The 115343-nt window shown below is 59.8% G+C and carries 96 protein-coding genes and 1 tRNA gene (2 of these 97 cut by a window edge); 51 read left to right on the top strand and 46 right to left on the bottom strand.

The genetic code is table 11. The features are described 5' to 3' along the window. Together BMZ66_RS19320 and BMZ66_RS19315 are read left to right on the top strand one after the other, a co-directional pair. Positions 1–449: the 3' portion of an HNH endonuclease gene (locus BMZ66_RS19320; protein WP_092677388.1), read on the top strand. It extends 46 nt beyond the left edge of the window; 449 of the gene's 495 nt are visible here — the last part of the coding sequence; the start codon falls outside the window, past its left edge; its stop codon occupies positions 447–449. A gap of 60 nt (positions 450–509) precedes the next feature. Continuing rightward, a complete protein-coding gene (locus BMZ66_RS19315) occupies positions 510–1577 on the top strand; it encodes a fatty acid desaturase family protein (protein WP_092677386.1) in 1068 nt (355 codons plus the stop codon). Between the two features lie 180 nt (positions 1578–1757). On the opposite strand, the gene BMZ66_RS19310 is transcribed toward BMZ66_RS19315, so the two are convergent. Beyond that, positions 1758–2594, bottom strand: a complete 837-nt coding sequence (locus BMZ66_RS19310; RefSeq protein WP_092677384.1) for an alpha/beta fold hydrolase — start codon at positions 2592–2594, stop codon at positions 1758–1760. 122 nt (positions 2595–2716) lie between these two features. After that, positions 2717–3277: a hypothetical protein gene (locus tag BMZ66_RS19305; protein ID WP_092677382.1), complete on the bottom strand. Its 561-nt coding sequence runs from the start codon at positions 3275–3277 to the stop codon at positions 2717–2719. A gap of 189 nt (positions 3278–3466) precedes the next feature. Here BMZ66_RS19305 and rpsA point away from each other — a divergent pair, with 189 nt between their 5' ends. The 3 genes from rpsA to cphA all read left to right on the top strand — a co-directional run bounded on the left by rpsA (position 3467) and on the right by cphA (position 8597). Continuing rightward, positions 3467–5605 carry a 30S ribosomal protein S1 gene (rpsA, locus tag BMZ66_RS19300; RefSeq protein ID WP_234795167.1) on the top strand — a complete coding sequence of 713 codons (2139 nt, stop codon included), beginning with the start codon at positions 3467–3469 and terminating at the stop codon, positions 5603–5605. 116 nt (positions 5606–5721) lie between these two features. After that, positions 5722–5792: transfer RNA gene (locus tag BMZ66_RS19295), tRNA-Cys, on the top strand. Between the two features lie 162 nt (positions 5793–5954). After that, positions 5955–8597 (top strand): cyanophycin synthetase, encoded by a 2643-nt coding sequence (gene cphA, locus BMZ66_RS19290; RefSeq protein ID WP_092677380.1) that lies wholly within the window; start codon positions 5955–5957, stop codon positions 8595–8597. 118 nt (positions 8598–8715) lie between these two features. Here the strand turns inward: cphA and BMZ66_RS19285 are convergent, their stop codons facing one another. Continuing rightward, complete coding sequence (locus BMZ66_RS19285; RefSeq protein ID WP_092677378.1) at positions 8716–9666, bottom strand: DUF8428 domain-containing protein; 951 nt, start codon at positions 9664–9666, stop codon at positions 8716–8718. A 127-nt stretch (positions 9667–9793) separates the two neighbouring features. Between BMZ66_RS19285 and BMZ66_RS19280 the strand changes: the two genes are divergently transcribed. Together BMZ66_RS19280 and kdsA are read left to right on the top strand one after the other, a co-directional pair. Further along, positions 9794–10402: a methyltransferase gene (locus tag BMZ66_RS19280; RefSeq protein ID WP_092677376.1), complete on the top strand. Its 609-nt coding sequence runs from the start codon at positions 9794–9796 to the stop codon at positions 10400–10402. Positions 10403–10482: 80 nt separating this feature from the next. Then, positions 10483–11307: a 3-deoxy-8-phosphooctulonate synthase gene (gene kdsA / locus BMZ66_RS19275; RefSeq protein WP_092677374.1), complete on the top strand. Its 825-nt coding sequence runs from the start codon at positions 10483–10485 to the stop codon at positions 11305–11307. 139 nt (positions 11308–11446) lie between these two features. Here kdsA and BMZ66_RS19270 read toward each other — a convergent pair whose 3' ends face one another. Together BMZ66_RS19270 and apaG are read right to left on the bottom strand one after the other, a co-directional pair. Further along, the gene (locus tag BMZ66_RS19270; RefSeq protein WP_092677372.1) at positions 11447–12226 is read right to left on the bottom strand and encodes an O-methyltransferase; all 780 of its coding nucleotides are present in this window, start codon (positions 12224–12226) and stop codon (positions 11447–11449) included. 95 nt (positions 12227–12321) lie between these two features. Further along, positions 12322–12708 (bottom strand): Co2+/Mg2+ efflux facilitator ApaG/CorD, encoded by a 387-nt coding sequence (gene apaG, locus BMZ66_RS19265; protein ID WP_092677370.1) that lies wholly within the window; start codon positions 12706–12708, stop codon positions 12322–12324. 117 nt (positions 12709–12825) lie between these two features. Here apaG and BMZ66_RS19260 point away from each other — a divergent pair, with 117 nt between their 5' ends. Next, positions 12826–13488, top strand: coding sequence for a uracil-DNA glycosylase (locus tag BMZ66_RS19260; protein ID WP_092677368.1), 663 nt, complete (start codon positions 12826–12828; stop codon positions 13486–13488). Positions 13489–13669: 181 nt separating this feature from the next. Here BMZ66_RS19260 and lepB read toward each other — a convergent pair whose 3' ends face one another. The 5 genes from lepB to BMZ66_RS25855 all read right to left on the bottom strand — a co-directional run bounded on the left by lepB (position 13670) and on the right by BMZ66_RS25855 (position 17961). Then, a complete protein-coding gene (lepB, locus tag BMZ66_RS19255; RefSeq protein WP_092677366.1) occupies positions 13670–14818 on the bottom strand; it encodes a signal peptidase I in 1149 nt (382 codons plus the stop codon). 93 nt (positions 14819–14911) lie between these two features. Continuing rightward, positions 14912–15631, bottom strand: coding sequence for a 4-hydroxy-tetrahydrodipicolinate reductase (gene dapB / locus BMZ66_RS19250; protein WP_092677364.1), 720 nt, complete (start codon positions 15629–15631; stop codon positions 14912–14914). A gap of 95 nt (positions 15632–15726) precedes the next feature. Then, the gene (locus BMZ66_RS19245; protein WP_143080293.1) at positions 15727–16458 is read right to left on the bottom strand and encodes a DUF5683 domain-containing protein; all 732 of its coding nucleotides are present in this window, start codon (positions 16456–16458) and stop codon (positions 15727–15729) included. 109 nt (positions 16459–16567) lie between these two features. After that, positions 16568–17569, bottom strand: a complete 1002-nt coding sequence (locus BMZ66_RS19240; RefSeq protein WP_092677359.1) for a ParB/RepB/Spo0J family partition protein — start codon at positions 17567–17569, stop codon at positions 16568–16570. 212 nt (positions 17570–17781) lie between these two features. Next, a complete protein-coding gene (locus BMZ66_RS25855; RefSeq protein WP_214607038.1) occupies positions 17782–17961 on the bottom strand; it encodes a hypothetical protein in 180 nt (59 codons plus the stop codon). A gap of 64 nt (positions 17962–18025) precedes the next feature. Between BMZ66_RS25855 and BMZ66_RS19235 the strand changes: the two genes are divergently transcribed. Continuing rightward, positions 18026–19000, top strand: a complete 975-nt coding sequence (locus BMZ66_RS19235; RefSeq protein ID WP_234795166.1) for an SDR family NAD(P)-dependent oxidoreductase — start codon at positions 18026–18028, stop codon at positions 18998–19000. A 175-nt stretch (positions 19001–19175) separates the two neighbouring features. Here the strand turns inward: BMZ66_RS19235 and BMZ66_RS19230 are convergent, their stop codons facing one another. Beyond that, positions 19176–19985, bottom strand: coding sequence for a ParA family protein (locus BMZ66_RS19230; protein WP_092677357.1), 810 nt, complete (start codon positions 19983–19985; stop codon positions 19176–19178). A gap of 179 nt (positions 19986–20164) precedes the next feature. Here BMZ66_RS19230 and BMZ66_RS19225 point away from each other — a divergent pair, with 179 nt between their 5' ends. Together BMZ66_RS19225 and BMZ66_RS19220 are read left to right on the top strand one after the other, a co-directional pair. Continuing rightward, on the top strand, positions 20165–21859 hold the full coding sequence (locus BMZ66_RS19225) for an ABC transporter substrate-binding protein (protein ID WP_092677355.1): 1695 nt from the start codon (positions 20165–20167) through the stop codon (positions 21857–21859). Positions 21860–22047: 188 nt separating this feature from the next. Then, positions 22048–22875, top strand: coding sequence for an alpha/beta hydrolase (locus BMZ66_RS19220; RefSeq protein ID WP_234795165.1), 828 nt, complete (start codon positions 22048–22050; stop codon positions 22873–22875). Between the two features lie 184 nt (positions 22876–23059). Here BMZ66_RS19220 and BMZ66_RS19215 read toward each other — a convergent pair whose 3' ends face one another. The 4 genes from BMZ66_RS19215 to pyrG form a co-directional block, all read right to left on the bottom strand. After that, positions 23060–23605: a DUF6438 domain-containing protein gene (locus BMZ66_RS19215; protein WP_092677351.1), complete on the bottom strand. Its 546-nt coding sequence runs from the start codon at positions 23603–23605 to the stop codon at positions 23060–23062. A 128-nt stretch (positions 23606–23733) separates the two neighbouring features. Continuing rightward, positions 23734–25533, bottom strand: a complete 1800-nt coding sequence (gene yidC, locus BMZ66_RS19210; RefSeq protein ID WP_092677349.1) for a membrane protein insertase YidC — start codon at positions 25531–25533, stop codon at positions 23734–23736. 150 nt (positions 25534–25683) lie between these two features. Beyond that, positions 25684–25962: a GIY-YIG nuclease family protein gene (locus BMZ66_RS19205; protein WP_092677347.1), complete on the bottom strand. Its 279-nt coding sequence runs from the start codon at positions 25960–25962 to the stop codon at positions 25684–25686. A gap of 98 nt (positions 25963–26060) precedes the next feature. Continuing rightward, positions 26061–27704 carry a CTP synthase gene (gene pyrG, locus BMZ66_RS19200; RefSeq protein ID WP_092677345.1) on the bottom strand — a complete coding sequence of 548 codons (1644 nt, stop codon included), beginning with the start codon at positions 27702–27704 and terminating at the stop codon, positions 26061–26063. 99 nt (positions 27705–27803) lie between these two features. Between pyrG and BMZ66_RS19195 the strand changes: the two genes are divergently transcribed. Beyond that, entirely contained in the window at positions 27804–29228 is a 1425-nt protein-coding gene (locus BMZ66_RS19195; protein ID WP_143080292.1) for a D-alanyl-D-alanine carboxypeptidase/D-alanyl-D-alanine-endopeptidase, read from the top strand. 229 nt (positions 29229–29457) lie between these two features. On the opposite strand, the gene BMZ66_RS19190 is transcribed toward BMZ66_RS19195, so the two are convergent. The 4 genes from BMZ66_RS19190 to serA all read right to left on the bottom strand — a co-directional run bounded on the left by BMZ66_RS19190 (position 29458) and on the right by serA (position 36007). Then, positions 29458–31278, bottom strand: coding sequence for a cytochrome-c peroxidase (locus BMZ66_RS19190; RefSeq protein WP_092677341.1), 1821 nt, complete (start codon positions 31276–31278; stop codon positions 29458–29460). Then, a complete protein-coding gene (locus BMZ66_RS19185) occupies positions 31275–32123 on the bottom strand; it encodes a leucine-rich repeat domain-containing protein (protein WP_177204816.1) in 849 nt (282 codons plus the stop codon). Before BMZ66_RS19185 ends, BMZ66_RS19190 begins: the two co-directional genes overlap by 4 nt. 68 nt (positions 32124–32191) lie before the next feature. After that, complete coding sequence (locus BMZ66_RS19180) at positions 32192–33910, bottom strand: alkaline phosphatase PhoX (RefSeq protein ID WP_092677337.1); 1719 nt, start codon at positions 33908–33910, stop codon at positions 32192–32194. Positions 33911–34105: 195 nt separating this feature from the next. Next, a complete protein-coding gene (gene serA / locus BMZ66_RS19175; protein ID WP_092677335.1) occupies positions 34106–36007 on the bottom strand; it encodes a phosphoglycerate dehydrogenase in 1902 nt (633 codons plus the stop codon). 56 nt (positions 36008–36063) lie between these two features. On the opposite strand from serA, the gene BMZ66_RS19170 reads away from it, so the two are divergent. From BMZ66_RS19170 to BMZ66_RS19140, 7 genes are all read left to right on the top strand, one after another. Then, on the top strand, positions 36064–36708 hold the full coding sequence (locus BMZ66_RS19170) for a hypothetical protein (protein WP_092677333.1): 645 nt from the start codon (positions 36064–36066) through the stop codon (positions 36706–36708). Between the two features lie 249 nt (positions 36709–36957). Continuing rightward, complete coding sequence (pta, locus tag BMZ66_RS19165; protein WP_092677331.1) at positions 36958–39054, top strand: phosphate acetyltransferase; 2097 nt, start codon at positions 36958–36960, stop codon at positions 39052–39054. 112 nt (positions 39055–39166) lie between these two features. Then, positions 39167–40384 carry an acetate/propionate family kinase gene (locus BMZ66_RS19160; protein ID WP_092677329.1) on the top strand — a complete coding sequence of 406 codons (1218 nt, stop codon included), beginning with the start codon at positions 39167–39169 and terminating at the stop codon, positions 40382–40384. Positions 40385–40470: 86 nt separating this feature from the next. Continuing rightward, positions 40471–41445: a hypothetical protein gene (locus BMZ66_RS19155; protein WP_092677327.1), complete on the top strand. Its 975-nt coding sequence runs from the start codon at positions 40471–40473 to the stop codon at positions 41443–41445. A gap of 100 nt (positions 41446–41545) precedes the next feature. Then, positions 41546–42223: an alpha/beta hydrolase gene (locus tag BMZ66_RS19150; protein ID WP_092677325.1), complete on the top strand. Its 678-nt coding sequence runs from the start codon at positions 41546–41548 to the stop codon at positions 42221–42223. 63 nt (positions 42224–42286) lie between these two features. Then, positions 42287–42655: a hypothetical protein gene (locus BMZ66_RS19145; protein WP_092677323.1), complete on the top strand. Its 369-nt coding sequence runs from the start codon at positions 42287–42289 to the stop codon at positions 42653–42655. 125 nt (positions 42656–42780) lie between these two features. Next, positions 42781–44778 (top strand): M1 family metallopeptidase, encoded by a 1998-nt coding sequence (locus BMZ66_RS19140; RefSeq protein WP_092677321.1) that lies wholly within the window; start codon positions 42781–42783, stop codon positions 44776–44778. Positions 44779–44855: 77 nt separating this feature from the next. Here the strand turns inward: BMZ66_RS19140 and BMZ66_RS19135 are convergent, their stop codons facing one another. After that, on the bottom strand, positions 44856–45272 hold the full coding sequence (locus tag BMZ66_RS19135) for a DUF983 domain-containing protein (RefSeq protein ID WP_234795164.1): 417 nt from the start codon (positions 45270–45272) through the stop codon (positions 44856–44858). Positions 45273–45428: 156 nt separating this feature from the next. Then, positions 45429–46286: an AraC family transcriptional regulator gene (locus tag BMZ66_RS19130; RefSeq protein WP_092677319.1), complete on the bottom strand. Its 858-nt coding sequence runs from the start codon at positions 46284–46286 to the stop codon at positions 45429–45431. A gap of 269 nt (positions 46287–46555) precedes the next feature. On the opposite strand from BMZ66_RS19130, the gene BMZ66_RS19125 reads away from it, so the two are divergent. The 3 genes from BMZ66_RS19125 to BMZ66_RS19115 all read left to right on the top strand — a co-directional run bounded on the left by BMZ66_RS19125 (position 46556) and on the right by BMZ66_RS19115 (position 49262). Next, positions 46556–47590, top strand: a complete 1035-nt coding sequence (locus BMZ66_RS19125; protein ID WP_234795163.1) for a transglutaminase-like domain-containing protein — start codon at positions 46556–46558, stop codon at positions 47588–47590. A gap of 232 nt (positions 47591–47822) precedes the next feature. Further along, a complete protein-coding gene (locus tag BMZ66_RS19120) occupies positions 47823–48671 on the top strand; it encodes a helix-turn-helix domain-containing protein (protein ID WP_092677317.1) in 849 nt (282 codons plus the stop codon). Positions 48672–48743: 72 nt separating this feature from the next. Further along, positions 48744–49262 carry an SgcJ/EcaC family oxidoreductase gene (locus BMZ66_RS19115; protein WP_177204815.1) on the top strand — a complete coding sequence of 173 codons (519 nt, stop codon included), beginning with the start codon at positions 48744–48746 and terminating at the stop codon, positions 49260–49262. A 72-nt stretch (positions 49263–49334) separates the two neighbouring features. On the opposite strand, the gene BMZ66_RS19110 is transcribed toward BMZ66_RS19115, so the two are convergent. Further along, entirely contained in the window at positions 49335–50363 is a 1029-nt protein-coding gene (locus BMZ66_RS19110; protein ID WP_092677313.1) for an NADP-dependent oxidoreductase, read from the bottom strand. A gap of 183 nt (positions 50364–50546) precedes the next feature. Further along, complete coding sequence (locus BMZ66_RS19105; protein ID WP_092677311.1) at positions 50547–51506, bottom strand: aldo/keto reductase; 960 nt, start codon at positions 51504–51506, stop codon at positions 50547–50549. A gap of 124 nt (positions 51507–51630) precedes the next feature. Between BMZ66_RS19105 and blaOXA the strand changes: the two genes are divergently transcribed. Further along, positions 51631–52437 (top strand): class D beta-lactamase, encoded by an 807-nt coding sequence (blaOXA, locus tag BMZ66_RS19100; protein WP_177204814.1) that lies wholly within the window; start codon positions 51631–51633, stop codon positions 52435–52437. A gap of 29 nt (positions 52438–52466) precedes the next feature. Next, positions 52467–52838, top strand: coding sequence for a fluoride efflux transporter CrcB (gene crcB / locus BMZ66_RS19095; RefSeq protein ID WP_092677307.1), 372 nt, complete (start codon positions 52467–52469; stop codon positions 52836–52838). Between the two features lie 112 nt (positions 52839–52950). Here crcB and BMZ66_RS19090 read toward each other — a convergent pair whose 3' ends face one another. Further along, positions 52951–53364, bottom strand: coding sequence for a hypothetical protein (locus tag BMZ66_RS19090; protein WP_092677305.1), 414 nt, complete (start codon positions 53362–53364; stop codon positions 52951–52953). A gap of 244 nt (positions 53365–53608) precedes the next feature. Beyond that, positions 53609–54325, bottom strand: coding sequence for a DUF421 domain-containing protein (locus tag BMZ66_RS19085; RefSeq protein ID WP_092677303.1), 717 nt, complete (start codon positions 54323–54325; stop codon positions 53609–53611). A 296-nt stretch (positions 54326–54621) separates the two neighbouring features. Between BMZ66_RS19085 and BMZ66_RS19080 the strand changes: the two genes are divergently transcribed. After that, entirely contained in the window at positions 54622–55860 is a 1239-nt protein-coding gene (locus BMZ66_RS19080; protein WP_177204813.1) for a helix-turn-helix domain-containing protein, read from the top strand. Positions 55861–55951: 91 nt separating this feature from the next. Here BMZ66_RS19080 and BMZ66_RS19075 read toward each other — a convergent pair whose 3' ends face one another. The 4 genes from BMZ66_RS19075 to BMZ66_RS19060 form a co-directional block, all read right to left on the bottom strand. Beyond that, on the bottom strand, positions 55952–56308 hold the full coding sequence (locus BMZ66_RS19075) for a hypothetical protein (protein ID WP_092677299.1): 357 nt from the start codon (positions 56306–56308) through the stop codon (positions 55952–55954). Positions 56309–56508: 200 nt separating this feature from the next. Further along, positions 56509–57177 (bottom strand): GAF domain-containing protein, encoded by a 669-nt coding sequence (locus BMZ66_RS19070; protein WP_092677297.1) that lies wholly within the window; start codon positions 57175–57177, stop codon positions 56509–56511. A 317-nt stretch (positions 57178–57494) separates the two neighbouring features. Beyond that, positions 57495–58169 (bottom strand): GAF domain-containing protein, encoded by a 675-nt coding sequence (locus BMZ66_RS19065; RefSeq protein WP_092677295.1) that lies wholly within the window; start codon positions 58167–58169, stop codon positions 57495–57497. A gap of 24 nt (positions 58170–58193) precedes the next feature. Then, positions 58194–59588, bottom strand: coding sequence for an undecaprenyl-phosphate glucose phosphotransferase (locus tag BMZ66_RS19060; RefSeq protein WP_092677293.1), 1395 nt, complete (start codon positions 59586–59588; stop codon positions 58194–58196). A 755-nt stretch (positions 59589–60343) separates the two neighbouring features. Between BMZ66_RS19060 and BMZ66_RS19055 the strand changes: the two genes are divergently transcribed. From BMZ66_RS19055 to BMZ66_RS19045, 3 genes are all read left to right on the top strand, one after another. After that, on the top strand, positions 60344–60892 hold the full coding sequence (locus tag BMZ66_RS19055; RefSeq protein ID WP_092677291.1) for a hypothetical protein: 549 nt from the start codon (positions 60344–60346) through the stop codon (positions 60890–60892). Positions 60893–60959: 67 nt separating this feature from the next. Next, positions 60960–61511, top strand: coding sequence for a YceI family protein (locus BMZ66_RS19050; RefSeq protein WP_177204812.1), 552 nt, complete (start codon positions 60960–60962; stop codon positions 61509–61511). Positions 61512–61602: 91 nt separating this feature from the next. Next, positions 61603–62310: a phosphatase PAP2 family protein gene (locus BMZ66_RS19045; RefSeq protein WP_092677287.1), complete on the top strand. Its 708-nt coding sequence runs from the start codon at positions 61603–61605 to the stop codon at positions 62308–62310. A gap of 19 nt (positions 62311–62329) precedes the next feature. On the opposite strand, the gene BMZ66_RS19040 is transcribed toward BMZ66_RS19045, so the two are convergent. Both BMZ66_RS19040 and BMZ66_RS19035 read right to left on the bottom strand, forming a co-directional pair. Further along, on the bottom strand, positions 62330–62875 hold the full coding sequence (locus BMZ66_RS19040; protein WP_092677285.1) for a GNAT family N-acetyltransferase: 546 nt from the start codon (positions 62873–62875) through the stop codon (positions 62330–62332). A gap of 10 nt (positions 62876–62885) precedes the next feature. Beyond that, positions 62886–65999: a TIM-barrel domain-containing protein gene (locus BMZ66_RS19035; RefSeq protein ID WP_092677283.1), complete on the bottom strand. Its 3114-nt coding sequence runs from the start codon at positions 65997–65999 to the stop codon at positions 62886–62888. A gap of 133 nt (positions 66000–66132) precedes the next feature. Between BMZ66_RS19035 and BMZ66_RS19030 the strand changes: the two genes are divergently transcribed. The 7 genes from BMZ66_RS19030 (at position 66133) to BMZ66_RS19000 (ending at position 75724) form a co-directional block, all read left to right on the top strand. Then, positions 66133–67206 (top strand): NYN domain-containing protein, encoded by a 1074-nt coding sequence (locus BMZ66_RS19030; protein ID WP_092677281.1) that lies wholly within the window; start codon positions 66133–66135, stop codon positions 67204–67206. Between the two features lie 303 nt (positions 67207–67509). Continuing rightward, entirely contained in the window at positions 67510–69687 is a 2178-nt protein-coding gene (locus BMZ66_RS19025) for a M3 family metallopeptidase (RefSeq protein WP_092677278.1), read from the top strand. Between the two features lie 410 nt (positions 69688–70097). Next, the gene (locus BMZ66_RS19020; protein WP_092677276.1) at positions 70098–70448 is read left to right on the top strand and encodes a hypothetical protein; all 351 of its coding nucleotides are present in this window, start codon (positions 70098–70100) and stop codon (positions 70446–70448) included. A gap of 228 nt (positions 70449–70676) precedes the next feature. Beyond that, positions 70677–71021, top strand: coding sequence for a hypothetical protein (locus tag BMZ66_RS19015; RefSeq protein ID WP_092677273.1), 345 nt, complete (start codon positions 70677–70679; stop codon positions 71019–71021). A gap of 248 nt (positions 71022–71269) precedes the next feature. Beyond that, positions 71270–71665: a hypothetical protein gene (locus BMZ66_RS19010; RefSeq protein ID WP_092677271.1), complete on the top strand. Its 396-nt coding sequence runs from the start codon at positions 71270–71272 to the stop codon at positions 71663–71665. A 210-nt stretch (positions 71666–71875) separates the two neighbouring features. Continuing rightward, positions 71876–72976, top strand: a complete 1101-nt coding sequence (locus BMZ66_RS19005) for a helix-turn-helix domain-containing protein (protein WP_214607032.1) — start codon at positions 71876–71878, stop codon at positions 72974–72976. A gap of 273 nt (positions 72977–73249) precedes the next feature. Then, the gene (locus BMZ66_RS19000; protein ID WP_092677784.1) at positions 73250–75724 is read left to right on the top strand and encodes an outer membrane beta-barrel family protein; all 2475 of its coding nucleotides are present in this window, start codon (positions 73250–73252) and stop codon (positions 75722–75724) included. A 156-nt stretch (positions 75725–75880) separates the two neighbouring features. Here BMZ66_RS19000 and ggt read toward each other — a convergent pair whose 3' ends face one another. After that, on the bottom strand, positions 75881–77635 hold the full coding sequence (gene ggt / locus BMZ66_RS18995) for a gamma-glutamyltransferase (protein ID WP_177204810.1): 1755 nt from the start codon (positions 77633–77635) through the stop codon (positions 75881–75883). Between the two features lie 142 nt (positions 77636–77777). On the opposite strand from ggt, the gene BMZ66_RS18990 reads away from it, so the two are divergent. The 5 genes from BMZ66_RS18990 (at position 77778) to BMZ66_RS18970 (ending at position 83414) form a co-directional block, all read left to right on the top strand. Beyond that, a complete protein-coding gene (locus BMZ66_RS18990; protein ID WP_092677269.1) occupies positions 77778–79826 on the top strand; it encodes an alpha amylase C-terminal domain-containing protein in 2049 nt (682 codons plus the stop codon). A gap of 407 nt (positions 79827–80233) precedes the next feature. Further along, the gene (locus BMZ66_RS18985) at positions 80234–80563 is read left to right on the top strand and encodes a DOMON domain-containing protein (protein ID WP_143080291.1); all 330 of its coding nucleotides are present in this window, start codon (positions 80234–80236) and stop codon (positions 80561–80563) included. Between the two features lie 12 nt (positions 80564–80575). Next, positions 80576–81502 carry an NAD(P)/FAD-dependent oxidoreductase gene (locus BMZ66_RS18980; RefSeq protein WP_092677265.1) on the top strand — a complete coding sequence of 309 codons (927 nt, stop codon included), beginning with the start codon at positions 80576–80578 and terminating at the stop codon, positions 81500–81502. 89 nt (positions 81503–81591) lie between these two features. Further along, positions 81592–82791: a GTP-binding protein gene (locus BMZ66_RS18975; RefSeq protein ID WP_143080290.1), complete on the top strand. Its 1200-nt coding sequence runs from the start codon at positions 81592–81594 to the stop codon at positions 82789–82791. An 86-nt stretch (positions 82792–82877) separates the two neighbouring features. Further along, entirely contained in the window at positions 82878–83414 is a 537-nt protein-coding gene (locus BMZ66_RS18970) for a hypothetical protein (RefSeq protein ID WP_092677261.1), read from the top strand. Positions 83415–84037: 623 nt separating this feature from the next. Here the strand turns inward: BMZ66_RS18970 and BMZ66_RS18965 are convergent. From BMZ66_RS18965 to BMZ66_RS18945, 5 genes are all read right to left on the bottom strand, one after another. Beyond that, positions 84038–84295, bottom strand: a complete 258-nt coding sequence (locus BMZ66_RS18965; RefSeq protein WP_092677259.1) for a hypothetical protein — start codon at positions 84293–84295, stop codon at positions 84038–84040. 271 nt (positions 84296–84566) lie between these two features. Then, a complete protein-coding gene (locus BMZ66_RS18960; RefSeq protein ID WP_143080289.1) occupies positions 84567–84899 on the bottom strand; it encodes a hypothetical protein in 333 nt (110 codons plus the stop codon). Between the two features lie 238 nt (positions 84900–85137). Then, positions 85138–87003: an alpha-amylase family glycosyl hydrolase gene (locus BMZ66_RS18955; RefSeq protein WP_092677255.1), complete on the bottom strand. Its 1866-nt coding sequence runs from the start codon at positions 87001–87003 to the stop codon at positions 85138–85140. A gap of 180 nt (positions 87004–87183) precedes the next feature. Next, the gene (locus BMZ66_RS18950; RefSeq protein WP_092677253.1) at positions 87184–87654 is read right to left on the bottom strand and encodes a YdeI/OmpD-associated family protein; all 471 of its coding nucleotides are present in this window, start codon (positions 87652–87654) and stop codon (positions 87184–87186) included. 91 nt (positions 87655–87745) lie between these two features. Further along, complete coding sequence (locus tag BMZ66_RS18945) at positions 87746–89086, bottom strand: glycosyltransferase family 4 protein (protein ID WP_143080288.1); 1341 nt, start codon at positions 89084–89086, stop codon at positions 87746–87748. Positions 89087–89318: 232 nt separating this feature from the next. Here BMZ66_RS18945 and BMZ66_RS18940 point away from each other — a divergent pair, with 232 nt between their 5' ends. Then, positions 89319–91802 carry a glycoside hydrolase family 31 protein gene (locus BMZ66_RS18940; protein WP_214607031.1) on the top strand — a complete coding sequence of 828 codons (2484 nt, stop codon included), beginning with the start codon at positions 89319–89321 and terminating at the stop codon, positions 91800–91802. A gap of 280 nt (positions 91803–92082) precedes the next feature. Here BMZ66_RS18940 and BMZ66_RS18935 read toward each other — a convergent pair whose 3' ends face one another. Then, a complete protein-coding gene (locus BMZ66_RS18935; RefSeq protein WP_092677249.1) occupies positions 92083–92892 on the bottom strand; it encodes a carboxypeptidase-like regulatory domain-containing protein in 810 nt (269 codons plus the stop codon). A gap of 783 nt (positions 92893–93675) precedes the next feature. Between BMZ66_RS18935 and BMZ66_RS18930 the strand changes: the two genes are divergently transcribed. The 3 genes from BMZ66_RS18930 to BMZ66_RS18920 all read left to right on the top strand — a co-directional run bounded on the left by BMZ66_RS18930 (position 93676) and on the right by BMZ66_RS18920 (position 96385). Further along, positions 93676–95202 carry an ArnT family glycosyltransferase gene (locus BMZ66_RS18930; RefSeq protein WP_177204809.1) on the top strand — a complete coding sequence of 509 codons (1527 nt, stop codon included), beginning with the start codon at positions 93676–93678 and terminating at the stop codon, positions 95200–95202. Further along, entirely contained in the window at positions 95196–95804 is a 609-nt protein-coding gene (locus BMZ66_RS18925; RefSeq protein WP_143080286.1) for a hypothetical protein, read from the top strand. Before BMZ66_RS18930 ends, BMZ66_RS18925 begins: the two co-directional genes overlap by 7 nt. Positions 95805–95905: 101 nt before the next feature. Further along, positions 95906–96385 (top strand): DinB family protein, encoded by a 480-nt coding sequence (locus tag BMZ66_RS18920; RefSeq protein WP_092677243.1) that lies wholly within the window; start codon positions 95906–95908, stop codon positions 96383–96385. Positions 96386–96415: 30 nt separating this feature from the next. Here the strand turns inward: BMZ66_RS18920 and BMZ66_RS18915 are convergent, their stop codons facing one another. After that, the gene (locus BMZ66_RS18915; protein WP_092677241.1) at positions 96416–97366 is read right to left on the bottom strand and encodes a T9SS type A sorting domain-containing protein; all 951 of its coding nucleotides are present in this window, start codon (positions 97364–97366) and stop codon (positions 96416–96418) included. Between the two features lie 216 nt (positions 97367–97582). Here BMZ66_RS18915 and BMZ66_RS18910 point away from each other — a divergent pair, with 216 nt between their 5' ends. Further along, on the top strand, positions 97583–98773 hold the full coding sequence (locus BMZ66_RS18910; RefSeq protein WP_177204807.1) for a serine hydrolase: 1191 nt from the start codon (positions 97583–97585) through the stop codon (positions 98771–98773). 94 nt (positions 98774–98867) lie between these two features. Here the strand turns inward: BMZ66_RS18910 and BMZ66_RS18905 are convergent, their stop codons facing one another. Further along, a complete protein-coding gene (locus BMZ66_RS18905) occupies positions 98868–99284 on the bottom strand; it encodes a thiol-disulfide oxidoreductase DCC family protein (RefSeq protein ID WP_092677778.1) in 417 nt (138 codons plus the stop codon). 240 nt (positions 99285–99524) lie between these two features. Between BMZ66_RS18905 and BMZ66_RS18900 the strand changes: the two genes are divergently transcribed. From BMZ66_RS18900 to BMZ66_RS18890, 3 genes are all read left to right on the top strand, one after another. Next, positions 99525–100034, top strand: a complete 510-nt coding sequence (locus tag BMZ66_RS18900; protein ID WP_092677237.1) for a hypothetical protein — start codon at positions 99525–99527, stop codon at positions 100032–100034. Positions 100035–100145: 111 nt separating this feature from the next. Continuing rightward, positions 100146–101675 carry an HTTM domain-containing protein gene (locus tag BMZ66_RS18895; protein ID WP_143080285.1) on the top strand — a complete coding sequence of 510 codons (1530 nt, stop codon included), beginning with the start codon at positions 100146–100148 and terminating at the stop codon, positions 101673–101675. Between the two features lie 119 nt (positions 101676–101794). After that, on the top strand, positions 101795–102142 hold the full coding sequence (locus BMZ66_RS18890; RefSeq protein WP_177204806.1) for a hypothetical protein: 348 nt from the start codon (positions 101795–101797) through the stop codon (positions 102140–102142). 84 nt (positions 102143–102226) lie between these two features. On the opposite strand, the gene BMZ66_RS18885 is transcribed toward BMZ66_RS18890, so the two are convergent. Next, a complete protein-coding gene (locus tag BMZ66_RS18885) occupies positions 102227–103441 on the bottom strand; it encodes an esterase/lipase family protein (RefSeq protein ID WP_143080284.1) in 1215 nt (404 codons plus the stop codon). A 136-nt stretch (positions 103442–103577) separates the two neighbouring features. Here BMZ66_RS18885 and BMZ66_RS18880 point away from each other — a divergent pair, with 136 nt between their 5' ends. The 3 genes from BMZ66_RS18880 to BMZ66_RS18870 all read left to right on the top strand — a co-directional run bounded on the left by BMZ66_RS18880 (position 103578) and on the right by BMZ66_RS18870 (position 107020). After that, complete coding sequence (locus BMZ66_RS18880) at positions 103578–103958, top strand: hypothetical protein (RefSeq protein WP_143080283.1); 381 nt, start codon at positions 103578–103580, stop codon at positions 103956–103958. Positions 103959–104154: 196 nt separating this feature from the next. Further along, positions 104155–105372, top strand: a complete 1218-nt coding sequence (locus BMZ66_RS18875; RefSeq protein ID WP_092677231.1) for an MBL fold metallo-hydrolase — start codon at positions 104155–104157, stop codon at positions 105370–105372. A 190-nt stretch (positions 105373–105562) separates the two neighbouring features. Next, complete coding sequence (locus BMZ66_RS18870) at positions 105563–107020, top strand: M20 family peptidase (RefSeq protein WP_092677774.1); 1458 nt, start codon at positions 105563–105565, stop codon at positions 107018–107020. Between the two features lie 21 nt (positions 107021–107041). Here BMZ66_RS18870 and BMZ66_RS18865 read toward each other — a convergent pair whose 3' ends face one another. The 5 genes from BMZ66_RS18865 to BMZ66_RS18845 form a co-directional block, all read right to left on the bottom strand. After that, a complete protein-coding gene (locus tag BMZ66_RS18865) occupies positions 107042–107671 on the bottom strand; it encodes a flavin reductase family protein (protein WP_092677229.1) in 630 nt (209 codons plus the stop codon). 387 nt (positions 107672–108058) lie between these two features. Beyond that, positions 108059–109570 (bottom strand): M28 family peptidase, encoded by a 1512-nt coding sequence (locus tag BMZ66_RS18860; protein WP_092677227.1) that lies wholly within the window; start codon positions 109568–109570, stop codon positions 108059–108061. Positions 109571–109620: 50 nt separating this feature from the next. Next, the gene (locus tag BMZ66_RS18855) at positions 109621–111663 is read right to left on the bottom strand and encodes an alpha/beta hydrolase family protein (protein WP_092677225.1); all 2043 of its coding nucleotides are present in this window, start codon (positions 111661–111663) and stop codon (positions 109621–109623) included. A gap of 92 nt (positions 111664–111755) precedes the next feature. Continuing rightward, the gene (locus BMZ66_RS18850) at positions 111756–113345 is read right to left on the bottom strand and encodes a serine hydrolase (protein ID WP_092677223.1); all 1590 of its coding nucleotides are present in this window, start codon (positions 113343–113345) and stop codon (positions 111756–111758) included. 235 nt (positions 113346–113580) lie between these two features. Beyond that, on the bottom strand, positions 113581–115343 hold the 3' portion of the coding sequence (locus BMZ66_RS18845) for a S9 family peptidase (protein WP_092677221.1). It continues 406 nt past the right edge of the window; only the last 1763 of its 2169 coding nucleotides appear in the window; its start codon lies beyond the right edge, outside the window; its stop codon occupies positions 113581–113583.

The following is a 115343-nucleotide window of genomic DNA, read 5'->3' as shown; positions in this document are numbered from 1 at the left end:
CCCTGTGTAGCGTGCAAAAGGCTTTCGTGCTCCTTTTTCTCGACAAAGCTGAAATGGTAGCCAAGTCGGAGCAAGGTGTTTTGCGCACCATTTCGCACGCCTACCCCAAGCCGAGCATCATTCGCCTGCAGCGCTACGTGCGCGTGCCCTACAAAGGTATTGCCCTGAGCCGCCATAATATTTTTAAGCGCGACCATTTCGAGTGCCAGTATTGTGGTTCTACCAAGAACCTGACCCTCGACCACGTGGTGCCGCGCTCCCGCGGCGGCGAGTCGAGCTGGACTAACCTCCTGACTGCCTGCTCTCGCTGCAACCACGCCAAGGGCCACCACACGCCCAACGAGGCCGGCCTCACCATTCGGCAGCAACCGAAGAAGCCCACATTGGCGGGGTTTCTCAAGCTCTCGGCGGGCACGATTGACCAGAACTGGCACGCTTATCTAAACTAAGTTGGGCAGTAAGGCGTTGGAGCGGGGTACATTTGTCCCCCGCCTCAAAAAATCCTGCCCATGGCCCTCCCAAAATTCGCTGCCACACGCTCCTTTCATACCGAGTTAAAAACTCGTATCAATCAATATTTTGAGGAGTCGGGCCGGCGAATGACTGGCGACACCAGCCTAATAGTTAAGGCGGTATTGCTGGTAGGCGCCCTGATTGGACTATACGTACATCTGGTGTTTTTCACCCCACCCACGGCCTTGGCGCTGCTCGAATGCGCGGTGGCCGGGTGCGTTATCGCCGCCATCGGCTTCAATGTGATGCACGACGGCGCCCACGGCAGCTTCTCGCGCTACTCCTGGGTGAACAAACTGGCGGCCTACACGCTCGGCGTGCTCGGCGGCAGCCCCTACATGTGGAACTCGAAGCACAACCTCATCCACCACACCTACACCAACATTGCGGGCCACGACGACGACATCGACATCCGCCCCTGGATGCGCATGACGCCCGACCAGCCCAAGCACGCCCTGCACCGCTACCAGCACTTCTATTTCTGGGTGCTCTACTGCCTGCTCTACCTCTCCTGGGTATTTGCGATGGACTACCAGAAGTACTTCACGCGCCAAATCGGAGCCATTGGCCTCAAGCCTATGAACACCGGCGAACACGTCAGCTTTTGGGGTTTTAAAGCGCTGAATCTGGTGCTGTACATCGCCCTGCCCGTTTACATGGTGGGCTTCCTGCCGTGGTTGGCTGGCTTCCTGCTGAGCACTTCGGTAGCCGGCTTGGTTCTGAGCATGGTTTTCCAGCTGGCGCACACCGTTGAGGATGCTGCCTTCCCAATTCCTCATGTAACCACCGGCAAGATGGAGGACGAGTGGGCCATTCACCAGGTACGCACCACCGCCAATTTTGCCACCGACAACAAAGTAGTAAGCTGGTTGGTCGGCGGCCTCAACTTCCAGATTGAGCACCACCTCTTCCCCAAGATTTCGCACGTGCATTACCCCGCCATCAGCAAGATTGTGCAGCAGGTGTGCGACGAGTTTGATGTTAAATACAACAACTACACTCGTACCCGTTCGGCCATTGCTTCCCACGTAGGCTTCCTGCGCCAGATGGGCCGCGCCGCCTAACTACTGGGTTACTAAATAAAAGAGGGCCCCGACGCAGTTGCGTCGGGGCCCTCTTTTATTTAGCAGACCTTCATGCTGAGCGCAGCCTAACCGCAGGTCGCCGTAGGCAAGCATCTCGCATGGGGTAATAAACCCAATCGTCTGTCATGCTGAGCTTGCGAAGCATGACAGACCAAAAGATTAACGGCCAACAAACGACAACAGGTCAGTCGTCAACTGGTCTTTATCGGTGAAGAACAAGCCGTGCGGGGCGCCCTTGTACACCTTGTACTCCGCATGAGGAATCATTTTGGCCGTGCGCGCGCCGCTGGCATCAATCGGCACGGTGGCGTCTTCGTCGCCGTGAATAACCAGCGTGGGTACTTTCACCGCTTCTAAGTCGGCCCGGAAATCGGTGCTGGAAAAGGCTACAGCGCAGTCCCGGGTAGCATTGGGTGCGGCCAGCGAGGCCACGGTGAAATTCCAGTCCAGCACGCCCTGGCTCACGGGATGGCTAATCATGCCCACGCCGTAGAAGCTTTTGGCGAATGATTGCAGGAAATCGAACCGGTCTTTCTTGATGGCGTCGCCCATGTCGTCGAACACCTTCTGGGGCACACCGTCGGGGTTGTTGTCGGTTTTGAGCATGAACGGCGTCACCGCTCCTATAAAGGCCACGCGGGCAATACGGGCGTCGCCGTAGGTGCCGAGGTAGCGGGCTATTTCACCGCCGCCCATCGAGAAACCTATCAGCGTCACGTTGTTCAGGTCCAGGTCTTCGAGCAGGGCGTTGAGGTCGGCCGCCAGCGTGTCGTAGTCGTAGCCCGTCCAGGGCCGCGACGAACGGCCGAAACCGCGCCGGTCGTAGGCAATGACGCGCGAGCCACCTTTGGCCAGCCCGATGGCTTGGTGCTCCCACATGGTGTGGTCGAGCGGCCAGCCGTGAATGAGAACCACGGGATTGCCCTGCCCCCAGTCTTCGTAAAAAATATTGACCGGGTTACCGGCCGTGTCTTCGCCTGCTTTGATATAGGCCATGAGTAAAGGAGTTTTGGGTGAATTGACTCTTTTGCTTTACTGCATGGGTAGGGGCGAAGTTGTCCGGCGTACGGTTAAGATTGTGGTTTGCGACAACACCATAACTGTTCTTAGTGCTTGAATCACTTAGTTTCCCGCAATTGCGTCAACTTCTTTTGCCAAGGCCTCACCATTCCAGTCACGCCGTCGGTAATGGCAACTTGTAAAATGGGATGAACCTTGTACGAATTACCCATGAGGGTATTGAAATAGCTTTCACCCAATCGTGTTTTACTTGGTAGGTTGAAGATTTGCATGCGCGTCGAAGCATTAAAACGCGGCACATTGCCAATCACCCCATAGTAAGCCAGTGCCAATTCTGCGTGAACGACGGCCTGATACTTGCCGCTATTAATAATTGTGTTGTCAGCACTACCCATATCTGATAAAAACGCATCGACTTCGCCGAGATAATCCACTTGCCAGCCAGTTGCTACGGTTAGCTGCGTAGCCAAGTTTTTTACGAATAGACTATCAGCGACACTTGCAGGTACGACCGAGGGTACAGAAACTTTGGTGGTAATCAGAGCTACTCGGGTGATAGTAGGCAACAAATCGGAGTCGGTGAAATTAGTCTTGGTTCCGAGGGCAGCGCAGCCAGTCAGTGAGCCAATGATGAGCAGATAGTAGAGAACGGTTCTCATGGATAAGCTTGTGTGAGGACGCACAAGTATACCCCTAAACCACTAGTATTCCTGCTTCTAAACCCGTACCTTTGCGCCCCCGCCAGGGTGGCGGGCTTTGCTGCACAACGGCAAGGTGTTCAACAAGAACCGCGTAAGGGCCCGGGCATCGGCCGCTACGTTTATCCAAGAGGTGCCCAACAGCTATTTATGGCAGAATTGATTGACGATTTCGACTGGGACAATGTCGGAGCCACCGGTTTTGGTGGAAACTACTCGGCTGACCAGCGTGCCGAGATGGAGCAGATGTACGGCGACACGCTCACGACCGTACAGGAAGAAGAAGTAGTGAAGGGCACCGTGGTTGGCATTACCGACCGCGACGTAATCCTGAACATCGGCTTCAAATCCGATGGTTTGGTGTCGATTACTGAATTCCGCGACCTGCCCGACCTGAAAATCGGCGACGAGGTTGAGGTGTTCATCGAAGACCAGGAAGACATCAACGGCCAGCTCATCCTGAGCCGTAAGAAAGCCAAAATCAAGCAGGCCTGGAAGGCCATTTACGATGCCCTCGAGTTGGATACCATCCTCGAAGGCGTAGTGAAGCGTCGCACCAAAGGCGGCCTCATCATGGAGCTCGACGGTGTAGAAGCCTTCCTACCCGGCTCGCAAATCGACGTGAAGCCCATCCGCGACTTCGACATTTATGTTGGCCGTCGCATGGAAGTGAAAGTTGTGAAAATCAACTCCGCTTTCGACAACGTGGTTGTTTCGCACAAAGTACTCATCGAGAAAGACCTCGAGAAGCAGCGCGAAGCCATCCTGAACAACCTTGAAAAGGGTCAGATTCTGGAAGGCAACATTAAGAACATGACCAACTTCGGCGTGTTCATCGACCTCGGCGGTGTCGACGGTCTGCTGCACATCACGGACATCTCGTGGGGCCGCATCGCTCACCCGAGCGAAGTACTCCAGTTGGACCAGAAACTGAACATCGTAGTTCTGGACTTCGACGAAGCCAAGAAGCGTATTTCGCTGGGCTTGAAGCAGTTGACTCCTCACCCATGGGATTCGCTGCCTGCCGACCTGCAGCCAGGTTCGAAAGTATCGGGCCGCATCGTGAACGTGGCCGACTACGGCGCTTTCATGGAAGTAGTACCGGGCGTAGAAGGCCTCATCCACGTTTCGGAAATGAGCTGGAGCCAGCACCTGCGCAACCCGCAGGACTTCATCAAGCAGGGCGACACGGTAGAAGCGCAGATTCTGACGCTCGACCGCGAAGACCGCAAGATGAGCCTCGGCATCAAGCAACTGACCGAAGACCCCTGGACGCGTGGCGACTTCGGCGACAAGTACGCTGTAGGCACCAAGCACAGCGGCCTCGTGCGCAACCTGACCAATTTCGGCCTGTTCGTTGAGCTGGAAGAGGGTGTAGACGGCCTCGTGCACGTTTCCGACCTGTCGTGGACCAAGAAAATCAAGCACCCATCGGAAATGGTGAAGGTGGGCGACAAGCTGGACGTAGTTGTGTTGGAGCTGGACCTGGGCGCCCGTCGCCTGGCCCTGGGCCACAAGCAGCTTGAGGAGAACCCCTGGGATACCTTCCAGTCGGTGTTCACCCCCGGCTCGGTACACCGTGCTACCATCACCGAGAAGTCGGAGCGTGGCGCTGTTCTCGAATTGCCTTACGGCATCGAGGGCTTCGCTTACCCCAAGTCTTTGGTGAAAGAGGACGGCAGCAGCGCCGAAAACGGCGAAGCGCTGGACTTCCGCGTAACCGAGTTCTCGAAGGACGACCGTCGCATTGTACTGTCTCACACGGCTATCTTCAACAAAGAAGCCGCTGCTGAAGACGACAGCCGCAACGCCAAGTTCAAGAAGAAGACCAACACCAAGGCTGGCGACACCCAAGGCGAAGGCAAAATCAGCGACCTGAAGAAGACCGAAGAGAAGTCGACTTTGGGTGACCTCGACGCTCTGAGCGCCCTGCGCGACCAGATGATGGGCAACGAGCGCAAGGCTGGCGAGCAGAAGCTTGCTGCTGCCGCTGCCAAGCCTGCTGCCGAAGAGGCTCCCGCTGCCAAGGCTCCTAAGGCCAAAGCTGCTCCTGCCGCTGAAGAAGCTCCGGCTGCTGAGGCTGAAGGTGGCCTGCTGGCCGGCATTGCCGGTGCTGCATCGGCTGCCATCGACAAAGTGAAGGACGTGGCCAGCGACGCAGTTGACGCCGTTACCCACACCGAAGCTTTCGAGAAGGCTTCGGAAGTAGCTGGTGACTTGGTTGACCGCGCCAAAGACCTGATTGCTGGCGACGACGCCGACAAAAAGGACGACGAAACCAACGCCTAGTGCCTGGTTTTGAGTGAGAGAAAAGCCCCGGCCGCAACGCCGGGGCTTTTTTTGTGCGTTTACCTTGCCCACCCCAAACGGGCTGCTTACCTTTGCGCTCCCAAAAGACCACTACTGGTGACGTGACCGAGTGGCTAGGTAGAGGTCTGCAAAACCTCCTACGGCGGTTCGAATCCGCCCGTCACCTCTGATTATTGACGAAAAAGCCCCGCTTGCCAATTGGCAGGCGGGGCTTTTTTCATGCATTACCGTACGATTTTCGGGTTTCGGGCGGCATTATGCCTACATTTCGTAGCCAAGCCGGATTCCCTTACGTAGGGGAGTCAAAACGCCCTTTTTCTTTCCGAATATGAAGATTATTGACCTGCGCACCATGCGCGGCCCAAGCTACTGGTCTGTCAAGCATACCAAGCTTATTGTTGCCAAAGTTGATTTGGAGGAGTTCGCAGGGAAGTGGTCCAACACCGTGACCGGGCTCGGCGGCCGACTGATGAAACTATTTCCAAATATCGGCCAGGCTCAGCCTAATGGCATGAGCGGGGGCAAGCAATCGGCCAAGCGGCCACCATTGGATTTGGACCAGCTGAACGACGGCGAGCCGCTGGGGCACGTTATCTACCACATTGCGCTGGAGTTGCAGCGGCTGGCGGGCATGCCCGTGTATTGGGGCAAGTCGTACCCGGCCCGTGAGGAAGGCGTGGAATACGTGGTATTCACTTATCAGGAAGAACGGGCGGGGCGTCGCGCCGTTGAGGCCGCAGTAGAGGTGGTGGAGGCTTCCTGCAAAAAGGAGAAGGTCGACCTGAAAGCTATTATCGATGAGCTACACGAAATCCGCGAGGAGGAGTTCATTGGGCCCAGCACCTACAGCATTGTGGCCGAGGCCGCTTCACGTAACATCCCGTACATCGCGCTTAAAAACAGTAACATTATTCAGCTGGGCTACGGCGTCAACCAGAAGCGCATCTGGGCCACCACCACCAGCTATACCTCCCACGCCGGCGTGGAGGTGGCTGGCAATAAGAACCGCACCAAGGCCATGCTGAAGGATGCGGGCGTGCCAGTGCCCCGCGGCACCACGGTGTACTCGGAAGATGGCCTGCGCGACGCCATTGAGGAGCTGGGCTTTCCCATCGTGACCAAGCCGCTCGATGGCAACCACGGCAAGGGCGCTACCATTTACATCACCAACTGGAAAGATGCGGCTGAGGGCTTGAAGGCCGCTCAAGCCTATTCGCGGGCCGTGATTGTGGAGCAGTTTATTGAAGGTTTCGACTTCCGCCTGCTGGTGGTGAATGGCAAGCTCATTGCCGCGGCCAAGCGCACACCCGCGGCCGTGACCGGCGATGGCACCAGCACCATTCAGCAGCTGATTGACGAAGTCAATAAAGACCCCCGCCGCGGCGTGGGTCACGAAAAGGTGCTGACGGCCATCAAAGCCGACAAGCACACGCTGGATATCCTGAAAAACAAAGACCTGACGCTGAAGTCGGTGCTGCCGGCTGGCGAGACGATGTACCTGAAAAGCACAGCCAACATCAGCACCGGCGGCACGGCCAGCGACGTTACGGACCAGATGCACCCTTACAATGTGCTGCTGGCCGAGCGGGTAGCCGGCATTGTGGGCCTGGATATCTGTGGCATCGATTTGATGGCTACCGACATTGCCGTGCCCCTCAATGAAAGCCGCGGTGCGGTGATTGAGGTGAACGCCGCGCCCGGATTCCGCATGCACATCTCGCCCGCCGAAGGCCTGCCGCGCAACGTGGCCGCCCCGGTGGTGGACATGCTATTCCCGCCCGGCTCCACTGCCCGCATCCCCATCATTGCCGTAACGGGTACCAACGGCAAGACCACTACCACCCGCCTCATTGCGCACTTGGTGGCCAGCAAGGGATACAAAGTAGGTTTCACGACCACCGACGGCATCTACATCCAGGGCGTGCAACTGCAAAAAGGTGACTGCACCGGCGGCATCAGCGCTGAGTTTGTGCTGAAAGACCCCACCGTGAACTACGCCGTACTTGAAACGGCCCGCGGCGGCATGCTGCGTTCGGGGCTGGGTTTTAACACTTGCGACATTGCCGTGGTGACCAACGTGGCGGCCGACCACTTGGGCATGCGCGATATCTACACCGTGGAGGAAATGGCTGCCGTGAAAGGCGTGCTGCCCCGCACGGTGCGCAAAAGCGGCTGGGCCGTGCTCAACGCCGACGACGACTTGGTGTATGCCATGGCCCGCACCGTGGATTGCCGCGTGGCATTATTTAGCATGGACGAAAACAGCCCCCGCATCCGCGAGCACGTGGAAGGCGGTGGCGTAGCGGCGGTGTACGAGGAAGGCTACATCACCATCTACAAAAACAGCTACAAGCTGCGCATCGACCGGGCCGCCGAATTTCCCATTACGTTTGGGGGACGCGCTGGCTTCAACATTGAGAACAGCCTGGCCGCCGCTCTGGCGGGCTACCTGGCGGGCTTCGACCGCGACGAAATCAAGACGGCCTTCCGCACCTTCGTGCCTTCCGGCGCCAAAACACCGGGCCGGATGAACGTCTACAAGTTTCCGAAGTGCGAAGTCATTGTCGACTACGCCCACAACACGGCCGGCATTCTGAAGTATGCGGAATTCATGGAGGCTACTCCGGCAACCCGCAAAATAGGAGTAGTATCGGGCCTCGGCGACCGCCGCGACGAAGACACGTTGGGCTTCTCCCGCGTGGCAGGCCGCATCTTCGATGAAGTGGTACTGCGCCAAGACCGTGACCTACGCGGCAAAACCGCCGAGGAAATCAAAGCCCTCATGGAAACCGGCCTGCGGCTTGACAAACCCGAGTTGCCCATTACTTACATCGAGAAGGAGATGGACGCCATCGACCACGTGCTGGAAACGGCACCCGAAGGCGCAGTCATCACGCTGTTTACGGAAAACATCACAGCGGTGCTGGCCAAGCTGGATAAGTACGAGGCCCTGGTAGCGGCTGAGCAATAGCACTTCTAAACTTTAAAAACACCTAAATAAAAGAGCCCGCTTCTTACCGAAGCGGGCTCTTTTATTGAATGGAAAATAGAAGTGGAATAGCACCCGGCGGGGGAGGCTAAATGGGAAGCTATTTCAGCGTGAAGGTGGTTTTGCCCATCAGCTGGCCGCTTTCATACAGCTCTACCGTGTGTTGGCCTTTCTTATACTCGGCGCCTTTGGCGTACACAAAGTCCAGCTTCTGCTTAGAGTTGTCGTACACCACATCCTGCTTTTGCGTGTAGAACGCTTCCTGGCCGTCGACGGTGAAGGTGCCGCCGCCCGTGCTCAGGTTGTAGAGAGCGGCACCGTCAGGCTCCAGAATGCGCATGTAGATGGCTTTGGTTTCTTTCGGCGATACGTCGTTACGGGCCAGGTTGAAGGTAACCTTCACTTTCTCCACGCGCTTGGCTTTGAATTCCGACTTGTCGTCGTCTTTCTCCTTGTTCTTCGACGTGATGATGGCCACCTTGATATTCTCAGACTGCAGGCGCGAAGCCACGCCTACTTTCTCCGACAACTCCTGATTGCTACGAACAATGGTGCTGATGGTGTCGGTCAGCTTGTTTTGCTTTTGCTTCAGCGTGGTGGTTTCGGTGTACAGCGTTTCGTTGTCCTTTTTCAGCTGGGCAATGTCTTCGTCCCGTTTCCGTAGCTGGCTTTCCAGGTTTTGGGCGCGGCGCTTGAAAAGGCTTTGCTGGGCAATGGAGAAGCTGCCGGCCCGGAAAGAGCGAAGCTTCAGCAAGTCGGCATTGACGCTGGCAATCTTGGCTTCCAGCGAGTCGTTGCTCAGGCCCAGGGCCTGCAATTCCTGGCTCTGACGCTCAAAATCGGCCTTTAGGGATTCGTACTGCTTGATTTGGTCTTGCAGCTTGGTGTCCTTGGCTTTGACTTCCGTGGTTAGTTCTTCGTTCTTCTGCCCTTTTTGCTGGTTGAGGTAAAACAGAACGCCGTTGATGCCTAGTAGCACCAACACCAGGGCTACCCAGAGGAGGACGCGGCTATTATTGGAACGGGGTTCGGTGGTTTCGTTTGGGTCCATGCGGGAGTAGTTAATCGGGAAAAGCGAGAGTGTTTTTAGGCTGCCTGCCGCAGTGCGGCGCTTACCTTTGGGTTGTAAAAATAGGGGACTTCCGTGCCCTGGCAAGTTTTCGATATACTTCGACGAAATGGAAACGGTTTTACCGGACTTCGATGCTGCCTATTGGCAAGGCCGTTACGCTGCTGGGCGCGACGGTTGGGACGCCCGTGAAGTAACGCCACCCTTGCGCGCTTACTTCGACCAAATGAACACTGCTGAGCAGCCCCGCATCCTCATTCCCGGGGCTGGCCGCGCCTACGAAGCCGAGTATTTGCACCAGCTAGGCTTCAAGGAAGTGTTCGTGGCAGACCTGGCGCCGGAGCCGCTCGCAGCTTTGGCCTCTCGCGTGCCCAGTTTTCCGGCTCAACACCTGTCGCAGGTCGATTTTTTTAAGCTGCCCAACGACCCGCCCTACGATTTAATTGTAGAGCAAACGTTCTTTTGTGCGCTGAATCCGGCCTTGCGACCAGCGTATGTCCAGCAATGCGCGGCGCTGCTGAGGCCCGGCGGCACCCTGATGGGGTTGCTCTTCGATACTGATTTTGGTCCGGTGCAGGAACCTCCGTTTGGCGGCACGAAGGAGGAATATCGCGAATACTTTGCGCCATATTTCGAGTTTCGGCATTTCGAAACGGCTACCAATTCCCTCCGGCCCCGGCAGGGGAGGGAGCTTTTTATTTGTTTGAAGAAGAAATAACCAACCAGTATTTACCTGAGAGCAGACCTCGTCCGCAGGTCAGCCCAGGTACCTCATCGCTCACGTTTTTAGCTCATTCTATGCTTTCCGCTCTCGCCAACACCCTGCCGCACTTTCGCAACACCAACTCGGGTCAGTTTTTTCTTATGGCGGGGCCCTGCGTCATTGAGGGCGAGGACATGGCTCTGCGCATTGCCGAGCGCATCAAACACATCACCGACAAGCTGCAGATTCCCTTTATTTTCAAAGGCTCCTATCGCAAAGCCAACCGTTCCCGCCTCGATTCATTCACCGGAATTGGTGATGAAACGGCATTGCGCATTCTGCAAAAAGTAGGGCGTGAGATTGGGGTGCCCACCGTCACGGACATCCACGAATCGAGCGAGGCTGCGCTGGCGGCTGAGTTTGTTGATGTACTGCAAATACCCGCTTTCCTGTGCCGCCAAACCGATTTGCTTATTGCGGCAGCTCAAACCGGCAAGGTGGTTAACATCAAGAAAGGCCAGTTCCTGAGCGGCGAGGCCATGAAATTTGCCGTGGACAAAGTGCGCCAGTCGGGCAACGAAAACGTGATTCTCACCGAGCGCGGCAACTCCTTTGGCTATTCCGACCTGGTTGTGGACTTCCGCAACCTCCCCGCCATGCGCGAATTTCAAGTGCCCGTAGTGATGGATGTGACGCATTCGCTGCAGCGCCCAAACCAAAGCAGCGGCGTGACCGGCGGCCAACCCGCCCTCATCGAAACCATTGCCAAAGCGGCCATTGCCGTCGGGGCCGATGGCTTGTTTATTGAAACGCACCCCACGCCAGCCACCGCCCTCTCCGACGGTGCTAACATGCTGCCACTCGACCAACTCGAAGCCCTGATGGTGAAGCTGACGAAAGTGCGGGAAGCTATTCGGTAATTAGACGCGGAACCGTTTGCTGTCAAGTCATGTCGAGCGCAGCCGAGACATCTCGTTTGAATCGTTGTACGATTGAACCGCTGCCCCACGCGAGATGTCTCGGCTGCGCTCGACATGACGTGCTTTACGCATGAGTTGGCTACGTGCGCAGCCAGAAATGCTGCTTCGGCTGGTTCTTTCTAAAAAACACCAGGCCGATATAGAACAGGTCCACCGTCATGGTTACATCGGGGTGGGCTTTGATGAACTCCCAGGCGCGTTCCATCTCTTCTGACCAGTGGATGTCGTCGAAAACGAACACCGAGTTATCGGTGCGATGAGCCAGGCAAAGCTCGAAGTAGCGGAGCGTTGGCTCGTAGCGATGGTTGCCGTCGAAAAAGGCAAAGTCCACTGGTGCGGGAAGCGCCGATAGGGTAGGCGCCAGCGTGTCGTCGATGTTGCCCTCCACAATGCTGACATTGGTCAGGTGCAGCGCCGCCAAAGTTTCGCGGGCTACGGCCGCTACGTTGGGGCAGCCCTCCAGCGTGAAGACCTGGCTGCGCGAATCGGCAGCGGCCAGGTAAGCAGTGGTGAGGCCCAGCGAGGTGCCTAGTTCCAGAATGGTAGCCGCCCGGAAATAGTTGGCGAGGCGAAAGAGCAATTGGGCCAGGCCCGGGGGCTTGGCAGCCGTGCGGGCAATGTCGGCGATGCGGCGCTGCTGGCCGGCGCCGGTATGCGAGCCGGCCCCAAAGTCCGTAACGCTGATGCTAGCGGCGCTATTGAGCAACTCAGCCCGCCGTGCTTCAACTCTTGCATAGGCGCTGAAAGTGCCTGTGTGGCGCACCACGGAGGTGTAAAGCCCAAACACAAACGGGGAATGCAGCCCATGCGCATTGCCCGAACGAAGCCAGAAACGAAAGTAAGCGAGGAGTTGAAACAAGCAGGGGTTGGTTGTTAGGTAGCCGTTGGCAGGTCGGCAATACGACAACCAGGGTGCAAACTAACGACGGACAACGGCCAAGTCACAACCCAAACTTAATTCAGGCGGTAGGGCACCATGAGGGTGAATTCGGGGATGTCCACCGAAAACTCCTGGCCATTGGCCAGTCGCTCCATCAGGTAGGTGCCGCGCATTTTGCCCACGCCCGATTTCAGGTTGCAGCCGCTCACGTACTGGTGGGCCTCGCCGGGTTCCAGCACGGGCTGGCGGCCCACCACGCCTTCGCCTTCCACTTCGCGCACCACGCCATTGGCGTCGTGAATGTGCCAGTGGCGGCGCAAGAGCTTCACGGTAAATTCGCTATTGTTGCGAATGTCAATTTTATAGGCAAACACGAAGTGCTCTTGGCCGGGGCTGGAGTAGTCGGGCAGGTAGTTGGTCGTAACCGAAACGGTAACGCCCTGCGTAGTGGTGGTGGGCATAAGTGTCGTGGCTTATGGGTAGCTGCGGGCTTAACACAGGTCCGCGTAATTTGGTTTTACGCAAAAGACACGGTGGAACGCCGCAAAAGCCCGATTATTTTTCTTAAAAAAACTGCAATGGTAAAGATAGCCGCAAGCTGGCAGCCCGTGTTGGCCGAAGAATTTGAAAAACCCTATTTTCAACGCCTGATTGCCTTTGTAAAAGGAGAGTATGCTACGGCTACTGTTTACCCGGCGGGCGCCCAGATTTTCCACGCCTTCGACGCTACCCCGTTTGATAACGTGAAGGTCGTAATTCTAGGCCAGGACCCGTACCATGGTCGCAATCAGGCCCATGGGCTCTCTTTCTCGGTGCAGGATGGGCAGCGCACGCCGCCTTCGCTGCAGAACATTTTTAAGGAACTGCGCGACGATATTCCCAGCACGTCGCCCCCTACTAACGGCAACCTCGACCGCTGGGCCCAGCAAGGCGTGTTGCTGCTCAACGCCACGCTCACCGTGCGCGCCAGCGAGCCTGCCTCGCATCAGAAAAGAGGCTGGGAGGAGTTTACCGATGCGGTTATTCGCAAAGTATCGGAAGAAAAGGAGCATGTGGTGTTCATCCTTTGGGGCGCCTACGCCGGCAAAAAGTCCGAGCTTATTGACGGAAAAAAGCACCTGATACTGAAATCGGTTCATCCTTCGCCCTTTGCGGCCGACAAAGGTTTCTTCGGCAGCAAGCCTTTCAGTAAGACCAATGCTTGGCTGCAGCAAATGGGGCTGGAGCCGATAGAGTGGTAGGGCTAAAACTGTCATTGCGAGGAGGCACGACGAAGCAATCCGTCCTATTAGAGTTAGATAGTTTAATGAAACAAAAAGCCCCGGTACTGCGCAGTACCGGGGCTTAGTCACATTATCAGGTTGGTCGCTGAGACCAGGACGGATTGCTTCGTCGTGCCTCCTCGCAATGACAGTTCGGACCTTAGTGGATGATGTTGAACAACCGGTTCCACCGGATTTTGTGCCAGAAATCGCCATTGGGGTCAACGGAAAGCCAGATGAGCACCGCCTTGCCCACGACATGGTCTTCGGGCACAAAACCCCAGAAACGCGAGTCCTCGGAGTTGTGGCGGTTGTCGCCCATCATCATGTAGTAGTTCTGCTTTACGGTGTAGCTGGTCAGCGGCTTGCCGTTTTGGTGAATCATGCCGTCCTGCCAGGTAATGCCTTCGTTGCTTTCGTAGCGGGCCACTATTTTGAAGTAGATGGCTGCGTTGCCGGGGGTGAGCGTGATGGTCTGGCCTTTCTTGGGAATGGGCAGGGGGCCGTAGCTATCCAGGGTCCAGCCGCGGGGCGTGGCGCTCATGGCGCCGGAGTTGCGGAAGTCGGCCACGTCGGGGAAGAGCTGCACCTGGGGTTGAATGACGGTCATGCTCTTCACGTAGGGCTGCTTGCGGAAGAAGTCGGCCGCAGCAGCCGTGCAGCTGATGGCATAGCCCAACTTGCCGTCGGGGGCCGCTACGGCCTGGGGGCTGCCGTTGGGCTGGTCGTAATCAACCACGCCCTGGGCGCGCAGGTCGGCCACTACTTCGTCGTTGGGGTTGTCGACCTGCATAAAGTAGGTCGTTTCCAGGCCGGGAGGCGTTTCGCCGGGCTTGCCGTTGAGGTACACCTGGGCATCCCGAATTTCGAGGGTGTCGCCGGCCACGGCCACACAGCGCTTGATGTAGTTGGTGCGCAAGTCGGCCGGAAACTGGTCCTCGTGGGGCACGTGAAACACCACCACGTCGTTGCGCTTGATTTCGGAAAAGCCCGGCAGTCGGTACGTCGGCAACTGAATCAGCTCCGAGTAGCTTTTGAGCCCGGTGCCCCACACGGTTTGGTGGGTGAGGGGGACCTGCAACGGCGTTTGCGGGGTGATGGGGCCGTAGTGCAGCTTACTCACAAACAGGTAGTCGCCCACCAGCAAGGAGTTTTCCATGCTGGGCGAGGGAATGGTGTAGGCCTCAAACGTAGCCCAACGAATGAGCGTGGCTGCCACAACGGCAAAAATCAGCGAGTCGGCCCACTCGCGGGTTTTTGTTTTGGGGCGTTGGGGCGAGGTGGTGCGGTCGGTTTTGAGCAAGGACATGAGAAGCAAGCTTAGGCTTGGCAATGAAAATCAGGTAAAGAAACGCAGCAGAACGCCAAGAGGCTACGCTGCTACCCGCAGCAGTTGGGGCGATTACAAATCCAGCAGCTCTTTCATTCCAAATACGCCCACCCGGCCGGGCAGCCACTCGGCGGCCAGTATGGCGCCAGAGGCAAATCCTTCGCGGCTGTGCGCCTCGTGCTTCAGTTCCAGAAGGTCGACGGCAGAAGTGTAGGTGACAATGTGCGTGCCCACAGCATCGCCGGTGCGCTCGCTGATGATGGCCAGCTCGTTAGGCGTCTCGGCGGGCTCGTTGCGCCAGGTGGTTTTGGTGGGGAAATGACGAATGATTGCTTCGGCCGTGGTGAGGGCCGTACCGCTGGGCTGGTCAATTTTCTGGGTGTGGTGAATCTCGCGTACGGCCACGTCGTAGCCCCCAAACTGATGCATTTTGGCGGCCATGTACTCGTTGAAGTGAAAGAATAGGTTCACACCCACGCTGTAGTTGGAGGCGTAGAAAAGGCTGCCGCCCAACTCGTTGGTGAGGGCCTGGGCTTCTTCGAAATGGTGCAGCCAGCCCGTGGAGCCGCACACCACCGGAATGCCTTGGCGCAGGCACGCTGTGACATTGGCGAAGGCCGAATCGGGATGCGTGAATTCAATGGCTACATCAACCGTGCCCGGGGTAAAATCGCTGATTTTAAACTGAGTGGCATGCGAGTCGACAATGCCGGCGATTTCGTGGCCACGCTCAGCCGCAAGAGCAGCAATGGTTTGGCCCATTTTACCGTAGCCGATGAGTAGAATTTTCATGAAGAAGAGTAGGTGTCAGGAATTAGAAGTGTTGACGAGGCACAGCCTGGCAGCGAGCGGATTAAACTCCGGTCTGAGCTATTACTAAGCAGTTTTTACTTTACCCGCAGAGCAAACGCAACGCCCGGGGCGGTGGGCAGAGCCAGGGCCCGGCCCGGCACGGGCAGCAATGTCGGCTCCCAATGCAGGCTCAGGTCGGGGCTCACGTCAAAGTCTTTAAGGTGAGCATCGACCAGCGCATCTACTATCTGCAGGCCATAGGCCAGGCCAGCGTAAAGAATAAACAGGTCGCGTTCGCCGCGGTAGGACCGAACCGAAAAATCGATTGCTTCAATGGTTCGCGCTGGGCGCACTCGACGAGGGAGGCGGCCGTCTTGGGGCCGGTAGCCGCCTACAATCCCTGCCTCTTCCTTGAGCAGGTTGCTGGCATCGGCAAACTCGCGGAAGCCGGTTTGGTAAAAATACAGCCCATAGCCGACCCCACCCAACGCGCCATACACTAGCGGCAATTTCCACCACCTGCGATTATAAATCTGGCCCGCGCCGGGCAGTATAGCCGCCAGCAACGCAGCCTTGCCCGGCCGCGTGAGGCGAATGCCTTCGTAGCCGAAAGCCCGGAACATGCGCTCGGTGCGCTTGGCTGAGTCGGCGGCAGCCTTGCTGCGCTTGGCTTCGTCCGTAACCACTACTTCACGGGTTTCGGCAGTGTCGGGGCGAATTACGGCGGGCGTGGTTGGGCCAAACACCTGTGCTTGCACGCTTTGGCTAGCAAAGAACAGGCCTAACAATACGAACAGGACCGCGAAATGACGACACAAATTTTTCATAGCAAACCTGCTAACGGATAACGTCCGGGATTTAGCATATGAGGCGAGGCATAGCTCACAATTAGCTGCTCCAGGCCGAGCCTCATGTGCTAAAAATCCCCGGTGTTGCTCAGGAGGGATGCAGAATGTGCAGAATGCGCTGCATGTCTTCCACCGAATCGAAGGCAATTTTGATTTCGCCGCTGCCTTTGGGGCCGGGGCGTACCTGCACGCGCGAGCCGAAGCGGTCGGTGAGGTGGCGTTCGGTGCGCCGCAGCTCAGCGGCTGGTACCACAAATTGAGCAGGAGCAGCAGCGGTGTTGTCGGCGTTTTCGCCGCCGTTGTTGGCAGTGGGCCGGCCAAAGCCGCCGCGTACCAATTCTTCTACCCGGCGCACGGACAGTTCTTCGGCCACAATCTTGCGGTAGAGTTCTACCTGGGCCTTGGGGTCTTCGATGCCGATGAGGGCGCGGGCGTGGCCCATGCTGATTTCAGCGTCGCGCAGGCCGATTTGCACGTCGGGCGGCAGCTTCAGCAGGCGCAGGTAGTTGGTGACGGTCGAGCGGTTTTTGCCCACTCGGTCGCCCAGTTCTTCCTGGCGCAGGTTGCACTCGCTCAGCAGGCGCTGGTAGCTGAGGGCGATTTCGATGGCATTAAGGTTTTCGCGCTGAATGTTCTCAATCAGAGCCATTTCCAGCATTTGCTGGTCGTCGGCCTTGCGGATGTAAGCGGGAATGGTTTCCAGGCCGGCCAGCTTGGAGGCCTGCAAGCGACGCTCACCCGAAATCAACTGATAGGAGTTGGTGCCGAGCTGGCGCAGGGTCACGGGCTGAATGATGCCCTGAATCTTGATGCTGTTGGCCAGTTCCTGCAGGGCTTCCTGGTCGAAGTGGGTGCGGGGCTGGTAGGGGTTGGCCTCAATGTGCTCAACTGAAATAAAGCCCACCGAATTGACCGGGTGCGACACCAGCCGCTCGCTGGAGCCGGACCGTTCGCCTTTTTTATCGTAGCTGCCCTCAATCAGGGCGTTGAGGCCACGGCCTAAACCACCACCCAGACCACCCTTGCGTTTTACTGCGGCGGCGGCGGCCAGGGCAGCTTGCAACTTCTCTTCGTTCTTCTCTAGAGCCATAGTAAACCGGCCGGGCCCATAAAATGCAGGCGGCGGCCGAATGTCAAAATTACGGAAAGTTGGGCGGGGCTGCGCTATCACCGCCGATAAATCGGCAAACCAACCCAGACAGGGCAGGACGGGGTGTGAAAACACGGAGTGCTCAGCAGTCAAAAAGCTGAACAAAGCAAGCTCCGCTCCAAGCCGGACAGTAGTGGGAAACAAGCCCGACGCTAGCCCTGGCAACGTAAAAAAAGCTTGGCTTCCAACAACTGAGCCGTAGTAACCTTACTCAAAAACAGAAAGTAGACTTGGCTGAACCGGCGATTTTTCCGCCATTTTCCCCCGCTTATGACTGCTTTTGCTGCCTCTACCGTCCGTTTCATTGAAATCGCCCCCAACAGCAGGTCCATGCTGCTACAAGTTATTTCCTGTGCTCTGAGGAGCAGGGGCACAGTGTTGCTTCTGTTCCTGGGTATGTTGCTGAGCAGCTGTGCTACTTCCCGCCCGGGCACCGCGGTGCAGCGCAAGGTGCAGGGCAAGACCTACGTCATTGTGGGCGCATCGAGCGGGTTTGGGCGGGGCATGGCTGAGCAGCTGGGCGCCTTCAAGGCCAATGTGGTGCTGGCTGCCCGGCGCACCGAGCTACTAGAGGAAATAGCCACCAAGATTCGTGCTGCGGGCGGCACGGCGCTGGTAGTTACTACCGACATCAGCAAGCCCGAAGAAGTACAGCGCCTGGCCGATGCCGCCGTGAAGCAGTACGGGCGGGTAGACGTATGGGTGAACGACGCGGGCGTAGGCGGCATCGGGCGGTTTTGGGAGATTCCGCTGACCGACTATTCGCGCCTGATTGACGTAAACCTGAAAGGAGTGGTGTACGGCAGCCAGCTGGCCATCAAGCTGTTTCAGGCGCAGGGCCGCGGCGCGCTTATGAACCTGGGCTCAGTGGAAAGCCACGTGCCGCTGGCCTACCACGCTGTATACGCCGCCACAAAAGGTGCCATCCTCAACCTCGACCAAGCCCTGAACCAGGAGTTGCGACTGCAGGGCTACAAGAACATTGAAGTGGTGACCATCGAGCCCTGGGCTGTTGACACGCCGTTTTGGGGGCACGCGGCCAACTACAGCGGCGGTACGGCCCGCATGGCCGCCATGGACCCGCCTTCGAAAGTGGTGAATGCGATGGTGCGCTCATCGGTGCGGCCCCGGCCGGAACTGCCGGTAGGCTGGAAGGCCCGCGGCGCCGTCACCTCGCACCGCATCCTGCCGCATTTCACCGAGCGCCTGTCGGGCAACATCGCCCACCGTTATCAGATTAAGACTGCGCCGCCTCTGCCGCCCACCCCCGGCTCCGTGCACGAGCCCATGCCCACCGGCCGCGGCGTGGATGATGGCGTGCGAGCTCGAATGAAAGCGGAAAAGCGGGCCCGCAAGCAGCAGAAACAATAGTAACCGGCTGCGGCAGGGCTTATAGTTTGCCGCCTAGAACTGCTAGTTCATCTAAGCTAAGCTGCACTCAGCTTACGCTTCAAAAGCACAAGCCCCTAGAGCATGATGATGCTCTAGGGGCTCGGACGCCAGATGCATGAGGCGTTCTATGCTCTAAAAATCAGGCTATAAAAGCCTATATCCGCTCGTCCTCAGCCGTTTCCTCGGGCCGGGCTTCCACGCTGTTCTTCTCCACAATCTCACGCGCCAGGTTCAGGTAGCTGATGGAGCCTTTGCTCTCGGCGTCGTGCAGAATGACGGGGATGCCGAAGCTGGGCGACTCGCTCAGCTTCACGTTGCGGGGGATGATGGTGTCGAACGCCAGCTGCTGGAAGTGCATGCGTACTTCCTCCACCACTTGGTTGGAAAGGCGCAGGCGCACGTCGTACATCGTGAGCAGAATGCCTTCGATTTCCAGGTCGGTGTTGAGGCGGCTCTGGATGATTTTAATAGTATTCAGCAGCTTACCCAGGCCTTCGAGGGCGAAATATTCGCACTGCACAGGAATGATAACTGAGTGCGCGGCCGTGAGGGCGTTTACGGTGATAAGGCCCAGCGAAGGGGAGCAGTCGATGATGATGAAGTCGTACTGCTCGGCGAGGGGGCGCAGGGCCTCCTTCATTTTCTCTTCGCGGTTGGGCAGGTTTATCATTTCCACCTCGGCGCCCACCAGGTCGATGTGGGAGGGCATGAGGTCGAGGTGGGGCAGAATGTTGGTGGGCAGGATGATGTCCTGGGCATTAATGCCGTCCACCATGCACTCGTAAATGCTGTTCTGAATGTCCTTTGGGTCGTAGCCGACGCCGGAAGTGGCGTTGGCCTGGGGGTCGGCGTCAACGAGCAGGGTCCGGTAGTCCAGGGCGGCCAGGGACGCCGCTAGGTTAATGGAGGTAGTGGTTTTGCCCACCCCGCCTTTTTGATTGGCTACCGCGATGATTTTTCCCATGAGTCTCTAATTGTCAGTTGGTCGTTATCGGTTGCCTGTTGATAGGTGTTCGTGATTTTTTGTTGGTTTCCGAGCGGCTTAGTGCCCAAGGACTAACAAGTAGCAGCGAATATCTGACAACTGAGAACTAATAACTTTTGCCGTAGCATTGCACAAAGATACATTCTTTCCCTGTTCGCATGCCCCCTTTTTTGGCACGTTTGGCGGGCCTGCTGCCTAAACCGCTGAGGCCCTTGATGGCCCTGCTGGCACTGGCCGGCTGCCACGATGCAGCGCGCCCGGCCGCCGACGAGCGCCGCGTGTTCCGCTATAACCAGCCCGAAGCCCTCACTTCGCTCGACCCCGCCTTTGCCCGCAACCAAGCCAACTGGTGGGCCTCGGCGCAGCTCTACAATGGCTTGCTGGAGCTGGATTCGACGCTTTTGCCAGGCCCGGCCCTGGCCCGCACGTACACCATTTCGCCCGATGGCCGCCGCTACACCTTTGGGCTGCGGCGCGGCGTGCGGTTTCACGACAGCGATGTTTTCCCCGGCGGCAAAGGCCGGGAGGTGATTGCCGCCGACTTCGTGTACTCTTTCAAACGCCTGCTCGACCCCGGCACGGCCAGCTCCGGGGGCTGGATTTTTCGGGGCAAGGTGATTGAAAAGGCCGACGGCACACCCAGCGACACCAGCTTCGTGGCCGCCAACGACTCCACGCTGCACATTTATTTAAAGGAGCCGTTTATTCCGTTTCTGGGCATCCTGACGATGCCGTATGCCTACGTGGTGCCGCACGAGGCCGTGGAGAAGTACGGCAAGGACTTCCGGGAACACCCCGTGGGCACGGGGCCGTTCCAGTTCAAGCTCTGGGACGAAGGCAACGTGCTGCTCTACCACCGCAACCCTAACTATTGGCGCCGCGATGCGAAGGGGCAGCCGCTGCCGTACCTCGACGCCGTGTCCATAAGCTTTCTGCCCGACCGCAAGACGGAGTTTTTGACCTTCCAGCAAGGCAAGCTGGACTTCCTGTCGGGCATCCGGGCCGGGTCGCGGGACTTGATTATGTATCCTGACGGAAGTATTCGGGAGGATTTCAAAGGCAAGTTTCGCGTTGAAAAGGTGCCTTATCTGAATACCGAATACCTGGGGTTTCAGCTTGATTCGGTGGGACTGAGCGGCGAGCAGGCTGCACAAGGCCGGGCCCTGCGCGACAAGCGCGTGCGTCAGGCCCTGAATTACGCCCTCAATAAACCCGAAATGCTCACCTACATCCTGAACCGGGTGGGGCAGGCCGGTACGTCGGGTTTCGTGCCGGCTGCGCTGCCTTCGTTTTCGCAGGAGAAAGTGCCTGGCTATACTTACCAGCCGCAAAAGGCCCGGCAGCTGCTGCGGGCCGCGGGCTATGGCCCGCAGCGGCCGTTGCGCCTGCGCCTAAGCACGGTGCTGGAGCGCAAGGAAGTCAGTGAGTACCTGCAGAAGCAATGGGCCGATGTGGGCGTGCAGGTGCAGATTGATATCAACCAGTCGGCCGCCCAGCAGGACCTGGTGGATAATGGCAAAGTGGCCTTTTTCTCCAAAAGCTGGCTAGGTGATTACCCCGATGCGGAGAACTACCTAGCGCTGTTCTACAGCCCCAACTTCAGCCCGGCAGGCCCCGATAAAACCCACTTCAAAAGCGCGGCCTACGACAAGCTGTACGACGAAGCCCGCCGCACGCAGGACATTGTCCGTCGCACGGCCCTCTACCAGGCCATGGACCGCATTGTGGTGGAAGAAAGCCCCGTTATCAGCCTGTATTACGACGAAGTAGTGCGCCTGACGCAGAACAACGTGCGCGGCCTCACCCCCAATCCCATGAACCTGCTGCTGCTGGAGCGGGTGTATAAAGAGTAGCGGCCAGTAGCGCGAACTTGTAGTTTACGTTTCATAGTTTGCGTCTCAGCGTCGGTTGCAACTTGTTCGGGTATCGTTCTGGCACGCGAACTACAAGTTTGCGCTACGTGCGCGGCCCAAGGAACTGCTCTGGTTTTGCCTTATGCTCAACTCTTATGCGCCATTTTCGAACTGCCGCTCTCGTGCTTTTGACCGGCTTGTTACCCATCTTGGCCGCGCAGGCGCAGTTGGCGGGGGCGCCGGCTGAAGCGATGCCCTTAGTCATTGGCCAGACTTTTACCCTGCAGTCGAAAGCTCTGGGCGAAACCCGCCGCCTTAACGTGTACCTGCCAGATGCCTACGCCGATTCGGCTACGGTGCGGCTGCCCGTGCTCTACATGCCCGATGGGGGCATAAAAGAGGACTTTCTGCACGTGGCGGGCCTGGTGCAGGTGTTGGTGGGCAACGGCTCCATGCGCCCATTTATACTGGTTGGGATTGAGAACACCCAGCGGCGGCGCGACTTAACCGGGCCGACCACTAACGAAAAAGACAAGAAAATTGCGCCCCGCGTGGGCGGCTCGGCGGCCTACCGGCAATTCATTCGGGAAGAGCTGATGCCTGAGGTGAAGCGCCGCTACCGTACCACGGCCGAATCCGGCATTGTGGGCGAGTCGCTGGCGGGCCTGTTTGTCGTGGAAACGCTGCTGCTGGAACCCGCTTTATTTGATAACTACTTGGCTTTCGACCCAAGCCTGTGGTGGAACAACGGGCAACTCGTAGCCAAAGCCAACGTGCCGCTCAGGACCCAATCGGGGCAACCCAGGCAAGTATATCTGGCCACCAGCAGCCAAGGCGATATTGACGCCACGCGCCAGCTGGCGCAAATTCTGAACAGCAAAACCCCACGCACCACAACCTGCCACTACGAGCCCATGCCACAGGAAACGCACGCTACTATCTACCATCCGGCGGCGCTCAAGGCTTTCCCTATGGTTTTCAAACCAAAGGCCGTGGCTTCGCCAAGTGCCCGCTGAAAGGGACATTGGTCTTGAAGCCGCTTGGCAGCAAGGCAGTGAAATGAGAATTTATCCTTAGGAAAACCGCCTAACCGTCATGCAGAGCGCAGCATCTCGCCTGGAGAAGCAACCCAATCGATTGGATTACTGCTGCACGCGAGATGCTTCGCTGCGCTCTGCATGACGGTTAGGCGGTTAATTCTTATCTATCTACCCCTCCCAACTGGGCGAGTTGGTCGAACTGGGTGCTCAGGTAAGTGAAAAACATCTTCACATTAGTAGGTTCTCCTTCTTCGGCCACTACTCTTTTCAACTGTCCATTGGGCTGGCGAATGGCTACTACGGTGCTGGGCAAGTCGCTGGTATTTTCGGAGTATCGGTCTTTGAACTGGTCAAAATTGGCTTCTTTAGCCCTGCGCAGCACTTCGGCCACGGCGGCGGGTGTCATTTTTAGCTCCTTTTTCCCCATAATGGGCACGTCACCGCGACCTTCGTATTCTACACGGCCATCGGCGTACACCTGCATGGCGTAGGCAGGACATTTGCCGAAGCAGGCAGTGCGTTCGAAAGTGAGCACCGGGCCATTATCCTGTTTTGCTTTCAACTCTTTCAGGCGGGTTTCTTCGGCCACGGCCTTCTTGCTGACTTTTTTGGGTTTTGCTTTCTGCGTGGCCGTGGCCTTTTGGGCACAGGCAGGGAGTGCTAGGCCGAAAGCGAGTAGGAGCAACAGGACAGTGAAATAGCGCATGGCAAGTAAAGAGTGGAGGAAGAACTGACGCAGTAGGACGCTGCAAGAAGGCCAACAAAAAACCGGCAGAACGAAAACCGTGCTAAGGTTTCGTTCTGCCGGCTTGCTCAGCTGGGTTGAGGGAAATACTAGGACTGCTTCTTCTTGGCCTGAGCCTCGCGCTCCTGCGCGGCTTTCATGGCTTCGGCAATGCGGCCTTGAATGCCGCTGGGTTTCTTGTCCTTGTTTTTGATTTTGTTGGCGTCGAGCTGGGCGCGGATTTTGGTGTCGTCGACAAAGGCTTTGGTCAGGGCCTGCTGGCCAAAGGTGATGACGTTCGACACGAAGTAGTACCAGGTGAGGCCCGCCGCAAAGCTGTTCAGCACGAACAGGAAGATGATGGGCATCAGGTAGCTGTAGGTCTTCATGGGGCCCTGCATGGCCGTGTTGGTCTGGTTGCTCTGCCAGGTCATGAGCAGGGTAGAGGCCGTCATGAGCAGGGTGAACATCGACACGTGGTCGCCGTACCATTTCACGTAGAAGGGCAGCTTCACGAACACGTCGTAGCTGCTCAAGTCCTTAGCCCACAGGAAACTTTCCTGCCGCAACTCGATGGCGTTGGGAAAGAACTGGAACATGGCGAACAAAATGGGCAGGGTGAGAATCGTGGGCACGCAGCCGGCCAGGGGTGACACACCGAAGGTCTGGTAGAGCTTCATGGTTTCCTGCTGCACCTTGGTGGCGTCGTCGCCATACTTCTCCTTTAGCGCGTCAATTTCCGGCTTCAGCACCTTCATGCGGGCCTGGCTCTCGTAAGTTTTGTAGGTGAGCGGCCAGGTAACGAGCTTAATCAAGAGCACCAGCAGCGCGATAATTATGCCGTAGGACGTGATGTATTGCTCCAGAAAGTGGAACACGGGCAGCACCACAAACCGGTTTACCCAGCGAAACAAGCCCCAGCCGAGGGTCACGTTGCGGTCAAATTCCGGGGTCACGTCCTTCAACAGGTTCAAGGAGTTGGGGCCAAAGAAGAAGCGGTACTGGCCGCGGCCCTGCACTACCTCATTCACCGGAATGGTGAGCGTGCTGCTCAGGGTTTTGATGGTCGTGGAGTCGGCCAGGTTCACGTTGGAGTTGAACGCGCCACCGGCGAAGGGCTGCTGGTCGGCAATGATGCCGGCCACGAAGAAATTGTGCTTGTGCGCTGCCCATTTCACCGGGCCCATGGCTTTGTATTCCTCGGGGTTATCGCTGGCTTCGGCCAGCTCGAGGCCGCCCGCGGCCAGGTAGTGGTTGATGGTGGTGTGGGTGCGGTTCTGGGCCAGGTCCTGCTCGGTCTGGCGTACCTGGTCGATGAAGGTGAACACCAGCGGCTCCTGAGCTACGGTGCGCTCCAGGCCATTCAGGCGCAGGTTATAGCTCAGTTCGTAGCTGTCTTTGGGCAGGGTGTAGGTCTGCACCACGCTGCCACCGGCCACGGGTGCCGTGAAGGTGATAACCGAGGCGCCATTGGCAGCCTGTGAGGTGGTGGGCTGGAACACCAGGTCCGAAAACTTGATGGTCTTGCCGTCGATGGTGCGGAAGCGAGTGTCCATGCGGGCACTTTTCGCATCGAACAAGTAGAGCGGCTGGCCAAAGAACGTCTTGTACTTCTTCAGGCGCACAGCCGCTACGCGACCACCGCGGGTGGAGAAGGTGATATCGAGGTTTTCGTTGGAAACAGCAACGTCCTGTACCGCTGCGCCACTGATGGCTGCGGTGTCGAGGGCTGCTTCGGGAGCGATTGCGGCCACGACGGCAGGAGTTGCGGCGGGAGCCGTAGCGGCGGCTGTGGGCGGCGGCGTTTTGCCGGGGGCCTTGGCATCTTCTTTTTTCGGGCTGAAAAAGAAGAGGTACACGAGAAGCAAGGCCGAAATCAGGAAAAGGCCGGTTGCTGAATTTCTATCCATTTGTAATTAAGGTTGCGAAGGGGCAAAGGTACGGAGGGAAGGGCCTTGTCATTCATCGTGAGACAGGGCGCTGTCATTGCGAGTGGAGCGGAGCGGAGCGCGGCAATCCGTCCTCCCAAAGCGACTAGCCCATAGATGTGACAACGCCTTTTATTCAGCTAGTTCCTGCCAAGTCGGATTGTTTATATGAACCAAAGCCAGCTTCTTTGCCCGCGAACCCGCTTTGAGTTGTTTTTCGCGGGCAATAGCGGCGTTGACGTCGGGAAAAGTTTCGAAATGCACCAACTTGTGCACATTGTATTTCTTGGTAAAGCCTTGGTGCATGCCGGCTTTGTGTTCGGCTACGCGTCGGGTTAGATTATTCGTGACGCCGATGTAGAGAACGGTGTGGTTAGCGTTGGTGAGCAGATAGACGTAGTAAGCGCGCATTGTGCTTTAAGGGCTTTGTCACAACTCAGAGCTGGTCGCAGCCGGAGGACGGATTGCCGCGTTCCGCTCCACTCGCAATGACAGATGCCTGTGGGGCGTTAGCCCTTGCGGTGCTGAATGGCTGCCCGCACAAACCGCGTGAACAGCGGGTGAGGCTGTTCCACGGTGCTTTTCAGCTCGGGGTGGAACTGGCCGGCTACAAACCACGGGTGGTTGGGCAGCTCGATTACCTCCACTAGGCCGGTGTCGGGGTTGGTGCCGGTCATTTGCATGCCTGCTTCCTCGAATTGGGCCAGAAACTGGTTGTTGAACTCGTAGCGGTGGCGGTGGCGCTCGCTGATGTGGTTGCGGCCGTAGGCTTTGGCGGCTTTGGAGCCGCGGCGCAGGTCGCAGGCGTAGGCGCCGAGGCGCATGGTACCGCCCTTCTGGGTGATGTTTTTCTGCTCCTCCATCATAGCAATGACGGGATTGGGCGTGAGGGCGTCCATCTCGGTGGAGTTGGCGTTGGGCAGGGCCAGTACGTGGCGGGCAAACTCTACCACGGCCACTTGCATGCCCAGGCAGATGCCGAAGAAGGGAATGTTGTTCTCGCGGACGTAACGAACGGCGTTGATTTTACCTTCAAAGCCGCGCTCGCCGAAACCGGGCGCTACCAGCACGCCGTCGCAGCCGTGCAGCAGGCTGGCCACGTTCTCGGCGGTGATGTGCTCGGACTGGATGCTGCGCAACGTGACCTTGCACTCGTTTTGAGCGCCGGCGTGTACGAAGGATTCGTTGATGGATTTGTAGGCGTCGGGCAGCTCCACGTACTTGCCCACGAGGGCAATGGTCACTTCTTCGGTCGGGTTTTTCAGCTTGCCGAGGAAGTCTTTCCAGGCTTCTAGGTCGGGCACAGCAGTGCCGCCGGTGAGTTTCAGGCGTTTAATTACCCGTTCGTCGAGGCCCTCCTTGCGCATGAGCAGCGGCACGGAATAGATGCTGTCGGCATCCAGACTTTCGATAACGGAGTTGATTTTGACGTTGCAGAACAGCGCGATTTTCCGGCGCATCTCGGCCGGAATGGGATGTTCGGAGCGGCATACCAAGATGTCGGGCTGCAGGCCGGCTTCGCGCAGGTCGCGGACGGAGTGCTGAGTGGGCTTGGTTTTGAGCTCGCCTGCGGCCTTCAGGTAAGGCAGCAGCGTGAGGTGAATAACCAGCGAATCGGAATCGGCCAACTCCCAGCGGAGCTGGCGCACGGCCTCCACGAAGGGCAGGCTTTCGATGTCGCCGATGCAGCCGCCAATTTCGGTGATAACTACGTCGAACTGACCATTCTGGCCCAGTAGCAGCATGCGCCGCTTGATTTCGTCGGTGATGTGGGGGACGACCTGCACCGTTTTGCCGAGGAAAGCGCCTTCGCGCTCGCGGCGGATAACGGTGTCGTAGATGCGGCCCGTGGTCACGTTATTGGCCTGTGAGGTGGGCGTGTTCAGGAACCGTTCGTAGTGGCCGAGGTCGAGGTCGGTTTCGGCGCCGTCGTCGGTTACGTAACATTCGCCGTGCTCGTAGGGATTGAGCGTGCCGGGGTCGATGTTAATGTAGGGGTCGAACTTCTGGATGGTGACGCGGAAGCCGCGGGCCTGCAGAAGCTTGGCAAGGGAGGCCGAAATGATGCCCTTGCCAAGGGAGGAGGTGACACCACCGGTAACAAAAATGTACTTGGCGGCGGCTGGCGTGGGGGAGTTGGAGCGTTCTGGCATTTCGGGAGACAAAGGTAAGGTTAGTTTCAGGGCGGGAGGCGCGTTAGTTTTGTAGTGTTGTGGCTTTCCTCGTCGCAAGTGTTGCTAAAGTTGCTTTCCGTGCTGCCTCGTTCCCTTTATTTCCTGTTGCTGCTGACGCTGGGTGCCACCCAGTTGCCGGCTTGTGCCCAATCCACCGACACGCCTTTGGTGGTGGTAATTCCTGCGGCAAAATTGCCCTGGTTGCAAAATATGGTCGACAGCTCCGCGGTGTTGCGCCAGCACCAGGTAGGTATCAGCCTGGCCGATGCGGCCACTGGCGAAACTTTGTTTGGCTACAACGACAGCCGGTATTTCACCCCGGCCAGTACCATGAAGCTGTTCAGCTTTTATGCGGGCCTGAAAATGCTGCCCGACTCGCTGCCCAGCCTGCGCTATTTCTCGCGGGGCGACACGCTGTTTTTCCAAGGCACCGGCGACCCCACCTTCCTGCACGGAGACGTGCCCAGCCGCCGCGCCTACGCTTTCCTGGCCAACCGGCCTGAGAAAATGCTGGCCTACTGCGATATAGCCAGTGTGCCCATTTATGGGCCCAGCTGGAGCTGGGACGACTACACGTATTATTTCCAGCCCGAGCGCACGGCATTCCCTATTTATGGAAACACGGTGCGGTTTTATGCGGCCGCGCCTTTGCGTGCTCCGCAGCGGCCCGGCGGTGCCTCTGTAAAGCGCGCGGTGCTTCTGCCGCAGCGCGTTCGGGTGCTCCCCCGGTCTTTCGCACCCCTCACCGAGCAGGCGCCGGTCAATTTTTTGTCGCCTGACATCGACCCCGACACCCACGTGCGGCGCGACCCGCAAACGAATCGATTCTACACCCTGCCTTCTACCAAGAAATGGATTGATGAGGTACCGTTCCGGACCAGCCGCACGTTGCTACTGCGCATGCTGGGCGACACCTTGCGTCGGCCCATAGTAGGCGTGTTGTGGCGGCCCAAGCCCGGTGATGAAATCCGCACGCTGCGCGGCCTGCGCGTCGATTCCCTGTACCGCCGCATGCTGCGAGTGAGTGACAACTTTCTGGCCGAGCAGCTGCTGCTGATGTGCAGCACTACGCTGGGTCACGATTCGCTGAGCACCAGCCGGGCCATTCGTGTTATGCAGCGCAAATTCCTCAACACCCTGCCCGACAAGCCGGTGTGGGTGGACGGATCCGGCCTCTCGCGTCTCAACCTGACCACGCCCCGCACCTTTACGGCCCTGCTGCTCAAGCTGCACCAGGAGGTAGAAGAACCGCGCCTGCTGAGCGTGCTGGCGGCGGGCGGCGGCCAGGGCACGCTGCGCAAGCGCTACCACGATGCCAATGGCACCTGGTTTTGGGGCAAAACCGGCACGCTGACCAACAACGTGAACATTGCCGGGTACGTGCGCACCAAAACCGGCCGTCTGGTAGCCGTGAGCTTCTTCAACAACGGCTTTCCGGGCGATGATAAGCCGGTGCGCAACGAGATGGAACGGCTGCTGCGCGAGGTGCGGGATAGGCTGTAGGCGTAAGCATACTAGCTCAGTCCACGTGCCTTTGAAGCACGCTTATGCTTTGTTTAAAATCGTCTGTCATGCTGAGCTTGCGAAGCATCTTATCACCGCTGAACGAGTCGTAGTGGTGTGATAAGATGCTTTGCAAGCTCAGCATGACAGACAAAAGGTATTAGTGATGCCCGCGAGATGCTTTGGCTGTGCTCGGCATGACCGTCAAGATGGTTTTTGGTTAAGTTTTTCAATACGGCACTTCCTGCACATCAGTCAGCGATTTGATAAAGGCGATAATGGCTTGCTGCTCGGTTTGGCTGAGGTTCAATTCGTCTTCGGCTAAGGTTTGATTAGGGACTGATAGGCCTATGCCGGCGCCACCGCCTTGGTTGTAGAAGTCGAGCACTTGCTCCAGGGTTTGGTACACGCCATTGTGCATGTAGGGCGCGGTGAGGGCGGCGTTGCGGACGGTAGGCGTTTTGAAGGCGTGCCGCTGGTGGGCAATGCCGTAGAGCAGGAACTTGCCGGGGTCGGCATCCAAGGCGAGGAGCTGGGCGTCGGCCTTGGCCGGCACCCCTAGTACTTCGCTTTCGGTCTTGTCGTAGAGGGGCGGCACGGTGCCGTTGAACAGGGGCATGTAGTGGCAGGTGCCGCACTGGGCTTTGCCCATGAACAAGTTAAAGCCGAGTACCTCTGCATCGTTGAGGATGGTGGTGTCGCCGCGCAGGTACTGGTCGAAGCGGCTGTTGAGGCGAACCAGGGAGCGAACGTAGGCGGCCACCGCCCGCCGAATGTTGCGCTCCGAAACGGGTTGTTTTTCGCTGGCAAAGGCCTGGGCAAACAGCTTGGGGTAGGCGTCTTTCTTGCGTAGCAAAGTGGGTGCTTCGCTCAGGTGGCCGCCCATTTCGGCTTTGTTGGACACCACAGCGTGCACCTGGTCTTCCAGGAAATGCACCCGGCTGTCGTAGAACTGGTCAGGCTGCAGGGCAGCGTTTAGCAGGGTGGGGGTGTTGCGTTCCAAGCCCGCATCGGCTAGTAGGGAGCTGTTTACTTTCAGGCCGTCGGTGTAGGCGCGGTTTGGCGCGTGGCAGCTGGCGCACGAGCGGCCTGCTTTGCCCGAGAGCAAGGGCTCGCTGAACAAGGCTTCGCCGAGTTTGAGTACGGCTGCCGTGGGCCGGGCGGCGTCGGCTGGCGCAAAAAAAGAAGGGTCGAAGGCATCAGCCACGAAGTAGCCGACCGCATCGGCGCGAACTGCGCGTCTGGCCGCAACCCATGGAATGCGCTGGTGCACTTGGGCTTGCCGGAGCGCCGCTAGGGCCGGGTTGAAGTAGCGCACGAAAAAGCGGGCCCGGTCAAAACTGTCAAAGTCCTGATTGGGAGCGGTCACGGCGGCTTCGCAACGGGCCAGCAGCGTGGTGAGCGGGGCGGGCGCGCCGAACATCGCCACCACTTCGCGGCTGGCTTTCAGCGTGGCGGCGGCTTCGGGCAGCGAGGCGTGGGCTGCGGGCGAGTCGAAGCCGGACACGCCTTTGGCCGCCAGGCGGTAGAGGTTGAGGCGCACGGCATCGAAGACTTCCGCGTCGGACAAGGCGAGGTACGGTAGCTGCTGCTCCAGGTGGCGCACTTCGTAGAGCAGATTGTCGATTTCCTGGTAAATCAGGTCGCGGTTGGCGCGGGTGTCGGGATTGGCGTAAACGTATTCTTCAAGCACCTGAAATCCTGCAGGGGTAATGACCTCGCCCGGCTCGCCGGGTTCAGTTTCGGGCAGCGCGGCGCCGTTGAGGCGCGTGGCGGCATGCGGGTAATAGTATTCAATGGCAAACTCCAGGTGTTTGTATTCGCGGCGGCAAGCGGCAAAATGGGCGCGCAGCCTGGTGGTATCAGCCCGCTGGGCCGACTGCTGGAAGTCCGTGAGGGCCGTGTGTAATTGCTGTAAATGCGCGGTGTAATAGCCCTTCACCTGCTCGGCAGGCGGCTTGTGTAGCATTGCAAACGACAGCAGGCCCGCCGATAAAACCAGCAGCAGCGGCCGGCCAATCGTCCAAAGAAGAGGAAAGCGAGTTTTCATTGGAAATAGATGGTGGCACCCGGCAGCGCGGCCATGGCCTGCCGGCGGGCTTCGGGGGTAAAGGCGTTGTTCGTGACGATGACCGTCTTCAGCTTTTTGAGCTTGCTTACCGAGCGGGGCAGGGCCGTGAGCTGGTTGTCGTTGGCAATCAGAATTTCCAGGTTGCGCAGCTGGCCCAGGCTTTTGGGCAGGGCCTTGAGCTGATTGCCGGACACAATCAGCACTTTCAGGGCCTGGCAGCCGCCCAGGCTGGCCGGAAGCTGGTCGAGCTGATTGTTCGACACGTTCAGTTCTTCCAGCTTGCCGAGCGCCCCCAGCTCGTCGGGCAGGCTCTGCAGCTTGTTGTCGTTGAGGTAGGCGTAGCGCAGGGCGTGCAGCTTCCGCAGCGACTCGGGCAGGTAAAGCAGCTGGTTGTTGGAAATATCGACGTATTCGAGTGCCGGCAGCTCGCCCAATTGCTCCGGCAGCGACGTGAAGTTGTTGTAGCTACCCACCAGGAAGCGTAGGCTATCCAGCCCGGCGATGCTGGGCGGGAGTTCGGTGAGGTTGTTCTGGTCGATTTGCAGCTGCTGCAGCCGGTGCAGGTTGCCGAGGGAGGCTGGCAGGGCCAGCAGGCCGTTTTTGTTCAGGAACAGCACCCGCAGGCTATCGAGCTGGGTGAGGGCTTCGGGCAGCTGACGCAGGTGGTTTTCGTGCGCATAGAGGCGGTGCAGCCGGGGCAGCTGCGCTACGCTGGCGGGCAGCAGCTCCAGGCTTTGGCCGCGCACGTTCAACTCCCGGATGCAGGACGGGCGGCTGAGCGCATCGGCCAGCGTGAAGGCCGCTGGCGTTGCGCATTGCGCCAAACAGGTGTTGCCCTGCAAACTTTGCAGGGCAACACTGAAGATTAGCGTAATGAAAAGTCGACCCGACCTCACTGCTTAATGAAGGAACGGGTGGTGGTAGAAGTAGCCGTCTTGATGACCAAGTAGTACTGCTCGTTGCGTAGCTCGCTAACTGGCAGGCGCAGGGTATTCACGCCCTTAGTAAGCTCGAAGGACTGCTCCAGTACGGGCGTGCCCAAACGGTTGAAGACTTGTACCATAGCTTCTTCTTTCTGGGAATGCGTCACTTGCAACGACAGCTCCGGGCCGCTCACGGGGTTGGGGTACACGTCGGCTAGCAGCAGCTCGGCTCCTTTGTTCTTGTCGTTGGATTTGCCGAAAGCCTCCTTGCGGCCAATAACCAGGGCCGAGGACCTATTGAAAACCACCGTCTGACCTGCAGCGTCGGTGGTGGCTTCGGTGTTGCTGGCGCTGGGGTTCTGCATGGAGATGAACATGAACTGCTCATCAGGCGAGAAGGTCATGCCCGTGGGCTCGCAGCCGGCGGGCGTCACCGCAAACAGCTCCACGGCGGGGGCGGCTTGCGTGTGCGAGGGCCGAATCATCCAGACGTGGTTGCGGCCGCCGTCCTGCAGCACGTAGAGGTTGCCTTTGGAGTCGAAGGTCAGGTTGTCGGCGCCCGTGCGCCACAACTCCGACACCACGCCGGAACCGTAGTTGATGGCATAAGCCACGTTGGGATTCGTGGGTGTGTTGCCCGCGAAAATGGCAAAATCACTGATGGTCGTGCCGTCCGTGCCCGAATCGGTGAAGCGGTAAACGGTGCCGGGGCCCTTGGCCGTAAAATAAATCTGGTGGGTCAGCGGGTTGATTTCGATGTCTTCGACGCCGTTGAAGCTCGTGGCGCCCAAGGCCCGCGCCAGAACAGTGGTGTTGCTGCACTCGGCGGGCGTGGTGTTCGGCACGCGCAGCCATACGCCAGAGGTGGCGGCTGCCACGGTGCCGTTCAGCTTTAGTACGTACAGCGCGCCATTGGCCAGCTTGCCGGCTTCGTCGCTCACGTACTTATACACGAAGCTGTTGGAGGAGCCGTCGTCGGCGCCTTCGTACACGGTGCGGTTGTCGGGGGCCACCACGATGTTTTCGTGCTTGATGCGGCCCATGCGCCAGAGCTTGTCGGGCGTGCCGTCGCCGTCCTGGTCGATAACCGAGTGAGTGGCTGGGTCAATTTCCACGTTCCAGCCAAAGTCCAGGTAGCCGTCGCGGTTGCTGTCGGTGGGGGCCGTGGGCGTGTTTTCTTCGCAGGTAACCACCGTACGCCAGGGCGTAACGCCACCCGAGCAGTTGTTGAAGGTGCCCACCACCGAGCGGAAGTCAACGGCGTTTTTGGCCGTCACGTCCCATAGGCGGGTGGCCGTGTTAAAGTCCAGGCTCAGCATGCTCACGCCGGAGGTAGCGGTGGAGGAGCCTTCGTGGTTGATGGACAGGTAGCCTTTGGCATTGTGGTTCTGGCCAAAGGCGCTGTTGCCCTGCCCGGCGGAGTTGCCGCTGTAGGCGGGTACGTAGCCCGTGAAATCGAAGCTCTCTTTCACCACGCCATCGGCGGCCTCCGAATACGGAGCGCCGCCTTGCACCAACAATTGGAAAGTGTGCGTGGCGGGAATGCGCAGCCCCTGCGCCTGAGTAGAGGGGCGCACCGACGTAAACTGGCTGATGTCGGCCGTGGCTTTGTTTGCAGAGTTGCCCTGCGCCAAGACTTGTCCGCCGCCCAGCAGGGCCGCAAACAGGAAAGTAGGTGTGTGTTTCATAGGTGCCTTTTGAGCCTTTGGTTGAGGCGGCAAATACGAAATGCACTATTTCTTCCCGTTTACATATAGATGAACAGTAGATGAACTGAAGAGGACATACGCACACGGCCCTCGGGCTTTCGTCTTCGTGGCCGGCAGTGGTGCGCACTGCGTGCGTTCTAGACAGCCGCTAGTGCTGTGCCCTGCTGCTGGAGATTAGTACAACACCCGGAACTTGATGGTATCCTCTACCCCCCGTAGCGCCTTGATAACTTCCTGGTCGTACTCTCTATTGATGTCCGTTATCACGTAGCCAATCAGCTCGTTGGTTTTTAAGTACTGACCTAGGATGTTGACGTGATGAGCGGCCAGCACGTTGTTGATTTTGGCCAGCACGCCCGGCACGTTGGCGTGGATGTGAATGAGGCGGTGAGCTTGCTGCACCGGCAGCTGAATATTCGGGAAATTGACCGACTGCTGGGTGTTGCCGGCGTTGATGTAGGCCATAATGCGCTCGGGCACAAACTCGGCGATGTTGCGCTGGGCCTCGGCCGTGCTGCCGCCGATGTGCGGCGTAAGCAGCACATTGGGCAGGCCGCGGAGCTCGTTTTCGAAGCTCTCGTTATTGGTTTTGGGCTCGTAGGGGAATACATCGACGGCTGCGCCGCCGAGGTGGCCGGAGCGCAGGGCAGCGGCTAGGGCAGGCACGTCCACAACGTGGCCGCGGGCGTTGTTGAGGAATAGGGCACCGGGCTTCATCAGCGCAAATTCCTGGGCGCCAAAAAAGTTGAGGTTGTCGGCGCGGCCGTCGATGTGTAGGGTCACCACGTCGGCTTTAGTAAGCAGTTCTTCCAGCGTGCGGCACTTCACGGCGTTGCCGAGCTGCAGCTTTTCGGCGATGTCGAAATACACCACCTTCATACCCACGGCTTCGGCTACTACCGACAGCTGCGAGCCGATATTGCCGTAGCCCACAATGCCGAGCGTCTTGCCGCGAATCTCGAACGAGCCGTTGGCTGACTTGTCCCACTCGCCTGCATGCATTTTGGGGTTCTTCTCCGGGATGCGGCGGGCTAATACGATGATTTCGCCCAAGGCCAGCTCCACCACCGAGCGGGTGTTGGAGAAAGGCGCGTTGAACACGGCCACGCCCCGTTTCATAGCGGCCATAACGTCAATTTGGTTGGTGCCAATGCAGAAGGCACCGATGGCAATCAGCCGGTTGGCAGCTTCCAGAACCCGCTCCGTAACCTGCGTTTTGGACCGGATGCCGAGAATGCTCACGCCCTCAATCCGTTGAATGAGTTCGTCCTCGTCGAGGCCGCCAGGCACCGTTTCTACCTGGTACCCTTCTTCGCTGAACAGCTCTTTAGCACGGGCATCGGGGTTTTCGAGAAGCAGGACCTTAATGCGATTTTTGGGGTACGAAAGAGTCATGGGAAGTTTTAATTGGTACAAAAACTCGTCAAAGGTGGGCAGCACTTCGTCGGCCCGGGCCACCACGGTGGGGCGGGCCACGTTTTCGGTGTAGGCGTAGAAGCGGTGGGCCAGCCCGGCCTCGCGGATTTGGTAGTCGGTGTAGCCATCGCCGAGCACGTAGACGGGGCCGTCGAGGTCGAGCAGCACGAGCTGGCGGATTTTGCCGCCGTCGCGGCTGAGCACGTTGGCCGGGTCGCAGCCCGTGATGTTGCCGGCTTCGTCGAAGGTGAAGGTGTTGGCCAGCACGTGGTCGGCCGCGATGCCAAACTCGGCCACCACAGGCTCAATGAACTCGCGGAAGCCGCTGCTCACCACGTAAATCCGGTCGGCAAATTGCCGGAAAAAATCGCCGTTGCGCCGGATGCTCTCGCTCACCTTGGTTTGCAGGCGGGCCACCAGCGGGGCGAGGTGCTTTTCATTGGCGCCCAGCAGCGCCAAGCGGCGCGTCAGCGACTCCTGAAAGCCGATTTCGCCGGCCATGCCTTGGTCGGTGAGGGCTCGGATTTGAGCTACTACGCTGGCTTGGTCGGGGTGGCCTTGCAGGGCGATATCGGCCAATTCATCGAGGCCTTCGACCTGAGTGAACGTGGAGTCGAAGTCGAAGACGAGGTAGGGCAGGGGAGCGGCGGGGGCAGACATATGCGCAAAGATGCGTCGGGCGTTACCTTGGCACGGCATAAAGCTCTCTGCTTTTTATGAGACTATTGCTGCTCTGGGTGCTGGCCCTACTACTGAGAGCTCCCGCCTTGGAGCCAGCGCCGGTGCGTGTCACATTCACTACGCTCACCAGGAAGACTTACTTAGCAGCAAGAAAAACGAGCGTTTTAAGCAATCCGGCAGTGACTTTTCCGTTGAATAAGACGCGGGGTCGCATCGTTATTCCCACTGATAAGGAGGCGAAGATTTTTCAGGATAAGGGAGTGGGTACCGATAGTGACGACCAGGCACAGTTTGAGTACAAAGGGTATCTGCCGCAATCCAAAAGCCATATGCTGGTGGGCCATTACTGGGAGCGAACTCAAGTATTGCTAGTGCCAAGTAGTGGCGAAAAGCAGTTAGCCCTGTACGGGGCACCGGTCTTCTCCCCCGACATGCAAAGCTTCGTGTCGATAGCAGCAGGCATTGAGTACGGCGTTTATCCCAATGAAATACGGCTATTTCGTTTAAAAAAGGGTCATTGGCAGCAAGTGTGGCTGCTGGAGCCATCCGTTGACCCAGCAACCTGGGAACCAGATGAGGTGCGCTGGATTTCTCCCAATACCCTGATTTTGAAAAAGCGCATGTGGACCGGCAAAAACCCCGGCACCACTTACACCTACGCTAGGTTGCAGGTACACTAAAGCTGCTCCTGGAACCACGGGAACAGGCTTTTCGTATTTTCAACGCATACCATGCAAGCCAATCGGCTGGTTTATCACAACCACCGGTTGCTCCAAAGCCCTGGCCTTTGCGCTGGGGCTTTTTGGTTATGCCCTGGCTGCTGAGGGGGCAGGGAATTAGGCTGGTGCGTGGCACTGATACGGCCGATTTGGCGGCGCGCCGCCACGGTTCCGCCAACACTAGGCCCGGCTGCTGCGTTACCTTGTGATATGACGAAAGCCGTTTTTATTGCCGCCGCCGAGCCCAACAGCGGCAAATCCCTGATTGCGCTGGGCCTGGTGAACATGCTGCTGGGCCAAGCCCGCCGGGTGGGGTACTTCAAGCCCATCATCGACTACGAGCCCGCCCAGGGCCCCGACCCGCACATCGACACCATTACGCGGCACTTCAAACTGCCGTTGCCCTACGCCGATACCTACGCTTTCACTCGCCCGGAAGCCCTGCGGCTCTTCGAAGCCGATGCCCAGGGCGAGCTGATTGACGCAGTGATTCGCAAGTTCAAGCACTGGGAAGACAACTACGATTTCACGGTGGTAGAGGGCAGCGACTTCCTTGGGCCGGGCACCGCGTTTGAGTTCGATGCCAACGTGTCGATTGCCAAAAATCTGGGCGTGCCGGTGGTGCTAGTGGTGTCGGGCGAGGGCAAAAGCACGGCCCAGATGGTGAGCTCGGTGCTCACGCTGCTGCGCAATTTTGAGGGCCGCGAGGTGCCCGTTCTGCTGGTGGTGGCCAACCGCGTGGTGCCGGCCCAGGCCGAGGACGTGCAGGCGCTGCTGCGCGCCCAGCTCCCGTCAGACGTGTTGCTGGCCGTCATCCCCGAAGACCGCAACCTGCTGAACCCTACCATGCGCGAAATTCAGGCCGGGCTGGGCGGCAAGCTGCTTTTTGGGGAAGAAGGACTGAGCAACCAAGTCGACAACTACATTATCGGGGCCATGCAGGTGCCGCAGTTTCTGAACTACCTGAAGGAAAACGTGCTGATAGTGACGCCTGGCGACCGCGGCGACATCATTTTGGCGGCGTTGCAGGCCAACATGTCGGTGAGCTACCCGCGCGTGGTGGGCATGGTGCTCACGGCCGGTTCCGAGCCCGACCCGCCCATCATGCGCCTGCTGGAAGGCCTGCCGAGCGTGGCGATTCCCATTCTGGCGGTGCCCATGGGCAGCTTCGAAACGACGACACGGGTGGCGAACATCAAATCCCGCATTTCGCCCGAGAACCCGAAGAAAATTCAGCTGGCCATCAACACCTTCGAGCGTTACGTGGACGTGCGGGTGCTGGAGGAAAAGCTGGTCAGCTTCCAGTCCGAGGGCATTACGCCGCACATGTTTCAGTACCGGCTGCTGCAGTGGGCCAAACGCTCGCGCCGCCACATAGTGCTGCCGGAGGGCAACGACGACCGCATTCTGCGGGCCGCCGCCCAGCTGCTGCATCAAGACATAGTGGACCTGACTATTCTCGGCGACCCGGCCGAAGTAGCAGCCTCAGCCAAACGCCTGGGCCTGAACCTGCCCGCAGGCCATTTGCGCATCGTCGACCCGGTTAATTCCGAGGAGTATGCCGATTATGTGGAGACTTTTTACGAGCTGCGCAAAGACAAAGGCGTGAACCAAGACATGGCCCGCGACCTGCTGCGCGACGTGTCCTACTTCGGCTCGATGATGGTATATAAGGGCCATGCCGACGGTATGGTATCCGGGGCGGTACACACCACGCAGCACACTATCCGGCCGGCCTTGCAGTTCATCAAAACCAAGCCGGGCGTGTCGGTAGTGTCGTCGGTGTTTTTCATGTGCCTGCCCGACCGCGTGGCCGTGTTCGGCGACTGCGCCGTGAACCCCAACCCCACGGCCGAGCAGCTGGCCGAAATCGCCATTTCCTCGGCCGAAAGCAGCCGGGCCTTTGGCATTGAGCCGCGGGTGGCCATGCTTTCCTACTCCTCGGGCACGTCCGGTGCCGGGGCCGATGTAGAGAAGGTGCGCCAAGCCACCGAACTGGTGCGCCAGAAACGCCCCGACTTGAAAGTAGAAGGCCCTATTCAGTACGACGCGGCGGTGGACCCATTGGTGGGTCGCCAGAAGCTGCCGGATTCCGAAGTAGCCGGCCAAGCCAGCGTGCTCATTTTTCCGGATTTGAACACAGGGAATAATACCTACAAGGCCGTGCAGCGCGAAACGGGCGCTTTGGCTATTGGCCCCGTGCTGCAGGGTTTGAATAAGCCAGTGAACGACCTCAGCCGTGGCTGCACAGTGGATGATATTTTCAACACGGTAGTGATAACCGCCATTCAGAGCCAGCAGGGGTAGCGTGTAAGTAGCGTGGACTCTGTGAGTCCGCGCGTGGCTCGTTCAGGTATCGTTCACGCGCGGACTCACAAAGTCCACGCTACTTGCCATTATGCCTGCATAATAATTCCTCATGAACATTTTCGTCGTCAACTCCGGCAGCAGTTCCATCAAGTACCAGCTTTTCCGGTGGCCGGCCGAGCAACCGGTATGCAGCGGCTTGGTAGAGCGTATTGGCTCTGAGCAGGCCACTATTCGCCACAAGGTTTTCGACCCGCAGGCTCCCGAAGGCAATCCGCCGACTGAGCAATTCCACACGCTCCCGCTGCCCGACCACGAAGTTGGCCTGCGAGAAGTGGTGCGCTTGCTCACGGAGCAGCCCGGCGGCGTGATTCAAGACCCGGGCGAGATTGCCGTGGTGGGGCACCGCGTGGTGCACGGCGGCGAAGTCTTTGCCGCCACGGCACTCATCACGGAGGAAGTGAAGGCGGAAATTAAGCGGCTGTTTGTGCTGGTGCCCTTGCACAACCCCGCCAATTATCTGGGTATTGAAGTGGCGGAGCGGCTATTTATCCACGCCCAGCAGGTGGCAGTGTTCGACACGGCTTTTCACCAGACCATGCCCGAATACGCGTATCGCTACGCCTTGCCCACGGCGCTGTATGAGGAGCAGCGCCTTCGCAAATACGGTTTTCACGGCACTAGCCACCAGTTTGTGGCCGCACAAGCCGCCACCTACCTAAGCCAGCCCGATGCCCGGCTCATCACTATTCACCTCGGCAACGGGTGCAGCATGGCGGCGGTGCGCGGCGGCCGGTCGCTGGACACCACCATGGGGTTTGGCCCGCTGGGAGGCCTGGTGATGGGCACCCGCTCCGGCGACATCGACCCTTCGGTGCTGCTGCACTTGCAGGGGCAACTGGGCTACTCTGCCGAACAGGTGAGCACCCTGCTCAACAAGCAAAGCGGGATGCTGGGCCTGGCTGGTTCCAACGACATGCGCGATATCGGGCAGGCCCTGGCCGTTGGTGATGCCCGCGCCACCTTGGCCTACGACTTGTATTGCTACCGTATCCGCCAATACATTGGCGCCTACACGGCTACGCTGAATGGGCTGGATGCCATTGTGTTCACGGCAGGGGTAGGGGAGAATGATGCCATGGTGCGCGCCCGTGTGTGCCAGGATATGGAGTTCTTCGGGCTGCAGCTGGATGAGGTTAAAAACCAGGAGCGGGCTCCGGGCTTGCGCGATTTGAGCGGGCCGGATTCAAAGGTCCGAATCTTGGTTATTCCTACCAGTGAGGAGTTGGAAATTGCCCGGCAGTGTGCGCAGCTGCTGGCAAACGAGTAGGTGATTATTGACCACGTAGTCTTACAGTCACCAATACTTTTGCAGAGATTAGGCGTAGCTGTGGCCTCATCCAAGCTTTCCGCACTATGAAAAAGGCTACCCTTCTGCTCCTGTATAGTGCCCTGCTGCTGGGCCTGGGAAGCTGCACAACCACCCGCCCCGTAAGTGCCGCGCTGCAAACCGATGCCGAGTACTGCGTGCCGCCGCTGGTGTACTCCTACGACCTTGCCACCACGCCGCTACCCGCCATTGAGCCGATGCTGGACAGTGGCTTGACGGCGCGTTTTTCGCGCCGCAGCCTGCTGGTGGCGAATGCGGCCGGCGCGCTGCCCCAGCTTAAGGCTCTGGTGCGGCTGGAGCGCACTGCCCGTTTGCAGCCCTCCACGACCAACATGCTGGCCGTGCTGGCAGAGCGGCAGCGCGTGCAAAGCCGCCTGCAACTGCTGACGGTGGCCGTGGCGAGCGTGTCTGCTGAGCTGGACTGCGAAGGCGAGCGCGCCAACCAGATAGCCAACTATCTCAACGCGCAGGCCAACACCCGCGTGCAGCGCCTCACGGTGCTTTCCATTGCCGTGGGAGCCGTGTCGGGCGTGGGCACCACGGTCAGCAGCAACCAGGCCGTGCAGTACATTTTCGGAATTGGGGGCGGACTGCTTACGGCCGGACTGGGTCTGCTCACGCTGTCGTCGCACCGCACGGTGAGCTTCACGCACCCGCGCAATTTGCTGGCCGATGTTTGGCAGGAAGCCCCCGCATCGAGCGTGTACCCGCCCGGCGTGTGGTACATGCTGACCGAGAAGGCCTTCAGTAACCGGGGCGAAAACTCGGTGGCCCACAACACCCGCCTGCGTTGGCAGCGCTACGGCCAGTTGGCCGCTCCCGATACCAAAGCCGGCCGCGAGCAGCAGGCCCTGCTATTTGGCAACGGCGGCCTATACGAGGCCGATGAGCTAACCCAGCGCGCCAACATGCTCGATGAGCTGCAGTCTTCGGTGCGGCTGATGAGCCAGGAGCTGCAGGGGCTGCTGATGAGCCTCGACAAGGACCCGGCCCGGCCATAAAGCGGCCATGCCATGTTTCCGTCTGTGGTTAAACTCCACCACAACCAAATTGGCCCCTCGCAGTACAGCCAGCATACTCTTACCATTTTGATGGGCGGCTATGGCACAGCAGCAGGTTGAATTAACCCTTGAATCGGTCACTCTCCATCTGACCATAGACGGCGTGGAGGAGCTGACGCTGAACACCAACGCCGGCGGCATGCCCGCCCGGCTGCACCCGGGGCCCGCCGCTGCCCCCGCCGTGGTGTGGGTAGGTGGTTCGGGCGGTGGGCTCGATGGACCAGCCTGGGGCATGTACCCGCGCCTGGCGGGCCAGCTGGCGGCGCAGGGCGTTGCCTCGCTGCGCCTGCACTACCGCCACCCCAACGAGCTCGAAAACTGTGTGATAGACACCCTGATTGCAGTCGAGTACCTGGTGCAGCAGCGCGGCTACCAGGCAGTAGCGCTGGTGGGCCACTCGTTTGGCGGAGCGGTGGTGATTGCGGCCGGGGCCCTCAGCAACCGGGTGGCGGCGGTGGTGGCCATGAGCAGCCAAACCTACGGCACCGACCTGGCCCCACGGGTGAGTCCGCGGCCCCTGCTGTTGGTGCACGGCGAGGCCGATGAAATACTGTCCGATGCGTGCTCCCGCAACATTTACACCCGCGCCCAAGAGCCTAAAGAGCTGCGCCTGTACCCCGGCTGCCGCCACGGCCTGGACGAGTGCCGCGAACAGGTAGACGCTGATGTGGTGGCGTGGTTGCTGAAACACCTGACCGTGGATACCGGCACGCGTTAAGGTCTGCCTCAAACCAGGTTCGTTGAAAAGGAGTTTAACTTGCCCGCACCACCTTCCGCAATCATGCCCCAGCGCCTGCTTTTTGTGTACAACGCCGACGGGGGCCTGCTGCCCGGGCTGAAGGATATGTTTCATAAGCTGCTGTCGCCGGGCACCTACCCGTGCTCGCTTTGCGGCATCACCTACGGAGCTACCCAGATGCTGCCGGAGTGGAAGGAGTTCATCAAAACGCTGCCGGTGCCGGTAGATTTTCTGCACCGCGACGAGTTTGTGCGTGACTACCCTCAGTGGCGCAGCCAGCGCTTGCCCGCGGCATTTGTTCTGGCGCCAACCGGCGAACTGTCTCCATTTATACCGGCCGAAGAAATGGATGCCACCGACCTCAACGGGCTAATGGCGCTGGTGCAGGCCCGGCTGGCGGCCAGGTCCTGATTTTTCGGAAGGTAGCCAGGGGCAGAGTCAGGCGCGAAAGACTACGAAGAAAGCAAGTCTTACATGACGTGGGAGCGAGGCTACCTTTGGCTTGTTAAGACCCTCTTTTCTCGTTGATTTCTCACATGAAACACTTGTTACTTTCTGCCTTTTTGGTGGCGGAAGCGCTGCTACTGACTGGCGAAGCTTCGGCCCAGCAGGCACCTGTTACGGGCCCGGCCTACGATGCCCGGACGTTGTTCAACCCGACGTTTATTGAGCAGCTGGCTACCCCAACCCGCACGGCGGGCGGCATGCCCGGTGCTCAGTACTGGCAAAACGCCGCCGACTATAAAATCAACGCCAGCCTCGACGACAAAGCGGCCCGCGTGACGGCCTCGGTCGACATTACTTATACCAACAACAGCCCCGATGCGCTGCCCTTTGTGTGGCTGCAGCTCGACCAAAACTTGTACCGCGCCAACTCGCGCGGCGCGGCCGCTACGCCAGTGGCAGGCAGTCGGTTTGGCAACTCGGCCCGCGGGTTTCAGGGCGGCGACAGCCTGCAGACGGTGACCATTGAGCTGCACGGCAAGAAGCTGAAAGCCAACTACCGCGTGCAGGACACGCGCATGCAAATCATGCTGCCGGAGGCCCTGAAGCCTAAGGGCGACAAGCTCATCATCCGCATTGGCTACGCTTTCAACATCCCCGAAGACGGCTCCGACCGCCTGGGCCGCCTCAAAACCAAAAACGGTGAGATATTCGAAGTCGCGCAATGGTACCCGCGCATGGCCGTGTACGATGACGTGGAAGGCTGGAACACGCTGCCCTACATGACGGCCGAGTTTTACCTGGAATACGGCAATTTCGACTACACCATCAACGTGCCCGCCAACTTCATCGTGGGCGGCTCGGGCGAGCTCGTAAACCCAACCGAAGTGCTAACCGCCACCCAGCAGCGCCGCTTGGCCCAGGCCGCCGGCTCCGACAAAACGGTAATGTTGCGCACGCCCGACGAGGTGACGCAGGCCAGCTCGCGCCCCAGCGGCAAAAATGGCCGCCTGACCTGGCATTTCCGGTGCCAGCAGGCCCGCGACGTAGCCTGGGCCGCGTCGTCGGCTTTCGTCTGGGATGCGGCCAAGATGAACCTGCCCAGCGGGCGCAAGTCGCTGGCAATGTCGTTGTACCCGGTGGAGTCGGCCCAGGACACGGCCTGGAATCGCTCGACGGAATACGTGAAGCATAGCATCGAATACAACTCCAAGCAGTGGTACGAATACACCTACCCGGTGGCCACCAACGTGGCCGGCGTGGTGGGCGGCATGGAGTATCCGGGCATTGTGTTTTGCGGCGCCAAGGCCCGCAAAGCCAGCCTGTGGGGCGTGACCGACCACGAGTTCGGCCACAACTGGTTCCCGATGATAGTGGGCTCGAACGAGCGGAAGTACCCGTGGATGGACGAGGGCTTCAATACCTTCATCAACATTCTGGCCACCAACAACTTCAACAACGGCGAGTACGCCAAACAAATAAACGACACTGCTAGCATGGTGCAGGGCAACACCCGCTACATGACCGACCCAACCACCGTGCCGCCCTACACCGTGCCCGACGTGACGCCCTCGAACATGCTTGGCTACGCCGCCTATTCTAAGATGGGCTACGGCCTGTTTCTCCTTCGTGCGGAAGTACTGGGCCCCGAGCGGTTTGACTACGCTTTCCGCACGTACATCAAGCGCTGGGCCTTCAAGCACCCCCAGCCCAAGGACTTTTTCCGGACGATGAACGAGGCCAGTGGCGAGGATTTGACGTGGTTCTGGCGCGAGTGGGTATACAACAACTGGATTTTGGACCAGGCCGTGACCACTGTGGCCTACGTGAACCAGGACCCCGCCCAGGGCTCCCTCATCACCATCGAAAACCGAGGCCAGGCCGCCATGCCCGTGACGGCCGACATCACCGAAACCGGCGGCAAAGTCACCCGCGTGAAGCTCCCCGTAGAAATCTGGCAGCGCGGCGGCACCTGGACTTTCCGTCACAACTCCACCACGCCGCTCACGCTGGTGCGCCTCAACGCCACCAAACTGCTACCCGACGCCAACCCGAGCAACAACGTGTGGCGGGCCCAGGTGCTGCGCTAATCATTCGGAGGTTATCCAATAAAAAAGCCCCGGCTGCTTCACGCGGTCGGGGCTTTTACTGTTTTAAAAACTGCTTCTTATATGGCTTCTGACGAAGCCCGGCGTCGCGTGTGCCAACTGGAGTCGTAGCCCGTGCCGCCAAACAAATACAGCATAATGGCGCGGGAATAGCGCAAAATCAGCGGCGTGAGCAGCAGCGTCACGGCGGTCACCGTCACCACATAAACCCAGGTATCGGGATTGCCAAAAAAGTAGTACAGCGGGACGCCCACGGCAAACATGGTGGCCACGTTGAAGGCGAAAGTGATGTACATCGAGCCAAAGTAAAACCCCGGTTCCGGCTCGAACGACTGCCCACACACGGGGCACTGAGCGGGCATGCGGGCAAACTTGCTGATGTTGAGCGCAGAGGTCGAAAAAAGCTTGCCTTCGTGGCAGCGGGGGCAGCGTAGTGCCAGCAGTGCCAAGGTAGATGATTCGATGTGGTCAGCCATAATCTGTAGAATAAGAGGTAACTAAAAACTATACGGGCAAATGACTTTCCCGCATGTCAGCGCGGTGCTATAAATGCAGCCGCTTGCTTGTTTCTACAAAATTACCAGGGCCGACAGGCAGCCTCGTAGCCCTATTTCAGGCGCTTACAGGACAAATCAACGCTGCCGAAAACCCTCAGGCGTGCTGCCAGTGTATTTGCGGAAATACCGCACGAAGTAGGAGGCATCTTCAAAGCCTAGCTCGTAAGCCACCTGCGCCACGCCCAGCCCCGAGTGGCTGAGCAGGCGTTGCGCCTCTACCACCACCCGCTCGTGGATGAGCGTGCTGGCCGTTTTGTTGAGCACGCGGCGGCACAGGGCGTTAAGGTGGTTGGCCGATACGTGGAGCAGGGCGGCGTAGTCGCTCACGCCGCGCAGGGTGCGGTAGTGCTGGTTGAGCAGGGCGCCGAACTGGCGAATCTGCTGCAGGGCGGGGCTGGCTTCGGCGGCGGGCAGGGTGGGGTAGTGGCGGGCCGCCAGCTCCAGGCACAGGTGCAGGTAGCTCCGGAAAACTTCGGCCTGATTGGAGTGCGGCGCCTGGTACTCAGTCAGCAGGCGCTCAGCCAGCGGGCGGATTTCGGTTTCGGTGGGAGACAGGCTCAGCACCGGCGGGTGGCTGCTATCGAAGAACGGGTACTCGTAGAGGGCGTTGCCGGGGTAACGGAACAGGTAGAAGTCAGTGTCAAAGAATACCACGAAGCCGCGCGTGTCGGCTGCCAACTGCCAGTGGTGCACCTGTCCGGGCGCCAGAAAAAACACACTGCCGGGCCGGAGCTCATACGTTACTAGGTCCACGGTGTGCGTGCCGGTACCTTCGGTGATGTAGAGCAGCAGGTAGAAATCGTGGGCGTGGGGCACGTTCACGTGCGGAAACCGCACTGCATGCGTTTCGAGCCGCTCGCAGTAGTAGGGCGTGCGGGCCTGCGGCTGCGGAAACGAGGCAAGTGCCAGTACCGGCGGGCCAGCAGCTTTCATAGGCAGAAGTAACGGAAAGAGGCGAAAATAGGGGAGCGACACGGTTGTGGGCCGGAATAAGAGTTAAGCTGGCACGTGCTGCGCTCCGCAGCCGCCTCGCAGGAGGTAACTTTGGGTACTGCTGGGGTCTGGTTGGCCCTGACTGGCGCGTGCTTTCGGGCGCGTGGTCAACGGGCGTCTTCTTCGGAGGCGGCCGTTGCAGGGTGCTGCTCGCGGTGCCTCCCCAGCTAGACTGACGCCCGCCAGCAGCGTTATAGTCCCTTGTTATCGTGAAGAAGCTATTGTTGAGTTCCCCCGCCATTTGGGCGGGGCTGCTGGGGGCGTGCGTGCTGCTGCCGAGCTTTAATATGTCGGGAAATAATCCGGCCGCTCCGGCCCGCCGCAGCCGCACGTTTGTGCTCACCAGCACCTCTACCGTGCCGGTGCCCCCAGCCGGTACCAAGGAGTTTGACTTCTGGCTGCCCCTGCCGCACCCCGATGCCAGCCAGGACGTGCGCAACCTCAAAATAGAGGCCCCCGTGCCCTATAAAATCGAGAAGGGCGCTTACGGCAACCAGATGCTGCACCTGCAACTGGCCAACGCCCCCACCACGCCGCTGGTGGTGAAGCTGACCGCCACCATCACCCGCCGCGAACATCTCAACCTGAAAGTCAACCCCGCGGAAACCGCCCAAAAAGCCACGACCAAGGAAAAGGCCGACCCCGACATGGCCCGCTGGCTGGCCCCCGACCGCCTCGTGCCGCTCGACCTGCAAATTCGCCAGCAGGCCCAGGAGGTCGTCACCAAAGCCAGCGCGAAAACCAACCTCGACCGAGCCCGCGCCATCTACGAGCACGTGGTGAGCACCGTGACCTACGACAAAACCGGCCAGGGCTGGGGCCGCGGCGACATCTACTACGCCTGCGATGCCCGCCGCGGCAACTGCACCGATTTCCACGCCATATTCATCGGCTACTGCCGGGCGGTAGGCATTCCGGCACGCTTCAGCATCGGCCTGCCACTGCCCGCCGAGCGCGGCAAGGGCGAAATAAAAGGCTACCACTGCTGGGCCGAGTTCTACACCCCCGAAACCGGTTGGGTGCCCGTCGATGCGTCTGAAGCCGCCAAAGACCCCAGCAAGCGCAACTATTTCTTCGGTGCCCACGATGAAAACCGCGTGGAATTTACCCGCGGCCGCGACGTGGTGCTGGTGCCCCGCCAGGCCGCCGCGCCTCTCAACTACTTCGTGTATCCCTACGCCGAAGCCGATGGCAAGCCCCTGGAAGTAGCTCGTACGTACGAATTTGCGGACGTGAAGCAGTAGCATTTCTCCTATCTGTCATCCTGAGCGCAGCGAAGGACCTTATCACGCTAGTTTGGTATGGCGTGATAAGGTCCTTCGCTGCGCTCAGGATGACAGGTGGGCTATGTAATAGCGAAGCGGGCGAGTTGCTGAGCTACATAACTGCTCTATTCTGTAATGCCTCACTCTTAAGCCATAGCACCAGTTTGCCGCAGAAAAAAGCTAACTTCAAGCTTCTCCTTCTGCTGGCATTATGGTTCTTCGCTTTCAGCAGCCTGCCCTGCCGCTTCGGCCGTACGTCCAGTTCTACATGCTGGTGCACGCGCACTACGATGGCCTGGACCCCGCGAAGGCCGTGAAGCCCATGCCCCCGGCGCCGCAGCAGTGGCTGTATTTCTATCCGCGCGACCAAATGCGCACCTTTCACTACGGGCAGGGGCGGGAAATTTCGTCGCCGCGCAGCATTGTGGTGGGGCCACAGGTGTCACGGGTCGACTTGCGGTTTCCGCCCAATCACCTCATGGTTTGTGCTGCGTTTTGGCCCGGTGGGCTCCACCGGTTGCTTGGCGTGCCGGTGAAAGAGCTGTTCGATTTCTCCATCGAGAGCCGCGCCCTGCTCGGCCCAGCCGTGACCGAAGTAGAAGACCGGCTGGCCGAAACCACCGACTACACGGCCATGCTCGGCGTGCTCGAAACCTACCTGCTGGGCACGCTGCGCCGCCTGCGCCCGCACCCCGAACGGCCACTCGACCGCCTGCTGCCCGCGCTGCTGCCCACTGGCCGCACCACGGCCTCGCTCGACCACCTAGCCGCGGAAGCCTGCCTCAGCCCGCGGCAGTTTGAGCGGGGCTTTTTCGAGCGGGTGGGCATGTCGCCCAAGCTCTACGCCCGCATTGTGCGCTTCGATCGTGCGTTTCGCCTGAAAGAAGCGCAGCCGGACCTCGACTGGCTGGCGGTGGCCGTGCAAGTCGGCTACTACGACTACCGCCACCTGGTGCGCGATTTCAAGGAGTTTGCCGGCGTGACGCCCCCGCAGCTACTGGCCGCCGAAACCTCGCATACCCGCGTGGTGGGCGCCAGTTCGTCGTTCCGGCCCGCATAAATGTCGGTTTTTTACTACCCGGGCAGGGGCCTTGGACCGGAGCTTTGCTGCCGAACCAACCCTCTTATTCGTATGAAAGCCCTCCTCTTCAGCCTGGTCCTGGCGCTCGGCGCTCGTGGCGCCATCGCCCAACAACTACCACCCGCCGATGCGGCTGCGATTCGGCAAGTGCTCCAGCGCATCGATACCAACTACAAAGACCATAAATTCTCCGAAATGGCCACCTACACCACGCCCGATGTGAGCTGGGTCAACATTGTGGGCATGTGGTGGCGTGGCCGACCCGATGTGCAGTTGGCGCACCAGCGCATTTTTGATTCAATGTTCAAGGGCGTCTCCTTTAAGCAAGGCGAGGTTACGATGCGCGCCATCACGCCCGACGTGGCGTTGGTAAACATGTATTACGAGGTAGGCGCCTATTACCCGCCCGACGGGGTGAACCGCGGCGTCAACAAAATGGGCGACGACCAGGACCTGCTCACGCTAGTGATGGTGAAAAAGCAGGGCAAGTGGCTACTTGCCGCCGGCCACAACACCGTGGTCAATGCCCAAGCGGTAGCCAACAACCCCATCGCGACCATCAAGAAATAATGCCTTTAGCAAAAAGGGGAGCAGTAAGTCCTTTCCTGTTATGAAGGCTTACTGCTCCCCGCTTCGCTAAACTCACGGTGCCAGCACCAGCTTCCCAAAGTTCTCGCCCGAAAACAGCTTGAGCAGCGCGGGCAGGAAGTTTTCTATGCCGTGCTCTACCTGCACCTTGGGCGAGTGCAGCTTTCCCTCCTGTATCCAGCCGGCCATTTCGCGGGCGGCTGTGCCATAGTTGGCTGCATTGTCGAACACCACGATTCCTTCCATGCGGGCTCGGTTTACAAGCAGCGAGAGGTAGTTGGACGGCCCTTTCACGGGTGTGGTGTTATTGTACTGCGAGATGGCGCCGCATATCACAATGCGGGCTTTCAGCCGGATTTGCTCCAGTGCAAAGTCCAGGATTTCGCCACCCACGTTGTCGAAATACACATCAATGCCTTGGGGGCAGGCGGCGCGGAGGCCGCTGCGCACGTTCTGGGTTTTGTAGTTGATGCAGGCATCGAAGCCCAGCTCATTCACGCAGTAGTCGACCTTGGCTTGGTCGCCGGCGATGCCCACCACGCGGCAGCCTTTCAGCTTGGCAATCTGGCCTACCACGCTGCCCACGGCCCCGGCCGCGCCGGATACTACCACCGTTTCGCCCGCTTTAGGCTGGCCGGTATTCAGCAGGCCGAAGTAGGCCGTCAGGCCCGGCATGCCGAGGGTGGCCAAGTAGGCTTCGAGCGGCGCAATGCGGGTGTCGACTTTCACCAAATACTCGGGGCTGCTCGGGTCGCTGGCGCCGGTGCCCACCACAGCATATTGCTGCACGCCGAGGTTGCCGGTCACGTAGTCACCCTTGGCGAAAGCGGAGTTCTTGGACTCTACCACTTCGCCGGCAGTGCCAGCCCGGAACACCTCGCCAAGCTGTATGGGCCGGATGTAGGATTTGCCTTCGTTCATCCAGCCCCGCATGGCGGGGTCGAGGGATATAAAGTTGATTTTGACGAGTACCTGTCCATCTGCAAGGGCTGGTAGGTCGATGGTGTCAATTTCAAGATTGGTGGCTTGTGGCAGGCCGGTAGGGCGCGAAGCTAACTTCACGCGGGTGTTGGTGATGGGCATGTGGAAGGGTGGTTTTAGATGTTTTGATTAGAAGGCTTGAGGCATCACGCGCTGGAACCTCACCCCCTGACCCCCTCTCCAAAAAAGAGGGGGCCCCAGAAATGCTTTCGGCGGAATCGTCTTCACGAACCGGTGCCCCCTCTTTTTTGGAGAGGGGGTCAGGGGGTGAGGTTCCGAAATCCGCTAAACCGCAGCCGATTGCGCCTTCTCCAAGGTCTGCACATCCTCCGCTGACAGCTGCAGCTCAGTGGCTTTAAGAAGCTCCGTTACCTGCTCCACGCTGGTGGCGCTGGCGATGGGAGCCGCCACGCTCGGCGCCTGCATCAGCCAAGCCAGCGCTACCTGAGCGGGTGAAACCTGCTGGCGTTCCGCAACTACATCAATGGCTTTGAGGATACCCAGACCTTTCTCATTCAGATACTTCTGGCCAACGCCACCACCACGTGCGCTTTTTTGCAGGTCGGCTTCCGTGCGGTATTTGCCGGTGAGGAAGCCGGCCGCCAGCCCGTAGTAGGGAATGGCGCTGATGCCTTCCTGCTGCAGCACCGGGGCCAAGTTCTTTTCGAAGTCTTCCCGGTCGTAGAGATTGTAGAGGTTTTGCAGCGTTTCGTAGCGCGGAAAGCCGTGCTGCTGGCTGGCGGCCAGGGATTCCCGCAGGCGTTCGGCGGTGAAGTTGGACGCCCCGATGACGCGCACTTTGCCCGCTTTCACCAGCTGGGCATAGGCTTCCAGGGTTTCGGCCACGGGCACGGTGGGGTCGTCTTTGTGCGACTGGTACAGGTCGATGTAATCGGTGCCGAGGCGCTTGAGCGAGCCTTCCACGGCGCGCAGAATGTAGTCTTTGGCCAGGCCTTTGTTTTCGGCATTGACTTCCCAGCCTACTTTGGTGGCGATAACGACGTCGTCGCGCCGGCCGCGCCGCTTCAGCCACTTGCCGATGATGGTTTCGGATTCGCCGCCCACGTGGCCGGGCACCCACACCGAGTAGCCGTCGGCAGTGTCGATTGCGTTGCCGCCGCCCGCCACAAAAGCATCAAGCACGGCGAAGGAAGTGGCTTCATCGGCGGTCCAGCCGAAGACGTTGCCGCCCAGCATGAGGGGCGAAATAGAGAGGCCGGAGCGGCCGAGTTCACGAGTTTGCATAAGCTTAAAAACCGATTGTAAAGTCAGTCGGGCCACGGGCACCGCTGGGTTCTTTAACCGCCGCCAGGGCCTTGGGGTTGTGCTCGGGCGCCGTAACACTACTTTTGGTTCTTATCGTTGGCTTATGCGTGTTTTCTTGTTTTTGCTGCCGCTGTGGCTCGGCAGCTTTGGGCCAAAACCGGCCGTAGTCGAGCGTGATTTCAGCGCCTACTTCCAGGCCCGGCAGCTGCACGGCTCGTTTTTGGTTTTCGACTCGCAAGCCAACCGCTACACGGCCTACGACGCGACGCGCTGCCGCCAGGGCTTCCTGCCGGCCTCCACGTTCAAAATCCCCAACACCCTCATCGGCCTGGAAACCGGCGTCATCCGCGACACCAGCCAGGTGTTTAAGTGGGACGGCGTGCAGCGCACTTTCGGCGCTTGGAACCGCGACATGACCGCCGCCGAGGCCCTGCGGGTTTCCTGCGTGCCCTGCTACCAGCAAGTGGCCCGGGCGGTAGGAGCCAAGCGCTATCAGCAACTCTTGCCCAAGCTGAACTTCGGCAAAATGGTGGCCACGGAGGCTACCGTCGACTCGTTTTGGCTGGTGGGCAAGTCGCGCATTACGCAGTTCGAACAGATTGACTTTTTGCGCCGCTTGCACGCCAACCAGTTGCCGGTTTCGGCCCGCAGCCACGCCATTACCAAGCAACTGCTGCTGCTACAGCAAACCCCGCAGTACCGCCTCTATGGAAAAACTGGCTGGACCAACCCCCACGGGCGCGACAACGGCTGGTTTGTTGGCTGGCTGGAACAGGCCAGCGGCGCCGTGTACTTCTTCGCCCTCAACGTGGAGCCCGACGCCGGCGTCCCTGTCGACCAACGCTTCATTGCCGGCCGTCGGCTCATTACCGAGCAGATTCTAACCGAGCTGGGCTACCTGAAAAAGTAAGCTGCGCCGGGCCGCGTAAGTTTGCCGCCATGAACTACTCCTGGCTACTGATTGGCGTGGGCGGCGGTGCGGGCGCCATAGTGCGCTACCTGATGCAGCAGTACGTGCAGGGCCGCTGGGCCCTGGCCTGGCCCGTGGGCACCGGCGCCGTAAATGCCCTGGGCTGCCTGCTGGCGGGCCTGCTGCTGGGCGTGCTGGAGCGCCACCATCTGGGCGCGGGCTGGCGCCTGCTGCTCATCACCGGCTTTTGCGGGGGCTTCACCACGTTTTCGGCGGTTGCTTTGGAGAACGTGGCCTTGCTGCGCGAAGGGCAGGTAGGCCTGGCGGCGCTGTATGCCGGTGGAAGTGTGGTGGTTGGTGTGCTGTTAGCCGGGGCGGGCTACTGGCTAGCGCGTGGGTAGCGCCTCAGGCACAAGCTTAAATATAGCGCCAATGGCCGCCCGGGCACCCGAACGTCACGCTGACGTTCGGGTGCCCGGGCGGCCATTGGCGTTGGCATGAGCCTAAGAAGGGTTAGGCCGGATTGTCTTCATCACCCATTTTGCCGCCGTCGTTGGCGGAGCTGGGGGCCGAGTTGGCGTTGGAATACTCGGATTTGTAGGTCGTGGTGTTTTTGGTCTGGTTGGCTTTTTCAGTATCAGGGCCACCGCCGTCGTTCACATTGTTGGGGCGGTCGCCGCGATTGCTGCTGCCCTTCGCGTCCTGGGGCGTTTCGTTAGTGCCGCTGCGGTTGCCGCCATGGTTGCCGAAGCTGTCGGGAGAAGAGGTTAGCTTATTGGCGCCTTGCTGCTGCGCACTTACGCCACCTGCGTTCTCGGGGCGGGGCGTGTCGGAGCCGTCGTTGGCTACCTGCTGCTGCGTGCGGCGATGCACGTTTTCAGCATCAGCGTTTTCATTATTGCGGTTATTCGAATCATCAGCTGCCATAAGAAGTAGGTTTTATAAAGTGAAAAGGAGGATATAGAATTAGCGTAGAAGCATGCCTTTCGGTTTCGGGCGGTCATGATTTTAGCCATCGGCCGACGAAATTGCCTGCTGAAGCCAAACCCAGTTTGCCAGGGCAAACACAGAGGAAACACGGGTAAAGCCCACCCGCGCTACTTACCAAAGTATACGAGGTGCCGGAGGCATGGTTTAATGAAGCCGTTGCTAGTCAAGGCAATGGCTGTGGCTACGTAATGCGCCGGGCAGTACAGGCGGGCAGCCAGCGCGCTTCCCGGCACACCGGACAGGCAAACGAAGGCCGGGGCTGCAGCTCTGCTACGTTGCCGCAGGTGGTGCAGGCGTGCGGGCCGGCCGTGGTAATAACTTCCTGAGCCCGAGCCAGCTCGGCGGGAATAATCGACAGGCCCGGGCAGACGTCGGAGTCTTCGTAGAAAAACACGCTCATCTCGCCGGTGGCTTCGCTGTACACGGCTTTCAGCTGGCCCAGGTGCTCCACCTGTTGCTGTCGTAGCGCCCCGAACAGCTCTTTTTGCGTGAGGCTCTGCCGGTGAAAGGTATCCCAATGCAAGTGGCCGTGCTCCAGCAGCAATATTTCTTTGCCCTCCATCCAGTCGCTGAATTTGGGCGAAACCTCGGTGAGGTAGTTGAACAGCCAGTACATCCCCATCACCACCCCAAATACGATGGCGGCGTGGCTGATGGGCACCTCCGAGTAAAACATAGTGTCGCCCGCAATGGAGCCCAGGCCAATGAGGATGCTCAACTCAAACAACGACAGCTGCTTCACGCTGCGCCGGCCCGTGATGCGCAGCGCCGCCAGCAGCATCAGGTAAGTCACTACGCACCGAAAAGCCACTTCCAGCGCAAAGAGCGGGGTTTGCTCGCCCGTCCACACAAGGCGCTGCCAGTCGAAGGGCGTAACGGGTTCGGCAAGAAAAAGCATGGGCAGAATTGAAGATGGAGGTGGTCCGCCGCTGGGCGCTGCCGGGTAATGCGTGCCCGCCCGTTGGGGGCGGCTGCGCGCAAGGCATGGGCAGGAGGGGAGTGCCGCCTCAATACGTTAAGCACGGCCGTGGGGGTTTTGCTGGCGGGTTGAGAACGGGCTACTTGCTGCCAAACAATGCTCAGGTTGATGGCTGCTGCCACTATCGGCCCGCGGCAAAAGCCAGGAGGCAGTATAACGCAACCGAGGCCTGGCCCCGCGGGTGCATATTTGCGATTGAGGTACCTTCAGGCGCAATGCAAATCACCCTTTCCCCGTTGTCGGCGGCAGCCTTTGCCGTGATTGCGCAGGCGCTGTTCGCGGCCGGGCTGCTGTTTTGGGCCCCGCAAAACCGCGTGTCGAACCGCTTTCTGGCCTTGCTCATGCTGGCCATCGCGCTGTGGCTGGTCGACGGGTTTTTTCGGGTGTCGGGGCTGTATGCGCAGTCTGCCGAGCTCTATTTTTCGCCCATTTACTACTCGCTGGGGTTTGGGCCGCTGCTGTATCTCTACGTGCGCAGCCTGGTAAACAGTGAGTTTCGCTGGCGTGGGCAGTACTGGGCGCATTTTGTGCCCGTGCTGGCGCAGGCAGTTCTGTATTGGTGGCTGCGGTTTCAGCCCTATGCCGTGCGCAACAACTTTTGGCAGAATGTGCACCAGCCCTTCACCTACCGACTGGAGTTCATCGGTACCTGGGTTTCGCTAATGGTGTACCTGTTCCTGAGCCTGCGCCTGCTGCGGCAGTACGGCCGCTGGCTGGAAGACAACTTCTCGGAAGTGTCGCGGCTACGGCTGCGCTGGCTACGGTGGCTGCTGGTGCTCCTGGGCCTGGTCAGCGGGCAGTGGCTGATTGAGTTGCTGCTGCGCGAATTCTGGGGGATTTATTACCAATACGACTACTCTAGCGAGATGCTAGGCGGCGTTGTGTTCGTCATCGGCGTTGTGGGGCTGCGCCAGGCAGATATGCGGGCGGTGCATTTCGCTCCCGAAGCCGAACAGCAAGACGCAATAGCGTCTCCGGAGCCAATTGCGGCCGCCAGTCCACAGGCAGTACCTGCCATCGCCGTTTCGGCCGGGCCAAATGCTGCCGGCGAACCTAATGTTACGAATGAAATAGCGCCCGCGCCCAACCGCCAACCATCAGAAGTAGCCACCCCCGGGGGCCCCGACCCGCTCATCATGGAGCGCATCCGCCGGGCCTTGGTCGACGACCAGCTCTACCAAAACCCCACCCTGACCCTGGCCGAGCTGGCGGCCCACACCGGCCTGCCCGCGCGCCTCATCTCCTTCACGGTCAACGCCGGCTTCGGCCGCTCCTTCAACGAACTGGTGAACGGCTACCGGGTGGCCGAAGTGCAGCGCCGCCTCGCCGCCCCCGACGCCCGCCGCTTCACCCTGCTGGGTATTGCGTTTGAAAGCGGCTTCAATTCCAAAACCACCTTCAATCGCATATTTAAACAAGTAACGGGCGTAGCCCCGCGGGACTATCAGCCCTAGCGTGGGGCTAATAATTCTGCAGGGCCACGCCCGTTATAATCGTAGCGGCTCCCTGCTAAGTTGGGGCAAATCCGGTGCGTTGTCGCAGTGCTTAGTCGTTCCGGTCGACGCCGTTTACCGTGATGGCATTGGCCCGGTCGATGGCAATGTCGTACTGGTAGCAGGTGCTGATGTCGGTGATTTTGACGTAGTTGGCATTGTTCACCGTGATGGTGAACGTAACCTGGCCCGGCGCGTAGCTGGCGTATTCGGAAGAAGTGCCGGGGTCCACATTGTTGATGTTGATGGTATTGCCACCCGAAGTTTTAACCTGCACGCTGGCCTTCTGAGTCCCGTTGTTGGTGATACGTGCCCGCGGCTGTTCGCCTTTGCACTTTTTGCAGCCGCTGGCTGAAAGTAGGATAATACAAGCGGACAGGGCAAAAAACAGTAAATGTCTGACGTTCATGAAGGCTGGTCAATGAGTTTATGGAGAAACGGTGCCAACGGGGGGCGGCGTAGCAGTAAGTTGCAGGCAGCTTCTGCCGCCCGCAACAAACGATTAGCAAATTCTAAAGGCAGTTCACGCCAGGGGGGCGTGCCACGGCAAATAGGCCCCAAAAACAATGCTCTAACGTGAGGACGGCCGCTATAACAGCTTGCCGGTGGCTACCTGGGTGGTAATGCCAGCAGCCGCTGTAAGCTCACTACTTCGTTCCGCAAGTAGCTCATAGACAGTGCAGAGATGGGGGCTTTGTCAAGCGAGATGTTGCTGGCGTCAATCAGGCGCTGCAAAATGGGTTGGGCCTCGCTCACTTGCTTTTGCTTCAATTCCAGCATCATTTGGGTGCGGCGCAGCTGCAAATGGGTCTCAACCAACTTGGCAAGGGCTTTGAGCGATTCCAGCTTTAACTCCGGCAACTCCCGGGGGCGGGTATCAAGCACACAGAGAGTACCCAGCGGCAAGCCCTGAGCATCTTTCACTGCCACTCCAGCATAGAAGGCCAAGTTTGGCTTGTTCACAGTCAGTGGGTTATCGTAGAACCGCTCATCGTAGCGGAGGTCCGATACCACCGTTGCCTCGTCTGGATTGAGAATGGTGTGGACACAAAAAGACTGTTCCAAAGGCATGCTTCCCGCCGCAAATCCGTAAGCCGACTTGCTCCAGTGCCGGTCGCCGGCAATGAGATTGATGGCGGCGATGGGAGTGCCGCAAATTTCGGCCGCCAAGCGCGTGATGTCGTCGTAGACTTCCTCTGGCTGGGTATCGAGCAGGTTGTGTTCGGCTAGCGAACGCAACCGGTTAAATTCATCGGGGTGGGTGGGAGCAGTTGCCATGGGTAGAAGGGGAGAGGGTGGGAACGAATGCGTTGTTCGCCTACGTGCGCTGGTCAAGCTTACGAACTCGTCACGCAGGCTTGCTTCTTATTAATGCTTGTAATTATTGAAATAACTATAAATTAAGTAACTTGTAATGTTCACCTAAGCGAATGTAACAAGCAAAATGCGTAATCATATTTGAAGCCTCAGTACTAGTAAGAAAGTACCTGTTCTATCAGAAAGTAATAGTCTGACTAACACATAAGTTACAATGTTTTATAATGCCAAAATTTTGCCTAGGCACAAGATTTATAGAAGGTGGTTAGATACGGGCTCTATTCTGAAGACAGCGTCAATACACTCCTCAAGGCAGTTGCCTCTTGCTGAAGAGAGTGCAATTGACTACGGGTTTCTAATTCGCCTAAGCCAGCTTGGAGCGAGCCTATTGTCATAGCAATGACATCGAGAATGGGCTGAGCCGCGCGCACCTGGTCGTGTGCTTTCTCCAGTTCCATCTGAGTGCGCCGTAGCTGAAAATGGGTGTTCACCAATTTAGCTAATGCTTTAAGCGACTCCAGCTTGAGGTCCGATAATTCCCGAGGCCGGGTGTCGCATACGCATAGCGAGCCCAAGGCCCGTCCTTGAGCATCTTGCACTGGCACACCAGCGTAAAAAACGACACCTGGGTCGCCGGTGATGTTGGGGTTGTTATGAAACCGCTCATCGTAGCGCGCATCGGGCACCAGCAGGACTTCGCCAGGGTTGAGGATGGTATGGGCGCAGAAGGAAATGTCCCGGGGATAACTTTCGGCCGGAAAGCCTACAATTGATTTTGGCCAAAGCCGGTTGCTGGCAACGAGGTTGATGGCGGCGATGGGGGTACCGCAGATTTCGGCTGCCAAGCGCGTGATGTCGTCGTAGACCTCCTCGGGCAGAGTATCCAGCAACTGGTGCTCAACCAACGATTGCAGACGTGCTGACTCGTTCTCGGGCAGGCTGGGCGAAATCATGGCGTCAGAACTTAGGCGTGTGACTTAGTAGGCATTCTCTTCTCCCTTAAACACATTGTAAACCGTCAGAAACATGATTTTCAAGTCCAGCGACAAGCTCCAGTTTTCTAGGTACCACAAGTCGTACTCTACCCGCTTCTGTATGTGCCGGAGCTCCGTGATTTCGCCGCGGTAGCCATTTACCTGGGCCCAACCCGTGATGCCGGGCTTCAGGAACTGGCGAATCATGTATTGGTCTTCCATCGATGCGTATTCGATGGTGTGCTTGAGCATGTGTGGCCGCGGCCCCACAATGCTCATTTGCCCGAAGAGTACGTTTAGAAACTGCGGAAACTCATCGAGGCTGGTTTTGCGCATGAAGCGGCCAATGCGGGTGACGCGGGCATCGTTTTTCGTGGCCTGTTTCGAATCCGATTCTTTATTTACCGTCATGCTCCGGAACTTGAAACAGTTGAAAGGCTGGTTGTCGAGGCCGCTGCGCTTCTGGACAAAGAAAACAGGCCCCGGCGATTGCAGGTAGATGATTATACCTAGCAGCGGCACCAACCAGCTCAGGATAAGAATCGTAACGCCCAGGCTGACCACAACATCAAAGGCTCGCTTATTAAGGCGGTTCAGCACTTCTTGGAGGGGTTCCTTCCGAACCGATAAAATGGGCAGTTCAAACAGGTAGTCTACGTGCACCGGGCGGTTGATGAAGTACGAGAAGTCGGGCACAATTCGAAAGCGAATCAAGTCCTTGTCGGCTTGCTGCATCATGCCGTACACCGCGCTATTGTTTTCGGGCATGATGGTCGAATAAATCTCGGTAACGCCTTGTTGCCTTGCAATTTCGAGGGTGTCTTTAATTCCCGGAAATATTTTATATTTAGCGTGATTGGTTGGTTTGCGTAGGTCGTCAACAAAGCCCTCAATGCGCACGCTCAGTTCTTCGCTCTCCAAGTAAGTAGCCAGCTTCTCAGCCACTTTGTTGTAGCCTAGTATCAATACGCGTCGGCGCAGGCCGCCTTTGGCTCGCACCCACGTGTGGATAGCCAGGTAGAACAGCCGCGCCACCAATAGCGCACCCGCAAAGATGATTATGGTAGAATACGCGAATACGCGAGATAAGGGCAGTATCTCCCGCAACAGAAAGGTGCCAACCAGTGTCAGGAAGGTCCAGGCAAAATAGGCCCGATACGTCCCTTTAAAATACCGGTGGAAGGTGCCGAGGCGTTCGTAGGAATAAATCTGCCCAATCCAGGATGCTGCCAGCCAAGTCGTATTTATTATTAACCAGTAAAAGATGCGATTAGAGAAAACGTCATCTTGGCTTGAGTCGGTGATGTAGTGCTTTGTGAATAGAAAAATTGTATTTAACAGCAGCAGGTCTAGTAATAAAAAAGGGAGTTGCAGGGAGCGGATAAAATTTCTATCCATAATTGCTTCGAGAGTGTTCCGCGTTTCTGAATTGCGAAAAAATTAATTTAACGTATATATCGTTGCCTTAGACAATTTATGAGGCAATTTATTCTTGTTAAAATATAGATTAGCGGCTGTGAAAGAAGTGCTGATGAATTGAATTGCAGCACAATAGCTCAAGCAATTGCTTGATAAAATAATTGATATGGTCCCACTTTGTCAGATGCTAATTGACATTGGGCTAAGTTGACGTCTTCTTGCGCTTTAGCGTGCAGAAGCTGGGTGTTAGGTCCCCTAAAGTTGGCAGGGATTGCGCCGAAGCAATTAAGAGCCAGGTGCTACCGGAAGCTTTCGGAGAGGCGTCCATAATGCATCAGTCTCTTGGCCTGCCGCAGGCAATAGGCCGGGTCGGACCTTGCGCAATGAGGCTATCCAGGACGAAGAAAATTTGCCTTTGACTTGGTTTAGATGATGGAAGGAAGCAATAATAGGAGCACCACGATTCCAAGCCCGCATACGGCGAAGTGGCTAACCCCGAGCTCGAAACCATCGGGTAGAAACGCCCGGACAAAGCTGAGCTAGCTCACCAGGAAAGCCGAGTTGCCAAAGCAAGCATCCGATGCAATATTCCTAAAGTGGGCGAAGCTAAAAATGGAGTGTCAAGCCCGCAAAATGGCCCAAATCCAGTTTTGGAACGTCCCACATCCGGTTTTGGGGCGATAGGGGGTAGGAGAGAAGGCCACCTTTGGGTCGTACTTCAAACCCCGCATTCTATGCTCCACTTCCTGCTACCGACCCTGTGCGTGCTGACCCTTGCCGTGCCTTCAGTTCTCGCCCAAACCAGCCCAGGCGCCGCCCGGCCAAGCACCCCCTGGACCGACCGCACCCGCGTACTGCCCGACGAGCTGCGGCGCCTGCCCGTAGGCCTCACGCTCTGGCACACGCCCAACCCCAACCACCCCGAGCCCAACCCGGACGTACCCGGCGGCTACGTTTGGAAGCACAGCACCGCCATCCGAGCCGAAGCCGGCGACTTGCAAATGGTGAGCTGCGGCAGCTACATCTGGTACGATGCCACGGGCTGGAAAACGAACCTGCGCGAAACGCCCGCCGAATTCGCCGAGCTGTTCAACTGCCCCGGCGGCCAGCTGAAGCAGGGCGTCACCTACACGTTTGCGCGCAACTACCGCTACGCTGCCAGCACCAAGGGCTTGTATGGCGGCGACGCTCTGTGGTTCATCATCGCCAAGGATGCCCAAGGGCGCCTCTACAAAGGCTACGGGCTGATTGAAACCGAAGCCAACCCTCAACCTCCGAAATAAGCAAGCCCCAGGCCGGCAGCCTGCTGGCTAAATGCACCTCGAAAACTCACCCGCTATTGCCTCTTTTATGAAAAACCTTTTAATTCTTCCACTGCTGCTCTCGTTGCTGGCCACCCGCTCGGGACCTACCACTTACCGCCTCGACCCCGCCGCCAGCTCCCTCACCTGGACTGGCCACGCCGAAGTAGGGGCCTGGGCACCCCAAGGCTCCATCCGCCTGCGCGAGGGCAGCATCGTGGCCGAAGGCCAAACGGTGCGCGCCGCCCGCGTGGTGGTTGACATGGCTACCATAAGCCACGACCAGGCCCAGCTGGCCGAGCACCTGCGCGGCGCCGATTTTTTTGACGCTGCAAAGTACCCCACCGCCGTATTCGAGCTCACCGAGTTTAAGGCCGGGCAGGCGCGCGGTACGCTTACGCTCAAAGGCCAGACCAAGCCCGTGGCTTTTCCGGCCGCCGTGGCGGCTGTGCCGGGTGGGGGCCTGCGCCTGAGTGGCACGGCTACCATCGACCGCACTCAATTTGGAATCAACTACAACTCCACTTCCTTCTTCCAGAACTTGGGCAGCTACGCCGTCCGCAATGATTTTCAAGTCACTTTTGATGTAATGGCGCGGTAGGCACCGCAATGGCTGGGGCAAACGCCACGGGGCCGCACGCGTACAGGAGTAGCAGGTTGGCAATCGAGTAGTTGCACCTCATCCGTTCGCTATGTCAGTTAATTGGTCTTGGAACAACGTGCGCGAGGGCCTGGGGCGGCGCGAGAAATTATTGGCAGTGGTGCTGGTGGGGTTCGTCTTGCCGTGGGCGGGGTTTGTGTATCTGGCGCAGAAAGTGTGGACCGATGGCGGCTTCGTTCGGGATAAAACCGTGCTGCGCTTGCTCTACAGCAATGCCTCGCCCGAGCAAGACAGGCTGGCCGTGGCTTTGGCCAATATCGGCGACTCCGGCCCCATGATTGCGCTCGGCGTCCTGATTGCCGGCGGGCTGCTGCTCCGGCGGCACGGCACGCAGGCCTGGATTTTTGTCGCGTCTGTGGGCGGCAGCATGGTGCTCACCCAGGTGCTGAAAGCGTCCTTCGCCCGCCCCCGTCCCGACTTATGGGTCAGCATCAAGCCGGCGCTCACCTACAGCTTTCCCAGCGGCCATGCCATGGACACGGCTGCCATGGCGGTGGCGGTGACATTTCTGCTGTGGCATTTCAAGGGGCATTGGGCACTCTGGGTGCTGGGGCCGCTTTTTGCCCTGGGCGTGGGTTGGTCGCGCATGTATTTGGGCGTGCATTACCCGTCCGACGTGCTGGGGGGCTGGCTAAGTGCCACGGGTTGGGTGAGCGGCGTGCACTTGCTTACGGCGCGCATCAACGGGTTGGTTAATGAGCCGCACGCAGAGGCTCCGGAAGCGCTTCCGAATCGTTAAGAGATTTGCAGGTAGTCTGTTAGCCGACCTTGGGAGGCGTTAAGTTATCGGCCTCAAACCACACGCAGCGCACGCCCGCTTCCACAAACTCATTGGCGCGCCGCAAACCTATTTTCTCCAGAATGCGGCACGAGCCGGCGTTCTCCGCATCGGCGTACCCGCTGATGCGGGGCAGCGCCAGGTGCTGAAAGCCGTAATTGAGCCAGGCCTGCGCGGCCTCGAAGCCGTAGCCTTGGTCCCAATAGCGGGGAATAAAGCGGTAGCCCAAATCGTAGAAATCGTGGTGGCCGTTTATGGGGCCGGCTACCTTTTTGAGCCCGGCCCAACCCATGAATTCGCCGGTCGTGCGCAGCGTCACGGCCCAGCGGCCAATGCCGCCGTTCACGTACTGGGCCTGCACGTAGCGGATAACCTCCAGGCTCTGGGCCGACTCGGTGACCATTTGGCCCCCAATGCCGCCCAGGTAGCGGTGCACGGCAGGGTCCGAATCCAGCTCAAACATGCCGGGCGTGTCGTCTTCGTGCAAGGGGCGAAACCGGAGGCGGGCGCTTTCGAAAGGCTGCATTAATTCTAAGTTATTGGGTTACAATAAGTCGCTGGTGCTGCTCGCCGGCTTGGGCCGTGTACACGCCAGGTGCTACGGCCCGGCCCTGCTCGTCAAGCCCGTCCCACTGCAGCCCGTGGGGGCCGGAGGCGGCATCGAGCTCAAACGAGCGCACAAGGCCGCCTTGTGCGTTGCGGATAATCAGCTGCGCCGGGGCCGCGCCCATGGTGTGGCGGGTGTAACGTAGGGTAGTGCCGCGGGGGCCGAATGAGCGGTTGTCGGGCGCTTCCAGGGTAAACGTTTCGGGGTCGTGGCCAGCAGCAGACTCCCCGACGATTCTCAGGCCGCGCAGGCTTACTGCTGCGGCGGCCTTCATTGTGAACTGAATGGTCAGCTCTTGCCGGGCAGCGTTGTAACTGGCTGCCTCGGCCGGGGCCATCTCATTGTCCAGATAAATGGCGGTGGGTGGCGCCGCTACCCGCTGCACCAGCAGGTGCACCCGCCGCGAGGTTGGCTGCCCGGTGTAGCTACCCTTGCTGCTCAACACCACATCGGTTTGGGTGGGGGTGTAGGTGCCGCTCATGGTCAGCGTCTCGTACTGCTTTTGCTCCAGAGCGCGGGCCGAGTGGCCATCATCGTCGTACATCGTGAACTCTGATTTCGAACTAATGGGGTCGGGGTAATAGCGTAGCAGAAGCGTATCGGGCCGGTATTGGGCGGTGCTGGGCCGGTAGGCCGTCATGGGTAGGAAGGCACCCGCGCGCACCAGTAGCGGCGTATGGGCCAGCGGCGCGGTCACGCCCACGTTGCGCCCGCCGGGGTAGGTTTGGTTGGAGTAGAAATCTATCCAGTTGCCCCAGGGCAGCTCCACATTGCGCCGCCGCTGGCTGGGGTGAAGCACGGGCGCCACCAGCAGGTTGGGGCCGAGCAGGTATTGGTCGTTAGCATTAGCCAAGCGTTTGGCTTCGGACGTACTCAGCGGTAATTGAGTTCTAGGATTCCAGTACCTCTTATCAGCACTGGGGCTGCCCCAATTTGAATCTATATCCTTCTCAGTAAAACCAGCCTCTTTTTCCTCCTTCGATAGCGTTATTGGTTCAGATATAGGAAATGCGTTCGCTTGCATATTGTCTATATAATCCTTTACGAAAGCGTCGTCAAAGTCAGTGCTCCGGGCCAAAGGCGCACCGGTTGTCGTATTCTGCCAGGCCAACGTGTACAAATACGGCAGCAGCTGATACCGCAGCTGCACCGCGTTGCGCACGCTGCTTTTGTAAGGTTCGGGATAGTAGTACGGCTCGGGCGGCACGCCCTCGCCGTGGGGGCGCAGGATGGGACAGAGGCTGGCCATCTGCAGCCAGCGGGTGTATAGTTCGCTGTCGATGCCGCCCACGCAGAAGCCGCCGGCATCGGAGTGCATGTAGCCCACTCCCCCCTGGCCCATGCCCACCATCACCGGAATCTGGGCCTGATAGCCACTCCAGGAGCGCTGAATGTCGCCCGACCACGGAAATACCGAGTTGCGCTGCATGCCCGCCCAGCCCGAGCGGGCCAGGTTGAACACCCGCTCATCGGGGTATTCCTTCGCGTAGTTGTCCTGGAAAATGCTGGCCCACACTTGGCCGTAGGCGTTGTGCACGGCCCGGGCGGTTCCGTTCACATGGCGCATGGAATCAGGGTGGTTTTCGGGCTCGCCGAGGTCGCTCCACCAGCCGGCCGCACCCTGGTCATGCAGGCGCTTGTATTGGGCCCACATCCAGGTGCGGGTTTTGGGCTTGAATACGTCGAGGATACTGGCCGGCCCGGCCCAGAACGAAGCCACCGTGAACGGCTTGCCCGCTGCGGTGGTGCCCACCAGGCCCTGGGTGCGCACGAGGCTGTCGTTGCGCGAGGTGCGCATGACGTATGGCTCTGAAATCAGAATGGTCTTGATGCCCTGCTGCTTCAGGCTGCTCATCATGCCAGCCGGGTCGGGAAACTGGCGCGGCGCCCAGGTGAAATCGCCCTGCCGGGTGGTGCCTCCAAACCAGTACAAATCCAGCACCAGCGCATCGAGCGGGAAGTTTTCGCGGCGCATGCGGCTGGCCACGTTCTGCATTTCAGTATCGGTTTTGTAGCCGAAGCGGCTCTGAATGAGCCCCAGCGCCCAGCGTGGCGGCAGCGGCTGGCGCCCGGTGAGGGCGGTGTAGCGCTCCAGGATTTCGGCTTGGCTGCGACCCGTTATTACGAAATAGCTGAGCGAAGTCAGACCCTCGCCACCATATTCCAGTACGTTTTTATCGGTTTTGCCCAGGTCGAGGTAGCCGGGCGCGTGGTGGTCGAAGAACAGCATGTAGCCCCGGCTGCTGAGCACCGTGGGCAGGGTGATGTTGAGGTTAGGCTCGTTGTTCTGGGAGCCGTAGTGGGCCTGGTTGTAGAGTTCGAGGCGGTAGCCGCGCCGGTCTACGGGCAGGGCGCGGGAGCCGGTGCCGTACAGCCGTTCGCTCGGCGCGAGGTGGAAGCGCACGGCCGTATTTCCAACAGTTAAAGCCGTTGGACTCTGAGGCTCACGGCGGATAATGCCGATGGTTGCGCTACCACTTTCGACTTCTTTTGAAAGATTGTCTTCAACGGTAACAGCTAGCGTTTTTTTGTTAATTCTGATTGATTGACAATTAATGATAAACTGCACATGGTCGGAAAGATTATAAACCCCCGAGCAGATGTCATTTCCATACTTTTTAACGTCTTCACGATAGGGTGGCCCATCGCAACCACGGTTGCAATGCGTCTCATAATGTACCGCCTCCTGTCCTTGTGGCACGCTAACTGACGAAACGGCCACAGGAGTTTTCCCGGGGGGGTAGTAAGTTATTTTAACTACCCCTGGTGCCCAGGCTTGAATGAGTTGATGGCTGCCGTCAGTAGCTTTAATATCCAATGAAATACGTGTTTCGTACGCTTTCAGGTCAACGTTTCTAATGACTTGGTGCGACTTATACCGCCCGCCCGGCACTGCCCGCGCCGGCACCACGCGCTTCTTAAACGGGTCAGTAGCTGGGGCGCCATCGGCCACGCGCTGGGCGTGGGCAGCGGGCGCGGGGGCCAGCGCCAGCAGGCCCGACAACACCAGGAAAATACTTTGAAAACGGGCCGGTGAGTTCATTAAACGCAGAAAAGGGCGGGAGGCGGCAAGTTACGGCCCACCAGGTAGACAGCGAATAGCCTCTGCTGCTCGTAAACCATCGGGAACAAGGGCTGCTTTTAGGCCCTCCGTGCAATCTAATTACGTTTGTTTCATGTCGCCCAAGTCTCTTGCCTCGCCGTACGCGGCTATTTTCATTGATTTCGAGAATATCTATTATTTCCTGAAAAACCACTTCCAGGACCCGCCCGAACTCAACGACTACGTGCTCGACATTGTGGGCACGCTGCGCAAGCAGCTCCACGAAAAGGGCCTCGATTCCTTAATCAGTTACGCCTACGCCGACTTCGAGCGCCTGGCCACCGCGCCCCAGGGCGCCCTCTACCTCATGGGCGTGAGCACTCGCAACGTGCTGGGCACCGACCACAAAAACGCCGCCGACATGCAGCTCTGCATCGACGCACTGGAGGTGATGTACACCCGGCCCGACATCGGCACCTTCGTGCTGGTGGCCGGCGACCGCGACTACATTCCGCTGCTGCAGCACCTGCGCCGCCAGGCCCGGCAGGTGCTGGTGGCGGGCTTCCGCGAATCAGTTTCCGGCGATTTGCTCCAGAACATCGGCGCCGAAAATTTCCTTGATGCCCGCGACCTGCTGGCCCCCGAAAGCGTGGCCCAGCTGGAAAAGCGCCGCTCCGACCGCCCCCGTGCCAACGCCGACCAGCGCCGCCAGCGCGAGCAAAGCCTCGCTTCGTTTGGTGCCCAAGCCGGGCGCGCTGCTTCCGCTGCGGAGGGTGCTGGCAAAGAAGAAATCACGGATTCAGAAGCTTCCGGCAGCGCGTCGCGCCCCGTTGTGCCGGCCTCAGGGCGGCCCACCACGTCCCGCCCGCCCGACGAAGTGACCGATTTCGCCCCCAGCCAGCGCCTTGCTCAAGATACCGAGCTTCGAGCGCTGGCCTTCATGCTCAAGGAGTTTCAGAAGCTCGAAGCCAAACAGCAGCGCCGCGTGCGCGAGCTGTGGCTGGGGCCCTTCATGCGCCTGCTCGCCGATGAGCTGCCCGAACTGACCGATTATGAGCGCCGCGACCAGCTAAACAAGCTGCGCGAAGCCGGCGCCATCCGCATCGAAAAGCGCGAGGGCGAGCCCCATCCATTCTCGGTCATTGTAATGAATTACCAGCACCCCAACGTGCAGGAGCTGCAGCCCACCGAGGAGCCCGGGAACTAACTACTGGCCTGCGACTGCTTGTGAGGCGATTCGCACTATGTAGAGACGCATAATTGCGTCTCGTCGTTGAACGGTACCGTGAACGATTATCTAAAGGCGCGGACGCCGAGACGCGAACCGAAGGTCGGCGTAGCCAAGTGTCGCGTCTCTACATCATGCCAACGGCTACTTCGCGAAAATCAGCAAATCTTTGTCACACCATTGAATTCCCACTTCAGAAAACTGCGCATGTCTCAACCCAAGTTTTCCGCTGGCAAAATTGTCTTGTCCAGTGCTTTTATCACCCTTAGCCTTGCTGCAACCATGACCGCAACGCCAAGCCACGCCCAAAACAGCCCGGCCGGGAACGCGGCCACTGCTTCAGCCAACTCCAATCCGCTGCTAGCGTCCTGGGCTGGCCCCTACGGCGGCGTGCCGCCCTTCGACAAGGTGCAGGTAAACCAGTTCAAGCCGGCTTTGGAAGCGGCCATGGCCGAAAACCTGCGCGAAATCGATGCCATTGCCAACAACAAGGAGGCGGCCACCTTTGAAAACACCATCGTTGCGCTGGAGCGGGCCGGCCAGCGGCTCGATGAAACCCGGACGGTGTACGGCATCTGGTCGGGCACGCTGAGCAGCCCCGAAGTTCAGGCCATTGAGCGCGAGATGTCGCCGCGCATGGCTGCTTTTTCCGATAAGATTAACCAGAACGAAGCTCTGTTTAAGCGCGTGGAGGCGGTGTACAACTCGCCCGAAAAGCAGAAGCTCACGCCCGAGCAGCAACGCCTCTCCTGGCTGTACTACAACAACCTGGTGCGCGCCGGCGCCAAGCTCGACGCCAAAGCCAAAACGCGGTTGTCGGAAATCAACCAGCAGCTGGCGGGCCTGTTCACCAAGTTCAGCCAGAACGTGCTGGCCGATGAAACCGACTCGGTGCTGGTGCTGAAAACCACCGCTGACCTGGCGGGCCTGCCCGCCTCGCTGCAAGCCGATGCCGCCGCCGCGGTAGCCTCGCGCAAACTGACTGGAGCCGGCGCCATCACCAACACCCGCTCCAGCATCGAGCCGTTCCTGACTTACTCCGACCAGCGCAAGCTGCGTGAGAAGGCCTGGCGCATGTACTACAACCGCGGCGATAACGGCGGCGCGCACGACAACAACGCCATTATCACTGACATTCTGCAGCTGCGGGCCGAGCGCGCCAAACTGCTGGGCTACAAAACCCACGCCCACTGGCGCCTCGACAACACCATGGCCAAAACGCCCGAGGCCGCCATGAAACTGATGGAGCAGGTGTGGACGCCCGCCGTGGCCCGCGTGAAGGAAGAAGTAGCCGACATGCAGGCCCTGGCCCGCAAAGAAGGCGCCGGCGCCGATTTCAAAATCGAGCCCTGGGACTACCGCTACTACGCCGAGAAAGTGCGCAAAGCCCGCTACGACCTCGACCAGAACGAGGTGAAGCAGTACCTGCAGCTCGACAAGATGCGCGAAGGCATGTTCTGGGTGGCCGGCGAGCTGTTCAACTTCAACTTCAGCCCCATCACCAGCGTGCCCGTGTACCACCCCGACGTGAAGGTGTGGGAGGTGAAGGACAAGACCACCGGCCAGCACGTGGGCCTGTGGTACTTCGACCCCTACGCCCGGCCCGGCAAGCGCTCCGGCGCCTGGATGAATGCCTACCGCAACCAGGAGCGCATGGACGGCAAGCCCGTGACAACCATTGTTTCTAACAATTCCAACTTCGTGAAAGGCAAGGAAGGCGAGCCCACGCTCATCTCCTGGACCGACGCCACCACGCTGTTTCACGAGTTCGGCCACGCCCTGCACGGCCTGTCGTCGAACGTGACCTACCCGTCGCTTTCCGGCACCAGCGTCGTGCGCGACTACGTGGAATTCCCCTCGCAGGTGCTCGAAAACTGGCTGCCCACGCCCCAAGTGCTGCAAAAGTTTGCGGTGCATTACCAGACTGGCAAGCCCATACCGCAGGCGCTGGTCGACCGCATCGAGAAGGCTTCGACGTTCAATGAGGGCTTTGCCACCACCGAATTCCTGGCCAGCGCCCTCATCGACATGAAGCTGCACCTGGCCGGCGACCAGAAAATCGACGCCGATAAGTTTGAGCGCGAAACCCTGGCCCAGCTCGGCATGCCCCGCGAAATTGTGATGCGCCACCGCACGCCGCAGTTCTCGCACGTCTTCTCGTCTGACGGCTATTCGGCGGGCTACTATAGCTACCTGTGGTCGGTAGTGCTGGCGGCCGATGCCTACAGCGCCTTCACCGAAGCCGGCGGTCCCTACGACAAAGCCGTGGGCCAGCGCCTGACCAGGAACATCTTCTCCATCGGCAACACCGTGGACCCGGCCCAGGCCTACCGCAACTTCCGCGGCCGCGACCCCAAAATCGACGCGCTGATGAAGGAGCGAGGCTTCCCGATGACCGCCAAGAAAGCCAGTGCTGCTCCCGCCAAGCCAGTGAAAAAGGCAACAGGCAAAAAGAGCTAAGCCAACTCAATTAGGTGTAAAATAAAATTGTCATGCCGAACGGAGCCGAGGCACCTCGCTCGCTTCGTTGCTACGATTGAGTTACTGCCGCACGCGAGATGCCTCGGCTCCGCTCGGCATGACGGACTTTCCGCTCCGTATGACGGGACGGCCTTCTTGAAGTAAGTTTCGAGCGGTCAGCCAAGAAGCTGATTCAAATACAAACGGCTCCGGTTTTCATCGGGGCCGTTTGCGTTTCCCGCCATTGTGCGGTTGAGCTAAGCTGCGCGCTGCAGAACTCCTGCATACCCGAAAAGTTTGGTTAATTTTTCGTTAAATAAAAAAGCCAAAATATTGTACGTCCGTAAGTTAACAAGTGTAGCCGGAGCGGGTTGCTAACCCATACTTCCACAATTTTAAACTTGACTACCATGGACAATTCCCAATCGCAGAGCAGCCAAGGCACCAGCCAGCTCGACGCCACCCTCAATGCCCTGCAAGGCGGTTTGGCCAATGCGGCCGGCGCGGCCGGCCCCAACATTGCGGGCTGGATTAAAACCCTGCAAGGCAACCCACAATTTTCGGGAATCAGCTCGGAGCTGCAGAACCTGCACGATGCCCTGGGCAGCGGCGCTTCCGACACCGGCGCGCTGGCCCAAAGCCTAAGCACCCTCGGCGAGCACACCAGCAAAGCCGCTGACTCGGCCACGCCCGATGCCCAGGACAAGCTGCGCCAGTTGGGCCAGGCCCTGAGCTCGGCCGCCGGCCAGCTGAAAGGCTAGTCATACCGACTTCAGCAAAAAAGGCTGCCGCTCCGGTATAGGAGCGGCAGCCTTTTTTGCTGAAGTAGAGCCCACAAAATCCGGTGAGGATGATGGCTGGGGGAGCATGAATGGTGCGCCACGCCCAACTAAATATGGGCAATACATTCTGGCATTTGGCTCTGCTTTCCCAACCTTTCCCGGGGGGCGGCAGTAAATCAAAGGGTCCTTCCACCATCCATTTTTCCCATGTCCAGATTCAATCCTGCCTCTTCAGGCCCCGCCCTCGACGCTGCCATCGATGCCATAAAAGGCGACCTAACCGCTCTGCCCGCTGCCAGCCAGCTCGATAGCTGGATGCGACTGCTTGACGGCACCGGGACCGGCGCGCAGGGAGCCATGCTCGAGGAAATGACCAGCCTAAAAGGCTACATCAGCAAGGGCGACGTGGCCAACATCAGCCATTCGCTCCGCACGCTGGGCCAACTCACCACCAAAGCCGCCACCGAAACCGACGTCGACGAAGAGCTTAGCAGCAAGCTCAACCGCTTGGGCGAAGCCCTGCTGGCCGCCAGCACGTCGGTAGTAGGGTAGGGCTTGCCACACTCAAAGAGCTTTTTTGAAGCTCACAGCAAAGGCGGCCGACCTCAAGGTTGGCCGCCTTTGCTATTTCTAATCTCCACCCAACTACTCCGCGCCTTGCGCCAACGACTGCACCCTGGAGTTGGCTTTTTGCCTGTTGTGCTGCGTACCTTCGTGGCCGCAAGTCCTAGCTCAGCGCCCCTGCCAAGTGGGGAAGCGGCGTGTTGGGGCCGATTTTTTCATCTTCCTCAATTCCTCCCATGAGCCTCATTCCCCAGATTGAATCCAGCATCCAGAGCATCTTCGCGGCCATCGGCAACGGTTTCCAAATGGACCCCGCCGCGGGCTACAACCAGATTGACAATTGGATTCAGAGCCTGCGCGGTACCAATGAGCCCGCCATGCGCCCCATTGTGCACGAGCTGGAAGCCCTGCGTGGCCACATCGATAACAACAACGCCGCTGGCATGGCCGTGGCCTTCCAAAACCTGGGCGAGCTGACCGCCCAATCGGCCCTGTCCATCCACAACTTCCGCGGCGAAGGCGACAAAGCCCGCGAAATCAGCCAGAAGCTGACCGCCGCCGCCGGCAACCTGCGCCTGATTGCCAACGCTGCTGGCGCCACCAGCTACTCGGTTGAAGCTCCCAAGCATTAATTCCGTATCGGCGGTCGCGACTTGCTAGCCGCTCCGCCGACTGCGCTTACCCGTTAAAAGCCCCCGCGGAGTGGCACTTGCCTCGCAAGTGTCTCCTCGCCGGGGCTTTCTCCGTTATGTTCGTTACCGGCGCCCAGTTTGCCGGTCCGCTACCCGGCCCTTCCCAGCATGGATGATAGAAGCTTAATCAGGATGGTCAGCCTTGTGGCTGTGTTCGTTTCGTGCCTGCTCGCAGTGTTTTTGCTGACGGTCAGGACCAGGAACCGGCTGGCCAACGTGCTATTCGGCGTCTTCATCCTGCTCAATGCCGTTGACATCAGCTCGTGGTTCAGCAACCAGTTCCTGCTCCGGTATCCCACGGTGCTGGTGTTCAAAGCCACCACCGGGGCCATCATCAACCCCGTTTTCTACCTCTACGCCTTAGCGCTTTGCTATTCTGATTTTCGCCTCAGGGCCAGGCACTTGCTGCACCTTACGCCGTTTGTGCTGGTGAACCTGGTGCTGATGCCGCGCTTCTATCTGGCAGATGCGGCGGCTCAAAGCAGTTTTCTGGCGCATTTCGGGTCCACGCCCGAAGCTACTTTCATGCTGGTGCTAGGGCACTTGCAATTCGTGAGCTACACCGTGGCCGTCTTTCTGACCCTGAGAAAATACCGGCGAGCCTACCGGGAGAACTACGCCGATACGTCCATCATCACCCACGACTGGCTGTTTCAACTAACGGTGACTCTCACCGTGTTGCACGCCATCGTTGTGCTGAAAAATGCCCTCGGCTTCACGCCATACAGCCATTTATTCAACGGTTTCGAGCTGCTGGTCGGCATCAATGCCACGTGCATTCTGTCTTGGTTCGTACTGAAAGCGCTCTACAACCCCGGGCTTTTCCGAAGCATCGACTCTACCATCGCGCCGGTTGAAGACCTCCAAGCCGAAAAAGCGCCCGCTGCCCCCGCAGCCCCAGCGCAAGCGAGCCCCAAAATTGAGGCGCAGCTCAGCCGCTTGCAAGCCCACATGGCACAAGCTGAGCCCTACCTCGACCCCGAGCTGACCATACAGGACCTGGCCAACCACCTCAATCTGCCCGTGCGGGAACTGTCGCTGCTGATTAACCACCACTTGGGCCAGCACTTTTTTGATTTTGTGAACGAGTACCGCATCCAAAAGGCCAAGCGTCTGTTAAAGGACGATTCCCGAAAAAACCTGACCGTGCTCGAGATTCTCTACGCCGTTGGTTTCAACTCTAAATCCTCGTTCAATACTTCGTTTAAGAAACATACCGGCCTCACCCCAACCCAGTACCGCAGCGCCTGACTCCACGCCAGCGAGCCGCCGCAAAGGCCAGATTTAGTTCATGGGCTACCGTTGCGGGCCGCTGCGCAGCTTTGGTGTAGTACGGTGAATTGATTATTATAAATTACTGATAAGAAGATAGTTGTAAAAAGTCGTACGTCGATTGCAGGAAGTCGAACTCATTTTTCTCCGGAAAAAGGGTTCGACTTTTTTAGTCAGTCGCAGGGCTTGAGGCGGGCCAACACCTTTGCTGCACTTGGCGCCGATGCCAAGGAAACCCAGCTGCTTGCTGCCATGGCCAACCTCCTTGCAATCTCCCTCGGGCCAAGTACTCACAACGCCTTTTTACGCCGCCTCGTGGCCGCGTTGCCGGGCTTTTTAGGAGCCAGCAAAGGCCGCCGTTCCGCCTTGCTGCTGGTGAGCTGGCTGCTGCCCCTTTGGGCGGCTGCCCAGAGCACGGTGAGCGGCCAGGTAATGGATGCCACCGCGCCCATCGCCTGGGCCAACGTTGTGCTGTTCAGCCCCGAGGGCAAGCTGGTAGCGGCCACCACGACCAAAGAAGACGGAAACTTTGCGCTCAGCGCCGGCAACGGTGCTTATAAACTTAAAATCAGCTTTTTGGGCTTTGCCGATTGGGAGCAGGACCTCCAATTGGAGCAGGCCACTTCGCTCGGCACCATTGTGTTGCGGGCCAGTGCCACTGGCCTGCAGGAAGTGACGGTGCTTGGGCAGAAGCAACTGGTTGAATACCAACCCGACCGCGTGGTCTTCAAAGTCGAAAACAGTGTGTCGGCTACGGGTGGCGATGCCGTGGGCGCCATCGGGGCCGCGCCTGGGGTGCTGGTGCGCAACAACGCCATCGGCCTGCTGGGCAAGGGCGCGGCGCGCGTGATGGTCGACGGGCGCTTGCTGGAATTATCGGGCGAAGAGCTGGTGGCCTACTTAAAATCCATCCCCGCGAGCAGCATCAAGAACGTGGAAGTGATGACCAACCCCCCGGCAAAATACGAAGCCAGCGGCGACGGCATCATCAACATTAACCTGAAAAAAGGCCTGACCAACGCCTGGAAAAATACCGCCACGCTAGCCTACGAGCAAAACAAGTATGGTGCTTACGCGCTAAGAGACAATTTATTATACAACAAGAACAAGCTCCGCCTCGCCCTGAGCGCCGGGGGCAAGCGGGGCAACACCAACGTGCAGCAAACGCTGGATACCCGGTACCCGCAGGGGACATGGGAGCTGCGCTACGCCGGCAAACAGCACGAAGACAACGCGTCAGGCCAGGTGGCCGCCGACTACGACCTCACGCCGCGCACCTCCGTGGGCGTGCAGTACGCCGGCAGCTACGCGGCCCCGACCAGCCGGGACTATACCGTAATCAGTATTTTTAGTCCAAGAAAAGTGCTTGACTCACTGTTGGTTAACAGCGGAATCCGGCAGGTCAGCACAAATACCCACGCCTACAACGCGCACTTAGTGTCGGTGCTGGACACCCTGCAGCGCAAGGTCTCATTTGATGCAGACTACTTCGCTTACAACTCGAAAATCGACAACGATTTCGGGGCAGAAACCTTTTTGCCTCTAGGCAACTACCTGAATACCAACCTGGCCGCTCGCAACATCTCGCACCAGCGGGTCAATAATTTCAGCGCGAAAGCCGACGTAGAACACCCCTTGAAGTGGCTCAGCTTGTCGTACGGAGCAAAATTCAGCTCGATTGACAGCAAAAGCAGCATCGAGTACTACAACACGCGGGTGGAAAACCCGGTGCCAGACCCTAGCCGCTCGAACGCGTTCGAGTACCGTGAAAACACGCAGGCGCTCTACGTGAGCGGGGTGCGAAACACTACCGAGAAGCTAAGCGCAGAGCTCGGCGTACGGCTGGAACGGACCCAAACCCGCGGGTATTCAGCTACCCTAAACCAGTTGAATAGCAACGAGTATCTAAAGCTGTTTCCGACTGCTTACGCGCAGTACAAGCACGATGCAAACCACAGCGTGCAGGCCAATTATGGTCGTCGGGTGGCCCGGCCCGGGTTTGGCATTCTAAACCCGTTCCGTTCCTACCTCAACAGCACCAGCTATTCGGAAGGCAACCCGTTTTTGCAGCCTTCCTTCACCGACAATCTGGAGCTGACGTACGCCTACCAAGCGTTTCGGACAAATGCCTTTGCGAGCCGGACCGCCGCCGGGTTTGGGCCCGTATTCACGTCGTTTCCGGCCACGAATACGTTGGTTATCAGCCGGAAAAACTACTTCAACGAGTATGCCTACGGCCTGGGGGAAAGCTACACCGCCACCCCCGCGCGCTGGTGGCAGACCCAAACGCAGCTATACGTGCTGGGTTCCAAAACTCGCTTTGTCACGGACATTCAGGCCACGCCCCGCAACAGCCTGCAACTGCACGCCTCAACCAGCAACACCTTCACCCTACGCAAATCGACCAAGCTGCAAGTAGATTACTCCTACAGCTCGCCCTTCACCAAGGGCCTGTACAGCGTGGGCTACCTATCAGGCCTGAACCTATCGGCCAAACAGGGCTTATTCCACGACCGAGTGCAAGTGTCAATGCTCCTGAACGACGTGTTCAACACCAACTACTTGAAAGACTACACCTCGACCGTCAACGGCGTCGAACAGGTGTACAGCGAAAACAACAGCAGCCGGTTCTTTCGCTTGTCGCTCACCTACGATTTCGGCAACAGCCAGCTAAAGGCAGCGCAACGTGATTTCGGCAACAACGACGAGCGCCGCCGCACGAATTAGTACGGTGGCAGTTGTCGGTTGTTTGTTGTCAGGCTCTGTAGTAGGTGTTTTGGAAACCGGCGCTGCCCGGTCGGACGCCTAGGGCGTCGGACCGGGCAACGACTCACGAAACAACTTACTGTATAAAACGAACAACTGACAACGAGTAACTAACAACTAATACCCAACGGCCATATCATCGCCGCGAGGGTCGGCTCCGCCTTCTAACTTGTTGTCGGGGCGCACCCTAATGATGTCGAGGCGGCCCCAGGGCAGGCGGGGGTTGAGGCGGTAGCCGCGGGCCCGCAGAGTGTCCTGAGCCGCAGGCAGTAGCGCGCCCGATTCTACGTCAATTTGGTCGGGCAACCACTGGTGGTGCAGGCGCGGGGCCGTTACGGCCTGCTGAGCGTTGAAGCCGTAATCGACCACCGCCAAGATGGTTTGTAATACGCTGGTGATGATGGTGCTGCCGCCCGGCGAGCCCACTACCAGGGCCACCTTGCCGTTGCGGGTGAGAATGGTGGGCGTCATGCTGCTAAGCATGCGCTTGCCGGGCGCAATAGCGTTGGCCGTGCCGCCCACCAGCCCGTAGGCGTTAGGCGTGCCTGCTTTGGAGCTGAAGTCGTCCATCTCGTTGTTGAGCAGGAAGCCTGCGCCGGGCACCACTACTTTGCTGCCGTAGGCCCCGTTGAGGGTGGTGGTGCAGCTCACGGCATTGCCGAGGGCATCGACAATGCTGTAGTGGGTGGTTTCGCTGCTTTCGTAGCCGGGAAAACCCGCGCCCGCCGTGACTTCGCTGCTGGGCGTGGCGCGGCCCCGCGAGCGCATGGTGGCGGCCCGCTGGCGGTTGTAGTCCAAGTCGAGCAGCTTTTGCACGGGCACGTAGCCAAAATCGGGGTCGCCGAGGTAGGTGGCGCGGTCGGCGTACACCCGGCGCTCAGCTTCGGTGACGTAGTGCACGGCCAGCGGCGTGTGGTAGCCGGCCTGGGCCAGGTCGATGGGCTCCAGCATTTGCAGCATCTGCAGCAGGGCCACGCCGCCGCTGCTGGGCGGCGGCATCGTGATGACGTCGTAGTCGCGGTAGCGGCCACGCAGGGGCTCGCGCCATTTGGCCTGGTAGCTGTCGAGGTCTTTTTGGGCCACGAGGCCGCCTGTACGCTTCATTTCGGCCAGGAGCAGGCGGGCAGTTTCGCCGCGGTAGAAGCCAGCGCGGCCCTGGTCGCGCACGCGGGCCAGGGTGCGGGCCAGGTCGGGCAGGCGCAGGGTGTCGCCGGCCTGCCAGTCGCCGCCACCGGGGCGCAGGTAGGCTGGTGTGCTGCCGGGGTTGTGTTTCAAGAATTCGGCCCGGGTGCGGTTGAGGCCGGCGGCTTCTTTCAGGGTGAGGGGGAAGCCTTTGGCAGCCAGTGCCACAGCAGGCTGCACCAGCGAGGGCCACGAGAGCTTGCACAGCTGCTTATGCAGGGTGGCCATGCCGGCCACGGTGCCGGGCGTGCCCACGGCCAGCGCGCCGGCGGTGCTCAGGCCCTCCACCACGTTGCTCTGCTTGTCGAGATACATGTCGCGGGTGGCCGCGGCGGGGGCTGTTTCGCGGAAATCGAGGCTGCCTGCCGAGCCGTTGCGGTCGCGGTAGAGGAGGAAGCCACCGCCGCCAATGTTGCCGGCCACTGGCAGCACCACGGCAAGGGCAAATTGCACGGCCACGGCCGCATCGTAGGCATTGCCACCGCGCTGTAGCACCAGGGTTCCGATGTTGGAGGCCTCCGGGTGGGCCGATACCACCATGGCGTAGTTGGCCAGGCGCGGCGCGGCGGCCGCAGGAGTGGGGGAGGCCAGAGACCCCTCGAAGGCGCGCGAGGTGGAGGTGACGGGGCGCTCGGCTGAGCAAGCCAGCAGCAGCGCCAACGGAAAGGTCCAAAACCGGGTATTCTTCATTAAGCAAATAAACACCAGCTTCGATACGATAACTACCGTCGGCCCCAAATAGCGGCCAACGCCAGGGAATTTGTTGCGAAGTAGCATCCAATGCTAGGCCGGTAACCCTGAAACGTTACTTTTGGCCTAAACCTTCCGCATCATGGCCAACTCAACTCCGCTTCTGCCCACCGTTCCCAAGCAACCGGACCTACCGCCCCTGGCCTTGGTTGAAAACGACGAATGGCTGGCGCCGTTCGAGCCGATTTTGCGCCGCCGTCAGGCGCGGCTCCAGGCAAGGCTGGCCGAAATCGAAAAGTATCACGGCTCACTGGCCCAGTACGCCACCCTGCACCAGCAGCTGGGCCTGAACCACGACCCCAGCCGCGGGGGCTACGCCTACCGCGAGTGGGCGCCCGGCGCCGAGGCGCTGTTTCTCATCGGCGATTTCAACAACTGGGACCGTCAGGCCCACCCGCTCAAGCGCCTGGAATTTGGGGTGTGGGAGGTGTTTTTGCCCGATGCCGAGTATAGCGACCGCCTCACGCACGGCAGCCGCTACAAAGTGCACGTGGTGACGGCTGCCGGGGGCAAAGACCGGCTGCCGCCCGCCCTGCGCCGCGCCGTGCAGGACGAAGCAACCAAGGATTTTGCGGCCCAACTGTGGGCGCCCGAAACCCCCTTTGCCTGGACCGACCAAGGTTTCGACCTTAAAGCGGCGGTGCCCGAGCCGCTCATCTACGAAGCCCACGTGGGCATGGCCACCGAGGAAGGCCGGGTGGGCACCTACCGCGAATTTGCCGATAACATCCTGCCCCGCATCGCGGCCGGCGGCTACAATACGGTGCAGCTCATGGCCATTATGGAGCATCCGTACTACGGCTCGTTTGGCTACCACGTGGCCAACCTGTTTGCAGCCAGCTCGCGCTTCGGCACGCCCGAAGACCTCAAGTACCTCATTAACACAGCCCATGGGCTGGGCATTGCGGTGCTGCTCGACATTGTGCACTCGCACGCCGTGAAAAACGAGGCCGAGGGCCTAGCCAATTTCGACGGCTCGGGCAACCTCTACTTTCACCGCGGCGACCGCGGCAACCACCCCGGCTGGGACAGCAAGCTCTTTGACTACGGCCGGCCCGAAGTGCAGCGCTTCTTGCTCAGCAACCTGCGCTACTGGCTCGAAGAATACCACTTCGACGGTTTCCGCTTCGATGGCGTGACCAGCATGCTCTACCATCACCACGGCGAGGGCGTAGCCTTCATGGGCTACGACAACTACTTCGGCGCCGGCACCGACGAGGATGCCATTCTCTACCTGCAGCTGGCCACCACGCTGGCCCACGGTTTCAAGGAAAACTGCCTGCTGATTGCCGAGGACATGAGCGGCATGCCGGGCCTGTGCCGCCCCATTGCGGAGGGCGGCGTGGGGTTCGACTACCGCCTGGCCATGGGCATTCCCGATTTCTGGATTAAGCTCCTCAAGCACACGCCCGACGAGTTCTGGCCCCTCGGCGACCTCTGGCACACCCTTAGCAACCGCCGCGCCGGCGAGAAAACCGTGGCCTACGCCGAAAGCCACGACCAGGCTCTGGTGGGTGACAAAACCCTGGCCCATTGGCTGTTCGATGCGGGGATTTATGCCCACATGCAGGCCCTCGACCCAGACCCCGCCGCCGCCCGCGCTCTGGCCCTGCACAAGATTATCCGGCTGCTCACCCTATCGGCGGGCGGAGAGGCCTACCTCACCTTTATCGGCAACGAGTTTGGCCACCCCGAGTGGGTCGATTTCCCGCGCGAAGGCAACGGGTGGAGCTATCATTTCGCCCGCCGCCAGTGGAGCCTGGGCGACAACCCCGACCTGAAATTCCATCAGATGGGCAACTTCGACAAAGCCATGGTGCACATGGCCGGCGCGCAGCACGTGCTGGCTGCGGGCCCCGCTACGCTGCTCAAGCACGACGAGGAAAACAAAGTGCTGGTGTACGAGCGCGGCGGGCTGGTCTTTGTGGTGAACCTACACATCGAAAAGAGCCTTACCGACTACCGCTTCTGGGTGACGGAAGAAGGCAAATACCGCGTGGTGCTGTCGTCGGACAACCAGTTGTTTGGCGGGTTCGACCGCACCGACGAGGCGTTTGTTTACGAAACGTTTGAGCACCAGCTGAGCCTCTACGTGCCCAGCCGGGTCGCGCTGGTGTTGGCGCGGGCTTAGCCGGCGGACTCGCGGCGCTGTAGAATGCAGCGAAATTTTGCCAGATGTTAAAAACCGGCCTGCTCCTTTCTGGGGGCAGGCCGGTTTCGTTTACAGTAGTGAAGTATTGTTATGCAACTTGGCTACTTTATCCCGAAACCAAAAGTTCGCTGATGTTTGGGTATTAGGTTGAGTTGCACAGGGATTATTTGCGCAGCCTTATCAAGACAGGAGGTGGGCATTACGAAGCAGGTTCCTATAAATGCAATAATGTTGCATATTTGCTGAGCATGATTACCTTTGAGTTGTATATCAACTGAAGGCAGATGCAAGCAGTAGGCCAGCTACCAATAGCTGAGAAGCGCACGGCTGATTCTTGGAGCGTGGCGGCTCCAGTTGTAACGCTTGTCTATCTGAATTCCTGCCTCATGTCATTCCTTCACCAGTTGCTATTGTTTCGGGTATCGGCTTTGTCGGCCGGGCTGTTGCCTTCAGCAGCTCAGGTACAGGAGGTCACCATTTTTTCGTCGCCTACTGTGCCGCCCGTGGTGCGCGCCGTGCATGCCCCGGGGCCAGTGAACGTCGATGGCCGCCTTGGTGAGGCTGCGTGGCAAGCCGCGCCCGTCATTCGCAATTTCCGACAGGTGGAACCCAACCAGGGCCAGGCCGCCTGCCCCGACACCGACGTGCGCATCAACTTCGATGAGCGCAACCAGCAGCAGCTCAACAGCAAGCTCACCTACATCAGGCAGTTCTAATCTATACGCTCTATGTCTTCGTCTTTGGATTTTGATTTTATCATCGTGGGCGGCTCCTACGCCGGGCTGAGCGCGGCCATGGCCATGGGCCGGGCCCGCTGCCGGGTGCTGGTGCTCGATGCCGGCGAGCCGCGCAACCGCACCACTCCCCACGCCCACAACCTGTTGCTTCACGACGGCGACACCCCCGCCGCGCTGGCCGCCCGCGCCCGGCAGCAGGTAGCCGCCTACCCCACGGTGCAGCTGCTCCAGGCCCGGGCCACCAGCGCCGAAAAACTCCCGGACGGCACCTTCCGAGTGAGCACCGCTGCCCACGGCGCTTTTGCGGCGCCCACGCTGCTGCTGGCTACCGGCCTGCGCGACGAGCTGCCGCCCCTTCCGGGCTTCGCCGAGTGCTGGGGTACTTCCATCATTCACTGCCCTTTCTGCCACGGCTACGAAGTGGCCGACCAGCCCACCGGCCTGTGGATGAACGGTGAAATGGTGGGCCACATGGTGGCCATGCTGCTGAACTGGACCCAGGAGCTCACGGTGTTCACCAACGGCCCGGCCACGTTTAGCGACGATGTGCGCACCCTGCTCTCCCAACACGGCGTGGGCCTGGAAGAAACCCCGGTAGCCACCTTGCTGCACACCGGCGCGCAGCTCGAAGGCCTGGGCTTGGTCGATGGCCGGGCCCTACCGCTGCGGGTGCTCTACGGCAAAGTAGCCTGGCACCAAAGCTCTGACCTGCCCGCGCAGCTGGGCTGCGAGCTGGACGAGGTGAGCCTGCTGCGCGTGGACGAGCACAACCAGACCACCGTGCCCGGGGTGTACGCGCTGGGCGACAACTGCACCATGATGCACCAGCTGGCCAACGCCATTGGCGTGGGCAACCGCCTGGGCGGCGTACTTAGCCGCAACCTGATTCTGGGGCGCACCCTGCCGGAGCTGGCCTGAGGAGATGCCTCATGTGAATTAAAAATCATTGCTAATCAGATGGACAACAGTTGATTTTCAGCAGTTCCCTGACGAATTACCTCTTGCCTATGTCCCTTCATTCAAGTGAACACAGCGCAACGCAGACCGCTAGTCTGGCCGCACCCGACCGCCTGCCCGTCACGGTGCTCGGCGGATTCACCGGCGCGGGCAAAACGTCCGTGCTCAACCACTTGCTGCGTCAGCGGGCCGAGTTGCAACTGGCCGTTATCAGCAGCGACTCCGAACCGGTTGCCGCCGCAGTGGCCGTGGCTTCGCTCTCGCACACCACCGAAAAAGTGATTCGACTGGCCACCGAAGCCGGCACCCACGAGCTGCGGGCCGACCTACTGCTCGAAGCCGGCCGGCTGGCCCGCGACCCGCAGTTCGGGTACTTGCTGGTGGAGAACCCCGGCCTGGCCGCGCTCCGGCCCGTGCGCCACACATTCTGCCTGGGCAATCCGGCCTACGGCCTCGACTTGCCCCGTCGCACCCGCCTCGATACCCTGGCGACGGTAGTGGACGCCGGCCGGTTTCTGTCGGATTTCCTCGCGCCCGCCGACCTGCCCGCCCACCCCGACGATGCCGACCAGGCCCTGGGCACCCGCGCCGAGGTGCTGGCCGAGCAGGTAGAGCAGGCCCACGTGCTCATCCTCAACAAAACCGACCAGGCCACACCTGCGGAGCTGGCCCAGCTGCGCACGCTGCTGCACCACCTCAACCCCGCCGCCCGCCTGGTAGAAGCCCGGTTTGGAGAAGTAGACCCGGCCGAGCTGCTGCACACCGGGCTGGGGGCGATGGCGACCGGCGAGTTATTCGACCTGGACCCGCCGACGCCGGCCCACGGCATCAGCACCTGTCACTTCCGCGACGAGCGGCCCTTTCACCCGGAGCGACTGTGGGAGTTGGTGCGCCACGGTTGGCCGGCGGGGCTGCTGCGTTCCCAGGGCCTGTTCTGGTTGGCCTCGCGGCCCGAAGAGGTCATGGGCTGGAACCAGGCCGGGCCCTCGCGCCGCGTCGAGCCGGTGGGCACCTGGTGGGCCGCCGTGCCCGACTGTGACCAGGACCCCGGCTTCCGGCGCGACGAGCTGGGGCTGCTGGCGCGCTGGCACCCACAGTTTCAGGACCGGGTGAACACGCTGCGCTTCGTGGGGCAGAACCTGGACGAAGCCCGGCTGCGCGCCGACCTCCAGGCCTGCCTTTGCACCCCGCTGGAAATTGGCCGCTGGCGCCGCGGCGCCCTCTTCGCCGACCCGTGGCCGCGCCACTAACCGCCAGCCGGCTGTTGCCCACCGCTACCCGACACGTGTCATCACAAAGCAGCTTCCTTAACTTTCAACCATCTCACTCTGAACTTATGAAAAAGAACATTCCATTCCTCGCTCCCTTGCCCGCCGCTTTGCTCGGCCTCACGCTGGCGTTCACGGCCTGCCAGTCGGCCACCGACAAAACCACTGAAACCGGCACGGCCACCGAAGGCGCGGCCGCCGGCTCGCTCACGCACGAGCAGCTCCTGGCCGACCACCAGCAGATGGAAGCCGACCACCGCACCATGCAGGACGCCGACGAGGTGATGGAAAACGACCACGCCGCCGACCTGGCCGCCGCCAAAAACTCCAAAATTGACAACACGCCAGCTTTCCGGGACCTCGAAACGCGCCACACCGCCCTCATTGCCCAGCACCGGGAAGTGGTGCAGAAGCACAACGACATTCTGCAGCGCCACGCCGAGCTCGAGCAGAAACACGCGGCTGACGCGGCCGGAAACGCATCGGCCTCAGCCGACCACGCCCGCATGAAAACCGAAGACCAGGAAATGCAGCGGGAACACCGCCAGCTCGTCGAAGACCACCAGAAAATGCAGGCTGAGCACGCTGCTTTGCTGAAAAAATAACGCTTTATAGCACCTGCCGTCCCTCGCGTGACTCCCCATAGTAGCGCCGGGCAAATTGCTGATTGTGACGCCAACGCTAGCTCTGCCACCCGGCGGCTGGCGTTGGCGTTTGTGCGCGCGGTGCCCCGCTGTCCAACGGCAGCTGCCACCGTCTCCTGGTCAGAGGGTGAAGTTTATACCCGGTCGATGCAGTGGTGTGAGGGGAATGCCGGTGCGCTTGGGCAATCGGAAGTATTTCGAGTATGCCTGGCCTAGAAATGCTGCGTTCTGGGCCGTGTTAGTTCTTTACTACCAAGCCTTGCTGGTACTGTAAATCTAGGCTTGCGCTACTTGAGCCCCAGTGGTCGGCTATTAGGTGCTGAATTGGTGAGTGCTGCTGGCTGACCTCACCGTTGATTTGGATGAATTTATTTATCGAGCCAGCATTCTATTAATCAAACGATAACGAAATGTTGCTTTGCCTCTCGGAGGTGTTGAGTGACGAATGCCCGGCAGGCCAGTTTTCGTTAGGCTTTGTGGTTGGCGGCGTGGTTGGGCCTCAGGCGCCCGTGCTAGGGCGCAGGTCTTCGGAGAGTAAGGTGCGAAGAAACCCGGTTGCGAAGGCTTACGCTACTCAGCCTGAGTTAATCTACGGCCGCAGTGTTCGCCGCAAGGTTTGCCTGCCGCAGGGCCAGGCGAAAATAAACCAGCGAGCGCCGTAATTCTGGCCCCTGAAGGGTCTGGCAGAGCTGTTGACGCTCTTGCCGGTTCAAGGGGATGGAAGTCACCGGATGGTGTCCGCGGACCACGGCAATCTTCCACGGCTCTTCCGACCGTATCAAAATACCTTGGTACTCAGGACCAAGGTAGGCTTCGAGGGAGGTGAGTGCTTTAACCATCATATAGAAAGATAGCAATTAAATTTGGTGTTTTTTACGTTCGGCTCGACCCTTTCACAATAAATGTGCCGTAGATTGTCCCCAGTAGTATGGGCGAGCACGCGCTAATGAATAAAAGGAACCCATTGTGGTGCATCCACGGGATGCGTATCCGATTCCTGGGGCTTACAAAATGAGCGCCGGCGAAAGGAGAGAAACCAACCGCACGGTCTGGGGCGCGCCGGCTTGCATTGTCGATAAAAAAGTAGTGTTGTTGCTCTGGCCGACGCCCCGGCTAGCGGCCTCCCTGCCGTGTCCATTCCTGCCAGGCGTCGGCGCCGTACCAAACGGCGCAGCGGGTGAGGAGGGTACCGGTGGCTTCGTCGGCAAACACTTCCAGGGGACCAATGCACAGCAGCGGCACTTCGTCGCGGCTCACGTAGCGGTAGCCTTGCCACACCATATCAATGAGGATGCTGTCGGCGTAGTCCCAGAGTAGTTCTTCTTCCTCATCGGGCACCGACTCTCCCCAAGCAAAGAGGGCCCGCCGCAGGGCAGTAGCGAGGGGATAGGGCCGATGACGCAGGATGGCATCGGCCAGAATGTGTTGCTCGGCAGTGGGGTTCACAGGGCATGCGGCCACCCGCCCCGGTCCGGGTTCGGGGCAAACCCGGCCGCGGGGAAGGGCTGGAAAAGCCGCGCGGGGAAGGTGGCAAAGGTCATGAGCCGGCAAGGTAGGCAGGCGGTTTGAAAATCTGTAGCCCAGGGTGACTTAATGAACAAGGCCCGGCCCGGAGTAACCGGACCGGGCCTTGTTCATAACCTCCGCTAAACTCCTGCAATGCAAAAGAGATTAGCGGCAGAAGCTACTTCTGCAACTCCAGCACCACGGCGGTTTTGGCGGGCAGCTGCAGGGTAGCGATGCTGGCTACGTTCTCACCCGTGAGCACGTTGCGGGCTTTGGTGAAGCCGGTGGTGCGCTCGGAGTAGCGGGCAGTGGGCAGCGCTACTGCTTTGTCGGTGGTGTTCGAGGCGACCATCACCGTGCCGGTGGCATCGTAGCGGAAGTACACGTAGATGCCATCCTGCGGCAGGTACTGCATCAGGCGGCCGGAGTGCAGGGCGGGGTGGGTACGACGGTAGGTAGCCAGCGTGCGCACAAAGTCGAAGGCTTCGTTTTCGCGGGCGGTGCGGCCGGCAGGGGTGAACTTGTCTTCCTTATCGCCGGGCCAGCCGCCGGGGAAATCCTTGCGCACCTCGGCATCGGTGGGGTCCTTGAAATTCTTCATCAGGATTTCGGTGCCGTAGTACATGCTGGGGATGCCGCGGGTGGTGAGCAGCCAGGTCAGGCCCATTTTGTACTTGCCCAGGTCATCGCCAATCTCTGAGAGGTAGCGGTTGTGGTCGTGGTTGTCGAGGAAGGTGACGAACTTGGTGGGGTCCTGGTACACTGCGTCCTGAGCCAGGGCTTCGTACATGCGCTGGGCGCTGCCGTCGTGCTTCAGACCGTCGACCATGGCGCCTTCCAGCACGAAGTCGAGGCCGCCGGGCTGGTTCGACTTAAAGGCGAAGTTGATGTTGTTCTTGACGTAGTAAGCCTGGTCGACCACGTTGGTCACCGACGACTCGCCGAAGATGTGAATGCGCGGGTATTCGGTGAGCAGCGCCGCGTTGCAGCGGTTCATAAACGGCTGGTCGTTATACATGTAGGTGTCGATGCGCCAGGCATCGACGCCGAAGGTTTCGACCGACCAGATGGCGTGCTGAATCAGGAAGTTGGCCACGTAGGGGTTGCGCTGGTTCAGGTCGGGCAGGAAGGGCACGAACCAGCCGTCGAGCGTGACTTTGCGGTCAATCTGCGAAGCGTGCGGGTCGGTGATGGGCTGCTGCCGGTAGGAGGTGTTGGTGTAGGTGGGCCACTGGTTAAGCCAGCTTTTCATGGGCAGGTCCTTGATGAACCAGTGGGTGTTGCCCACGTGGTTGTACACGGCGTCCTGCACCACTTTCAGGCCGGCGGCGTGGGCTTGCTGCACGTAGGCCTTGTAGGCGGCGTTGCCGCCCAGGCGCCGGTCCACGGTGTAGTGGTCGGTGAAGCCGTAGCCGTGGTAGGAGGCCCGCATGGTGTTGTTCTCGTCGGTCAGCGGCTGGTTATTTTCAACAACGGGCGTAAACCATACGGCCGTGATGCCGAGGTCTTTGAGGTAGTTGATGCGCTGGGCCGCGCCGGCCAGGTCGCCGCCGTGGCGGAAGAATGGGTTGGCCCGGTCGTGGTTGGGGTCGAGCATGTCGGCGAACTTATCGTTGCTCGGGTCGCCGTTGGCAAAGCGGTCGGGCATGGCCAGATAAATGAAGTCGGCCTGCGTCACGCCCTGGCCTTTGGGGCCATTGTCACGCGCCTTCAGCTCCCAGGCCTGGGTCAGGGTCTGGCCGCCTTTCTTGCCCACAATCTGCACCTTACCGGGCTTGGCGGTGGGGGCAATGGTGAGGTCGAGGAAGGCGTAGTTGGGGTTCTCAACCGTGCTGGTTTTCACCAGCTTCACTCCCGGGTAGGTGATGGTGTAGGCCAGCGTGCCCGCGCCGGGTCCGTACACGAGCACCTGCACGTTGGGCCGTTTCATGCCCACCCACCAGTTGGTGGGGTTCACGCGCTGAATGAGCGCCGACTGCGCCGCGGCGTCTACCGGCAACAAGGCCGCAGTGAGCAGCAACAGAAACAATAGATTCTTTTTCATGGAAAAGAGAGCGGGATTGGAACGGAATGGCCAATTATCAAAATAGCCTCAATGTTTCGTTTATCGTCATGCTGAACGTGTCGAAGCATCTCGCATGGGGTACTAACTCAATCGATGCAGCGAAGCGAGCGAGATGCTTCGACTACGCTCAGCATGACCGTTTTGGCGCATATTGCTTTTTTAGCCGCGTTTGCGGCCCTGGGCCAGCATGTCCACAATCTCGCCGAGGCGGCGGGTGCGGGTTTCGGGCTTTTTGGCACCTTCGAGCCAGCGCACGTACTCGCGCTGGTGGGTGTAGGCCAGCTTGGCGAAGTAGGCGGCGGCCTTGGGGTTGGTGGCGAGCTGTGCGGCCAGGTCGGCGGGGGCTTCCATCTTGCGCTCGGCCACGTCGCGGGTGAGGGTAACGCGTACCGTGTCACCAATGGTTTTGTCGATGGCGCGGCGGATTTGCTTTAGCAGGTGCAGGGCGTGGTGGCCGTCGCCGAGAGGCGTAACGCTGCCTTGGTAGGGGTAGCCGTCGAAGGTGGCCTGGACGGGCACGCGGCCGCGGGTGCCATACACCTCGGGCACGCTGAAGGGAAGCACTACAAAAACGCCCCCATCGCCTTCGCCGGCTTCTAAAACGGCTTCAAATTCGTGTTCGGGCTGCATGGTGCTACGGGGTTGCGGAGGTGGGAAATGGCTCAGGCAACAAAGTAACGCCGCAAGCCGCAGTTTGGGAGCGGCCCGCGTGGGCTGGGGGCTACTTGGCGGCCAGCTCGCTGAGCACGGCCTGCACGCCGGCCTCGTCGGCAGCCGCTACGATGCGCACTTCCCCGATGGTGGCCCCGTAGTGCTCGCGCAGGCGGTGGCGCACGTTTTCGTCTGGCACCAATATGAGGTGCGCCCGGCGGAGGGTCATGCGCTCCACTTCCAGGAGCCAGCCACGTTCGGCGGGGCTTAGAAAATCGGCTACCAGGCCGGTCACATAGAGCGCCAGGGGCCTGCCCGTGCTGTTGCGGATTTCGAGGGCCGCCAGCCACGCCGGCCAGTTAGGGGCATAAATAACGCCGAAGTCGCTGCGCCCTTGCACCAGCTGGGCGGCCTGACGGGCGTACTGAATCATGCGAAAATTGAGGCCTTCCATCGAAGGCTGCCGAATGGAGACCGTGGGCTCGGCAACCGGCGGCGCAAGTGGCGCGGGCAATGAGCTGGCAACCGGAAGCACATCAGGGGTTATATCGTCGCCCGGCGCCAGCAGGTCGGCCGCTTCCGAAATACCGGGTTCGTGGGTAGGCTCGTCGAAGGCTGAAGGAGAGAGCATCGGCGGAAGCTCCGCGTCGGGAGCCGAATCCAGGTCTTCGTCATTTGGGCTGGCCGGAGCTGGCAGCACCGAGGCGGGCATACTAGTAGCAGCAGTGAAGGGCAGGCCGGCGCTGAGTAGCAAATCGGCCGCTTCGCGCACCGTCTGGCCAACGAGCATGCCCGGAACTGGCAGCCTTACTGCTTGGGTACTGGAGCTCGCTGCCGGGCTTGCGCCGGCATAAGGGGCGGCGGGAGCCTGCCACTGCCAGGGCTGAGTGTTATTGTCATCGGTAGGCCATTGGCTGCGAGCCAGGGCCGGGCGCTGGTAGGCCGGCGCGGCCGTAGGCTCGTCCGAAGCGTCGGTTGGCTGCGGGGCGGTGGGCGCGGGCAGTTCTTCGAGGCCGATGAGGCGCGACTGCGAAGTAGTAGGAGAAGGGTTTTTCCCGTCGGCCAAAGCGGTGGCGGGGCGGTCAAGCAGCCGAACGCCCGGTGAAGCAAAAGCAGTGGTCAGCGCATGCGCAGCCTCGGGCTCAATAGTAGCTGAGGTTTCAGTAGCCAGGGCGTTTTCTGCTGCCATATCTGCAACTGGGGCCTCGGAAATGGAGCTGGCGGCGGTTTCGGGCGCCTCTTTTTCCGCTGCCGGGTTGGCGGGCAGGTGGGGGTACACGGCCAGTACGGGCTGCTGTTCGGCCAGCTGGTACACGAGGGGCAGGGTGGGGGGCAAAGCCGAGCCGCCAAGCACGGCTACGCTGGGGTCGGCGTCGTCCCAGGCCAGCAGCAGCACAGAAAAGTTGGGCAAGGTCATTGGGTGGGTTTGGAAAGCAAAAGCCGGACAGTAGCGCCGCCGGTGGGGGTTCGGCTACTGTTCAGTCCTCAATGCTACGGCAGACGGACCACATATCGACGAAAAATTTGGTCCGAGCCCAACGGGAAAAAGTAACTTGCGTACTTATCCGCCGCTCAACCGGCCGTGCCGGACTTTTTTATGCCCGGTAAAAACACCGGTTTTGCTTTTTGACTTGCCCCACTTTATGGATACCTCGATTCAGGAAAATAACTACATGGTCAACGACCTGGCGGCGCAAAGCCACCAGGAACACTATCCCGGCGAAGTCATCCGGGCCGACCAGCTCGATGGCAACCGTTTCCTGTTCAACTGCCAGAACGGCGTGCGTCTGGTGCTGCACGTGCTCAGCGACAAAATTCTCCGGTTCCGCTACCTCACCGACGGGCCGCTGTCGCCCGATTTTTCCTACGCCATTCCCGCCGACGGCCGCCCGCTGCCCGCGCCCGAGTTCCTGGAGTTCAAGGAGAAGTCCGACCACTACCGCCTTACCACCGGCCGCCTAATCTGCATTATTCAGAAGGAAAACCTGAAGACGCGGGTGCTCGACCGCTCCGGCTCCATCCTCAGCGACGACGAGAAGGGCTTCCACTGGGAGTACGACTACGACACCGGCAACGACATCGTGAAGATGAGCAAGCAGGTGCCCGCCGGCGTGCACTACTACGGCCTCGGCGACAAGCCCGACAACATGAACCTGCGCGGCAAGCGCTTCACCAACTGGGGCTCCGACACCTACGGCTACGTGAAGGGTTCCGACCCGCTCTATAAGAACATCCCGTTCTACCATGTGCTGCACCAGAAAATTGCCCACGGCATTTTCTTCGACAACACCTTCAAGGCCAGCTTCGACTTTGCCGCCGAGCGCGCCGACGTGACCAGCTTCTGGGCCCAGGGCGGCGAGATGAATTACTACTTCATCTACGGCCCCACCCTCATGGAGGTGACCCAGGAATACACCTTGCTCACCTGCCCGCCCGAGCTGCCGCCGCTCTGGACGCTGGGCTACCACCAGTGCAAGTGGAGCTACTTCCCCGAGAGCAACGTGAAGGAAATTGCCAGCGGCCTGCGCGACCGCCAAATTCCCTGCGACGCCCTCTACCTCGACATCGACTACATGGAGGGCTACCGCTGTTTCACCTGGAGCAAGGAGCACTTTCCCGACCCCAAGCGCATGGTGCAGGAGCTGGCCGAGGATGGCTTTAAGATGGTGGTTATCATCGACCCCGGCATCAAGATTGACCCCGAGTACTCAGTCTATAAAGAAGGCATCGAAAATGACTACTTCTGCCGTCGCGCCGATGGCCCGCTGATGAAGGGTTCGGTGTGGCCCGGCCTCTGCAACTTCCCTGACTACACCAACCCCGAGGTGCGCGAGTGGTGGGCCGGCCTGTTCAAGGAACTGGTGCAGGACATCGGCGTGAAGGGCGTGTGGAACGACATGAACGAGCCCGCCGTGTTCGAAAAAGGCACCTTTCCGCCCGATGTGCGCTTCAACTACGAGGGCAACTGGGCCTCGCACCAGAAGGCCCACAACATCTACGGCATGCAAATGGCCCGCGCCACCAACGACGGCGTGAAGAAGTTTTCGTACCCCAACCGGCCGTTCACCATCACGCGCAGCACCTACTCGGGCGGGCAGCGCTACTCCTCGGGCTGGACCGGCGACAACATTGCCTCCTGGGAACACCTCTGGCTGGCCAACATTCAGTGCCAGCGCCTAAGCATCTCGGGCTTCAGCTTCATCGGCAGCGATATCGGCGGTTTTGTCGACACGCCCACCGGCGAGCTCTACGCCCGCTGGATTGCGCTGGGGGCCTTCCACCCGTTCTTCCGCACCCACAGCTCCGGCGACCACGGCGACCAGGAGCCCTGGAGCTTCGGCGAGCCCTATACCAGCCTGGCCCGCCACTTTATTGAGCTGCGCTATCGGTTGCTGCCCTACATGTACACCACGTTCTGGCAGTACGCCACGGCCGGCACGCCCATGCTGCGCCCGCTCACCTTCCTCGACCAGAACGACACCGAAACCTACCTGCGCATGGCCGAGTTCGGCCTCGGCGACAACCTGTTGGTTTGCCCCATCACGCAGCCCGGCGCCGACGGCCGCTGGATGTACCTGCCCCGCGGCGACTGGTTCTACTACTGGACCGACGCCCCCACGGCCGGCGGCAGCGAGGTGTGGGCCACGGCCGACCTCACCCGCATTCCGCTGTTTGTACGCGCCGGCGCCGTGCTGCCCATGCAGCCGGTGCTGCAATACGTGGGCGAGAAAGTCATTGAGGAACTCACGTTGCACGTTTACTACAAAAACGGTACCCTGGAAAGCATCCTCTACGACGACGGCGGCGAAGGCTACGGCTATGAGGAGGGCCACAAAACCCTGCGCCGCTTCACCGTTACGGGTTCTACAACGGAACTGGTTATTTCCCAAGCCATCGAAGGTGACTATCAGCCCAGCTACGCCACCTACCGCGTGGTGCTGCACGGCCTGGCCGGCGCCCTCACCGCCACCGCTGACGGCCAAGCTGCTGCCGTGACGGAAGCCACTTTAGAAACGGGTTTGAAGCTGCCTAGCTTGGTGGTGCCAGTAGGTTTTGGCGAAGTGCAGGTGAGCGTGGTGCCGCCCGTGGTGCCGAAAGCAGTCGCGCCGGCTGCTCCGGTTGCTTAAGGAAGTATTTATAAGAAATTACTTGCCCCGCTACATGCCGGCTTGTTGGTCGGCATGTAGCGGGGCAAGTAGCCGTTTCCCGGTCTTCTATTGCTACTTATAGGCGCCAACAGCCGCGCAGTGGGCGTTATCTGACATTTACTGCTTACTGAGTAGTACAGCTCCGGCAATGCTCATGTCCTTGCAGCGAACGGATTGGAAAGGCCCCACTGGCACGAAGCTGCTTCGTGCCAGTGGGGCCTTTTGAGGGGGTGAACTCGGATGGCCGAGGGCCGCCAGGCTAGAATGTGATGTCGAAGCGCCCGTTGGTAATGGTTAGGTTCGTAGTGGTGGTGCCGCTGTTGTTGAGTCGCAGCGTGACGACGTAGCTGAAGGTGCCCGATGCCACGCCCGCTTGTGGGTCAAAGCGCGTGACGATGACCTGGCCTACCTGCCGGCCCGCATAGGAAGTAGCGTATTGGTCTAAAGAGCCATCGGGAAAGTAAAAAAGATATCCGGCCCACGGGTATTCAGTGGCGCCAATGGGGTAAGTGCCCACGCCCGCAAACGGCGTGGGGTTGGCGCCGTTATTGAGGGCGAAGGGCAACACGAAAATCGTACCTTCGTTTTTCCCGCTGGCGTCTCTCGCCGTGCCCCCTTCCAGCGAAAAGAAGTTCTGCTTGATTTCGCCGTAGAAGGTGACAGCCGAATACGCGATGCCGTTTCGTTCCCAGGTCATGGTGCCGCGAATACGGCCGTCGCGGTTGAGTTGCAACGCCGCCTTCGTTGTGGCCCCACGCTGCACCGTTGCGGGCACTTCGGTGGGGGAACTATAGCCAGTAGCCGGCACAGCCCCCAACTGGTAGGCGCCGGCGGGCAGGTCCGCAAAGGCAAACGCTCCGGTCCGGGCATCGGGCACGGCCGTTATCGGTTGCCCATCTTTCGCGGTGGCCGTAACAACACGGGCTGCCCCCACCGGCAAAACCGTGCCCTCGATAGCTCCCGTGAGGGGAGCCGCTGGGTCGCCCCCTTTGGTGCAGCCAAATAAACACAGAAAAGCCAAGAGCAGCCAGGGAGCCGTGGCTGTGCGCAAAGTAGAAAAGCAGAGCATAAGTATATAGATGAAAATGTCAAAGCTAATGTAGCAGTTGCGGCGAGAGCGCGAGTTGTGTGCCACCCGCTGGCGCGTCTGCGACGCGCTGTCTACTGGTCTCGAGCCCGTGGCTCAGGTATAGCGCCACGGTACTAGCTATTATCCAGCGCCCAAGCAACAGGCTCAAAACCAGTCGGCACGCGTCGCAGATGAGCTAGTAGATGAACGTGACTCCGCATGCGGGGCCATGTTCATCCTTGCCAATGGCTAGCTAGGGTTTTGTTCGCAAAACCAGTCTCCTATGGCATAGCTTTGTGCCCATTTGAGCCCGTACAGACATCATTAGCCAGTGAAGCGCCTGTTTAGAATTCCGCTCTTAGGGGCAATATTTTAGCAGCTTGGATTCATTAGTTCTCTGTTTACTAAAAAATACAGTCCCCTGTATTCGACAGAGATAATGGCATTTGTGTCATAAACTCTGATTTCTAAATGCAGTAAAGTATGGATTGGTCTACTCAAATGCGGCTTTTGTGCATGAGCATATTCTGCTAAAGCATACCCTTGGCATCACTGAGAATCAAGATAGATACGCAATCAAAGCGAATTATTTGTCCATTCGCATGGCCACCATTTGCGGAAGCTGATTAAGAGCGTTATCGTGCCTAAATGCGATATTGTGCCGACGTATAAAGCACTCTTTACTGTAATTTTGCTTCGGAACCGGATGCTCGGCTGCCTTTACAAACTTTGATGGCATTTTCTATTAGTGCAGTAAAGCCGTTTCGGCCGCGCATTTCCCACGTGGCGGCTGCCTTATTCTTATTAGCGGTGGGAGGCACTTTCTACCTGCCTTACATCTCGGAATTGCCTAGCGGTATACATGCATGGGCTCAAGCGGACCGCCTCGCGCTGGCGACCAACTTTTACGATTTCGGGTTTGATTTTTTCAAGCCGCGAACTTCTAATCTTTCTTCGATTGGGGGCGTTACGGGCGTAGAGTTCCCGTTACAAGCGTACCTGGCGGCTTTGGGCGGCTTGCTCTTTGGGCGTGCATCCATCGGCACGCTTTTCCGGCTGCTGGACGTGTCCATGACGTTGCTCGGCTTCTACTACCTATTCCGCCTAGTGTACGAACGCACTGGTAACTTTGTGGCCGGGCTAGTGCCAGGCGCTTTTCTTTTGGCGTCTCCAGTTTTTGCCTTTTATGCGGGTAGTACCTTGCCCGACCCGTTCAGCCTGAGTCTGAGCTTTGTGGCGTACTATTATTGGCTTCGTTTTTTTGACCAACGCCGCTTCTCCGACCTGCTGGTGGCTTGCGCATTGTTAGGCGTGGCGGCGCTCATCAAAACCACGACCCTGATGCACTTAGGGGCCATGGCGGGTGTCACGTTGCTTTGGGCTCTTTTGCAGCCCCAATTGCTAACCTTGCGGCAACGGCTTTCATTTTTGGGGTTGATGGCGGTGATATTCGGGGTAATTGTCGCCTATTTCTTGCGTACGCAGTACTTAAACGCAACGTATCAATCAGGAATGTTTTTGGCAACAGTCCGACCCATTGACGACCCGCAGACGCGACACCACGTGCTAAAAGCGGTGTACTACATGTGGAGATACGAATATGCTGTATCGCTGCAATACAAAATTATAATTCTATGCCTTTGCCTATTGCCCCTGTACTGGCGGCGCAATCTTAAGCCCGACTTTAACTTGCCTCTTACCTTGCTGCTATTAGCAGTTACGGGGATGGGTTGTTTGTTTGTGTACCTCATGGGCGCGCAGTTTCGGGACCACGATTATTACATTATTTGTCCCGTGTTTGCCCCAGTGATTTTGCTGTTCGTGTTGGCGCTCCGGAACCTGGGTCAACACACAGGTCTGCTTGGGTACGGCATTCGTTTGGGCTTAGCTGTGCTAGTATGCGTGTCACTAGTTAACGGCCACCAACGGTTGAAGCGGCGGATGAGTGATGATTACCCCCCTTTTTCCCCCTACAGCCACCTATGGATGCGGGGGGGCGCCGCCGAGCTAGCCCAGGCGAAGGTGCCTGCGACGGCCAAGATTTTAGTATTCAATGAGCCGGCTCCTAATATTGCTTTGGTGTACTTTGACCGGCGCGGCATAATATGGCACTCACCGGACGTAGCCACCGTGACCGCTGAAAATGTGTTGGACCGAATGGCAGCAGACAACCTCGACTATTTCGTTGTAGCCCCTCAAGTCTATGCCCAGCTGGCTCCGCAGCACGCAGTTTTCGAAGCCGAGTTTGAGCTGGTGGGCCGACATCCGGCCATCGTTCTTCACCGCCTCAACCGCTCCCGGCCATGGTAAAAGACATCAGTTGTTTTACTCTGACTCCTGTACGTGCGGCGGCCCAGTGGTCGCTTTATCGCAGCATAAGTCGTGGGCTCTTGCCGTTTTTGGGCATGATGCTGATGGGTGGGTGTCACCCGCGCGACGAACAAGCGAATGGTACGTTACATCTCCTCATGCAAACAGGATTCGAGGAGCCCAGCGGTTGGGTAAGCCAAATGAAGCCGCTTCTCACCACAGAAAAGGCGCATTCGGGGAAATACTCGCTGCGCGTAGATGAGAAGCATCCGTCGGCTGTAATTTATCAGAAGGCCTTAGGTGCTCTTTGTGCACACCGACCACGCCAATTCAGGTTGAGTGCGTGGGTCTGGGTGCCTGGCTTATCCAACGAGGTCGCACTTCAGGTGTCGGTTTATAACCCCGGCAACACGCAGCCAGTCTTGAACGAACCTTTGTATACGACCGATGCTCGAATTTTTGGCAAATGGTATCACGTCAGCCAGGAGTATAATTTGCCAAATAATACCACCTCCCAAAGCCAATTCGTTATTTCCGTAATAGGAGAAGAGACTACTGCACCGGTATACGTCGACGACTTACAGTTGAAGGAACGCTGGTAATGGGTCTATGAACTGCGCGGCCAGTTTCCAGACGTTACGAATATTTTCAGCAGGCCACGCTATTTGCAATGGTTGGTATTATTTCTTGGAAGTAGACTCAAATGAATCTGCCCGCTCAAATTGCCCAGCAAGTACGAGAAGTCCACTTTGGCGGCAACTGGACCGTGTCGAACCTCCAGGAGCAGCTGGCGGGCCTCACGTGGCAGCAGGCAGCTATTCGGGTAGCTGGCTGCAACAGCATTGCGGCACTGGTGTACCACATCAATTACTACGTCGGCGCGTGCTTGGGCGTGCTGCGGGGCGAACCGCTCACGGCCCACGATAAGTACAGCTTTGAACATCCGCCCATCACCTCGCAAGCCGACTGGGAGCAACTGAAGGAGAAAACCTGGACCGATGCCCGGGCCTTCGCCACTCTGATAGAGCAGCTGCCCGAGCAACAGCTGTGGCAAACCATGGCCGACGAGAAATACGGGCACTTCTACCGCAACCTGCACGGCATTGTGGAGCACACGCATTACCACCTGGGCCAGATTGCCCTGCTCAAAAAGCTGCTGGCAACCGAGTCGGGAGTCAAATAAGGCCGGCTTTGCTTTGGCAGACGTGAAAGGCTACTGCACTACTAGCCTTTTCGTAATCAGGCCTTTGGCAGTAGCGAGCTGCAGGGTGTAAATGCCTTTAGCCAGGTCGCTCATGTCGAGGGTGCGGGTGGGGGCGGCGCTCGGCGCGGGCTCGCGGCGCACCACGCGGCCCGTGGCATCGAGCACGGTGAGGGGAGCGGCCAGCAGGACGGGCTCGGTGGCGTTCAGCACGTAGCGGCCGTCTGGGCTGGGGTTGGGGTAGATGCTCACGGCCGCTGCCAATGCAGGGCTTCGGGTGGGAGTAGCCGTGCTCGTGACCAGGGTGATGTTGTCAACCAAAAGGGTGGTGCCTGCCGTTGGGCGCCGGGCGTTGCCCGAAGTAAAGGTCAGGTGCAGAGAGTCGGGCGTTATGTTATTGGTGTACCTAATGGGCAGCGAGACCAGCGTATAGTTTGCTGCCGGGGGCAGGAGTACGCCAAAAAAAGTCACGTCTTCGGTCTCGCCCGAAACGTTGCGGGTCAGGGCAAAGAACACCGCCGCGGAGTCGCGGGCTGCAGCTGGGCCCGTTAACTGGTAATAAAACTGAAGCTGGGTAGGCCGGCTGGTGCAGGGAATACCGGTGAATTCGTCGCCAGTGGTGCTGAATTTGATGCCATTGCCCAACGACGCAACCCCCGAAAGAACGGGTATTAAGCTTTGTAGTGGCGCATAAGCTTTGTTTTCAATTTTAACCGCGAATGTACCATTCTGATCTTCAATGGTTTTTGTGGTAGTGGCCGTGGTCAGCGGCAGCTGCGACTCGGCCAGGACGCTGAGCAGGTCATCGAATGTTTGCCAGTTCTGGGGAGCTTCAACCCCCGCCGCTACGGCAGTGTTGCGCTGGACCCAGTTTTCGAAGTTGAGGTTGGGGTCGAGTGCAATTTGACCCTGGGCAGGGGCTGCTAGCAAGAGCCCGGCGCTACCCAACAGGGCCGGCAGCAAGCGGAAAAGTCACTTCATAAAGTTGAGCAGTGACGCGAAAAAAATGGAAGTGGAAAAGCCGTAGTATTGCGCGAAAGATGCACAGACGGGAGGTGCCGTTGCGCGTAAGTGAATGTAGCTTGCTGAGCAATGAAAGACAGGCCATTAATGAATAAATGTAGTCACGGCACCGCTTTCGGTTGGCATACGCTAAGAGCGGCGATTTTGATTGCCGGAATGCTGCTGCTAAGCCAACTTTCTGCGCGAGCCCAACGGTTGGCCAACCCGCTGCGCCAGGTGCTCCGGCACGACACCACCGGCCTTGCTCGCGTGCTGGCCCGGCCCGATTTCTACCGCGTACAAATTCTCTATACCCGCATCCGGCGCGACAAGGTGGGCACGCCGCACTTCCGGAGATACCGCTACCGGCTCAGGCCGCGCGAATACTTCTATCCGGCCAGCACCATTAAACTGGCTGCTGCGGCGCTGGCGCTGGAAAAGCTGCACGCCATGAGCACAACCGTGGCGGGCCTCACGCCCGAATCGGTGATGCTGACCGACTCGGCCTTTGCGGCACAAACGCGTGTGCGCCGCGATACGTCGGCGGCCAGCGGCCGGCCCAGCGTGGCGCATTATGTGCGCAAGGCGTTGCTGGTGAGCGATAACGACGCCTTCAATCGCCTCTACGAATTTGTGGGGCCCGCCGAGCTGAATGCCAGCTTGGCCCGGCTCGGCTTGCGCCACAGCCGGCTGCAGCACCGCCTCTCGGTAGGCGACCAGGAGCCCGGCAGCCGCCACACCAATCCCGTGGCTTTCTACGCCGATACGGCCGCTACTCAGCTGTTGCACCGGCAGCCTGCGGCGTACTACGCCGGCCCCTGGCCCCAGCCGAAACTTCGGAACCAAAAAATTGGGCAGGCCTACCTGCAAGGGGAGCGGCGAGTAGACGAGCCGCTGGACTTTAGCCAGAAAAATGCCTTTTCCCTGCCCGACCTGCAGCGCTTGCTGCGAGCAGTGCTGTTTCCGGAAACCCTGCCCCCGGCCCAACGCCTGCAGCTGGGCCCCAGCGACTACGTCCTGCTGCGGAAGGCTCTCTCGCAACTACCCCGCGAAAGCCAGCACCCGCGCTACGACGCCGCCAACTACCCCGATACCTATGCCAAATTTCTGCTGGGCGGAGGCGGGCTGGCGCCTTTACCACCGGGCGTGCGCGTCTTCAATAAGATGGGCCAAGCCTATGGCTTCCTTATTGATAACGCGTATGTGGTCGACGCTGACAAAGGCGTAGAGTTTCTGCTCAGCGCCGTTGTTTACGTTAATGCCGATGGTGTGCTGAACGACGACAAGTACGAGTACGACCTCATCGGCTTTCCTTTTATGCGCGACCTGGGCCAGCGGGTATACGAAGCGGCGCTGAAGAAGAAATAAGCTGGATGCCGGGCCTGCCGTGCTTACGAAGCGGACGTAGGCTTCCCTAGGCTGGGCTTCTATTAATGAGAAGTGGATTGCCTAGAAATAGCCGCTACAGGAAGCGGGCTTTAAGCGCCGGCGTGGGCAGCATACAGCTTTCTTCGCGCCCAAACCAGCGGTAGCGGTTGCGGGCCACGAAGCGGTAGAGGGCGTCGCGCCAGGGCCGGGGCAGCACCCAGCCCACCCCGGCCAGCCGCCAGCCGCGGCCCAAGGCATGGGCAATGCGCAGCACCGCCGTGGAGTGGGAGTAGAGCCGGCCGCCGCTGAGTAGCAACACCGATTCGGGCTCGGTGGGCAGGAGGGCCGAGGCCAGGCCGTGGCGTGCCAGCAGCTCTTGCGCGGCCGGGCTCTGGAGGGCGGCAAAACGGAAACGCCCTTGCGGGTCGTGGCGGATGACGAACTGCACAAAGCCGTTGCAGAGGTTGCATACCCCGTCGAAGAGGATGGTGTCGGGGCCGGAATCGGGCATGGGAAGCATGAGGTAAAGTGGGGGCACTGGGTCTGTGCCCTAACGGGTGGCGGAGCGCCGGGTTTGGCCATTGGGCCCGGCTTTGCGTACGCTTAAAGGAACCTGCTTTGCCGCGTAAAGATTCGTGCGGCTGTGAAGCACTGCTTTCTACGTACTTATCCAAGAAAAATACGGGTTTTCCGGTCGGTGTCCATGGGGCAAAGGCCGTATAGCTTAAGCAAACCAACTAACCTTTCCACAATGATGTTCACGAAAAAACCTTCTGTATTCTTAGCAGCCATTGCCCTGGGCACCGGGCTGCTGGGTGCTTGCCAAAGCAAGACCGATAACACTGTTGGTGAAACCAGCACTTCGACCACCGAGTCGACCATGAGCACCGATAGCATGGGCACCGCCTCCGGCATGGATGCTTCCGGCGACATGGGCGGCTCTAGCAGCGGCACCGGCACTGCCGGGGGCGGCGGTTCGACGGGCAGCGGCTCGGCTGGCGGCGATGGTTCCATGAGCGGTTCTACCAGCGGCGCTTCTACCAGTGGCGGCGGCTCAACCAGTGGCTTCGGTACTTCCACGAGCGGTTCGACGGGCGGTGCTGGCTCTACTAGCGGCTCCACCAGCGGTTCGATGGGCACCGGCACTACCAGCAGCAGCGGCAGCACGGGTGGCATGAGCACTTCGGGTGCCAGCACCTCGGGCAGCACGGGCGGCATGAGTACCAGCGCCAGCACGGCCGGTGGCTCCACTACCCGCTAGTCACCCTTTCAGTTATCTACTTTCGCAAGGCGAAAAGGCGGGTCATTCGTTTGACTCCCTTTTCGCCTTGTTGAATTTGGGCCAATTTCGGCTCTGCACGTAATACTGTTTATGTCCAACACTGGTACTGGCTTTTGGGGAGTGCTGCGCCGTCCTTTCGTGCTCGATTTGCGGGCGTTGGCCTTGCTGCGAATGGCCACGGCCGCCGTGCTGCTCACCGATTTGGCGATTCGCAGCACCGACCTCGAAGCGCATTATTCCAACATGGGGGTGCTGCCCCTGAGCACCCTCCACAGTTTTGGCTGGACGGCCTATCAATTTTCGTTGCACGCGGCTAGCGGCATGTGGCAGGTGCAGGCCCTGCTGTTTTTAGCCACAGCGGCCTTGAGCGTAGCTCTGCTCTTGGGCTACCACACCCGGCTGGCCACGGTGGGGGCGTGGCTGCTGCTGGTGTCGCTGCAAAACCGCAACCCTTTCATTGGGCAGGGCGGCGACGATTTGCTGCGAATGCTCCTATTCTGGGGGATTTTTCTGCCCTGGGGCCGGGTGTGGTCGGCAGATGCGCGAAACAAGCCGGCCCCTGCCCGCTACGACTACTTTAGCGCGGCCACCGTGGCCTACATCGTGCAGCTGGCCCTCCTGTACTGGTGCACGGCGCTACTCAAAAGCGGGACCGAATGGACCCAAACGGGCACCGCGCTTTACTACGCATTCAGCCTCGACCAGGTGCTGCTGCCCGCCGGGCGTTGGCTCTATCCTTATCCAGAGCTGCTGCGCTTTCTCACCTTCGGGGCCTATTTCACCGAACTGCTGCTGCCCTTCGCCCTCTTCATTCCCGTGTGGGTGCCTTGGTGGCGCATGCTGGTAGTGGGCGTGCTGGTGGTGTTTCACTTCACCATTAGCGTCACCCTGTTCGTCGGAATATTCTTCCTCGTAAACTTGGCTTCCATCCTAGGGCTGCTGCCAACGGGAGTGCTCGACTGGCTCACCCTACGCTTGGGGCCCTTGGCTGCGCGGGTGGGCGCGTGGCGGTTTCGGCTGCCGGCGTGGCCGCTGCCGTGGCGCCTGCGCCTGGAGCGCACGGGGCCGGTGTCGGCCCAGCGCCGGGTGCAGTGGCGTACCGTTCGGGAGGCCTTTGTGGCGGTGGTGCTGGCGTATGTGTGCTGGTGGAACCTCGACGACGTGGCCATGCTGCGCCCGGCCGGGGGCATTATGCCCCAGCCGGTGCGTTGGTTTGGCTATTTGCTGCGAGTCGACCAGCACTGGGGCATGTTTGCCCCCACTGTCTTTAAAGATGATGGCTGGTACATTTTGGAAGGCACCACGGCCGACGGCCGCCAAGTCGACCTGAACCGCCGGGGCCAGCCCGTGAGCTACGCCAAGCCGGCATCGGTGGTGGCACTGTTCAAAAACGACCGGTGGCGCAAGTATTCCGAGAACTACCTGTTTGTTAATAATGCCTGGATGCGGCCTTATTACTGCAACTACCTGCTGCGCATTTGGCACGAAAACGCCGACCACCCAGCGCTGCGCCACCTGTTGGTGGTGTACATGAAAGAGGTGTCGCTGCCCGACTATAAGTTGGCCACACCCACGCGCCAAGTGCTGTGTGAGTGCGAGTTAGTCGCCGGAAATAAGTGAAAAGCTCCGGAAATACGTATTTATCCTTATGAAAATGCGGGTAAATCGCGCTCAAAACGCTCGTATAGCTTAGGAGCCAACGGCTAAGAATACCTTCCTTTCCACTTTTTCCAATCCCTATGAAACGCAAATGGCTTTTTGGGCTGACCGGTGCCATCATGTGCTCGGCGCTCACCCTTTTCAGCGCCTGCACTACTTCCGAAAACGCTGGCACTACCAGCGGCACTACCTCGGGTAGCACCAGTGGCACGATGGGCACCACTTCGGGTACGGATACCGGCACTACGTCGGGTACCACCTCCGGGAGTACTACTTACGGCAGCACCTCGGGCACCACTTCGGGTACTACCACCACCGGCACCACGTCGGGTAGCACCACGGGGACTACTTCAGGCACTACGTCGGGCACCACCACGGGTACTACCAGTGGCACCACGTCCGGCACTACTTCGGGTACTACTACCTAAGCAAGCCCTTTTCCTGTTAAAAAGGCCCTATTCTTCACCGAATAGGGCCTTTTTGCTTTTCTGGGCTTTGTCCGCCTTGCGGTTTCATACCCAAAGCTTGAGGTACTGAAACACTTCGGGATGGGTGAGGAGTCCGCCGTGGTGCTGCTGGCTGAATACGGCCGTGCGCACCTTCACGCCCGCGGGCAGGGCAGCTTCGTCGCCGAAGGTGGTGTGGCCCCGGGCGCTGCCCTGGCCCACCAGCCCATCGCCGAAGTACTCGCGCAGGGCCGATGGCCGGGTGGCGCGCAGCCAGGCTCCCATTAGAATGTGGTACTGCACCCCGGGGAGCGGCGGCACGGGCGTGCGCGGCGGCGTAAGGTCGTCGGCGTGGGCATCCTGCCAGTCCTCGTCGACCAAAATGGAGTAGCGCAAGTCTTTGATGCCGTTGCTGCGCTTGTTGAGGGCCTTACTTAAAAACCGGGTGGGGAAGAGGTTGATGCGGTTGAGAAGGCGGGCCGTGAGGTGAGAATTCTGCTCCAGCCACGAGCCGTCGTTGGGGGTGCCGAGCAAGAAAACCGACCGCAGGTGCGCCAGCCAGGGCGCGGGCTCCGCACCTGCCGACGCCTGGGGACGGAGAATCGAGGCGTTATCGGTGGCCTCCTCGTTTTCCTGCGCCACTTGCAGGGCTTCGTTTTTCTTGCGGAGGTCGTCGTTGAGGGCTTCGTCGGCGCTGGTCGGCTGGTTTTCGGCCCCCGGGCTGAGGGCCCCGTAGTAGCCCGCCGAACGGATGATGAGCCCGCCCATGCTGTGGCCCACCAGCACGAGCTCGCCGATGGCGTGCGGGTAGGTTTCGACCAGCTCGGTGAGGAGGCGGCTGAGCTCGCGGCCGTTTTCCGACAGGTGCAGGCCCGAGTTGAAGCGAATGTAGAGGGCGCGCAGCTTGGCTTCCTCGGCCAGGCGCGGGCCGTAGCGGCGGGAGCCGGGCGCGTCCTGAAAACCGGTTTGCCAGATGAGCTCATCGCCCATCAGGCCGTGCACGAACACCACCGTTTTCTGTTGGGGCTCGCTCAGGCGCAGGTCGGCCACGGCCACGTCTTGCCCGCCCCGGCGAAAGTTCATCCGGATGGCGCGACGGTCGTAGCGAGCGGCCAGCTGGTCGCCCAGGGCGCCGTTCAGCACCGGCAAAAAGAAATGCTGGTGGGCCTTGCCCGACCGCACGAGGTACCCCGCGCCGCGCACGGGCAGCAGGGCGGCGCGGCCCACGGCCCCCATTACGCGCCGGAAGCGAGAAGGCTGGTTGGGTTCTGATTCGGACATGAGCAGGAGCAAGCGGCGGGAGTGAGGCACTAAAGTAGCGCTGCCATAGCCATTGCAGCGAGGGCAGCCCCGACGGCGGTGTACCTTTGTGCTCCAATTTCCCGTACATTGGAAACCTAATCCCAAGCACTCATTCATGAATCTTTCGTCTCGTTCAGCCCTGGCCTTGCTGCTGGGCACGGCCCTGGCTGGCTCCCTGTCCTCCTGCGACTACAGCTGGAGCCCCGGCAAAAACCCGCAATCCGTTTATAATTTCAACAACCCTCCCGGCTGGCGCAACGTGGACGTGAACCGCGACAGCATCAATTACAAGCAAGTGACGCCTCCCCCCGGTGGCGAGGGCTCGGCAGCAGACATCAGGCAGGGCACCGTGCGCGACCAAATAAATTCGGCCCCCGGTGGCCGGAGCAGTGCCTCTACCCAGTCGGCCAGCGGCCAACTGGCGCCCATCGACGACTCACGCAACGGCGCCGGCAACGACAACGACCAGCAGCAGCCGAAGACCCAGCCGCGCTAAATTTTTGGAACTATCCAAAAAGCCCGCTACCCGCCCGGTAGCGGGCTTTTTGCGTTTGGCACAAGCCCAACAGTAGGCCGGACGCAAGCTGAGCCGTGCGAAAAAAGGCCAACCTCTCGCCCGCTTCCCACCGTAGTACCTCCAACTTCTGCCGGATTCTTTCTTTCCCCAACTCACTTAAAAACCAATTTCGCTTATGCTTTCTAACGAAGCTAACCGGGCCTCCACGCCCGCATTCGATGCCGTCGTGCCGGGCCTGAGTGTGCTGCGCGATGTATTCGCGAACCTCTACTACGCTTTTCCGCAAGACCAGCCGCAGGGCCCCTGGGTACTCATCGACGCGGGCCTGCCCGGCTCGGCCGACAAAATAAAGAAGCACGCCGAAGAGCTGTTTGGGGCCAACACCCCGCCCGCGGCCATTGTGCTCACCCACGGGCACTTCGACCACGTAGGCGCCCTCGATGGCCTGCTCGCGTCCTGGCCCGACGTGCCCGTGTACGCCCACACCCTGGAGCTGCCCTACCTCACGGGCCGCTCAAGCTTCCCGCCACCCGACCCCACTGTGGGCGGCGGCATGATGGCCTATCTCTCGTTTGCCTATCCCAAGCACCCCTATGATTTCGGCACCCGGGTGCAGGCGCTGCCCGCCGACGGCAGCGTGCCCGGCCTGCCCGGCTGGCGCTGGGTGCACACGCCCGGCCACACGTTCGGGCACGTGTCGTTCTTCCGTGAGCACGACAAGGTGCTGGTGGCCGGCGATGCCTTCACCACCGTGTTTGCCGAGTCGGGCACGGCTACATACACGCAAAAGCAGGAAGTGCACGGCCCGCCCGCCTACTTCACGCCCGACTGGAACGCGGCCCGCGCCTCCATGGAGCTGCTGGCCCGGCTCGAGCCTGAAGTAGCCGCCACCGGCCACGGCATTCCCATGCACGGCACAGAGCTGCGCCGCCAGCTGGCCGCTTTCCTTCCCCGATTCGATGAGTTGGCGCGCCCCAAAGTGGGCCGCTACGCCCACCAGCCCGCCACCGCCGATGCCGACGGCGTGCGCTCGGTGCCCCCGCCCCTGGTGAACCACTGGGTGAAGGGCTTGGCCGTGGCCGGCCTTGCCCTTACCGCCGTAGCCCTGGCCATGGCCGGCAATGGCAAAAAGGACAAGCGCAAAGGCAAAAAGGCCCGCAGCACCAGCAAAGGCAAAGCCGATGACTCATACCGAGCCTGGTACCGCGACAGCCCGGCCCCGCAGGGAGCCTCCGGTCCCGATTGGCAATCTCGTCGGCCCGGTCCCTTTGCTGACCAGTCGCCGCACGGCCAGGACACTGCCACTAGCCAGCCGTCGTCCGGTACATCATATGCTGCCGACCTGCGGTATTCCGACCAGCGCAGCCGGAAAATAGAGACGCAGTATCCGTAATAGACGCTGATTTTAATAGCAAAAAAAGCCCGCTCCTGGTATAGGAGCGGGCTTTTTGCGTCCTCTTATCTAAGCCGCGATGGTTAAGGCAACCCGAACCGTAGATGGCGTAACGAAGAAACCGTGGCTGCCACTATCCCCTGACCTTTTTCAAGTACCTTTCCTGCTTCAGATTGTATTTAAAAAAGCCATGCGCAAATTTTTACTCGTTCTGGCCCTGGCCCTATTGGTGTTGATTGGGGTGTTGGCTTTCAACACCCAGCGGCTGAAGTCGCATCAGCTCACCAACGTGCAAGCGGCACCGGTACTGGTGTTGCCCGACTCTGCCCTGGCCCGACTGGTGGGCGCGTTGCGTATTCCAACTGTTTCAACCACCGACTTTACCCAGACCGACACGGCGCAGTTCAGCCGCTTCGGCCGACACATCCGCCAGGCTTTCCCGCGCGTGCACCAGCAGCTCAAGCTTGAGCATTTCAACACCCACGGCCTTCTCTACACCTGGCAAGGAAGCAACCCGGCCCTGAAGCCAGTGTTGCTGATGGGCCACTACGACGTGGTGCCCGTGCTCCCCGGCACCGAAAGCAAATGGGCCCAGCCGCCTTTTGCTGCGCGCCAGGCCGGGGGCTACCTCTACGCCCGCGGCACCCTCGACGACAAAGCCAGCGTGCTGGCCCAGCTCGAAGCCGTAGAATATTTGCTCGTAACGGGATTCCAGCCTACGCGCACCATTCTGCTGGCATTCGGACAAGACGAGGAAAACCTGGGCCGACGCGGGGCCGCCGCCATTGCGGCTGCTCTGAAACAGCGCGGCACCCAGCTGGAGTATGTGCTGGACGAAGGCGGTATTGTGAAAACCGACGGCGTGGCCGGCATCAAAAAGGACGTGGCGCTGGTGGGCATCTGCGAGAAAGGCTACCTCAGCCTGGAACTGACGGCCACCGGCAAAGGCGGCCACTCGGCGATGCCCCCGGCCCAGACCAGCATCGGGGCCGTAGCCGCGGCGATTGTCAAGCTCGAGCAGCATCCATTCGCAGCGCGGCTGGAGGGCGGCGACGACCACTTGCTGGATTACCTGGCTTCGGAAGTGCCCCTGGGCCAACGCGTGGTGTTCAGCAACCGCTGGCTGTTTGCGCCCATCATCAAGAAAATGCTGGCCGCTACCCCGGCCACTAATGCCACCATGCGCACCACCACGGCGCCCACCATTTTCCACGCCGGCGCCAAAGAGAACGTGCTGCCGATAGATGCCACGGCCACCGTTAACTTCCGGCTGCTGCCCGGCGACTCGGTAGCGGGGGTGATGCAGGAGGTCCGCCGCATCATTGCCGATGAAAATATTCGCCTCCGCATCGTTGGCCAGCCCAGCAATCCTTCGCCGGTTTCCAACCCCGAGGCACCAGCCTTTCAGCAGCTGCACCGCACCATTCGCAGCGTGTTCCCCGCGGCCATTGTGGCGCCCTACGTGGTGACGGGCGCCACCGACGCCCGGCAATACGCCGCCCTCAGCCCGAACGTATACCGCTTCTCGCCCACGCTAATGAACCAGGAAGGCATCGAGAGCATCCACGGCAGCAACGAGCGGCTGCAAATCAGCAACTACCCGCTCATGGTGCAGTTTTATGCGTCCCTGATTCGCAACAGCCAATAGCGACAACGCCCCGCCGGTGGCTTACTGGGCTACCGGCGCCTGCCCCGGCCGGGCATAGCCGAAGCGTACGGGCGGCAGCACTTTGTGGTAGCCATCGAGGCCCGAGATGCAGGCGTCGCCCAGCGCGGCCAGGTCCAGGGTGCCGTCTTCGCGCAGGCCTTCTTCGCGCAGGTACACGTGCTCCACGGTGCCCACCAGCAGCACCGTGCCGTTGCTGATGTGGTGCTCCTCCAGCAGCCGCAGGCCAATGCTCAACGGGCTTTCGGCCACGTACGGAGCCGGAAAATCGTCGCGGTACTCAGCCGTAAAGCCACATTCGTCAAACTCCGAAACGGTGTCGGGAAAGTCGGCAGAGGTGTAGTGAGCTGCCGCGGCCAGGTCAATGGGCACATGGTTGAGGGTGTAGCAGCCGCTGGCTTTGAGGTTGGCATAGGTATGGCGGGGCACGGTGGTGGGGCGCGTGACAATGCCGAGCAGGGGCGGGTCGGAGCCCAGGTGCAGTGCCGAGCTAAACACCGCCAGATTGGTGCCGCCATCCGGCGCAGCCGTGCCGATGAGGTTGGCCGGCTTAAAGCCCGGCAGGCCGTTGACGAGGTTGAGGCGGTATATGCGCTCGAAATTTTTGATGTCGGCGGCGGTGATGTGGCGCATTAAAGGGAGTTAGGAGTGAGCAGTTGCAGTTAACAGGAAAGAGTAGGTGCTGTTCCTGATTGGCCGTTATGTCGGCTCGCCTGGGGGACCTCACCCCCGGCCCCTCTCCAAAAGAGAGGGGAGCCACGGCTGCGCTTTTGTCATTGCGAGGAGGCACGACGAAGCAATCCGTCCTGGTCTCAGCGACTAGGTTTATAACGTGACAAAGCCCCGGCTCTGCGCAGAACCGGGGGTTGTCGTTTTATTAATGGCCTTGTTCTTACAGGATGGATTGCTTCGCTCCGCTCGCAATGACAGGCGTTAGGCTCCCCTCTCCGCGGGAGAGGGGCCGGGGGTGAGGTTCCCCAGGCGATGCTTTGAACATCGGTCTTTTTTTCAATGCACTGCTCACCGTTCCAACTTAAAGCCGGGCTCCCTAGCAGGCGCGGCCGTGCGGTTGGCCACGGCCCAGCCGGTGAGGTACATCCAGTTGGTCATGCGCGTTAGCTTCGCGTAATCGATGGTTTTGGCCTCGTCGCGCGGGGTGTGGTAATCCTCGTGAAGCCAGGAGGTGTACATCACGGCCGGGATGCCCAGGCGGGCGTAGGGCAGGTGGTCGGAGCGGAAGTACCAGCCTTCGGGATGGGTGGCTTTGTCCCACTCGGTGTCCAGCTTGAACTTGGGGCCGGCCTGGTTAGCAGCCAGGGCCATGTTCACGAGGTCGGAGGAGTTGCGGTGCGGCGGAGTGGAGCCGAGCAAAGCGGCGCTGTCGGGGGCGTTGCGGCCCATCATCTCGGCGTTCAGCACCGCTACAATGGATTCTTTCGGCACCGTGGGGTTGGCCGAATAGTAGCGCGAGCCCAGCAGGCCGCGCTCTTCGGCGCCGTGGTACACGAACAGCGCCGAGCGGCGGGCCGGCTGCTGCTTAAATGCCCGCATGATGGCCAGCAGGGCCGCGCAGCCGGTGGCGTTGTCATCGGCGCCGTTGTAGATGGAGTCGCCGGCCACGGGCGCCCGCACGCCGTCATGGTCCTGGTGCGTGCTGAAGAGCACGTTCTCGTTTTTCAGCTGCGCATCGGTGCCGGGCATTTTGGCCACAATGTTCACGGAAGGATAGAGGAAGCTTTCCACCTTCAAATCGGCGGTGAACTGCTGGCCCGCTTGCTGTGCCCAGCTAAGTGCTGTGTTGGGCAGCCATATTACGGGCGGCTGCTCTACTACTTTAAGGGTGGCATCGCCGGGGAGGCCGAAGCGACCCCGCTCGTAAATGTGGCTCCAATGGTCATAAATGGCTTGGGCTGGCACGTCTGAGATGAACACCACCGCTACGGCGCCAGCCTTAAATAAATCCGCCGATTGGCTGCTGAACTTGCCAAACAGGTAGCGCCGGTAGCTGATGCCGTCCGTGGGGGCGCCCGAAATCTGAACGGCTACCGCCTTGCCCTTGACATCAACTTTACCCAGTTCGGCCGGCGTGCCCGTGCCCACAAATACCAGCGGCGCCGCCACCGTGGCATTGGTAGGGGCAATGACCATGGCATCGTGGTTGGGCTTTAGCTGGCGCGTGCCGATGCTGAGCTTGCTGGCTTTGGTGAGGCGCGTGCGCTGCAAATGGAACCACTGGAAGTAAGTGCCGTCGTCGCCAGCCGGTTGCAGGCCGATGGCACGAATCTGGTCGGCGAGCCACACGGAAGCTTTCAGCTCATCGAGCGTGCCGCCCTCGCGGCCCCGATAGTGGTCGGCGGCTAGGGCGTACAAATCCCGCTTGATGTCACTTTCCTTAATGGCTGACAGGGCATTGGCGGCCGATGTGGTTTTGCGAGCGGCCGGGGCCGGCTTCTTCTGAGCCGCCGCGTCTAGCGGGGCGGCTAAGCTCAGGCCCGCCAGCAGCAAGCCGGTGGCTTTGATGAATGAGTTCATAGAAATTGAGATGATTTTACGGAAGTAAGTTGTCGGGTCGAAGCCCTGAGTTATTTGCCCTCGGGGGCAGTGGCCGCGCCCTCGGGCTGCAAATATTGGTCGAGCCAGCCTATCCACAGGCGGTTCCATTCCTGCAGGCGGACTGGGTCGGTGGGGGTGTGCGCAGAAATTGGAAATGCCACGAACCGCACCGGCACGCCCCGGTCCTGGAGGGCGTGGTACATTTTGTAGGAGTTGGAGATGGTCACGCGAAAGTCGCCGGTGTTGTGCAGAATCAGAGTGGGCGTGCGCCAGCGGTCGACCCGCGACAAGGGCGACTGCACCCGGTAGCGCTCCAGGTTCTCTGCGCCTAGCCACGGCGAGGGTCCGTAGTGCCCGGCGTTCGCCCGGTTGTTATCCCCGAAATTGTAGCTGTCCAGCAAGTCAGTGACCGGGGCGGCGGCCACCGCGCACCGCCACCTCCGCCCTGACTCGCCCATAAGCCATGCCGTCATAAACCCGCCGTACGACACGCCCGAAATGGCAATGCGACTGGTATCAACCCAGCCGCGCTTTTCGAGCATGGCTATGCCGGCCAGCACGTCGCGCCCCGGCCCAGCGCCGGCATCTTCCCGAATGGCCCGCTGGAAGGCGTAGCCCAGGTTATCGCTGCCCCGGTAGTTGGGCTGAAACACCACATAGCCGCGGCTCGCCACGGCCTGGCCCAGTCCATAAAAGGCCAGCCGCGAGGAGTTGGAAGGCCCGCCGTGCATCATGAGCACCAGCGGATATTTCCTGGCAGGGTCGAAGTCAGGTGGGTAGGTTAGGATGCCGTTGGGGCGCAGGTTGTCGCTAGTCCACTCCACGGCTTCCATGCGGCCTAGGGCCAGGGCAGCGGTTTCGCGGTTGAAGTCGGTAAGGCGGCGCGGGGTGGCGGTGGGCGAAGCCAAGTAGTACAGCTCGGCAGGGCGGCCGGGCTCGTTGGCGGTAAAGGCCAGGGCGTTGCGCCGGCCCACAGCCATGTCGACCCAGTAGCTGCCGTTGGGCGACACGGCCCCCAGTTTCAGCTTGCGGCTGCTGCCGTTCAGCCCCAACTGCCAGATGGAAACGCTGGCCCCGTCGTTGCCGCCTACAAACAGGCTCTTGCTATCGGGGCTCCATAGGGCCCGCTGAATGTTGCGGTCGAGCACCTGGGTAAGGTGGCGCGGCGTACCGCCGGCCGCCGGTATCACGTCGAACCCCAGCGACTCATAATAAGGCGGCTCCTTAGGCGTCTGGTAGCTTATCCAGCGGCCATCGGGCGAGAAGGCGGGTAAATCCAGCCGTTGGGCCGGGCCTGCTAGTTGCTGCTTTGTTCCGGTAGCCACGTCCAGGGTGAAGACGCTGGTTTCCTGGTCGCCGGTTTGAGCGCTGGGTCGCAGCACGCACACCAGGCGCTGGCCGTCGGGTGCCCACGCAAAGGGAGCCGACGAGTCGTCGGGCAGGCTGCTGGAGCCGCTGGTCAGGCGCCGGGCCGGCTGGTCCCCCGTGGCAGGTACCAGCCATAGGTGGTCGGGCGCGGGCGGGGCCGTCAGGGTCATGCTGCCATTGCCCACTTCGAAGCTGTCGTTGCCGCGGGCGAGCTCGGCCGCGTTGGCGGGCGGGTCGGCGGCTGAGTAAGCCAGCGCTGTGCCATCGGGCTTCCAGGCGTAGAGCTGCACGTTTTCGGCCGAGGTAGTGAGCTGGCGGGGTTCGCCACCTGTCAGCGGCTGCACAAAAAGCTGCACGTGGGCGTCCTTGCCCGTGCCGGTGCGGGCCAGAAAGGAAACCTGGTCGCCAGTGGGCGACCAGCGCGCTTGCTTCGCTGTGGGCCTTTCCGCGACAAACACGCGCTGCATGCCACTGGCCACGTCAACCAGTACTATTTCAGTCTCGTTGCGATTGGTGGCCAAATTGGCCCGCGACACCGTTATGAGGATGCTTTTACCATCGGGCGAAAGCTGCGGGTCGCTCACGCCCACAGCCTTCACGATGTCGGCCAGCTCGAAGCGCTGTTGGGCCACCGCGGAGCTCGTGCCAAGCAATAGCATCGCAGCCACTGCCACCTGGGCCGCCAAGAAAAACGATTTCATCATGCAGGGTAACGAAAATCCAGCCAGACCATGCCGTGGCCCTGCTTAGAAGGGCCAAGTTGGTGAAAATGCATCGTAGTTACCCCACCCGCCGGCTACTTCACCCGCTGCAGGTCCAGGTCCTGGAAGTCGTAGCTGAAGTCGGTGGCAGGCGAAATGGGTTTCATTTTGATGCTGGTGGCCTCGCCCATCTCGTCGAGGGCGAAAGCGGCGAAAGCGTCAGCGTTGAGGCTGCGGGCCTTCCAGCGCACCACGAAAGTGCTGCCGCGGTAGGGCAGCACCTGGCCCACCAGGCGAGGGGCGCGCAATGCTTTTAGCCAAAGCTGGTTGCCCTGCGTGTATAGCTCCACATCGCCGAGCCAGGCATCCTTGTAGCGGCCTACGTAGGGCTTATAGTCCGGCTTTTTCGGCGCTTTTTTGGTGGCTGCGGCCACCTGCTTCCATACGGCGTCGGTTAGCTTGTTGTCGTCCGACTGGCTAGCCGCCGTGATGTCGGCCATGAGCTTCACCCGGTCAAGCCCCGGCATGCCCAGGTAATGGTCTTGGATGGTGTTGGTAACGGCTGTGAATGCTGCGCCGCTTTCCTGGTTGGTGAGCACAATAATGCCCAGGTGCAGCTCGGGCAGCAGTGTCACCTTCGTGACCATGCCGATTTGGCCGCCGGTGTGCGATACTTCCTTATACCCGCGCACATCGCGCAGGAACCAGCCCAGGCCATAGGCCGAAAAGTGCGTGTTGTAGCTATAAGGCAAGTATTTCTCCGGCATGGGGCTCACTGGCAGAATGGTTTGCGCCGACCACATTTCGTACTGGGTGCTGGGCTTGAAGAGCGAAGCCGGGGCGCCGGGTCCACCGAGCAGCATCATGGCCCATTTGCTCAGGTCAGCAACGCTGCTGTACATGCCGCCGGCCGGGCCAACCATGTCGCCCAGGTCGCGCCGGATAACCCGGACGGTGCCGTCCACGGGGCCGTGGCCGTCAATTACGTTGGCAGGGTCGGGGAGGCGGGAGTACAGGGCGCCGGTGCGGCTCATGCCCAGAGGCTTGAGCAGGCGGGTTTCCACGAAGGTGCTCCAGGGCTGGCCGGCTACCCGGGCCACCACCTCGCCAGCAATGATGTAGAGGTTGTTGTCGTAATCAAACTTGCTCCGAAACGACGATACCGGCTTAAAATAGCGCAGGTTGTGGATGACATCCTTGATGGTGTAGTCGGTCGAGTCCGGAAAGAACATCAGGTCGCCGGCGCCCAGGCCCAGGCCGCTGCGGTGGGTGAGCAGGTCGCGCACCGTGAACTCGGCCGTCACGTAGGGGTCGTACATCCGAAATTCGGGAATGTGGTCGGTCACCTTGTCGTCCCAGCGCAGCTTGCCGTCTTCTACCAGCAGCCCTAGGGCCGCGGCAGTAAAGGCTTTGGTGTTGGAAGCAATACCGAAGAGCGTGTTCTCATCAACTGGCGCCTTGGTGGCCAGCGAGCTCACGCCGTAGCCCTTGCTCATCACCACCATCCCATCCTTCACCACGGCTACGGCCATGCCCGGCACATTGAAAGCCTTGAGGGTGCGGGCCACCACGGCATCCACGGCGGCCACATCCAGCGGCGTGGTGGGCGGAGTAGCTTGTTGGGCCATCGCTGGGCCAGCCAGCAAAGCCAGCAAGAAGAGGTTGAGCAAACCAATTCGAATCATAAGAACTCTGTGAAAATTACAGTAGACGTCAAATATACCTCGCTAGGTGTTGGGTGATGAGATTTCCAGACAAGCATTTTTAAATTTTATTCTCCAGGTTTACCAGCGTATTCCTGCTGCGTAGCCCGCTCTTATTCGAACCAGACTAGGAGCATTGCTGGGTACAAAAAAGCGGGGACCGAAAAGCCCTAACGTCTTTCCGGTTCCCGCTTTTTTATGCCCAATCACTACCGGCTTAGCGCCCGCCAGGAGGGCAGTTGGCTTTAAGGAATTTGGTGAAAGTAGAGGCCAAGTGGACGCTGGTGCCTTCGCCTTCCGAGATGCTGTGCGTCCGGTTGGGGTAGGCCATGAGCTGGAAGGTTTTGTTGTGCTTCACCAGCTCGTTTATCATCTGCTCGGCGTTGTTGTAGTGCACGTTGTCGTCGCCGGTGCCGTGAACGAGGAGCAGGTTGCCACGCAACTTTTTGGCGTGGGCCAGCGGCGAATTATCTACGAAGTAGTGCTTGTCTTCGGGTAGCAGGCCCATGTAGCGCTCCTGGTAAATGTTATCGTAGTTGAGCTGATTGTCGACGGCGGCAATGGAAATGCCGGTCTTGTAAATCTGCGGGTACTGAAACAGGAGGTTCAGCGTGGTGGAGCCGCCGCCGCTCCAGCCCCACACCGCCACGCGGCTGGTGTCGACGAAAGCGTTTTTCAGCACTTCCTGCGCGCCCAGCGCTTGGTCGCGGATATTCAGGTTGCCAATGTTTTGGTAGATGGCTTTGCGGAACTCGCGCCCGCGCGGGGCCGGCGTGCCGCGGTTGTCGAGCGAGGCGTAGATGTAGCCGTCATCGGCCATGCTGCCCTGGTAAAGGAAGTTGCTGCTCGCGCCGAAGCGGTCGACCACGGTCTGGCCAGCCGGCTCGCTGTAAACCATGAATACAATGGGGTATTTCTTGGCGGGGTCGAAGTTGGTGGGTTTCACCATCCAGCCGTCCAGAGTTATGCCTTCGGATGTCTTTACCTGGAAAAACTCCGTTTTGGGCATTTTCATGGTCTTCGCCCGTTCCGGGATTTCGCCGCCGCTCACGCGTTGGTGAGCCGGCAGGGTCACCACGTCAGCTACCGGGAAGCTGGTGCTACTAGAGTAGTTGTGCAGCGCAATTTTGCCATTGGGCGAAATGTCGTAGCGGTGCGAACCCGCCAAAGCCGCCGGCGTCACGCGGGTGGCCTTGCCACCTTTAAGCGGCACCTGGTAGAGATAGGTTTGGGTGGCATTGGTGGGGGAGGCCATGAAGTAAATGGTGCCCGCCGCTTCGTTGATGGAGGTCAGGCTGATGACGTCGTAGTTGCCGGGCGTCAGCAGTTTCTGCTTGCCGCTGCGGTCCATGGAGTAAAGGTGGCGCCAGCCGTCCTTCTCGCTCACCCACAGAAAGCTTTTGCCCTTATTGTACCAGTTCCAGCCTTCGGCATCGTCTTTGGCCTCAATCCAGGCCTTGTCGGTTTCGCTATATATAGTTTTTGCCGCGCCCGTTGCGGCGGTGCACAGTATCAGCTTGCTCTGGTTTTGGCGCCGGTTTAGCTGTTGCACAATCAGGGCGTCCTTATCAGCCCATTCCATGCGCGGCAGGTAGTGCTGCACGGCGTCGCCGGGAATGTCCATCCACTTGGTGGCGCCGCCCGCCACGGGCACCACGCCAATGCGGGCGCGGCTGGGGTCTTCGCCCACCACCGGGTATTCCACGGGCACCGTGAAGGGGTAGAGGGCGTCGGTGTTGTTTAGCATCAGGTAGTTGCGGGTTTTGGTCGCGTCCAGCTGCCAGTAGGCCAGCTGCTGCCCGTCGGGCGACCACCGGAAGCCGTCGCGGCAGTTCAGCTCTTCCTCGTACACCCAGTCGAAGGTGCCGTTGATGAGCCGGTCGGTGCCGTCGGTGGTGAGCGGGGTGATGCGGTGGTCGGCCAGGTTTTCCACGTAAAGGTTGCGCTCGCTTACGTAGGCCACCTTGTTGCCGTCGGGTG

Origin of the sequence: Hymenobacter arizonensis, assembly GCF_900115775.1 — a bacterium.
GTDB classification, from domain to species: Bacteria; Bacteroidota; Bacteroidia; order Cytophagales; family Hymenobacteraceae; genus Hymenobacter; species Hymenobacter arizonensis.
This window is presented reverse-complemented; position numbering and strand designations above follow the sequence as displayed.

Coding starts and splice junctions, on each gene's coding strand:
- BMZ66_RS18955 (WP_092677255.1), bottom strand. CDS start 87,003: ATGAAAAAGAATCTATTGTTTCTGTTGCTGCTCACTGCGGCCTTGTTG.
- BMZ66_RS19060 (WP_092677293.1), bottom strand. CDS start 59,588: ATGGATAGAAATTTTATCCGCTCCCTGCAACTCCCTTTTTTATTACTA.
- BMZ66_RS18865 (WP_092677229.1), bottom strand. CDS start 107,671: ATGCGCCACATCACCGCCGCCGACATCAAAAATTTCGAGCGCATATAC.
- apaG (WP_092677370.1), bottom strand. CDS start 12,708: ATGCCCACCACCACTACGCAGGGCGTTACCGTTTCGGTTACGACCAAC.
- BMZ66_RS19080 (WP_177204813.1), top strand. CDS start 54,622: ATGCAAATCACCCTTTCCCCGTTGTCGGCGGCAGCCTTTGCCGTGATT.
- BMZ66_RS19030 (WP_092677281.1), top strand. CDS start 66,133: ATGTCGCCCAAGTCTCTTGCCTCGCCGTACGCGGCTATTTTCATTGAT.
- BMZ66_RS19315 (WP_092677386.1), top strand. CDS start 510: ATGGCCCTCCCAAAATTCGCTGCCACACGCTCCTTTCATACCGAGTTA.
- BMZ66_RS19235 (WP_234795166.1), top strand. CDS start 18,026: ATGTTGCTGAGCAGCTGTGCTACTTCCCGCCCGGGCACCGCGGTGCAG.
- BMZ66_RS19160 (WP_092677329.1), top strand. CDS start 39,167: ATGAACATTTTCGTCGTCAACTCCGGCAGCAGTTCCATCAAGTACCAG.
- BMZ66_RS19115 (WP_177204815.1), top strand. CDS start 48,744: ATGAAAGCCCTCCTCTTCAGCCTGGTCCTGGCGCTCGGCGCTCGTGGC.
- BMZ66_RS19010 (WP_092677271.1), top strand. CDS start 71,270: ATGAGCCTCATTCCCCAGATTGAATCCAGCATCCAGAGCATCTTCGCG.
- BMZ66_RS19130 (WP_092677319.1), bottom strand. CDS start 46,286: ATGAAAGCTGCTGGCCCGCCGGTACTGGCACTTGCCTCGTTTCCGCAG.
- BMZ66_RS18950 (WP_092677253.1), bottom strand. CDS start 87,654: ATGCAGCCCGAACACGAATTTGAAGCCGTTTTAGAAGCCGGCGAAGGC.
- BMZ66_RS19245 (WP_143080293.1), bottom strand. CDS start 16,458: ATGAAAAATTTGTGTCGTCATTTCGCGGTCCTGTTCGTATTGTTAGGC.
- serA (WP_092677335.1), bottom strand. CDS start 36,007: ATGTCTGCCCCCGCCGCTCCCCTGCCCTACCTCGTCTTCGACTTCGAC.
- BMZ66_RS18935 (WP_092677249.1), bottom strand. CDS start 92,892: ATGCTCTGCTTTTCTACTTTGCGCACAGCCACGGCTCCCTGGCTGCTC.
- pyrG (WP_092677345.1), bottom strand. CDS start 27,704: ATGCCAGAACGCTCCAACTCCCCCACGCCAGCCGCCGCCAAGTACATT.
- BMZ66_RS18880 (WP_143080283.1), top strand. CDS start 103,578: ATGAATCTTTCGTCTCGTTCAGCCCTGGCCTTGCTGCTGGGCACGGCC.
- BMZ66_RS19180 (WP_092677337.1), bottom strand. CDS start 33,910: ATGAAACACACACCTACTTTCCTGTTTGCGGCCCTGCTGGGCGGCGGA.
- rpsA (WP_234795167.1), top strand. CDS start 3,467: ATGGCAGAATTGATTGACGATTTCGACTGGGACAATGTCGGAGCCACC.
- BMZ66_RS19045 (WP_092677287.1), top strand. CDS start 61,603: ATGTCAGTTAATTGGTCTTGGAACAACGTGCGCGAGGGCCTGGGGCGG.
- BMZ66_RS18860 (WP_092677227.1), bottom strand. CDS start 109,570: ATGAACTCATTCATCAAAGCCACCGGCTTGCTGCTGGCGGGCCTGAGC.
- kdsA (WP_092677374.1), top strand. CDS start 10,483: ATGCTTTCCGCTCTCGCCAACACCCTGCCGCACTTTCGCAACACCAAC.
- BMZ66_RS19135 (WP_234795164.1), bottom strand. CDS start 45,272: ATGGCTGACCACATCGAATCATCTACCTTGGCACTGCTGGCACTACGC.
- BMZ66_RS19050 (WP_177204812.1), top strand. CDS start 60,960: ATGAAAAACCTTTTAATTCTTCCACTGCTGCTCTCGTTGCTGGCCACC.
- BMZ66_RS19120 (WP_092677317.1), top strand. CDS start 47,823: ATGGTTCTTCGCTTTCAGCAGCCTGCCCTGCCGCTTCGGCCGTACGTC.
- cphA (WP_092677380.1), top strand. CDS start 5,955: ATGAAGATTATTGACCTGCGCACCATGCGCGGCCCAAGCTACTGGTCT.
- BMZ66_RS18970 (WP_092677261.1), top strand. CDS start 82,878: ATGAAAAAGAACATTCCATTCCTCGCTCCCTTGCCCGCCGCTTTGCTC.
- BMZ66_RS18900 (WP_092677237.1), top strand. CDS start 99,525: ATGATGTTCACGAAAAAACCTTCTGTATTCTTAGCAGCCATTGCCCTG.
- BMZ66_RS19105 (WP_092677311.1), bottom strand. CDS start 51,506: ATGCAAACTCGTGAACTCGGCCGCTCCGGCCTCTCTATTTCGCCCCTC.
- lepB (WP_092677366.1), bottom strand. CDS start 14,818: ATGTCCTTGCTCAAAACCGACCGCACCACCTCGCCCCAACGCCCCAAA.
- BMZ66_RS18885 (WP_143080284.1), bottom strand. CDS start 103,441: ATGTCCGAATCAGAACCCAACCAGCCTTCTCGCTTCCGGCGCGTAATG.
- BMZ66_RS19260 (WP_092677368.1), top strand. CDS start 12,826: ATGGTAAAGATAGCCGCAAGCTGGCAGCCCGTGTTGGCCGAAGAATTT.
- ggt (WP_177204810.1), bottom strand. CDS start 77,635: ATGAAGAATACCCGGTTTTGGACCTTTCCGTTGGCGCTGCTGCTGGCT.
- yidC (WP_092677349.1), bottom strand. CDS start 25,533: ATGGATAGAAATTCAGCAACCGGCCTTTTCCTGATTTCGGCCTTGCTT.
- BMZ66_RS25855 (WP_214607038.1), bottom strand. CDS start 17,961: ATGGACCTGCTGTTGGGGGCGATTTCAATGAAACGGACGGTAGAGGCA.
- BMZ66_RS18975 (WP_143080290.1), top strand. CDS start 81,592: ATGTCCCTTCATTCAAGTGAACACAGCGCAACGCAGACCGCTAGTCTG.
- BMZ66_RS18850 (WP_092677223.1), bottom strand. CDS start 113,345: ATGATTCGAATTGGTTTGCTCAACCTCTTCTTGCTGGCTTTGCTGGCT.
- BMZ66_RS18875 (WP_092677231.1), top strand. CDS start 104,155: ATGCTTTCTAACGAAGCTAACCGGGCCTCCACGCCCGCATTCGATGCC.
- BMZ66_RS19280 (WP_092677376.1), top strand. CDS start 9,794: ATGGAAACGGTTTTACCGGACTTCGATGCTGCCTATTGGCAAGGCCGT.
- BMZ66_RS19055 (WP_092677291.1), top strand. CDS start 60,344: ATGCTCCACTTCCTGCTACCGACCCTGTGCGTGCTGACCCTTGCCGTG.
- BMZ66_RS18870 (WP_092677774.1), top strand. CDS start 105,563: ATGCGCAAATTTTTACTCGTTCTGGCCCTGGCCCTATTGGTGTTGATT.
- BMZ66_RS19065 (WP_092677295.1), bottom strand. CDS start 58,169: ATGATTTCGCCCAGCCTGCCCGAGAACGAGTCAGCACGTCTGCAATCG.
- BMZ66_RS19110 (WP_092677313.1), bottom strand. CDS start 50,363: ATGCCCATCACCAACACCCGCGTGAAGTTAGCTTCGCGCCCTACCGGC.
- crcB (WP_092677307.1), top strand. CDS start 52,467: ATGAACTACTCCTGGCTACTGATTGGCGTGGGCGGCGGTGCGGGCGCC.
- BMZ66_RS19085 (WP_092677303.1), bottom strand. CDS start 54,325: ATGCTTTTTCTTGCCGAACCCGTTACGCCCTTCGACTGGCAGCGCCTT.
- BMZ66_RS19020 (WP_092677276.1), top strand. CDS start 70,098: ATGGACAATTCCCAATCGCAGAGCAGCCAAGGCACCAGCCAGCTCGAC.
- blaOXA (WP_177204814.1), top strand. CDS start 51,631: ATGCGTGTTTTCTTGTTTTTGCTGCCGCTGTGGCTCGGCAGCTTTGGG.
- BMZ66_RS18925 (WP_143080286.1), top strand. CDS start 95,196: ATGGTAAAAGACATCAGTTGTTTTACTCTGACTCCTGTACGTGCGGCG.
- BMZ66_RS18940 (WP_214607031.1), top strand. CDS start 89,319: ATGGATACCTCGATTCAGGAAAATAACTACATGGTCAACGACCTGGCG.
- BMZ66_RS19225 (WP_092677355.1), top strand. CDS start 20,165: ATGCCCCCTTTTTTGGCACGTTTGGCGGGCCTGCTGCCTAAACCGCTG.
- BMZ66_RS19070 (WP_092677297.1), bottom strand. CDS start 57,177: ATGGCAACTGCTCCCACCCACCCCGATGAATTTAACCGGTTGCGTTCG.
- BMZ66_RS18990 (WP_092677269.1), top strand. CDS start 77,778: ATGGCCAACTCAACTCCGCTTCTGCCCACCGTTCCCAAGCAACCGGAC.
- BMZ66_RS18920 (WP_092677243.1), top strand. CDS start 95,906: ATGAATCTGCCCGCTCAAATTGCCCAGCAAGTACGAGAAGTCCACTTT.
- BMZ66_RS19205 (WP_092677347.1), bottom strand. CDS start 25,962: ATGCGCGCTTACTACGTCTATCTGCTCACCAACGCTAACCACACCGTT.
- pta (WP_092677331.1), top strand. CDS start 36,958: ATGACGAAAGCCGTTTTTATTGCCGCCGCCGAGCCCAACAGCGGCAAA.
- BMZ66_RS19150 (WP_092677325.1), top strand. CDS start 41,546: ATGGCACAGCAGCAGGTTGAATTAACCCTTGAATCGGTCACTCTCCAT.
- BMZ66_RS19025 (WP_092677278.1), top strand. CDS start 67,510: ATGACCGCAACGCCAAGCCACGCCCAAAACAGCCCGGCCGGGAACGCG.
- BMZ66_RS18965 (WP_092677259.1), bottom strand. CDS start 84,295: ATGATGGTTAAAGCACTCACCTCCCTCGAAGCCTACCTTGGTCCTGAG.
- BMZ66_RS18905 (WP_092677778.1), bottom strand. CDS start 99,284: ATGCCCGATTCCGGCCCCGACACCATCCTCTTCGACGGGGTATGCAAC.
- BMZ66_RS19230 (WP_092677357.1), bottom strand. CDS start 19,985: ATGGGAAAAATCATCGCGGTAGCCAATCAAAAAGGCGGGGTGGGCAAA.
- BMZ66_RS18890 (WP_177204806.1), top strand. CDS start 101,795: ATGAAACGCAAATGGCTTTTTGGGCTGACCGGTGCCATCATGTGCTCG.
- BMZ66_RS19155 (WP_092677327.1), top strand. CDS start 40,471: ATGAAAAAGGCTACCCTTCTGCTCCTGTATAGTGCCCTGCTGCTGGGC.
- BMZ66_RS18985 (WP_143080291.1), top strand. CDS start 80,234: ATGTCATTCCTTCACCAGTTGCTATTGTTTCGGGTATCGGCTTTGTCG.
- BMZ66_RS18980 (WP_092677265.1), top strand. CDS start 80,576: ATGTCTTCGTCTTTGGATTTTGATTTTATCATCGTGGGCGGCTCCTAC.
- BMZ66_RS18855 (WP_092677225.1), bottom strand. CDS start 111,663: ATGATGAAATCGTTTTTCTTGGCGGCCCAGGTGGCAGTGGCTGCGATG.
- BMZ66_RS18895 (WP_143080285.1), top strand. CDS start 100,146: ATGTCCAACACTGGTACTGGCTTTTGGGGAGTGCTGCGCCGTCCTTTC.
- BMZ66_RS19075 (WP_092677299.1), bottom strand. CDS start 56,308: ATGAACGTCAGACATTTACTGTTTTTTGCCCTGTCCGCTTGTATTATC.
- BMZ66_RS19310 (WP_092677384.1), bottom strand. CDS start 2,594: ATGGCCTATATCAAAGCAGGCGAAGACACGGCCGGTAACCCGGTCAAT.
- BMZ66_RS19015 (WP_092677273.1), top strand. CDS start 70,677: ATGTCCAGATTCAATCCTGCCTCTTCAGGCCCCGCCCTCGACGCTGCC.
- BMZ66_RS19140 (WP_092677321.1), top strand. CDS start 42,781: ATGAAACACTTGTTACTTTCTGCCTTTTTGGTGGCGGAAGCGCTGCTA.
- BMZ66_RS19240 (WP_092677359.1), bottom strand. CDS start 17,569: ATGGCTCTAGAGAAGAACGAAGAGAAGTTGCAAGCTGCCCTGGCCGCC.
- BMZ66_RS19000 (WP_092677784.1), top strand. CDS start 73,250: ATGGCCAACCTCCTTGCAATCTCCCTCGGGCCAAGTACTCACAACGCC.
- BMZ66_RS19285 (WP_092677378.1), bottom strand. CDS start 9,666: ATGGACCCAAACGAAACCACCGAACCCCGTTCCAATAATAGCCGCGTC.
- BMZ66_RS19170 (WP_092677333.1), top strand. CDS start 36,064: ATGAGACTATTGCTGCTCTGGGTGCTGGCCCTACTACTGAGAGCTCCC.
- BMZ66_RS19305 (WP_092677382.1), bottom strand. CDS start 3,277: ATGAGAACCGTTCTCTACTATCTGCTCATCATTGGCTCACTGACTGGC.
- BMZ66_RS19215 (WP_092677351.1), bottom strand. CDS start 23,605: ATGCGCTATTTCACTGTCCTGTTGCTCCTACTCGCTTTCGGCCTAGCA.
- dapB (WP_092677364.1), bottom strand. CDS start 15,631: ATGAAAATTCTACTCATCGGCTACGGTAAAATGGGCCAAACCATTGCT.
- BMZ66_RS19145 (WP_092677323.1), top strand. CDS start 42,287: ATGCCCCAGCGCCTGCTTTTTGTGTACAACGCCGACGGGGGCCTGCTG.
- BMZ66_RS19090 (WP_092677305.1), bottom strand. CDS start 53,364: ATGGCAGCTGATGATTCGAATAACCGCAATAATGAAAACGCTGATGCT.
- BMZ66_RS19190 (WP_092677341.1), bottom strand. CDS start 31,278: ATGAAAACTCGCTTTCCTCTTCTTTGGACGATTGGCCGGCCGCTGCTG.
- BMZ66_RS19035 (WP_092677283.1), bottom strand. CDS start 65,999: ATGAACTCACCGGCCCGTTTTCAAAGTATTTTCCTGGTGTTGTCGGGC.
- BMZ66_RS19040 (WP_092677285.1), bottom strand. CDS start 62,875: ATGCAGCCTTTCGAAAGCGCCCGCCTCCGGTTTCGCCCCTTGCACGAA.
- BMZ66_RS18910 (WP_177204807.1), top strand. CDS start 97,583: ATGCTGCTGCTAAGCCAACTTTCTGCGCGAGCCCAACGGTTGGCCAAC.